The 115,343-nt window shown below is 70.5% G+C and carries 89 protein-coding genes, 10 pseudogenes and 1 riboswitch (2 of these 100 running past the window's edge); of the genes and pseudogenes, 53 read left to right on the top strand and 46 right to left on the bottom strand.

Annotated elements, in window-relative coordinates; translation table 11 throughout:
- Together CGL27_RS08875 and CGL27_RS08870 are read left to right on the top strand one after the other, a co-directional pair.
- Positions 1 to 92: the end of an SDR family NAD(P)-dependent oxidoreductase gene (locus CGL27_RS08875; protein ID WP_119985792.1), read on the top strand. Its footprint begins 748 nt before the window's first position; the window shows 92 of its 840 coding nt (coding positions 749-840); its start codon lies beyond the left edge, outside the window; its stop codon occupies positions 90 to 92.
- 91 nt (positions 93 to 183) lie between these two features.
- The gene (locus CGL27_RS08870) at positions 184 to 966 is read left to right on the top strand and encodes an SDR family oxidoreductase (RefSeq protein WP_205587650.1); all 783 of its coding nucleotides are present in this window, start codon (positions 184 to 186) and stop codon (positions 964 to 966) included.
- A gap of 236 nt (positions 967 to 1,202) precedes the next feature.
- Here the strand turns inward: CGL27_RS08870 and CGL27_RS08865 are convergent, their stop codons facing one another.
- From CGL27_RS08865 to CGL27_RS08850, 4 genes are read right to left on the bottom strand one after another with little or no spacing between them, the layout of a single operon-like run.
- On the bottom strand, positions 1,203 to 2,414 hold the full coding sequence (locus tag CGL27_RS08865) for an ABC transporter permease (RefSeq protein ID WP_119985788.1): 1,212 nt from the start codon (positions 2,412 to 2,414) through the stop codon (positions 1,203 to 1,205).
- Positions 2,414 to 3,148, bottom strand: coding sequence for an ABC transporter ATP-binding protein (locus tag CGL27_RS08860; protein WP_119994304.1), 735 nt, complete (start codon positions 3,146 to 3,148; stop codon positions 2,414 to 2,416). The genes CGL27_RS08865 and CGL27_RS08860 overlap by 1 nt, the downstream gene beginning before the upstream one ends.
- 23 nt (positions 3,149 to 3,171) lie before the next feature.
- A complete protein-coding gene (locus CGL27_RS08855) occupies positions 3,172 to 4,293 on the bottom strand; it encodes an HlyD family efflux transporter periplasmic adaptor subunit (RefSeq protein WP_205587649.1) in 1,122 nt (373 codons plus the stop codon).
- Complete coding sequence (locus tag CGL27_RS08850) at positions 4,286 to 4,909, bottom strand: hypothetical protein (protein ID WP_162952919.1); 624 nt, start codon at positions 4,907 to 4,909, stop codon at positions 4,286 to 4,288. The genes CGL27_RS08855 and CGL27_RS08850 overlap by 8 nt, the downstream gene beginning before the upstream one ends.
- Positions 4,910 to 5,011: 102 nt before the next feature.
- On the opposite strand from CGL27_RS08850, the gene CGL27_RS08845 reads away from it, so the two are divergent.
- From CGL27_RS08845 to CGL27_RS08830, 4 genes are all read left to right on the top strand, one after another.
- Positions 5,012 to 5,731 (top strand): response regulator transcription factor, encoded by a 720-nt coding sequence (locus CGL27_RS08845; protein ID WP_119985783.1) that lies wholly within the window; start codon positions 5,012 to 5,014, stop codon positions 5,729 to 5,731.
- A complete protein-coding gene (locus CGL27_RS08840) occupies positions 5,721 to 7,526 on the top strand; it encodes a HAMP domain-containing sensor histidine kinase (protein ID WP_119985781.1) in 1,806 nt (601 codons plus the stop codon). The genes CGL27_RS08845 and CGL27_RS08840 overlap by 11 nt, the downstream gene beginning before the upstream one ends.
- A gap of 274 nt (positions 7,527 to 7,800) precedes the next feature.
- Positions 7,801 to 8,208, top strand: coding sequence for a hypothetical protein (locus tag CGL27_RS08835; RefSeq protein ID WP_119985779.1), 408 nt, complete (start codon positions 7,801 to 7,803; stop codon positions 8,206 to 8,208).
- 331 nt (positions 8,209 to 8,539) lie between these two features.
- Positions 8,540 to 9,499 (top strand): alpha/beta fold hydrolase, encoded by a 960-nt coding sequence (locus CGL27_RS08830; protein ID WP_119985777.1) that lies wholly within the window; start codon positions 8,540 to 8,542, stop codon positions 9,497 to 9,499.
- Here the strand turns inward: CGL27_RS08830 and CGL27_RS51670 are convergent.
- Together CGL27_RS51670 and CGL27_RS08820 are read right to left on the bottom strand one after the other, a co-directional pair.
- Positions 9,387 to 9,659: pseudogene (locus CGL27_RS51670) on the bottom strand (hypothetical protein); the annotation flags it as partial. The gene CGL27_RS08830 and the pseudogene CGL27_RS51670 sit on opposite strands and share 113 nt — an antisense overlap.
- Positions 9,660 to 9,699: 40 nt before the next feature.
- Positions 9,700 to 10,539, bottom strand: coding sequence for a GntR family transcriptional regulator (locus tag CGL27_RS08820; RefSeq protein ID WP_119985775.1), 840 nt, complete (start codon positions 10,537 to 10,539; stop codon positions 9,700 to 9,702).
- Positions 10,540 to 10,808: 269 nt separating this feature from the next.
- Between CGL27_RS08820 and CGL27_RS08815 the strand changes: the two genes are divergently transcribed.
- The 6 genes and pseudogenes from CGL27_RS08815 to CGL27_RS08795 all read left to right on the top strand — a co-directional run bounded on the left by CGL27_RS08815 (position 10,809) and on the right by CGL27_RS08795 (position 16,200).
- The gene (locus tag CGL27_RS08815; RefSeq protein WP_162952918.1) at positions 10,809 to 12,077 is read left to right on the top strand and encodes an extracellular solute-binding protein; all 1,269 of its coding nucleotides are present in this window, start codon (positions 10,809 to 10,811) and stop codon (positions 12,075 to 12,077) included.
- 29 nt (positions 12,078 to 12,106) lie between these two features.
- Positions 12,107 to 13,095, top strand: a pseudogene (locus tag CGL27_RS08810) (sugar ABC transporter permease).
- On the top strand, positions 13,092 to 13,931 hold the full coding sequence (locus tag CGL27_RS08805) for a carbohydrate ABC transporter permease (protein ID WP_119985773.1): 840 nt from the start codon (positions 13,092 to 13,094) through the stop codon (positions 13,929 to 13,931). Before CGL27_RS08810 ends, CGL27_RS08805 begins: the two are co-directional and overlap by 4 nt.
- Before the next feature lie 57 nt (positions 13,932 to 13,988).
- Positions 13,989 to 14,306: pseudogene (locus CGL27_RS50865) on the top strand (glycoside hydrolase family 20 zincin-like fold domain-containing protein); the annotation flags it as partial.
- A 1-nt stretch (position 14,307) separates the two neighbouring features.
- Positions 14,308 to 14,715 (top strand): annotated as a pseudogene (locus CGL27_RS50860) (hydrolase); the annotation flags it as partial.
- A 288-nt stretch (positions 14,716 to 15,003) separates the two neighbouring features.
- On the top strand, positions 15,004 to 16,200 hold the full coding sequence (locus tag CGL27_RS08795; protein ID WP_240450404.1) for a glycoside hydrolase family 64 protein: 1,197 nt from the start codon (positions 15,004 to 15,006) through the stop codon (positions 16,198 to 16,200).
- 154 nt (positions 16,201 to 16,354) lie between these two features.
- On the opposite strand, the gene CGL27_RS08790 is transcribed toward CGL27_RS08795, so the two are convergent.
- Entirely contained in the window at positions 16,355 to 17,269 is a 915-nt protein-coding gene (locus tag CGL27_RS08790) for a LysR family transcriptional regulator (RefSeq protein ID WP_119985771.1), read from the bottom strand.
- A gap of 101 nt (positions 17,270 to 17,370) precedes the next feature.
- On the opposite strand from CGL27_RS08790, the gene CGL27_RS08785 reads away from it, so the two are divergent.
- A complete protein-coding gene (locus CGL27_RS08785) occupies positions 17,371 to 18,375 on the top strand; it encodes an NADP-dependent oxidoreductase (protein ID WP_119994300.1) in 1,005 nt (334 codons plus the stop codon).
- 410 nt (positions 18,376 to 18,785) lie between these two features.
- Here the strand turns inward: CGL27_RS08785 and CGL27_RS08775 are convergent, their stop codons facing one another.
- Positions 18,786 to 19,664 (bottom strand): helix-turn-helix transcriptional regulator, encoded by an 879-nt coding sequence (locus tag CGL27_RS08775; protein ID WP_119985769.1) that lies wholly within the window; start codon positions 19,662 to 19,664, stop codon positions 18,786 to 18,788.
- Between the two features lie 248 nt (positions 19,665 to 19,912).
- Here CGL27_RS08775 and CGL27_RS08770 point away from each other — a divergent pair, with 248 nt between their 5' ends.
- Positions 19,913 to 20,818 carry an NAD(P)H-binding protein gene (locus CGL27_RS08770; protein ID WP_162952917.1) on the top strand — a complete coding sequence of 302 codons (906 nt, stop codon included), beginning with the start codon at positions 19,913 to 19,915 and terminating at the stop codon, positions 20,816 to 20,818.
- 214 nt (positions 20,819 to 21,032) lie between these two features.
- On the opposite strand, the gene CGL27_RS53065 is transcribed toward CGL27_RS08770, so the two are convergent.
- The 5 genes from CGL27_RS53065 to CGL27_RS08740 form a co-directional block, all read right to left on the bottom strand.
- The gene (locus CGL27_RS53065) at positions 21,033 to 21,377 is read right to left on the bottom strand and encodes a hypothetical protein (protein WP_205587648.1); all 345 of its coding nucleotides are present in this window, start codon (positions 21,375 to 21,377) and stop codon (positions 21,033 to 21,035) included.
- Between the two features lie 68 nt (positions 21,378 to 21,445).
- The gene (locus CGL27_RS08755) at positions 21,446 to 22,837 is read right to left on the bottom strand and encodes a glycoside hydrolase family 43 protein (RefSeq protein WP_119985765.1); all 1,392 of its coding nucleotides are present in this window, start codon (positions 22,835 to 22,837) and stop codon (positions 21,446 to 21,448) included.
- A 385-nt stretch (positions 22,838 to 23,222) separates the two neighbouring features.
- Complete coding sequence (locus CGL27_RS08750; RefSeq protein WP_119985763.1) at positions 23,223 to 23,840, bottom strand: HAD family phosphatase; 618 nt, start codon at positions 23,838 to 23,840, stop codon at positions 23,223 to 23,225.
- Positions 23,841 to 23,875: 35 nt separating this feature from the next.
- Entirely contained in the window at positions 23,876 to 24,868 is a 993-nt protein-coding gene (locus CGL27_RS08745) for an LLM class flavin-dependent oxidoreductase (protein WP_119985762.1), read from the bottom strand.
- Between the two features lie 110 nt (positions 24,869 to 24,978).
- The gene (locus CGL27_RS08740; RefSeq protein WP_240450403.1) at positions 24,979 to 26,178 is read right to left on the bottom strand and encodes an MFS transporter; all 1,200 of its coding nucleotides are present in this window, start codon (positions 26,176 to 26,178) and stop codon (positions 24,979 to 24,981) included.
- Between the two features lie 90 nt (positions 26,179 to 26,268).
- On the opposite strand from CGL27_RS08740, the gene CGL27_RS08735 reads away from it, so the two are divergent.
- The 3 genes from CGL27_RS08735 to CGL27_RS08725 all read left to right on the top strand — a co-directional run bounded on the left by CGL27_RS08735 (position 26,269) and on the right by CGL27_RS08725 (position 30,850).
- Complete coding sequence (locus tag CGL27_RS08735; protein WP_119985758.1) at positions 26,269 to 27,030, top strand: DeoR/GlpR family DNA-binding transcription regulator; 762 nt, start codon at positions 26,269 to 26,271, stop codon at positions 27,028 to 27,030.
- A gap of 226 nt (positions 27,031 to 27,256) precedes the next feature.
- Complete coding sequence (locus CGL27_RS08730; protein WP_205587647.1) at positions 27,257 to 27,571, top strand: hypothetical protein; 315 nt, start codon at positions 27,257 to 27,259, stop codon at positions 27,569 to 27,571.
- Positions 27,572 to 27,823: 252 nt separating this feature from the next.
- Positions 27,824 to 30,850, top strand: a complete 3,027-nt coding sequence (locus CGL27_RS08725) for a family 16 glycoside hydrolase (RefSeq protein WP_119985754.1) — start codon at positions 27,824 to 27,826, stop codon at positions 30,848 to 30,850.
- A gap of 47 nt (positions 30,851 to 30,897) precedes the next feature.
- Here the strand turns inward: CGL27_RS08725 and CGL27_RS08720 are convergent, their stop codons facing one another.
- Both CGL27_RS08720 and CGL27_RS08715 read right to left on the bottom strand, forming a co-directional pair.
- Positions 30,898 to 31,710, bottom strand: coding sequence for an acyl carrier protein (locus CGL27_RS08720; protein ID WP_119985752.1), 813 nt, complete (start codon positions 31,708 to 31,710; stop codon positions 30,898 to 30,900).
- A 483-nt stretch (positions 31,711 to 32,193) separates the two neighbouring features.
- Positions 32,194 to 32,942: pseudogene (locus tag CGL27_RS08715) on the bottom strand (zinc-binding dehydrogenase); the annotation flags it as partial.
- Here CGL27_RS08715 and CGL27_RS08710 point away from each other — a divergent pair.
- Positions 32,941 to 33,231: pseudogene (locus tag CGL27_RS08710) on the top strand (TetR/AcrR family transcriptional regulator); the annotation flags it as partial. The pseudogenes CGL27_RS08715 and CGL27_RS08710 overlap by 2 nt on opposite strands.
- A 61-nt stretch (positions 33,232 to 33,292) precedes the next feature.
- Here CGL27_RS08710 and CGL27_RS08705 read toward each other — a convergent pair.
- Together CGL27_RS08705 and CGL27_RS08700 are read right to left on the bottom strand one after the other, a co-directional pair.
- Positions 33,293 to 33,715 (bottom strand): acyl-CoA thioesterase, encoded by a 423-nt coding sequence (locus CGL27_RS08705; RefSeq protein ID WP_119985750.1) that lies wholly within the window; start codon positions 33,713 to 33,715, stop codon positions 33,293 to 33,295.
- A gap of 285 nt (positions 33,716 to 34,000) precedes the next feature.
- Positions 34,001 to 34,333 carry a YciI family protein gene (locus CGL27_RS08700; RefSeq protein ID WP_119985749.1) on the bottom strand — a complete coding sequence of 111 codons (333 nt, stop codon included), beginning with the start codon at positions 34,331 to 34,333 and terminating at the stop codon, positions 34,001 to 34,003.
- Positions 34,334 to 34,571: 238 nt separating this feature from the next.
- Between CGL27_RS08700 and CGL27_RS08695 the strand changes: the two genes are divergently transcribed.
- Both CGL27_RS08695 and CGL27_RS51650 read left to right on the top strand, forming a co-directional pair.
- On the top strand, positions 34,572 to 35,006 hold the full coding sequence (locus CGL27_RS08695) for a VOC family protein (RefSeq protein WP_078644918.1): 435 nt from the start codon (positions 34,572 to 34,574) through the stop codon (positions 35,004 to 35,006).
- A 291-nt stretch (positions 35,007 to 35,297) separates the two neighbouring features.
- Positions 35,298 to 36,008 (top strand): annotated as a pseudogene (locus CGL27_RS51650) (nucleoside hydrolase); the annotation flags it as partial.
- A 232-nt stretch (positions 36,009 to 36,240) separates the two neighbouring features.
- Here the strand turns inward: CGL27_RS51650 and CGL27_RS51645 are convergent.
- The gene (locus CGL27_RS51645) at positions 36,241 to 37,203 is read right to left on the bottom strand and encodes a hypothetical protein (protein WP_240450402.1); all 963 of its coding nucleotides are present in this window, start codon (positions 37,201 to 37,203) and stop codon (positions 36,241 to 36,243) included.
- Positions 37,204 to 37,653: 450 nt separating this feature from the next.
- On the opposite strand from CGL27_RS51645, the gene CGL27_RS08670 reads away from it, so the two are divergent.
- Complete coding sequence (locus CGL27_RS08670; protein ID WP_162952916.1) at positions 37,654 to 38,034, top strand: TetR family transcriptional regulator C-terminal domain-containing protein; 381 nt, start codon at positions 37,654 to 37,656, stop codon at positions 38,032 to 38,034.
- Positions 38,035 to 38,067: 33 nt separating this feature from the next.
- Here the strand turns inward: CGL27_RS08670 and CGL27_RS08665 are convergent, their stop codons facing one another.
- Complete coding sequence (locus CGL27_RS08665; RefSeq protein ID WP_162952915.1) at positions 38,068 to 38,661, bottom strand: TetR/AcrR family transcriptional regulator; 594 nt, start codon at positions 38,659 to 38,661, stop codon at positions 38,068 to 38,070.
- A 178-nt stretch (positions 38,662 to 38,839) separates the two neighbouring features.
- Between CGL27_RS08665 and CGL27_RS08660 the strand changes: the two genes are divergently transcribed.
- Entirely contained in the window at positions 38,840 to 39,544 is a 705-nt protein-coding gene (locus tag CGL27_RS08660; RefSeq protein ID WP_162952914.1) for a type II CAAX endopeptidase family protein, read from the top strand.
- 45 nt (positions 39,545 to 39,589) lie between these two features.
- Here the strand turns inward: CGL27_RS08660 and CGL27_RS08655 are convergent, their stop codons facing one another.
- From CGL27_RS08655 to CGL27_RS08635, 5 genes and pseudogenes are all read right to left on the bottom strand, one after another.
- Entirely contained in the window at positions 39,590 to 40,711 is a 1,122-nt protein-coding gene (locus tag CGL27_RS08655) for a glycosyl hydrolase 53 family protein (RefSeq protein WP_240450401.1), read from the bottom strand.
- Positions 40,712 to 41,089: 378 nt separating this feature from the next.
- Positions 41,090 to 41,252, bottom strand: a pseudogene (locus CGL27_RS51640) (response regulator); the annotation flags it as partial.
- Between the two features lie 210 nt (positions 41,253 to 41,462).
- Positions 41,463 to 42,991, bottom strand: a pseudogene (locus tag CGL27_RS08645) (aldehyde dehydrogenase family protein).
- 8 nt (positions 42,992 to 42,999) lie between these two features.
- The gene (locus CGL27_RS08640; protein WP_119985738.1) at positions 43,000 to 44,412 is read right to left on the bottom strand and encodes a VOC family protein; all 1,413 of its coding nucleotides are present in this window, start codon (positions 44,410 to 44,412) and stop codon (positions 43,000 to 43,002) included.
- A gap of 65 nt (positions 44,413 to 44,477) precedes the next feature.
- Positions 44,478 to 45,650, bottom strand: a complete 1,173-nt coding sequence (locus CGL27_RS08635; RefSeq protein WP_078644932.1) for an FAD-binding oxidoreductase — start codon at positions 45,648 to 45,650, stop codon at positions 44,478 to 44,480.
- A 168-nt stretch (positions 45,651 to 45,818) separates the two neighbouring features.
- Here CGL27_RS08635 and CGL27_RS08630 point away from each other — a divergent pair, with 168 nt between their 5' ends.
- Both CGL27_RS08630 and CGL27_RS08625 read left to right on the top strand, forming a co-directional pair.
- The gene (locus tag CGL27_RS08630; RefSeq protein ID WP_078644934.1) at positions 45,819 to 46,781 is read left to right on the top strand and encodes a LysR family transcriptional regulator; all 963 of its coding nucleotides are present in this window, start codon (positions 45,819 to 45,821) and stop codon (positions 46,779 to 46,781) included.
- Between the two features lie 236 nt (positions 46,782 to 47,017).
- A complete protein-coding gene (locus CGL27_RS08625) occupies positions 47,018 to 48,427 on the top strand; it encodes an amino acid permease (protein ID WP_205587906.1) in 1,410 nt (469 codons plus the stop codon).
- 49 nt (positions 48,428 to 48,476) lie between these two features.
- On the opposite strand, the gene CGL27_RS08620 is transcribed toward CGL27_RS08625, so the two are convergent.
- The gene (locus CGL27_RS08620; protein ID WP_119985734.1) at positions 48,477 to 49,400 is read right to left on the bottom strand and encodes a LysR family transcriptional regulator; all 924 of its coding nucleotides are present in this window, start codon (positions 49,398 to 49,400) and stop codon (positions 48,477 to 48,479) included.
- A gap of 167 nt (positions 49,401 to 49,567) precedes the next feature.
- Between CGL27_RS08620 and CGL27_RS08615 the strand changes: the two genes are divergently transcribed.
- Together CGL27_RS08615 and CGL27_RS08610 are read left to right on the top strand one after the other, a co-directional pair.
- Complete coding sequence (locus tag CGL27_RS08615; RefSeq protein ID WP_119985732.1) at positions 49,568 to 52,462, top strand: FAD-binding oxidoreductase; 2,895 nt, start codon at positions 49,568 to 49,570, stop codon at positions 52,460 to 52,462.
- A 73-nt stretch (positions 52,463 to 52,535) separates the two neighbouring features.
- On the top strand, positions 52,536 to 53,681 hold the full coding sequence (locus CGL27_RS08610; protein ID WP_119985730.1) for a Glu/Leu/Phe/Val dehydrogenase dimerization domain-containing protein: 1,146 nt from the start codon (positions 52,536 to 52,538) through the stop codon (positions 53,679 to 53,681).
- A 446-nt stretch (positions 53,682 to 54,127) separates the two neighbouring features.
- Here the strand turns inward: CGL27_RS08610 and CGL27_RS08605 are convergent, their stop codons facing one another.
- Positions 54,128 to 55,069, bottom strand: coding sequence for a LysR substrate-binding domain-containing protein (locus CGL27_RS08605; RefSeq protein WP_119985728.1), 942 nt, complete (start codon positions 55,067 to 55,069; stop codon positions 54,128 to 54,130).
- A 149-nt stretch (positions 55,070 to 55,218) separates the two neighbouring features.
- Between CGL27_RS08605 and CGL27_RS08600 the strand changes: the two genes are divergently transcribed.
- The 8 genes from CGL27_RS08600 (at position 55,219) to CGL27_RS08565 (ending at position 62,845) form a co-directional block, all read left to right on the top strand.
- Positions 55,219 to 56,703 carry a 2-hydroxymuconic semialdehyde dehydrogenase gene (locus CGL27_RS08600; RefSeq protein WP_078644941.1) on the top strand — a complete coding sequence of 495 codons (1,485 nt, stop codon included), beginning with the start codon at positions 55,219 to 55,221 and terminating at the stop codon, positions 56,701 to 56,703.
- Positions 56,703 to 57,509: a fumarylacetoacetate hydrolase family protein gene (locus CGL27_RS08595; RefSeq protein WP_119985727.1), complete on the top strand. Its 807-nt coding sequence runs from the start codon at positions 56,703 to 56,705 to the stop codon at positions 57,507 to 57,509. Before CGL27_RS08600 ends, CGL27_RS08595 begins: the two co-directional genes overlap by 1 nt.
- On the top strand, positions 57,509 to 58,315 hold the full coding sequence (locus CGL27_RS08590; RefSeq protein ID WP_119985725.1) for a fumarylacetoacetate hydrolase family protein: 807 nt from the start codon (positions 57,509 to 57,511) through the stop codon (positions 58,313 to 58,315). The genes CGL27_RS08595 and CGL27_RS08590 overlap by 1 nt, the downstream gene beginning before the upstream one ends.
- The gene (locus CGL27_RS08585; protein ID WP_119985723.1) at positions 58,312 to 58,761 is read left to right on the top strand and encodes a RidA family protein; all 450 of its coding nucleotides are present in this window, start codon (positions 58,312 to 58,314) and stop codon (positions 58,759 to 58,761) included. Before CGL27_RS08590 ends, CGL27_RS08585 begins: the two co-directional genes overlap by 4 nt.
- Before the next feature lie 3 nt (positions 58,762 to 58,764).
- Positions 58,765 to 59,340: a 3-hydroxyanthranilate 3,4-dioxygenase gene (locus CGL27_RS08580; RefSeq protein ID WP_119985721.1), complete on the top strand. Its 576-nt coding sequence runs from the start codon at positions 58,765 to 58,767 to the stop codon at positions 59,338 to 59,340.
- Between the two features lie 41 nt (positions 59,341 to 59,381).
- Positions 59,382 to 60,389: an amidohydrolase family protein gene (locus CGL27_RS08575; RefSeq protein ID WP_119985719.1), complete on the top strand. Its 1,008-nt coding sequence runs from the start codon at positions 59,382 to 59,384 to the stop codon at positions 60,387 to 60,389.
- Positions 60,390 to 60,585: 196 nt separating this feature from the next.
- Positions 60,586 to 61,926, top strand: a complete 1,341-nt coding sequence (locus tag CGL27_RS08570; RefSeq protein WP_119985717.1) for an MFS transporter — start codon at positions 60,586 to 60,588, stop codon at positions 61,924 to 61,926.
- Positions 61,927 to 62,011: 85 nt separating this feature from the next.
- Entirely contained in the window at positions 62,012 to 62,845 is an 834-nt protein-coding gene (locus CGL27_RS08565; protein WP_162952913.1) for an MBL fold metallo-hydrolase, read from the top strand.
- A gap of 274 nt (positions 62,846 to 63,119) precedes the next feature.
- Here CGL27_RS08565 and CGL27_RS08560 read toward each other — a convergent pair whose 3' ends face one another.
- The 7 genes from CGL27_RS08560 to CGL27_RS08530 form a co-directional block, all read right to left on the bottom strand.
- A complete protein-coding gene (locus tag CGL27_RS08560; RefSeq protein WP_119985713.1) occupies positions 63,120 to 64,259 on the bottom strand; it encodes a zinc-binding dehydrogenase in 1,140 nt (379 codons plus the stop codon).
- A complete protein-coding gene (locus CGL27_RS08555; RefSeq protein ID WP_078644953.1) occupies positions 64,256 to 64,558 on the bottom strand; it encodes a putative quinol monooxygenase in 303 nt (100 codons plus the stop codon). Before CGL27_RS08555 ends, CGL27_RS08560 begins: the two co-directional genes overlap by 4 nt.
- Positions 64,559 to 64,564: 6 nt before the next feature.
- Complete coding sequence (locus tag CGL27_RS08550; RefSeq protein WP_119985712.1) at positions 64,565 to 65,227, bottom strand: glycerol-3-phosphate responsive antiterminator; 663 nt, start codon at positions 65,225 to 65,227, stop codon at positions 64,565 to 64,567.
- Positions 65,228 to 65,271: 44 nt separating this feature from the next.
- Positions 65,272 to 66,825 (bottom strand): FAD-binding oxidoreductase, encoded by a 1,554-nt coding sequence (locus CGL27_RS08545; RefSeq protein ID WP_119985710.1) that lies wholly within the window; start codon positions 66,823 to 66,825, stop codon positions 65,272 to 65,274.
- Complete coding sequence (locus CGL27_RS08540; RefSeq protein WP_078644957.1) at positions 66,822 to 68,495, bottom strand: glycerol-3-phosphate dehydrogenase/oxidase; 1,674 nt, start codon at positions 68,493 to 68,495, stop codon at positions 66,822 to 66,824. The genes CGL27_RS08545 and CGL27_RS08540 overlap by 4 nt, the downstream gene beginning before the upstream one ends.
- A gap of 73 nt (positions 68,496 to 68,568) precedes the next feature.
- The gene (locus CGL27_RS08535; protein ID WP_119985708.1) at positions 68,569 to 70,146 is read right to left on the bottom strand and encodes an FGGY family carbohydrate kinase; all 1,578 of its coding nucleotides are present in this window, start codon (positions 70,144 to 70,146) and stop codon (positions 68,569 to 68,571) included.
- A 138-nt stretch (positions 70,147 to 70,284) separates the two neighbouring features.
- Entirely contained in the window at positions 70,285 to 71,715 is a 1,431-nt protein-coding gene (locus CGL27_RS08530; protein ID WP_119985707.1) for an MFS transporter, read from the bottom strand.
- A 401-nt stretch (positions 71,716 to 72,116) separates the two neighbouring features.
- On the opposite strand from CGL27_RS08530, the gene CGL27_RS08525 reads away from it, so the two are divergent.
- On the top strand, positions 72,117 to 72,521 hold the full coding sequence (locus CGL27_RS08525; protein WP_119985705.1) for a nuclear transport factor 2 family protein: 405 nt from the start codon (positions 72,117 to 72,119) through the stop codon (positions 72,519 to 72,521).
- Between the two features lie 77 nt (positions 72,522 to 72,598).
- On the opposite strand, the gene CGL27_RS08520 is transcribed toward CGL27_RS08525, so the two are convergent.
- Positions 72,599 to 73,435, bottom strand: a complete 837-nt coding sequence (locus tag CGL27_RS08520; protein ID WP_119985703.1) for an SDR family NAD(P)-dependent oxidoreductase — start codon at positions 73,433 to 73,435, stop codon at positions 72,599 to 72,601.
- A 102-nt stretch (positions 73,436 to 73,537) separates the two neighbouring features.
- On the opposite strand from CGL27_RS08520, the gene CGL27_RS08515 reads away from it, so the two are divergent.
- The 7 genes from CGL27_RS08515 to CGL27_RS08485 all read left to right on the top strand — a co-directional run bounded on the left by CGL27_RS08515 (position 73,538) and on the right by CGL27_RS08485 (position 90,741).
- A complete protein-coding gene (locus CGL27_RS08515) occupies positions 73,538 to 74,350 on the top strand; it encodes a helix-turn-helix transcriptional regulator (RefSeq protein WP_119985701.1) in 813 nt (270 codons plus the stop codon).
- 344 nt (positions 74,351 to 74,694) lie between these two features.
- Positions 74,695 to 81,822: a type I polyketide synthase gene (locus CGL27_RS08510; protein WP_119985699.1), complete on the top strand. Its 7,128-nt coding sequence runs from the start codon at positions 74,695 to 74,697 to the stop codon at positions 81,820 to 81,822.
- 5 nt (positions 81,823 to 81,827) lie between these two features.
- The gene (locus tag CGL27_RS08505; RefSeq protein ID WP_119994297.1) at positions 81,828 to 86,543 is read left to right on the top strand and encodes a type I polyketide synthase; all 4,716 of its coding nucleotides are present in this window, start codon (positions 81,828 to 81,830) and stop codon (positions 86,541 to 86,543) included.
- Positions 86,533 to 86,856: a phosphopantetheine-binding protein gene (locus tag CGL27_RS08500; RefSeq protein WP_078644968.1), complete on the top strand. Its 324-nt coding sequence runs from the start codon at positions 86,533 to 86,535 to the stop codon at positions 86,854 to 86,856. The genes CGL27_RS08505 and CGL27_RS08500 overlap by 11 nt, the downstream gene beginning before the upstream one ends.
- A gap of 5 nt (positions 86,857 to 86,861) precedes the next feature.
- Positions 86,862 to 87,683, top strand: a complete 822-nt coding sequence (locus CGL27_RS08495; RefSeq protein ID WP_119985697.1) for an alpha/beta hydrolase — start codon at positions 86,862 to 86,864, stop codon at positions 87,681 to 87,683.
- Positions 87,680 to 88,867 (top strand): glycosyltransferase, encoded by a 1,188-nt coding sequence (locus CGL27_RS08490; RefSeq protein ID WP_119985695.1) that lies wholly within the window; start codon positions 87,680 to 87,682, stop codon positions 88,865 to 88,867. The genes CGL27_RS08495 and CGL27_RS08490 overlap by 4 nt, the downstream gene beginning before the upstream one ends.
- Before the next feature lie 26 nt (positions 88,868 to 88,893).
- Positions 88,894 to 90,741 (top strand): ABC transporter ATP-binding protein, encoded by a 1,848-nt coding sequence (locus CGL27_RS08485; RefSeq protein ID WP_119985693.1) that lies wholly within the window; start codon positions 88,894 to 88,896, stop codon positions 90,739 to 90,741.
- Positions 90,742 to 90,869: 128 nt separating this feature from the next.
- Here CGL27_RS08485 and CGL27_RS08480 read toward each other — a convergent pair whose 3' ends face one another.
- A complete protein-coding gene (locus tag CGL27_RS08480) occupies positions 90,870 to 91,706 on the bottom strand; it encodes an SGNH/GDSL hydrolase family protein (protein ID WP_119985691.1) in 837 nt (278 codons plus the stop codon).
- Positions 91,707 to 91,867: 161 nt separating this feature from the next.
- Between CGL27_RS08480 and CGL27_RS08475 the strand changes: the two genes are divergently transcribed.
- Positions 91,868 to 92,791, top strand: coding sequence for an endo-beta-N-acetylglucosaminidase H (locus CGL27_RS08475; RefSeq protein WP_119985689.1), 924 nt, complete (start codon positions 91,868 to 91,870; stop codon positions 92,789 to 92,791).
- Between the two features lie 132 nt (positions 92,792 to 92,923).
- Here CGL27_RS08475 and CGL27_RS08470 read toward each other — a convergent pair whose 3' ends face one another.
- The 5 genes from CGL27_RS08470 to CGL27_RS08450 all read right to left on the bottom strand — a co-directional run bounded on the left by CGL27_RS08470 (position 92,924) and on the right by CGL27_RS08450 (position 101,722).
- The gene (locus CGL27_RS08470) at positions 92,924 to 97,477 is read right to left on the bottom strand and encodes a caspase family protein (protein WP_119985687.1); all 4,554 of its coding nucleotides are present in this window, start codon (positions 97,475 to 97,477) and stop codon (positions 92,924 to 92,926) included.
- Positions 97,474 to 97,917 (bottom strand): hypothetical protein, encoded by a 444-nt coding sequence (locus CGL27_RS08465; protein ID WP_119985685.1) that lies wholly within the window; start codon positions 97,915 to 97,917, stop codon positions 97,474 to 97,476. Before CGL27_RS08465 ends, CGL27_RS08470 begins: the two co-directional genes overlap by 4 nt.
- 118 nt (positions 97,918 to 98,035) lie before the next feature.
- Positions 98,036 to 99,046 (bottom strand): 1-aminocyclopropane-1-carboxylate deaminase, encoded by a 1,011-nt coding sequence (locus tag CGL27_RS08460; RefSeq protein WP_078644980.1) that lies wholly within the window; start codon positions 99,044 to 99,046, stop codon positions 98,036 to 98,038.
- Between the two features lie 13 nt (positions 99,047 to 99,059).
- Positions 99,060 to 100,334 carry an MFS transporter gene (locus CGL27_RS08455; protein WP_119985683.1) on the bottom strand — a complete coding sequence of 425 codons (1,275 nt, stop codon included), beginning with the start codon at positions 100,332 to 100,334 and terminating at the stop codon, positions 99,060 to 99,062.
- Positions 100,331 to 101,722: a M20 family metallopeptidase gene (locus CGL27_RS08450; RefSeq protein WP_119985681.1), complete on the bottom strand. Its 1,392-nt coding sequence runs from the start codon at positions 101,720 to 101,722 to the stop codon at positions 100,331 to 100,333. The genes CGL27_RS08455 and CGL27_RS08450 overlap by 4 nt, the downstream gene beginning before the upstream one ends.
- 188 nt (positions 101,723 to 101,910) lie before the next feature.
- Between CGL27_RS08450 and CGL27_RS08445 the strand changes: the two genes are divergently transcribed.
- Positions 101,911 to 102,819: a LysR substrate-binding domain-containing protein gene (locus CGL27_RS08445; RefSeq protein ID WP_119985680.1), complete on the top strand. Its 909-nt coding sequence runs from the start codon at positions 101,911 to 101,913 to the stop codon at positions 102,817 to 102,819.
- Positions 102,820 to 102,830: 11 nt separating this feature from the next.
- Positions 102,831 to 102,971 (top strand): hypothetical protein, encoded by a 141-nt coding sequence (locus tag CGL27_RS08440; RefSeq protein ID WP_205587644.1) that lies wholly within the window; start codon positions 102,831 to 102,833, stop codon positions 102,969 to 102,971.
- 115 nt (positions 102,972 to 103,086) lie between these two features.
- Here CGL27_RS08440 and CGL27_RS08435 read toward each other — a convergent pair whose 3' ends face one another.
- Entirely contained in the window at positions 103,087 to 104,070 is a 984-nt protein-coding gene (locus tag CGL27_RS08435) for an NADPH:quinone reductase (RefSeq protein WP_078644986.1), read from the bottom strand.
- A 97-nt stretch (positions 104,071 to 104,167) separates the two neighbouring features.
- Complete coding sequence (locus CGL27_RS49885; protein WP_240450400.1) at positions 104,168 to 104,632, bottom strand: hypothetical protein; 465 nt, start codon at positions 104,630 to 104,632, stop codon at positions 104,168 to 104,170.
- On the opposite strand from CGL27_RS49885, the gene CGL27_RS51635 reads away from it, so the two are divergent.
- From CGL27_RS51635 to CGL27_RS08420, 3 genes are all read left to right on the top strand, one after another.
- Positions 104,573 to 105,049, top strand: coding sequence for an SDR family NAD(P)-dependent oxidoreductase (locus CGL27_RS51635; protein ID WP_240450955.1), 477 nt, complete (start codon positions 104,573 to 104,575; stop codon positions 105,047 to 105,049). The genes CGL27_RS49885 and CGL27_RS51635 overlap by 60 nt on opposite strands.
- A 16-nt stretch (positions 105,050 to 105,065) precedes the next feature.
- The gene (locus CGL27_RS51630; RefSeq protein WP_119985678.1) at positions 105,066 to 105,482 is read left to right on the top strand and encodes an SDR family NAD(P)-dependent oxidoreductase; all 417 of its coding nucleotides are present in this window, start codon (positions 105,066 to 105,068) and stop codon (positions 105,480 to 105,482) included.
- A gap of 234 nt (positions 105,483 to 105,716) precedes the next feature.
- The gene (locus tag CGL27_RS08420) at positions 105,717 to 108,221 is read left to right on the top strand and encodes an NB-ARC domain-containing protein (RefSeq protein WP_240450399.1); all 2,505 of its coding nucleotides are present in this window, start codon (positions 105,717 to 105,719) and stop codon (positions 108,219 to 108,221) included.
- Between the two features lie 97 nt (positions 108,222 to 108,318).
- On the opposite strand, the gene CGL27_RS08415 is transcribed toward CGL27_RS08420, so the two are convergent.
- A complete protein-coding gene (locus CGL27_RS08415; RefSeq protein WP_119985676.1) occupies positions 108,319 to 110,004 on the bottom strand; it encodes a hypothetical protein in 1,686 nt (561 codons plus the stop codon).
- A gap of 421 nt (positions 110,005 to 110,425) precedes the next feature.
- Between CGL27_RS08415 and CGL27_RS08410 the strand changes: the two genes are divergently transcribed.
- A complete protein-coding gene (locus CGL27_RS08410) occupies positions 110,426 to 110,650 on the top strand; it encodes a hypothetical protein (protein WP_119985674.1) in 225 nt (74 codons plus the stop codon).
- A 75-nt stretch (positions 110,651 to 110,725) separates the two neighbouring features.
- Here the strand turns inward: CGL27_RS08410 and CGL27_RS08405 are convergent, their stop codons facing one another.
- Both CGL27_RS08405 and CGL27_RS08400 read right to left on the bottom strand, forming a co-directional pair.
- A complete protein-coding gene (locus CGL27_RS08405; RefSeq protein ID WP_078644993.1) occupies positions 110,726 to 111,514 on the bottom strand; it encodes an ABC transporter permease in 789 nt (262 codons plus the stop codon).
- Positions 111,515 to 111,615: 101 nt separating this feature from the next.
- Positions 111,616 to 112,869, bottom strand: a complete 1,254-nt coding sequence (locus CGL27_RS08400) for an MFS transporter (RefSeq protein ID WP_119985672.1) — start codon at positions 112,867 to 112,869, stop codon at positions 111,616 to 111,618.
- Between the two features lie 24 nt (positions 112,870 to 112,893).
- Between CGL27_RS08400 and CGL27_RS08395 the strand changes: the two are divergent.
- From CGL27_RS08395 to cobF, 4 genes and pseudogenes are all read left to right on the top strand, one after another.
- A pseudogene (locus tag CGL27_RS08395) lies at positions 112,894 to 113,016 on the top strand (EamA family transporter); the annotation flags it as partial.
- A gap of 70 nt (positions 113,017 to 113,086) precedes the next feature.
- Positions 113,087 to 113,231: riboswitch (cobalamin riboswitch) on the top strand.
- Between the two features lie 37 nt (positions 113,232 to 113,268).
- Positions 113,269 to 113,490: a CbtB-domain containing protein gene (locus tag CGL27_RS08390; protein ID WP_014058848.1), complete on the top strand. Its 222-nt coding sequence runs from the start codon at positions 113,269 to 113,271 to the stop codon at positions 113,488 to 113,490.
- Positions 113,491 to 113,511: 21 nt separating this feature from the next.
- Entirely contained in the window at positions 113,512 to 114,273 is a 762-nt protein-coding gene (locus CGL27_RS08385) for a CbtA family protein (protein ID WP_119985670.1), read from the top strand.
- A 38-nt stretch (positions 114,274 to 114,311) separates the two neighbouring features.
- Positions 114,312 to 115,088, top strand: a complete 777-nt coding sequence (gene cobF / locus CGL27_RS08380; RefSeq protein ID WP_119985669.1) for a precorrin-6A synthase (deacetylating) — start codon at positions 114,312 to 114,314, stop codon at positions 115,086 to 115,088.
- Positions 115,089 to 115,238: 150 nt separating this feature from the next.
- Here cobF and CGL27_RS08375 read toward each other — a convergent pair whose 3' ends face one another.
- A protein-coding gene (locus tag CGL27_RS08375; RefSeq protein WP_078644998.1) for a hypothetical protein crosses the window boundary here: on the bottom strand, positions 115,239 to 115,343 show its final stretch. The gene runs 189 nt beyond the window's last position; the window shows 105 of its 294 coding nt (coding positions 190-294); the start codon falls outside the window, past its right edge; it ends in the stop codon at positions 115,239 to 115,241.

Below are 115,343 nucleotides of genomic sequence, written 5' to 3'. Positions count from 1 at the left end.
AGCGGCTCGACGTCAAGTACCAGCAGGTGCAGGACGACCTCGCCCCGTGGCGCGAGAAGTCCGCGGCCACCGCGCACGACGACGCCGCCTGACGCTCCGCCGGGTGCCCGACCCGTTCGGGCACTCGGAGCCTTCCCCCTCTCCTTCCCCTTCCCCTCCTGTGATCAAAGAGATTGAGGTTTTGTGATGTCTGCTGCCCTGCTCACCGGCACGCCCCTGGCAGGCCGTGTCGCCGTCGTCTCCGGCGCCTCCAGCGGTATGGGTGCCGTCACCGCCGAGCGCCTGGCCGAACTCGGCGCGACCGTGGTCGTACTGGCCCGGCGCAAGGAGCGTCTGGACGGCGTGGTCAAGAACATCGAGAGCGCCGGCGGCACCGCGCTCGCCCTGGCCGTCGACGTGACCGACCGCGTTGCCGTCCAGGCCGCCGCCGTCCAGGTCGCCGAGCGCTTCGGCAAGGCCGACCTCGTGTTCAACAACGCCGGTGTCCAGCTCATCTCCGGCATCGAGGAGCTCAAGGTCGACGACTGGCAGCGCCAGATCGACCTCAACATCGGCGGCCTGATGAACGTGATCGCCGCGTTCGTCCCGCACCTGACGGAGTCCGCCGCCGCGGGCAAGCCCGCCGACCTGATCAACACCTCGTCGATCGCGGCCACCCGCATCCTGACGAAGTTCTCCGTCTACTCCGGCACCAAGGCGTACATCAGCCACTTCACCCGGCTGCTGCGCGTCGAGCTCGGTCCCAAGATGGTCCGAGTGGCCACCATCGAGCCCGGCATGGTCGACACCGAGCTGCCCGACCACGTCACCGACCCCGACGCCTCCAAGCTGATGGCCGACCTCATCCACGACATCGACGTCTTGCAGAGCGCCGACATCGCCGAGACCGTCGCCTTCATGGCCGCCGTCCCGCGCCACGTCAACCTCACCGAGATCACCATCCTGCCCACCGCCCAGGCTATCTGACACACGTTCCGGCGTGGCGGGGGAGAGCAGCCCAGCGCTGTTCACCCCCGCCACGCCTCCATGCGTCGAGAGAACCCGAGAGGACCCGACATGAACATCACGACGGGACGGAGGCGATGCCTCGGCCGCAGATGTCGTCGTGGTGGCCGTCGCGGCCCGTAGCGCTTCACCATGGCTTCACCGGTTGTGAGCCGGGGTTTCGTTGGGTGGTCAGCTTGCTCGGTGGTGTTCGCCGGTCAGGCCGCGGCCAGCGCCTCGGTCGGGGGCAGCCGTGAGGCGCGGATCGACGGGTAGACGCCGGCCACCACGCCGATCAGGACCGTGCTCGCCGTGCCCAGGGCGAGCGCGGGGAGGGGGATCACGGTCGGCCAGCCCTGGTAGGTGGCGTAGCCGAGGGTCGCGAGGACACCGAGGACCGTACCCGCGACACCGCCGAGCGTGCTGAGGACCACGGACTCGGTGAGGAACTGGGCGCGGATCTGGCCCCGCCCGGCTCCCAGCGCCCGGCGCAGACCTATCTCCGTGCGGCGCTCCAGAACCGAGATGTACATCGTGTTGGCCACGCCGATCCCGCCGACCAGCAATGCCACCCCCGCCAGGCCCAGGAACAGGGCCGAGAACGTCGTCCGGGTGGCGCGTTTGGCCAGCAGGGCGTCGGACGGGCGGCTGACCTGGACCAGGCCGGGCAACTGGGGATACAGCGTGTCCGGCAGGACCGCGCTGACGTCCTCGATGGCGTCCTCCTTGGCCTTCACATAGATCACCGTGGGGTGCCCGTCGAAGCCCAGCTCGCTCTTGGCGGCCTGCCAGCCGACGAGGACGGAGCGGTCCAACTCGGGGGCGAGCGGCATGCGGTCCAGGATCCCGACAACCGTGAACCACCGGTCGTCGATGACGACCTGGGGCGGCTGCCGGCCGTGCGCCGGCCGGGGGATGCCGAGCCGGGCGGCGGCCTGGTAGCCGAGGACCGCGGTGGGGAACGACGAGGTGGATGCGTCGAGGAACCGGCCGGAGCGGACTGTGCCGTTCACGGCGGGCAGCAGGTTGGTCCTGGCGGCCAGGACGCTGAGGCCGAGGCCGTCGTTCGGGTCGGTGCGATCCGAGCGGCGGACGAGGGCGTGGGTGTTGGCGACGGCGCTCGCCTCGGTGACCGGGCGGATCCGCGCGGCCATCCGGTGGGCCTGCTCCGGCAGCAGGACGGGCGGCTTCTGGTCCGCCTGCGGCTGGGCGCGCAGCATGTTCGTACCGAGTGCCGACAGTTGCTCGTCCAGGTGCTTCTGGCTGGACGCCGGGATGCCGGTGACCAGGACCAGGGTGGCGATACCGATGGAGATGCCGAGTGCGCTGAGCGCGGCCCGCATCCTGCGGGTGAGGAGGCCGAGGAGGCCAAGGCGCAGCACGTCGGAGGGGGCCAGTCGTACCGGCCGGATGTCGGTGGGGTGGACCATTAGCGCCCCCGCCCTGTCCCCGTGTCGGTGTCGGTGTCGGTGTCGGAGATGACGCGGCCGTCGCGGATCTCGACGCGGCGCGGCATCCGGGCGGCGATGTCCCGGTCGTGGGTGATGACGGCGATGGTGGTTCCCTCGCGGTTCAGCTTGACCAGCAGATCCAGTACGGCCCGCCCGTTGCCCGAGTCGAGTGCTCCGGTCGGCTCGTCGGCGAGCACCAGCGCGGGGTCGTTGACCAGCGCGCGGGCGATGGCGACACGCTGGCGTTCGCCGCCGGAGAGCTGGTGCGGCAGGTGTGCGGTCCGGGCGCCGAGGCCGACCCGTTCCAGGGCGGCGAGCGCGAGCGGCCGTCTCCGGTGGCGCGACACCCCGGCGTACAGCAGGCCGGTGGCCACGTTCTCCGCCGCGGTGAGCCCTTCGGTGAGGTGGAAGTGCTGGAAGACGAAGCCGAGCCAGCGGCCGCGCAGCGCCGACAGCTTGCGGTCGGACAGCGCCGCCGCGTCCCGGCCGGCGATCTCCACGGATCCGCTGGTGGGCAGGTCCAGCGTGCCCATGATGTTGAGCAGGGTCGACTTGCCGGAGCCCGAGGGGCCGACGATGGCGAGGAGTTCGCCCGGGTGGACGGTGAGCGAGACGTCGTCCAGCGCCAGCACCCCGCCGCGGTACGCCTTGCTCGCGCCGCGAATGGCCAGCACGGGCGCGCCCGGGGTGGCGGCGGCGCCGGGTGCGGGCACGGCGAGGGCGTGTGCGGGACCGGTCACGAGGTGGTCACCACCCGCAGGCCCTCGCGGACGCCCTTCCCGGACACCTCGACCATGCCCTTGGCGAACAGCCCGGTGTCGACGGCGAGCAACCCGCCGTCGCGGCGCTGGAGCGCGTATCCGCCCTCCCGGAGCGCCAGCAGCGCGCCGACGGGCACGGACAGCACGTTCTTCCTGGTCTCGGCGGTGAAGGTGACCCGTACCGACGCCGAGTCCAGCCGCTTCACATCGGCGCCGTGGGCGGGAGTGACGGTGACCCGCAGGCTCGGCGGACCGGTGATCTCCTCGTCCTGCTCGTCGCCGCCGCCCTGCACGGTGTGGCTGACCGCGGTGACCTTGCCGGGGATGGTTTTCGCGCTCGGCAGCGCGATGCTCACCTCGTCCCCCACGCGGATCGGGGCGGCGTCGGCGGCGTCCACCTTCAGGCCGACGGTCTTGGTGGCGGAGGTGACGGTCAGCATGTTGCCGGTGGCGGGGTCGCCCAACTGGGCCTTGGCGTCGCTGACCCGGGCCTCCCCCGGAAGGACGACGACACGGCCGGGGTCCAGGGTGCCGGTCCGCTGCTGCCCGGTGTCGCGCTGCCACCGCTTGAGGGCGGCGGCGAGCGACGGGGTGAACTCGGTGCCGTTCGCGGAGGTCCGCCCGCGCGGCCCGATGTCGTAGCCGAGCGCCTGGAGGTTGTCCGCCAGCACGGTCACGTCCCGGCCGCTGACGCCGGGCTTGACCAGCGTGCGGAAGACCGGGGTGTCCCCGAAGAACACCATGACCGGCCGGTCGTCGACCCGGTACAGCGGCTTGCCGCGGGTGACGGTGGCGCCGGGATCGGGCAGCCAGGTCACCACGCCCTTCCCGGTGCCCTTGACCGTCCTGGGGCCGGCGAAGCCCAGCGTCCCGGTCAGCGTCCGGCTGTCGGAGAGATCTCCGCGGACGACCGTGGTCAGCGCGGCGGAGGGCGCCGCGGATCCCGGCCGTTCCGCCTTCGTCTCGCCGTGAGCGGACAGCGCCAGAGCTCCGGCGCCGGCCCCGACAGCGGTGACGAGCGCCGCTGCCGCGAGGACGAGGCGCCGTCGGTTCGCCCGCCGCGGCGCGGACTCGGTGTCGGTGGCGGGGTCAGTCACTGAAGGCTTCCAGCTCACAGGTGCGGTCGACCTTGGTCTGCTCGGCTTCGGAGAGCTGCTGTTGCTTGCCGTCGTCGTACCGCCAGGCGAGACCGTCGGGGCTGACGCTCGTGTCGGACACCATGTGGACCCGCATGCCGTTCTTGTTGAGGCACTTGACGTAGGTCCGGTAGTCGTCGGCGAAGTGCGGGTTGGTGTCGGGCTCGGTCTCCGGTGGCTGACGCGGCAGCTTCACCAGGCAGGCGTCGTAGCCGGCCTGGTGCTTCTTGACGACGGCAGGATCCTGCACCGGGGACGCCTGTTTGGCGCCCGCCGCCTGGGCGCGCTCGTGGTTCATCGGAACGCCCTTGGCCTCGAGGCAGGCGTTGTAGGCGTCGCCCAGCCGGGCCCGCTCCTCCTCCGAACTGTCCAGGCGCAGTTGGGGGCGGTCCGCGGTGACGTCGTCCTTGCCCTCGCGCTGGTCCGTGTCCGCCTTGCCGCCCGCCGCCGGGGCATGGCTGTCGATGGAGTCGACGCCCTTGTCGGTCTTGACGCCGCTGCCGCCGCCGCACGCGGTGAGGGCCAGGCTCAGCACGGCCGTGGCACACACCAGGGCGGCTGTCTTCGTGTTTCGCATGCCGACGACCATCACGGACCCTTTTGAGGAACCTGTCAGGAACCTTTGCGCAGGTGATGTTCCCCCGCTCCGCCCGCCGCCGGTGTTCCTAAACTCGCCGTCATGTGCGCATACGTGGTCGTTGCCGAGGACGACCGGAAGCAGGCCGAACTGGTCCGCCGCTATCTGGAGCACGAGGGCCACCGGGTGACCGTCGTGCACGACGGGCGGGCCGCGCTCGAATGGGTCCGGCGGCAGCCGCCCGATCTGCTCGTCCTGGACGTGATGATGCCCCGGGTGGACGGCCTCGACGTGTGCCGTGTGCTGCGCGCGGAATCGGCCCTGCCGGTGCTGATGCTGACCGCCCGCTCCACCGAGGACGATCTGCTCCTGGGCCTGGACCTCGGCGCCGACGACTATATGACCAAGCCGTTCAGCCCGCGCGAGCTGATGGCCCGGATACGCGCGCTGCTGCGCCGCAACGCCACCACCACCGCCGCGCCGCCGGAACCGGTGCTCACCGTCGGCCCCCTGACCATCGCCCCGGCACGGCACGAGGTCTCGATGCACGGCCGGCCCGTGGACTGCACACCCGGTGAATTCCGGCTGCTGGAGATGCTGGCCGCCAGCCCCGGCCACGTGTTCACCCGCCCGCAGATCCTGGAACGGCTGCACGGGTTCGACCGGTACGTCACCACCCGGACCGTCGACGCGCATGTGATGAACCTCCGCAGGAAACTGGAGGACGATCCGCGCCGGGCCCGCTTCCTGGTCACCGTCTACGGCGTCGGCTACAAGCTCGTCAACGGGGCCACCGACGGAGAGTCCCACCGTGCGCCGTGACGTACCGCTGCGGCGCAGCCTGCTGCTGCGCCTGCTCGCCGTGTCCGCGCTGGTGTCCGCCTGCTCGGTCGCCGCCACCGCCTGGCTGGCCATCCAGACGACCGCGGTGGCCATCCGCGAGGAACGGGGCCAGGCCCTCGCCGACGACACCCGGATCTACGACAGTCTGCTCGGCTACGCGGCCCGCCACCCGCGGTGGGACGGCGTGGGCCCGACCGTACGCGCCCTGGCCCGGGAGACCGGGCACCGCATCATCGTGACCAGCGACGGTCGGCAGATCGCCGACTCGCAGTCCGCCGCGCGGTTCCCCTACCGGCCGCCCGACAAGGCGACCGCCGTCATCGACCCGCTGGCGGTCAGCCCCGATCTGCTCCCGGACTCCGCCTCCGACCGGATCGATCCGCGCGCCGTCGGGCCGTTCGAGCTGAACGGGGACGAACGCGCGCGATTGCGCCTCGCCGCGCGACGCCAGGCCGCATGCCTGCGCACCGTCTTCGGCCAGGAGATGACCGTGGTGGAAGAGCCGAGCGGGCGGTCACGTGTGGGAACCGACGCCTCCCGCGTCCCGGACACCCCGCGCTGCGCCTCCGCGACGCTCGACCCCGCCACCCCGACCGAGGCCAGGGCGCTGTCCGCCCTCAGCAGGCTCGTCAACACGTGTCTGGCCCGGCGCCACGCGGCACAGGTGAAACTCACCCTGGACGACCACGGGGAGCCACGCGCCGAGCCGCCTTCGCGGCCGCGTGGCGGGGACACCGACGGCTCATTGGTCAGCTCGTGCCTGGCGAGCGGCCGCGCCCAGCAGCTCGCGCCGTACGTCGCACCCGCGGCGGCGCTGTACGTCACCAGCCCGGGCCGGAGCGCCACCACCTTCTTCGACCTGTCCACGGGCAACCGCGCTCGCATTGCGGGTGGCACCGCACTCGTCCTGCTGGTTACCGTCACCGCCACCACCCTGGCCGGGATACGGCTGGTCCGGCCGCTTCGCGCACTGACCGACGCGGCGCAGCGCATGGAGGACGGGGAGGCCGGCGCCCGGGTGAAGGTCACCAGCAACGACGAACTGGGCCGACTCACCTCGGCGTTCAACTCGATGTCGAGCCGGCGCGACCAACTGGAGGCGGCACGCAAGGACATGGTCAGCGATGTCGCACACGAACTGCGCACACCGCTCAGCAACATCCGCGGGTGGCTGGAGGGCGCGCAGGACGGTGTCGTACCGCACGGCGACCTGCTGGTGTCCTCGCTACTCGAAGAGGCGCTGCACCTCCAGCACCTCATCGACGACCTGCGGGACCTGTCCGCGGCCGACGCGGGCGAGCTGCGGCTCCACCTCGCGCCGGTCGACATCGCACACCTGTTGGCACACACGGCCACCGCCCATCACGCCGCGGCCGAGAACGCCGGTGTCGCCCTGCGGGTGGGGGCGCACGGCGACTGCCCAGAGATCGAGGCCGACCAGGTACGGCTGCGCCAGGTGCTCGGCAACCTGGTGGCGAACGCTCTGCGGCACACCCCGTCCGGCGGCACCGTGTCCCTCCGCGTCCGCCCTGCCGGTGGCGCGGTGCTGATCGAGGTCGCGGACACCGGCTCCGGCATCGCGGCCGACGAACTGCCGCACGTCTTCGACCGGTTCTGGCGGGCGGACAAATCCCGTAGCCGCCGGACCGGGGGCAGTGGCCTGGGGCTGTCCATCGTGCGCAAGCTGGTGGAAGCGCACGGCGGGACGGTGACGGTGAGGAGCACGGTGGGCGGGGGCTCGGAGTTCACGATCCGCCTGCCGCACACCCGCTGACCGGTGGTGGCATATGGCTCGAGCCCGGACCACTGGCTGATTATGCCACCTGTGCCGCTCGAAAAGTCATCGCTGCACGTCATACCGCATGTCTGTCCTCGTTGATGAGGCCGCCGAGGATCCGGGTCGGCGGACCTGACGGCGGCGGCGTCCCGGGGGCAGACCGCGCGGCCTGCCCCCGGGACGGTACGCGCCTGCTTCGCGGCGGCGATACCCGCCTGCTCCCGAAGCGACGCACGCCTGCTCCCCGGGGTGATGCGGCTACCATCCGCGGATGGCTCGGAACGACAGGAAGGCCCGGCGGCTGGTCGTCGGCGAGGAGACCTTTCTGTGGTCCCTGCGCCACACCCACCGCACGCTGGACGACGGACGGTCCACAGACTGCTGCGAAGCCCTCGTCCTCCGGCTGTTCCGGGCGCGAGGCGAGCTGCGCATCGTCTTCCGGGGCGGTCCCGGCAGGACGGTGCCCGGCGGATTCCCGACGGCCTCCGGGGTGGTCGGCACCGCGGAGGGCGGGTTTCTGAACCTGCACGAGCCCGGAACCGCCAGGGCCCTGCTCGACGAGGCGCTGGCCCGGGGGTGGCGCCCCGACGATCCCGCGCGGTGTGAGACGGACGGCTGGGCCCTGTTCGCGAGCGTGGCCACACGCCGCGGCGCGACACCCCAGCACCACGGCGACTGACGAAGGAAGGCTGGCCGGGCCGGCCTACGGCGCGGAAACCGCGGCGTGAGCCCGACGTCACCGCGGCACCGACCGCGGCGTCACCGAGCCGCGTCGGACCGCCTGCTACGGAAGAGCAGCAGGCAGGAGCCGGCAATCTCCCCGGACTGGCTCGCAGTGGGCACCACGCTGCCCTCCGACGGCCGTTGACAAAGCGGAACGTCGCTCCGTATATTAATCGGAACGATGATCCGTTTTCGGTGCGGCCTGAAGCCGGACGCTCCTGACCACCTCGCCCGCCCCAGCCGAATGAGACCGGCGGCTGAGGCCATTGAAGGGAAATGCGCACATCATGAGTGAATCGACGGACACAGTCGACACCTTCGGCTCACCCACTCCCGTCCTCTCGCTCGGTCCGGTAGTGCTGTCAGCTCCCGGCCGAGCCGTGGACCTGGAAGTCCGCGTATCCGCGCCCGTGACCGGGAACGACCTGCCGGTCATCCTCCTCTCGCACGGTCAGGGCTACTCGAACCACCTCTCCTCGCTGAACGGATACGCGCCCCTCGCCACCTTCTGGGCGGCGCACGGCTTCGTCGTGATCCAGCCCACCCATCTGAGCTCGAGGACACTGAGCCTGGACCCCGATACCCCCGGGGCGCCTCTGTACTGGCGATCACGGGCCGAGGACATGACGCGCATCCTCGACCAGCTCGACGTGATCGAGGCCGCCGTCCCGCGGCTCCTCGGGCGCCTGGACCCGAGCAAGGTCGCCATAGCCGGACACTCGATGGGCGGGCACACCGCGAGCCTGCTGATGGGCGCCCGGCTCACCGATCCGGACGACGGAACGGAAGTGGACCTGGCCGAGCCCCGGATCAAGGCGGGTGTACTGCTTGCCGCGCCCGGCAGGGGCGGCGATGCCCTCACCGAATCCACGGCCGAGAATTTCCCGTTCTTCTTGACCACGGACTTCTCCAAGATGACGACGCCCGCGCTCGTGGTCGCCGGAGACAAGGACGCCTCTCCCCATCTGACGGTTCGGGGCCCGGAATGGCACACCGATCCGTACTTCCTCTCCCCGGGCCCCAAGGCCCTGCTCACCCTGTTCGACGCGGAGCACGGGCTCGGCGGGGTCTCCGGATATGACGTCGCCGAGACCACGGACGGGAACCCCGAGCGAGTGTCCGCGGTCCAGCGGCTCACCTGGGCCTACCTCCGCAGCGAGCTCTGCCCCGGGGATTCCGCTTGGCAGGCGGCGCGTGACGCGCTGACGGCCGACCCCAACCCGCCCGGACGAGTCGAATCCAAGTAAGCCCGAAGGCGCCATCTCCGTGCCGGACCGACAGCGCGAGATGGTCGCCCTCGACAATGAGGTGGTCGTACCACACCGGCCCGCGCCTTTCTGGAACGAAGCTGGCTGCGTAGCGGGCGGTTTCGGGATCGTAGTAGCGGAAGTGGTTGTAGTTCAGGCCGGTTTCGGGGTCGGCGTATTGGCCGGGGAAACGCGGCGGCTCACGGTGCCGACTGGATGTCCCCGCGGGTGGAGGACGCGATGGTGTCGCGGTGGACGAAGTCGCCCGGGGGGATGCCGGGGTGGTGTCCGAGCCGAGTCGGCGGCGCTGTGGCCGAGGGGGCGAGGGTGAGCCGGGAGACGATGCGGTAGCGGTCGCCGCGGTAGATCGAGTGGACGTATTCGACGGGCCGACTCGTGGTGTCCGAGGTGAGCCGCTCGAAGAGCAGCGCCGGGGACAGCTCGGGCACGTCGAGCAACTCGGCCTCGGCCCGGGTGACGACGGTCGGCTCGATCGCCTGTACGGCCTCCTGGACGTGCACGCCGTGCTGTTCGCGCAGGTGCTCGTACAGGTCACCGGCTTCCAGTTCCCGGGCGGACAGGGTGGGGACCAGATCCGCCCTGATGTGCAGATGCTCGATGGCCATCGGGGCGCCGTCGACCAGGCGCAGCCGGGCCACGTACACGATCTCGGCGGCGGGTGAGATGCGCAGCTTGCGGCCCACGCGCGCGCCGGCCGGGAAGGTGGTGAACTCCAGCAGGCGGCTCGACCAGGTCCCGGCGGCCCGGGGTGCCGTCATGGTCTCCTGGCCGGATACGAGTTCCTGGGTGATCTTGTTGGGTGCCACGAACATGCCGCGGCCGTGTTCCCGTACCAGAAGACCCGCGGCGACGAGCTCGTCGACCACCGCGCGCAGGGTCGGGCGGGACACGCCCAGATCGGCACACAGGGCGCGCTCGGAGGGGATCGCGTCACCCGGATGGCGTGACTCGACGAGGCCGAGGACGAAGTCGCGAACCCGCTCACGCTTGAGCACCGCACCTGGTGCGTCGGCCTTCATGCGGTGCCCCCTCATGCGCGGTATTCCGATTGTGCGGTTTACCAGTTGACCAGTGGTCGCCCACAACTGCCCTCCTGGTCAGGGGAAGTGTAACCGCATCCGGGCGGTGATCGTCCAGGTCACTACCTGGCCTGAGGCTGAACTCCACTGAAGCGCGAGGGGGTTGACGTCGCTATTGGTCTATGCCAACTTCATCCTGCGTCAAGAGGTGAGCTGTCCAGTGGGCCTTACTGGTCAGATGGCTGGGTCATGTCTTCCAGAGGTGAACCGTGAAGCTCCGCTTGTTTGCCGGCGTGTCCGTGCTCGTGATGACCGCCGGGCTGAGTGCCTGCAGCAGTTCCTCCGACGCGTCGGGCGGCAGCTCCGGCGGGAGCACTGCCATCGACGTCTGGCTGATGCGCGACAGCGTCTCGGCCCAGTTCCAGAAGGATTTCGTCAAGGGCTTCGAGACCGCTCACCCGGACATCAAGGTCAAGGTGCAGATCCAGGAGTGGGACGGCATCGGTGAGAAGGTCACGGCGGCCCTCGCCAGCAACGACGCACCGGACGTCATCGAGACCGGTAACACCCAGGTCGCCCAGCTCGCGCAGAGCGGGGGACTTCTCGACCTCAGCGACAAGGTCGGCGAACTCGGGGGGAAGGACTGGCTCAAGGGCCTCGCCGAGCCGGGCGTCTACGAGGGCAAGCAGTACGGCATCCCGTACTACGCCGCCAACCGCGTCGTCGCCTACCGCACCGACCTCTTCACGAAGACGGGCATCGACCCGGCTTCCATCAAGACCCGCGACCAGTGGATCGCCGCCACCAGGAAGCTCAACACCGGCGGCACCCAGGGCATCTATCTGCCCGGCCAGAACTGGTACACCCTCGCGGGCTTCGTCTGGGACGAGGGCGGCGACCTCGCCACGGAGTCCGGCGGCAGATGGAAGGGCGCGCTGGACACCCCCGAGGCGCTGCGCGGCATGGAGTTCTACACGAAGCTCCAGGCCCTCGGCAGGGGCCCCAAGGACTCCGACGAGGCCGGCCCCCCGCAGACGGATGTGATGGCCAAGGGAAAGGTCGCCCAGATCATCTCGTCTCCCGGCGGCGCCAACGTCGTCATCCAGAGCAACCCCGCGCTGAAGGGCAAGCTCGGCTTCTTCCCGATTCCGGGAAAGACCGCCGACACACCCGGCGCCGTCTTCACCGGCGGCTCCGACCTCATCATCCCCACGGCCTCCGCCAAGCAGGACGCGGCCTACACCTTCATCAAGGAACTCACCGGCGACACCTGGCAGAAGAAGCTCGCCGTCGCCATGAGCTACGTCCCGAACAAGGCCACCCTGGCCGACGCGGTCGCCTCCGACCCGGGCGCCTCGGCCATGGCTGTCGGCGCCGCCGAAGGCCACGCCACGCCCAACACACCCGGCTGGGCCGCCGTCGAGGCAAAGAACCCGATCAAGGACTACCTGACGGCCGTCCTCACCGGAGGCGACGCGCGGAAGGAAGCCACCACGGCATCCGACGCCATCACCACGGCAATGAACTCCGGCTCCTGAACCGTCAACGCACGGGAAGGAAGAGTGCCGTGTCGGCCGTCCGAGAACAGACCGCTCCCCGCCCCTCACTCAGCACCCGGCCACCCCGGCGCTCCACCGGCTTGAGGCCGAGCCGCCCGCCGATGGCCCGCAGCCGCGGGATCTGGCCGTACGTCCTGATCGCGCCCGCCGTCCTCGGCACGCTCTACCTGCTCGTCTATCCCTTGGTCCGCGCCGTGGTGATATCGCTGCAGGACTTCGGACTGCGCCAACTCATCCTGGGCGACGCGCGTTTCGTGGGATTCGAGAATTACCAGACGCTGCTGAGCGACGGCCACTTCTGGGAGGTCGTCCGCCGCACCTTCCTCTTCATGGCGAGCAACGTCGTGCTGATCATGGCGCTGTCCACGCTGGTCGCGCTCATGATCGAGCGACTCGGCCGGTTCGGCCGGACCGCGGTCCTCAGCGCGCTCGTGCTGACCTGGGCGATGCCCGTCATCGCGGCGACCACCGTCTTCCAGTGGTTGTTCCACTCGGAGTTCGGCATCGTCAACGCGGTCCTGACAGACCTGGGATTCGAATCCTTCGACCGCTACCCCTGGCTCGCGCACGGACCGGCTGCCTTCGCCATCCTGGTCACCCTCATCGTGTGGCAGTCCGTGCCGTTCGCGGCGATCACCCTGTACTCGGCCCTCACCACCGTCCCCGCCGAGCTGTACGAGTCGGCGCGACTCGACGGAGCATCGGGGCCACGGATATTCCGCTCCATCACCCTCCCGATCATCCGCCCGATCTTCATGCTCGTGCTCTCGCTCGAAGTGATCTGGACCTTCAAGGCGTTCGTCCAGATCTGGGTGATGACCAACGGCGGGCCGGCGACGCGACCACGATCCTGCCCGTCTACGCGGTGCAGACCGCCCTGTCGAGCCAGCGCTACGACCTCGGCTCGGCGGCCTCCCTGGTCACCGTCGTGCTGATGTCGGGCCTGCTCGTCTTCTACTTCCGCCAGATGTTCCGCCAGGAGGACGAGCTCGCATGAGCACGACCCGGCCCCGCATCCGCCGCTTGCCACTGAACGCCGCCGCCGTCATCACGGTCGTGGTCTGCCTGTTCCCGGTCTACTGGATGGTCGCCACCGCGTTCAGACCGACCCGCGACATCCAGTCCGACAGCCCCCGGTTCTTCCCGGAGACCTGGACACTCGACCACTTCCGCTCCGCCATCGGCGCCGACGGCTTCGGCCTCTTCTGGCGCAACAGCATCCTCGTCACGCTGAGCGCCGTCCTGCTCGCCCTCGTCATCGCCCTGGGCGCCGCCTACGCGGTGGCCCGGATGAGGTGGAAGGGTCGCCGGCAGTTCATGCTCATGGTCTTCATCGCCCAGATGGCGCCCTGGGAATCCCTGATCATCCCGGTCTACATCATCTCCCGGGACACCGACATGCTCGACCGGCTGCCGACCCTGACCCTCGTCTACTTCATGATGACGCTGCCCTTCACCATCGTCGTCCTGCGCGGCTTCATCGGCACGATCCCCCCGGAGCTGGAGGAGTCCGCCCAGGTCGACGGCTGTACCCGGCTCGGCGCGTTCCGGCGCATCGCGTTCCCGCTGTTGGCACCGGGCCTCATGGCCACCTCGCTGTTCGGCTACATCACCGCCTGGAACGAGTTCACCTACGCCAACTTCCTCATCATCAAGCAGCAGGACAACCGCACCTTGCCCGTGTGGCTGTCCTCGTTCCACAACGTCTTCGGCACCGACTGGGGCGCCACCATGGCCGCCTCGACGCTCTTCGCCGCCCCGGCGCTTGTGGTGTTCCTGCTGCTCCAGCGCCACGTCACCGCCGGCTTCGCCGCCGGCGCGGTCAAGGGCTGACCCCGCGCCCCCCGCGTACCTCCCGCGTATCCCGCGACCCCGTTCCGGAGGCGATCCGTGCCCGCACACCGAACTGCACCCGCCCTCGTACCGCGCCCCACCGAGGCCGCTCTCCGGCCCGGCCACTTCACGCTCGACCGCAGCACCGCACTGCACGTCGGCGCGGGCACCGAACCGGCCGCGGACCTGCTGGGCAGCCTGCTCGCCCCCGCCACCGGGCTGTCCCTGGGACCGTCCCCGGACGGACAGGTCGCCCTGGTGCTCGACCCCGGGCTCGGCGGCCTCGGTGAAGAAGGGTACGGGCTCACCATCGACCCGCACGGGGTGCTGCTGCGCGCCGCGCACCTCACCGGCCTGCTGCGCGGCATCCAGACGCGGCTGGGGCGAGACGTCCGACATCCTCTACACGACGTCCTGGGAGACCTACCAGCCCGATCCATGGGTGGCGGTCAACCAGCACACCGAAGGCCGTCGGAGCTACAACGGCTGGCACGACCTGGTGCTGACCATCGACAACAGCACCATCAAGTACTACATCGACGGGCAGCTCTTCGGCACCCACGACGCCGCGTACCTGCCGGAGCGGCCCATGTCGATCAACTTCAACCAGTGGCTGATCGACCTCGCGGGCCAGACCAGCACGACCGCGCGAGCCTACGACCAACAGGTCGACTACGTCCTGCACGTCAAGGACCAGGTGCTCACCCCGGCGCAGGTCACCGCCAAGCTGAGCGCGTACCGCGGCACGGGCACGACGTTCGAGGACACCGTCCCCGGCAGTTGATCCCCGTGCCCGATGACGGCGCGTAGGTTGGAGCACCACGCTCCCTCCTGGCCGGCGCGACACTCCTCGCCGCGCCGGCGACGCGCTGGTGGCGCCGGGAACCCCGGCCGTGATCCATATTGGTCTAGACCTGGACGTGTGCAGCTCAAGGGAGCACTCTAGGAGCGCTCTCACACGACCGGACGGGTCCGCTGCCCCCTGACCTCCCCTCCGGCGGGGTGCGGCCCCGACCGTCCATCCGTCGCATTCAACTCCGGTGGGAGAAGCCCACCTGGCAGGAGGACGAGCGTGCTTGCCTTACGGAAAGTGCTGGTGGCGCTGGTCGCCGCCGTGGCCGTGGCCGCGGGACTCACGGCCGTGGGCCCCGCATCCCACGCCGACGCCGCGGTGCCCACGACCATCCCGCTCGAGTTCAAGAACAACTCCGGGCGCAGTGATCAGATCTACATCTACAACATCGGGACTCTGCTCTCGACCGGCCAGCAGGGCTGGGCCGACGAGAACGGCACGTTCCACGCCTGGCCCGCCGGCGGCAACCCGCCGACCCCCGCGCCCGACGCGTCGATCGTCGGACCGGGCAACGGCCAGACCAAGACGATCCGGATGCCGAAGTTCTCCGGCCGGGTCTACTTCTCCTACGGCCAGAAGCTCGTCTTCAAGCTGACCACCGGCGGCCTCGTGCAGCCCGCGGTGCAGAACCCGTCCGACCCGAACGTGGACATCCTCTTCAACTGGAGCGAGTACACCCTCAATGACGCCGGACTGTGGATCAACAGCACACAGGTCGACATGTTCTCGGCCCCGTACGCGGTCGGCGTCAAGAACACCTCGGGCACCGTCAAGACCACCGGCCACCTGAAGCCAGGCGGCTACGCCGGATTCTTCAACGCCCTGAAGGGCCAGCCCGGCGGCTGGGCCAACCTCATCCGGACCCGGTCCGACGGAACCATCGTGCGCGCCCTCGCACCCGGCCACGGCATCGAGGCCGGCGCCCTGCCGAGCACCGTCATGAACGACTACATCAACCGGGTCTGGACCAAGTACGCCACCTCCACGTTGACGGTGACACCGTTCGCGGACCAGCCGGGCACCAAGTACTACGGCAGGGTCTCCGGCAACGTCATGAATTTCACCAACAGCTCCGGCGCCGTCGTCACCACCTTCCAGAAGCCCGACGCCGACAGCATCTTCGGCTGCTACAAGTTCCTGGACGCGCCGAACGACCTGGTCCGCGGCCCGATCTCGCGCACCCTGTGCGCGGGCTACAACCGTTCCACCCTCCTGACCAACTCCAACCAGCCCGATACGAGTTCCACGGGCTTCTACCAGGACGCGGTGACCAACCACTACGCCCGGAAGATCCACGCCCAGATGGCTGATGGCAAGGCGTACGCCTTCGCCTTCGATGACGTCGGCAACTACGAGTCGCTGGTCAACGACGGCAACCCGCAGACGGCGTACATCACGCTCGACCCATTCAGCTGAGCGACCGGGACGGGCGCCAGGGGGCGGCGGACGAGACCGGCTCGACCTGCGGGTGCCGATACATCATCCGTGCAGTTCAGGCGGCGTGCTGGTACTGGCGGAGGGTTCCGCCGAGTCGGTCTCGTCCTCAACCAGGTGTCAACTCGCCCCGGCTTCACTGGCGGGCCGCTCTGAGCTCGCGGATCAGGGCGCGGACCGAGACGCTGGAGGCCAGCTCCGGGGTGGTGATGTAGCCCACGGAACGGGTCGGGCGCTCGGGCCCGAGATCGGTGATCTCGATGCCGTCCGGTGCTTCGTTCAGCGAGAGCGCGGGCATGATCGCCATGCCGAGCCCCCTGCTCACCATTGAGAGCACCGCTCCGTCGTCCTCGGTCAGGACGGTCGCCTTCGGAATCCAGTCCTGCCTGGCCCACCACTGGCGGGTGTAGGAGCCGCAGTTCTCGTGCCAGTCCACCAGCGGCAGGGAGCGCGGGGCGGGGTGGCCGGCCGGGTGCACCAGCGAATAGGGCTCCTCGACGAGTACGTCGCCGATGAGCCCAGCGGGCACGGGCGAGGTGGCGCCGATCGTTGCGATGCCCACGTCCGCGCGCCCCTCGGCGACCTCGCCGGCGGCGCCCGCGCCCAGCTCGCGGACGACACGCACCTCCGGTTCGATGCCGGGGTGGCGGGCGGTGAGGCGCGCCAGGACGGGCGGCAGCAGGTAGAGGGCGGCGCTACGAAAGGCGGCGATGCGCAGCGGGCCGGCGACCGTGCCCCGCTCGGCGCCGCGGGCCTCTGCGGCCAGGGTGTCCAGGAGCCGCAGGACCCGGCGGGCGTGGGCGGCAGCGGCGGTACCGGCCGCGGTGGGCGTCGCGCCCTTCCGGCCCCGCTCGAAGAGGACCGCTCCGACCTTGCGTTCCGTCCCGCGTATGGAGTGCGAGACTGCGGACTGGGTCAGTCCGAGGACCTTGGCGGCGGCCGAGAACCCGCGCTCGCGGTCGACGGCCACGAGGATGCGGAGCTCGTGCGGGGCGAGGTCGGTGGCGGCAGCCGCAGTGGGTGCGGGGGTTAGGGGGGCTGAGGCTGTCATAGGGGGGCCCACCTGCTTCTATGAGGGCCCTTCATGGATCGGGCCGTTCCATGAGCGCAACCCTCTCCCCGGCCTCCGCATTCCTTCGTACGGTCACCGTCATGACCGAGACCGCGCTCACCGTGCACCAGACCGCCCGCCCCCATGGCTTCCCCACCCCCGACCACTTCGCCTTCGTCGAGTCCGCGATGCCGGAGCCCGGCCCGGGAACGGCGCTGGTGGAGAACTTGTACTGGTCGGTGGACCCCTACCACCGCGAAATGATGGACGGGGACTTCGCGCTGAACGCTCCCCTGGAGGGCCGCACTATCGGCCGGGTCGTGGACTCCCGCGATCCGGCGCTCCGCGAGGGCGAGATCATCTTCCACCGGCAGGGCTTGCGTACCCACACTGTCGTCACCTCCGAAGAGGCGCGTGCTGTCCCCCGCTTCGACGGCGTACCGCTCTCCGCGCACCTGGGCATCCTCGGCGGCACCGGCCTGACCGCCTACGTCGGTCTCACCCGCATTGCCGAACTCCGCGAGGGGCAGGACGTGTTTGTCTCGGCGGCGGCCGGCGGTGTGGGCACGGCCACCGGGCGGCTCGCCCGGCTGATGGGCGCGGGACGGCTGGTCGGCAGTGCGGGCAGGGCGGCGAAGGCCGCCTACCTGACCGAACACGTCGGCTACGACGAGGTCTTCGACTACCACTCGGGCCCGGCGGCCGAGCTGCTCGCCAAGGCGGCGCCCGCCGGAATCGACGTCTACATGGACAATGTCGGCGGCGAGCACCTCGAAGCGGCGATCTCCTCGCTGCGTGAGTACGGACGGATCGTGCGGATCGGCACGATCGCCCAGTACAACAGCACCGGCACGCCCTACGCCCTGCGCAACCTTCCCGACATGGTCGAGAAGAGCCTGCGCATGGAGGGCTTCTTGGTCCTCAACTACCTTGAGGTTCAGGAAGAGTTGTACGAGTTCGTCGTGCCGCACCTGCAGAGTGGACGCGTCATGCTCGATGAGACCGTGGTCGACGGCTTCGGCGGCATCGTGGACGGGTTCCTGGGGATGCTGCGGGGCGAGAACCAGGGCAAGATCATCGTGCGGGCGGCCGGGGCGGACGTCTGACGGACCGGGGCGTGCCCGGCGCCGCAGCGGAGCGGGGATCCTCCTCCGGCAGGGGGAGCGCACCCGTCGGGCCGAGCGTGCCCTTCCACTCACGCCGGCCGCGCGAGGCAGAGCCGCCTGGACGACAGCGCCGCGAACCACAGCCGATCCGTCGGCTCGTACCGCACAGGCTCGTGAGCTGCCTGCGCAGCACCGCGTTCTCGTGTCGCAGCACAAGCAGTTCCGCGTCCTTGGCCGCATCCCGACGCAACAGCAACGCCGGGAATGCGAGCAACTGCCGAGCCACCTGGTACACCAGAGAGACGAACACCCGGACAGGGTTCCAGCAGACCGCGATGGACCGCCAGACCCGCTCCGAGCAGCGGCGATGAGTTTCCGAACGGCACAGGTTCGGACCGCCGATTCCCGTCTTACTCCGTGCGCTCCATGGGCCCCGGGCCCGGATGTCCGAGCGGCGGCGCGGAGGAGCCCAGCCGAAGCAGGGCGTCCGAGGTGGCGCCGTCCGCCGGGTGGTAGGCCCAGATCCTGTGGCCTTCGCCTCCCGGCAGCTCCAGGACGTGCTGGTCGAGTGCGAGAGGCCCGACCCGCGGATGCCGGAGAAGTTTGCGGTCCATCACCTTCTCGTAGATGCGGTGCTCGCCCCAGGAGGAGCTGAAAACATCGCTGTACGCGGCCAGCTCTCCCACCAGTTCTGTCAGGCGGGCCGACTCCGGCCCGGAGCCGGCCTGTGCGCGTAGGGCCGCCACGATACAGCGCGCGAGTTCGGGCCACTCGGTGAAGAACGACCGCGCCCCGGGTGCGAGGAACACCATGCGGGCATAGTTGTACCGGGGCTCCAGCCCCTCGTGGAGAAGGTCGCCGAGCGTATTGCTGCTCACGACGTCGAGCCACCGGTTCAGCAGCAGGGCAGGCACCGTCACGGAGCCGAGCAGCCGGTGCACGGCCTCCCGCCGTTCCCTGCCCATGCCGGGATCCGTCCCCTCCGTGGCCGCCTCACCGGCGGCGAGTTCACGCAGGTAACGCGCCGCCGCGATGTCCAGCAGCAACGCCTCACACAGCCCGTCCACCACCGCGCGGGACGGTCGCCGTTCCCTCCCCTGTTCGAGGCGCACGTAGTAGTCGGTGCTGATCCCGGTCAGGAACGCCACCTCATCCCGCCGCAGCCCCGGCACCTGGCGCTTCGCCCCCGAAGCCAGCCGGTGCTGTTCGGGGCGCACCTGCTTCCGTCTGGCGCGCAGAAAGCTGGCCAGTGGCCCGCCGTCCCCGCTGTGGCCGCTCGAAACCTTCACACCACCAGCGTACGAGCATGGCCGTTCGCCGTGGTGGGGAGAGGGCCGTGCACCACTCGGGGTGGGTGTGCCGCTCCTACCTGTCCGGCGAGCCGGACGCCTACCGTGACGAGGAGTGCCGGGAACGTACGGCTCTCAGCCGAACGCCCCTTTCCCGTCTCCCCCCGGCTCCCCCGACGTCAGGGCGCCGCACGGTCGCGGATGGCCTCCCGGTACCAGTACGGAACGCGAAAGAAAGAGATGAGTCGATGTTCGTCATCACCGGCGCCAGTGGCCGTACCGGTCGGGCTGCCGCTGTGCGTCTGCTTGCGGACGGATACCCCGTCCGAGCCATCGGCCGTTCGGCCCGGCGGCTCGCCGACCTCGCCGAGCGGGGCGCCGAGGTGTGGGAGGCCGACCAGACCGATACCGTTGCACTGACCGATGCCTTCCGCGGCGCGGACGGCGTCTACGCGGTGATCCAGCCCAACTACATCCCCGACCATCCCGACTTCGGCGCCTTCCAGGACCAGGTGACGGCCTCCCTGACCAAGGCGGTCACCGCGTCCGGTATTACCCGCGTTGTCGGGCTCAGCAGCTGGGGAGCCCAACACACCGAGGGCACCGGCCCGGTCACGGGGCTCCACCGCTTCGAGCAGGCCCTCTCGGCCGCCCCTGGAGTGGACACGCTGTGGCTTCGGGCCGGCTACTTCATGGAGAACCTGCTGGACCACATCGACGTTGTCAGGGACCACCACCGCATCAGCGCCCCCTTCGACCCCGACCTTCCGCTGCCCTTCGTCGCCACCCGCGACATCGGGGTCAGAGCCGCAAAGGAACTTGCCACCGGCACCTGGCGCGGTACGGAGGTCCTGGAGCTCCAGGGTGAACGCGACGTGAGCATGCGGGAAGCCACGGACGCGATCGCGAAGGCCGTAGGTGCGGACGATCTCAGCTACGAGCAGATCAGCCTCGCCGCCTTCCACGCGGAACTCCGCAGGAATGGCGTATCCGCCAACGTCGCGGACATGATGGCCGAGGTCGGCAAGTCCCTCAACTCCCGGCACACGCGGATGCGGCAGCCCCGTACCGCCCGCACCTCGACCCCTACCTCCATCGAACGGTTCGTCGAAGAGGAATTCGCTCCCCGGTACCGCGCGACCGAATCGGAGTGACATTCCCTGGCGGGCTCGTCGCGGCGGCGAGCGGCGAGCGAGAGCAGGCCACCCCGACTCGCCTCCCGCCGTTCCGTCACCTTCGGCTCGATGGCGTACGGAACCAGCACCACTCTGCAGGCCGGCCCCGATGCTCAGCCGGGCCGACAGAGACGCTGAAGGGCCGACAGAGACGCTGTAGGGCCGACTGAAGCGCTCAGTCACAGCATGGGCGTCAGGTATGCAGGGATGGGCCGGCAGAGCTTTCGGCGCTTGCGTCCCCGCAGTCCGTCGCCGCCTCGGCGAGTGCGCGTACCAGTGGGGTCGCGCTGTCGGTGCGCCAGATCAGGGCCCACTGGACGGGCGGGGCATCGTGGAGGGGAAGGAAGGCGACGTCGGGCTGCGCGTTGTAGCGCCGTTCCTCGCGCAGCACCACCCCGACGGTCAGGTCCGGCTCGCGAACGGGCAGCCAGGTGGCCACTGACGGTGCCGTGATCGCGGCCGGTGCGATGGTCACCGCCGACGTGCCGCCGTACACCATCGTGGGCGGGAACCCGGCGCGACAGAGCGCAACGGCCACAAGTCCTCTTTCGGCCGCAGAGGTTGCGGCCCAGGCCGATGACCTCTCCGCCTCAGGGCCTCCGGTGCTCAGTAGCCGACACGGAAGGTCGCGTCCTGCTGCTCGGTCGCCGTGGAGATGGGGTCTATGCGTAGGACGTAGTTGGAGTGGCGGATGTAGCGGGTGGGGTTGTTGTACGAGCGGAAGGAAGTCCAGGTTGAGTCTGCCAGGCCGGCCGTGCGGTAGAAGGTGGCGTCCGCGGCGAATGTCGATGTCCCGTCGTTGACGTCGAGTCGGAGTTGGTAGTCGTAGTGGCGCAGGTGGCGGGTGGGGTTGTTGACCGACTGGAAGGAGACCCCCGAGCTGTCGGCCAGGCCCGGCACCAGCTTCCACAGCGAGTCGGTATAGAGGTCGAAGGGGTACGCGTCGATGCGGCCGACGTAGCCGGTGTGGCGGACGTAACGGGCCGGGTGGTTGTACGACTTCAGCCGGTTCCAGACCGGGGAGCCCCATGTGGCGATCAGGTTGTTGTACTCGGCCGTGGTGATCGTCGTGATGCCGCAGTGCTTGGAGTTGACGGGCTGGGTGTAGGTCTTCTGGTCGAGCGCGGTCCAGGTGCCGGAGGCGAGGTCGGTGCTCCGCCAGGCGTAGAAGACCCCGTTGGGGGTGTAGGTGTCGCCCCACAGGTACCAGGTGTTCGAGGTCAGGGACTTGTAGACGGTCGGGGCCTCGGTGCCGCCGTGCGCGACACCGGTGCTGAACTCGGTGAAGCTACCCGGGTTCAGGGAGGTCGAGCGGGCCGCCACCAGTGTCTGGTTCTTCTTGAAGAACAAGTAGTTGTAGCCATTGACGCCGACGGCCATGTCTCCGTCGATCACGTCGTAGCCGGGGTCGAAGAAGACCTGCGGGGCGGAGGCGGTGACGAAGTCGCTGGTGTAGTTGACCATGATCACGTTGTGGCCGCTGGAGTTGACCGAGGAGTAGATGACCGCGTACTGCCCTCGGCCCGCGTCCCAGAACGCCTCGGGGGCCCAGCTGTGGGTGGTCATGTTGTGCAGTTTCAGCCGCCGGTAGCCGGTGAAGGTGCGTAAGGCGGTGGAGTCCCAGACATGGATGTACTGGCTGTTGTAACTCCAGTCGGTCCCCTTGAGGTCGGTGGCGAGGACGACGAACGTGCCGTCCTGTTTACGCATGAGGAAAGGGTCGCGCAGGCCGAGGGCGCCCGCGGTAGGGGTGACCACGGGGTTGTTCTGGTTCAGCGGCGTCCAGTTGAGGGAGTCCGTACTGACGGCGAGGTGGAGGCCGTAGTCGGTGCCCTCGCCGAGGCTGGTCGACTCGGTGAAGTAGCACATCGCATAGGCCGAGTCGGCGGCGTGGGCTGTTCCGGTGCCGAGGGCCAGTGCGCCGGACACCGCCAGGGGAGTGGCGGCGGCCAAGCCGAGGAAGCGGCGGCGGGAGGGCTGGGGGCCCGGGCAGGTCATTGCACTCATCTTGGTCTCCAAGGGAGAAGGTGCAGGAGCCGGGTGCGCGGCTGCGGCTCGTGGGCGTGTCGAGGACATGAGATATGTAGCCCGGCACCAGATGTGGCCGATATTTCGAACTGAGTTCGGTGAATCGATCAGAAGGTAGACCGCGACGGCTGGTGCGTCAATCGCTCTGCCGAGCCTGTGTTCAGTTATGAGGAGCGGGGCCGCTCGTTCGGCTCGGCGCTGTCGGATATGGCCGCACGCCTCCTGCCGGACCCGCGACCTGTCCGGGCTGATACCCGTGTCACCGGCGCGGGGTTTTCCCCGCCACTCCCGGCACCCTGGGGCATCCTGAGCGGCATGGACGATGCACACGGCATCGTTACTCGGGCGGCGTTGGTCATCGGGGCGGCAGCCAGGTGTCGATGATGGCTGTCAGCTCGTCGAGTCGGGTGAAGACGTGTCCGTTCATACCGGTGGCCTGTGCTGCGCGTACGTTCTCCTCGCGGTCGTCGACGAAGAGGAAATCGGCGGGCGCGGCCTGCATGGCGACGACGCAGTGGTGGAACGCTGCCGGGTTCGGTTTCGCCGCGTGGATCTTTCCGGAGAAGGCGGTGTGGTCCAGGTTCCGCAGCCAGGGCTGTGCGGTGAGGAAGGCGTCCGCGTGGTCTGCGGGAATGTTGGACAGCAGGGCGACCTCGGCGACGTTCCGCAGGGACCGCACGTAGGCGACCATGCTCTTGTCGACGCGTGACCAGCTGTGGATGTCGGCGAGGCGCAGTTCCTCGATCGTGTCGGCGTCGGCGGAGCGGGACAGCCATCGCAGTACGGCCGTCCAGTACTCGGGGGCGGACCATTGCGCGGCGTCGTAGGGCGGACGGCAGGTCCAGTAGGCCTCGGCGAAGGCGCCTGCGGGTGCGTTGCACCGGGCGGCCATCTGCGCCAGGGCGCCCGGGCGTTGGTGGCGGGCGATGACACCGAAGAGGTCGAACAGCACGATGCGTCGGTCGGTGGACATGGCGGTGGGTTCCTCCGGATGCCGGCGGTTCCGGTTCAGGGACGGGGGTCCAGGGCGCGGGCGAGCGAGTCGAGGGATGCCAGGGATTCGGGACCGGTGGGAGTGAGGACGACGCTGGTCGCGCCCGCTGCGTGGCGATCCTTGATCGCTTCGCGTGCCTGGTCGGGGGTGCCGGCGATGCTCAGTTGGCGGACCCAGCTGGCGGGCATGGTCTGGGCGAATTGCCGGGCGTCGGCGCAGGCGGCGCGGTGTTCGCGCAGCTGCGTGGCGAACGGGAGGGGGTCGATGTGGGCGGCCCAGTCCGGCTCGCCGATGGCACTCAGGCCGTCGCGGACGCGGGCGAGAGCGGCGTCCTCGTCGTCATCGACGGCGGCGGCGTCGTAGGTGACGACTTCGGGGGCGCCGGGGTCCGAAGTGCTGCGCATGTGCCGCAGTGAGGTGGTGATGTAGGCGGGGGCCGCGGGCTCGGCCAGGAGGAGCCCGTCGGCCACTTCGCCCGCGGCTGCCTGTGACTTGGGGCCGCGTACGCCGAGGATGACCGGCGGGACGATGTCGGGAGTCTCGGTGAGGACGACGCCTTCGCAGCGCACGTAGCGGCCGTCTGCCGGGCCGGGTTCGCCGCGCATGAGCAGGCGCAGCGCGGTGGTGTACTCCTTGATCAGCGTCAGGGGGCTGGCCGGCCAGGCCCCGGCCTGGCGCATCCAGTCGGGCATACCGTGACCGATGCCGGTGATCAGCCGGCCGGGGTAGAGCTGGGCGAGGGTGGCCAGTTCCATCGCGGCGAAGCACACGTTGCGGGCACCGGCGGGCATGATGCCGATGCCGACGGTGATGCCGGTGGTACTGGCGAGGACGGGGCCGGCCTGTGCGAGTGCGCCGCGCCAGCCGAGGTCCTCCACCACCCACACCTGGTCGAACCCCAGCTCTTCGGCTCGCCGGGCGTAGGGCAGCACGTCCCGGACGGGCAGATCGCGGGGGAGCAGGACACCGACACGGCCGCGGGCGTGGGTGGTGTCTGTCCTGGGCATCGACGGCTCCTTCTGTTGGCGGTGGGTTCTCTCCCCCCACCGGTCCAGCGACGGTGGGGGAGCGGAGGGGCCTGTGCGGCACGGGCGTCAGGGTCGTGCCGCACAGGCGGTCAGTGGCTGCTGCGTGCCACCTCGCGCGTGCGGTCGGATCCGGTACGCAGGACTCCGGCGGCCGCAGCGGCGATGGCGCACAGCAGAGTCAGCAGCAGCAAGGCGTGGTTCAGTGCCATGAGATGGGTCAGCCAGCCGATGACGGCGGGCCCGGAGAGCATGCCGAGGTAACCGAGCCCGGCGACGCGGGAGACGTTGGCGCCGGCGGCGGAGGAGTCGGCGCGCCCGGCCGCGCTGAACAGCTGGGGGACGCAGCCGGACAGTCCCAGGCCGAACAGCGCCCAGCCCGCGAACGCGGCCCATATCCACGGCGAGACGGCCACGATCGTGATCCCGACGGCGGCCGTGACCGCGCCGTAGCGCAGGACGGCCATGGGCCCGAACCGGCCGGAGACGCGGTCGGCGAGCAGTCGGCCGATGGTCATCGCCGCCGCGTAGGTGCCGTACCCGACGGCGGCGGTGCTCGCGGGTGCGCCGAGGATGTCCTTCAGGTGCAGAGCGCTCCAGTCGTTGGCGGCTCCCTCGCTCAGCATGACCATCGAAGCCAGAGCGGCGAGGACCCAGATACGCCCGGGGGCGCTGCGTCGCTTCCCGGCCGGGGCTTCCTCACCCTCCGCGGTGGCAGTGGCGGCCGACGGCGGCGCGGTCGGCAGCAGACCGCGTGCCGACGCCAGTGCGGTCACGATGCCCACGGCTCCCACGGCGCCCATGCCTGCGGCCGGGCTCATACCGGCGCTCGCGGCGCCCGCTCCGACGAGTGAGGCGATGACGCCGCCGACGGAGAACATGGCGTGGAAGGCCGACATGACCGGCCGGTTGTATGCCTTCTCCACGTGCACGGCGTGGGCGTTCATGCTCACGTCGAGGCAACCGTTGCAGAAGCCGAAGACCAGCAGGGCGCCCGCCAGCATCCAGGGATCCCGGGGCAGGCCGGGCAGCACCGCAGCCGTGCTGGACAGAACGCCGGCGACGGGGAGCACGACGCGCGCCCCGAGGCGGTCGGCCAGACGGCCGGCGACCTGCATCCCGGTGAAGGCCCCGAGCCCCAGCAGCACCAGCAGGCTCCCCAGCGTTGCGTGGCTGATGCCCGCGCGCTCCTCGATGGCGGGGATGTGCACCACCCAGGTGCCCATCAGGGTGCCGCACAGGACGAAGTAGACGAAGTTCGCCACACGGGCGGATCGAAGCGAGCGTTCCATGCCGGCCACCGTAACGAACATATTGTGTGTTTGGAAGGCCCATATACGAACAGCTTGCTTGTTCGTTTTAGGGTAGTGTTCAATCGCGGTATGAGCAACGCAGACCGTCACGGGCTGATCGCCCAGGCCGTCAGGGAGTCGGGCAGTGTCACGGTCCAGGGACTCGCCGAGCTGACCGGTGCCTCGGAGATGACCATCCGGCGCGACCTCGACACACTGGCCGCGCAAGGCGTCCTCGAACGTGTCCGGGGCGGGGCTCGCACCCTGCTGCTCAGGGGTGAGGAGCCGCCCTTCGCGCTGCGCGCCCGTGAGGCGGTCGACACCAAGCGCCGGATCGCAGCGGAGGTGTCCTCCCTCATCGCCGACGGTGAGACCGTCCTGCTGGACAGCGGCACCACCTGCCTGGAGGTCGCCCGCCTGCTGCGTCAGCGGCCGGTCACCGTGATGCCCCTGTCATTGCAGGCCATCCACCTACTCGGCGACGCCCCAGGTCCGGCCACGCTGATGGTGCCCGGCGGACAGCCCCGCGCCGCCGAGGGAGCCCTGACCGGCCCCCTCACCCTCGCCTCCCTGTCGGCACTGCGCTTCGACACCGCGGTCATCGGCTGCTGCGGCCTGAGCGCGGCCGAGGGCCTGACCGCCTACGACCTCGACGACGCGGCGGTGAAGAAGGCGAGCGTCGCCTCTTCGCGTCGCGTCATCGTCGCCGCGGACGGCAGCAAACTCGGCCGCACCGCCTACGCCTACGTGGGCCCCTCCACGCAACTGCACACCCTCGTCACCGACGCCACGGCACCCGCCGACGAGGTGGCCGCGCTCGGAAAGGGCGGCACCGTCGTCAAAACCGCCTGACGAGTTCCCTGCGCGGGCGTACCGTGTGCCGTTCAGAAACCCATCGCGGCTTGTCAGGCCGCGTATCTGTACTCGTTGATCAGGCCGCCGAGGACTCGATGTCCTCGGCCTGGAAGACTGCGTCGAAGGATTCGGTGTATTCGCCGTCCCGGTCGCGGATCAAAAATCGCAGAGACTCCAGACGCACGCCCATTTCGATTGCGATCTGCAGCGCGACGCGGGCGTCGTGGTCGACGGAGTCGTCACCGATCTGCGGGAACTGCGGGAGATGCGGCTGCCGGTGTTCGCCCGGGGCACCAGCCTGCTCACCACCAAGAGGCTCGGGCGCGGCGACGGGGGAGTGGGCCGGACCGTGTCCTGCGGCGGCGCCGTCGTCCGCCCCGGTGACCTCGTCCTGGCCGATGACAACGGTGTACTGGTCATCAGCCCGCGGATCGCGGCCGATGTGCTCGCCCGCGCGCTCGCCTCGGACCGTGCGGAGCCCGCCCTGCTCGCTCGGCTGCGGGCGGGTGAATCGCCCCTGACCGTGCTGTCGGACTGACGACGCCGCCGGGGTTCCGGGGCCCGTCCCGTCCGCTGTCAGGAGGGTGGCGAGGGACGGGACTTTCGACTGGGTGAGGACAAAGTATGGACGGTTCGGGGCGCAGTTCGTACGCTGGGCGTCGCTTTCGTACGGACGTCTGCGTGCATCACGGCGGAATACCGCCGCACCACCCGTACGCGGACGAGCTCCACTCCCTGACACCGCGGTCCGCCGTCGGGCCGCGCCGCCCAGCGCCCAGCAGGAGGAAGAGTGACGTCACGCAAGCACCCCCCGAGCCTCCATAGCCATCGCCGTAGACCACGAAGAATCGCCGGCCCGCTCCTCGCGGCCCTTTTCGCCGGCGGTCTCGCGACACCGGCCGCCGAAGCGGACGAAAAGCCCTTCGGGGACCTGCCGCCCCAGGAACCTGGCGTCACCCTCCGCGTCTTCGATATCCAGTCCCCGCTGAGCAAGCTCTGCGACCTCAAGCCGGCCCAGACCCCCAACGTCGACAAGCTGATCCCCAACGCCGACTGGTCCTCCACCGAGGGCTTCGGTTTCACCGACAACTTCGTGTCGCAGATCATCGGCAACATCGACGTCCCCACTGACGGCACGTACACGTTCCGCCTGATCAGCGACGACGGCTCCCGACTGCTCATCGGTGACAAGAAGGTCGTCGACCACGACGGACTGCACGGTGCCGAGCCCAAGGACGGCGAGATCGCCCTCGCACCCGGCTACCACGCCCTGCGCATCGACCACTTCGACCGCGGCGGCGACCAGCAGGTCACCCTCCAGTGGAAGCCGCCGGGCGCCGACGACTTCTCCCTCGTCCCGAACTCCGTGCTCAGCACCGACGCCGACGTCGTCCGTGTCACCGCCCCCGGCCGCAAGGAGTGCGAGGGCAGCTATGACACCCCCGGCGACGGCCTCCCGTTGACCTCGGTCAACCCCGGCTACACCCTCACCGATCTGCGCCCCGAGGGCTTCGAGCCGCAGGTCTCCGCGATGGACTGGCTGCCGGGTGGCAAGCTCGCCGTGACGACGTGGGGCGGCAGCACCACGACGGAGGGGGAGGTGTACGTCCTCGACCACGTCACGGGTGACACCGGCCCGGAGAAGGTCACGTACAAGAAGATCGCCGGCGGTCTGAAGGAGCCGATGGGGATCAAGTACGTCGACGGAAAGCTCTATGTCTCGGAGAAGCACCAGCTCACCGAGTTGTCCGATACCGAGGGCGACAACGCCCCGGGCGAGATCCGCAAGGTCGCCGACTGGCCGTACGGAGGGAACTTCCACGAGTTCGCCTTCGGACTGCTCTACGAGAAAGGGAACTTCTATCTGAACCTCTCCGTGGCCATCAACTACGGCGGTGCGACAACCGATCCGCAGCCCGCCGCGAACCGCGGCACCACCATCAAGGTGAACAAGAAGACCGGAAAGGTGAGTTACCTGGCCGGCGGCCTTCGTACACCGAACGGGATCGGACGGGGCCCCCAGGGCGATCTCTTCGTCACCGACAACCAGGGCGGCTGGCTGCCCGCCTCCAAGCTGCTCCACGTCAAGCAGGACCGCTTCTTCAACCACTACACCAACCCGGACGGGCCGTTCGACGACCGCCCGGTCACCAAGCCCGCGCTCTGGCTGCCGCAGAACGAGATAGCCAACTCGCCCAGCACGCCGATGCTGTTGAAAAAGGGACCCTTCGCCGGGCAAATGCTCTTCGGCGACGTCACCTACGGCGGAATCCAGCGCGCCGACCTGGAGAAGGTGGACGGCGAATACCAGGGCGCGGTGTTCCGGCACACCCAGGGCCTGGAGGTCGGCATCACCCGCATCAGCACCGGACCGGACGGTGCGATCTACGCCGGCGGTCTCGGCGCCGACGGAAACTGGGGCCAGGAAGGCAAACTCCGCTTCGGCCTGCAGAAACTCACACCGAACGGCAAGACCGCCTTCGACATCAAGACCATGCGCGCCACCCGCGACGGCTTCGAACTCACCTATACCAAGCCCCTGTCGGCGGAGACCGCCGCCAAGCTGACGAACGGCGCCTACTCCGTCGAGCAGTGGCGCTACGTCCCCACCCCGGCGTACGGCGGCCCCAAAATCGACGAAGAGGCCCTCCCCGTCGCGGCCGCCCGACTGTCCGCCGACCGTCGCACGGTCCGGCTCACCATCCCCGGCCTCAAGACCGACCGGGTGGTGCACGTACGGTCACCGCGCCCCTTCGCCTCGGACGCCGGTGAGCAACTCTGGTCCACCGAGGCCTGGTACACGCTGAACGCACGCCCCGGCCCCGAACAGCCCATCACCTCGTACGACGCGGAATCGGCACGCCTGGTCGGCGGAGCCGACATCGACACCGAGCACGCCGGCTACACCGGCGGTGGCTTCGCCGACGGCTTCGGCACCCCGGGCGCCACGGCCACCTTCGAGGTCGACGCGCCCGCGAAGGGCAGCTACGACGTGGGACTGCGCTACGCCAACGGCCCCCACCCCTTCACCGGCACCAAGACCATGGGCATCACCGTCAACGGCGGCCAGGCGCAGCAGACCAGCCTCCCCTCCACCGGTGCCTGGAACCGCTGGTCCACCGAGACCGAGCGGCTCTCCCTGCGCAAGGGCCGCAACACCATCGCCTACACCTATCGGCCCGAGGACACCGGCCACGTCAACCTCGACATGATCGAGGTGCGGAGAACCGGCAGCCGGATCGACCTGTTCTCCGGCGGCAGCGTCTCCACCGCCTGGCAGCACACCGACGGCCGCGGCGTCGAATGGCCGCACTCCGCCGAGGACTCCATCGAGGTGTGCTGCGGCGACATCCGCACCAAGCAGGCCTTCGGCGACTTCAGGCTGCACGCCGAATTCCGGGTGCCGAAGCTGCCGGACGATGTCACCGGGCAAGACCGCGGGAACAGCGGCATCTACCTCCAGGAGCGGTATGAGATCCAGATCCTGGACTCCTTCGGAGTGGAGAAACTCGCGCCGGACGAGGCCGCGTCCATCTACAACAAGAAGGCCGCCGATCTGAACGCCGCCACTCCACCGGAAACCTGGCAGACGTACGACATCGTCTTCCGTGCGGCCCGTTTCGACGCCGCGGGCCAAAAGACCGAGGACGCCAGGATCACCGTGGTGTGGAACGGCAGGAAGGTCCACGACAAGGTGGCAGTGGACGGTCCGACCGGCGCCGGCGACGCCGAATCGGCCGCCGCGGGCGCAATCCGGCTCCAGGACCACGGCAACAAGGTCCGTTTCAGGAACCTCTGGATCGAGCCGCTGGACTGACAGCCACGAAGAGAACAGTCCCGCCCGAAGTCCCGCCGTCCGGAGGGCTAGGTGCGAGGGAGCGAGGTGTTGGTGATCGGGAGCGGCTGGTCCGCGCCCGCCACGTAGAGGTCCGTCGGAGCCGTGCGCAGCCGGAACGTGTCGTCCTCGCGCGAGACGCGCACGGACAGCACGAAGAAGCCGTCGTCCTCGACGGTGGTCTTCACGTGGTACTCGTTCTCCCAGTAAGTCTGCAGGAAGACCTCGGTGCCCTGGGGCTCGACCCCTTTGGGGAGGGTGACCCTGCCCTGGACGGTGAGGATGTCGCCCGCCTTCACCTTCTTCTTGTTGACCTGGTAACTGACGGAGCTGGACTTGGGGTTGGCGGCCACGGTGGTGTCCGCGTAGTAGCCGTCCTGCGGGGTGTTGAGGTCGCCGTCCTCGTCGTAGAGGGCGGTGATCCGCACCTCGTGCTGGACGTTGAGCAGGCTGCTGCCGGTCACGTGGTCGATGTCGACGTCGGGGATGGTGAACTTCCCGTCTGCGTCGGTGACCGGCGTGCCCAGGTCGCGTGGCTCGTAGTAGGTGGGGTCGATCGGGTCGCCCCACGGATTCCAGGTGGTGAAGAGGACGACCTCCTGGATGGTGACGGGGATGTTGGGCGCCGGGGTGCCGTCGGCCTTGGTGACGGTGCCGGTGACGTCGACGCTGCGGTTGTCGTAGTCGGTGCTGGGCGGATTGGTGCTCACGGTCAGCACGTAGGCGTCGCCGGGGGAGGCGTCCGACGGCTTCGCCGAGGCGGCGGGCGCGGACAGGGCGCCTGCGGCGAGCAGGAGCGCGGCGGTGGCGGCGAGCCGCGTCGGCAGGGACTTCCTGGGCACGGGTCAACTCCAACTTCGGTCGGGACTGGAGGAGTCGCGCCGGGCGGCACCGGTTCCGCCGCGGCGCGGGTGTGCGACGCACCAGGTTCGACCGGCGGGGTGGGGTGGGAGTTGTCCTCCGGATGGCCGCTGTTACGAGGCTGTGGCAGGAGAGGGGTTTGTCCGGGTTGCGCGTTCACCTGGACGTCGACCGCAGGCCGCCCCGCATTGCCCTGGGCGGGTGGATGAGGGGGATGCTTCGCCCGGAATCCGGCGGACAGGGGGAACGACGTGCGGTCCTTGGCCACGTTGCGGGCGTATGTGTGCACGTTGCGCGGCGAGCGCACCTCGTCTGCTGTTGGCCGGGCTGCTCGTCGCCTCGATCGTGCTGATGTGGATATAGCCCGCAGAGACGGTCGGAGCTCACCGGCCGTCTCGGTCCGTACGAGTCGTCCTCGGACCTGCCCCGCGTGTCCGGGGCGCGCTGATCCGCCGCGGTCGCCTTCAGTCCAGGTCGCTCATGTCGAGGACGAACCGATAGCGGACGTCGTTGCGTCCGAGGCGGTCCAGGGCTTCGTTCACCTGCGTGGAGGGGAGCAGTTCGATGTCGGCGGCAACGCCGTGTTCGGCGCAGAAGTCAAGCATGGCGGCTGTGGCGGGCCTGCCGCCGCTGCCCGCGGAGCTGAGCTTCTTGCGTCCGATGAGCAGGTCGAGGGTCTCCACGGTGACGGGTCCCAGGTGCCCGACGTGGCTGAGTGTCCCGTCCATCGCGACCAGGCGCAGGTAGGGCCCGAGGTCGTGCGGGGCGGAGATGGTGTCGATGACGACGTCGAAGCGGTCGCGTGCGTCGGCCATCTGGCCCGGATCCGTGGAGACGAGGAGATCGTGCGCGCCGAGCCGGCGGGCGTCGTCGGCCTTGTCCGCCGACCGGCTGATCACCGATGTTTCGGCGCCGAGCGCCACGGCGATCTTGACCGCGAGATGCCCCAGTCCGCCCAGCCCGGCGACGGCGACCCGTGTTCCCGGCCCCGCGTCGAGACTGTGCAGTGGCTCCCAGACGGTGATTCCGGCGCAGAGCAACGGTGCCGCGGCAGCAGGGTCCAGTCCTGCCGGAAGCCCGTACGCGAAGCGGTCGCGCACGACGTACTCGCGGGAGTAGCCCCCAAGGTGGTCGATCCGTCGTGGCGGTCCGTGCCGCCGTAGGTCAGAGTCGGGAAGGTATGGCAGAAGTTCTCCTGGCCGGCCCGGCACATCCGACTGGCCACCTGGGCACGCCTGGGGCGACGCCCGGCCGGTCACCTGGTCGACGCTCCGGACCGTCTGGACGACCGGAAGCTGCGCGCCATCGCCGAAGCGCAGGCGGCCGGGCGGGTAAGGCCGGGAGACCCCTTCAGCCTGATGGCCATGGTTATCGCGATGTCCATGGCATGGTCGCCCGTCAGCAACGTCTACGCCGCGACCGCGCAGGAGCCCGAAGCAGTGCACGAGCAGCGCCGGGAACTGCTCCTCGAGAGCGTTCGGCGTGCCATGACGGCCGACTGACCTGGTCTTCGTCGGCGCCGTGCACCGGCCGGAGGCGACTGATGGGCAGGCGGTCGGAACCTCAGAGGCCGAACAGCTTCGGATCGGCGGACAGCGCCCGGAAGTACTCGCGTGGATCCGCCACCAGCTTGCGCTCCCTGAGGTCCATCAGCCCGCCCAGCCCGGTGATTTCGGCGGCCACTGTGCCGTCGGTCTTCCGGATCGTCTGCTCGATGCGGAAGGTCTTGCCCTCGCCCCATTCGAAGGCGCAGGTCACTTCCGTCTCGTCGCCTGCGAGCAGTTCGCGTTTGTAGCGGATGGTCGTCTCCAGCGCGACCGGGCCCACGCCCTTGGTCAGGAGGGCAGCCTGGTGAATCCCGGCCCGCTGGAGCAGACTCCAGCGGGCGTGTTCCGCGTACTGCAGATAGACGCTGTGGTTCAAATGACCCTGGATGTCGGTTTCGTATCCCCGGACGGTGACGCGGACGGAGAACGGCTCGGCCATGACGGTGCCCCTTCGCTATGACGGCTGTGCGTTGACGTCGATCGAGACGACGCACGGACGTACGAGAGAGTAGAGCGCCCGCTCAGTTCATGGCTCAACCGGTTCACATCCAGCGTCGGCCGCCACCTCAGCGTCGTTGGAGGCCCAGCGCCGCGGACGCGCCCGCATCCGCTTCGCACGACAACAGCGCTGGGGCCCGACCCCACCAGTACGCCGTGTGATCAACCCACCCGCCGCACGTTCACGGTCAACGCACCAGCCGATGAGAGTGCGTTTCCCCGCGATCTACGGGGCCTCCCGCAACGGCCAGACCTCGACCACACCGTGTGCGACTGCGCATGGGGTCTTCGACACGAGTTGGATGGCCTCCTCGATGGTCGTGGCTTCGATGATCCCGAATCCGGCCACCGGGAGAGCCGAGGACATGAAGGAGCCGCTCTCCACGGTCGTGCCGACAGCGTCGTGGTTGCGCACCTGTACAGGGGAGCCGGCGATGCCCGCAACGGCCCCGGCCTCAAGCAGGCGGGCGTCATGCGCATGCGCCTCGTTCCGGACCGCCGCGTCGGTGCGGTCGTAGCCGTCTTGGTCCCCGTACCCGATGGTCACAAATTTCGCCACAACAGGACCCCTCTCTCTCGTTCGTACGGAGTGCTCACCCGGTACCGACTCTCCACCGCGCCAAAACTCATCGCTGCTCCTGCCTGGCGGCCCGTGGCCGGCGCGAGCGCCGGCCACGGGCCGGACGGGGGCAGGACCGCCTCTCCGATGACGACCGGCCGGCAGGGGCCGTCCTCCCGACAACATGCGGATCCACACCTGGAAGTGAGCAACAGAGTCCCCCTGCTATGGTGCGCCGATGTCATCGATCAGGCAGTTCCAAGTCACCTTCGACTGCGCAGAACCCGAGCGCGTCGCTCGCTTTTGGTGCGAGGTGTTGGGGTACGTCGTACCGCCGCCACCGGAGGGGTTTGCTTCGTGGGACGATTTCGATCGCTCGCTGCCGCCTGAGCGTCAGGGTTCGGCGTTCGCATGCATTGATCCCTCAGGGGTGGGCCCGCGACTGTTCTTCCAGCGCGTCCCCGAAGGCAAGGTCGTCAAGAATCGTCAGCATCTTGATGTGCGGGTCGGCACCGGGCTCGTGGGTGCAGAGCGCCTTGCCGCACTCGAAGCCGAGTGCGTACGACTGGTCGCGCTCGGCGCGGTACGCGTGCAAGTGCTGCTTGCCGATGACCACAATGAGTCGTGCATCGTGATGCAGGACATTGAGGGCAACGAGTTCTGTCTCGACTGAGCATCCTCTGACGGCCGGAGAGCTCGCCCTGGCTTTCGAAGAGGCCGCCCCACCAGGCGCGGCCCGCGCGGCACCTCACGTGGCAGCCGATGCGGCAGCGCCGCCGGGAACGCCCGGTCGCTCGGAGCGAATCGCACCCTGTCCTGGCCGAGATGCCGCTCCAGCACCATGATCTGGTGGTGCAGGGCGAGGATCCCCGCATCCTTGTCGCGGTCGCTCGGGCCCGTCATCGGCAGCAGATGAAGCAGGGCGGATGCGTGAGTTACGGCCAGGTGTCCCAGCCGCGGAAACATGGTCACCGTCGGGGCCCGGCACCCACTGGCCCAGCCGGTGCAGTACAGCGCCAAGGTGCACGGCTCCGACGGACTGGGCGAGATCCCCATCGACCGGGAGGTGCGGGTACGCACCGACATCTCCGCCGCCGAGCGGCTCGTCCAGCTGGCCCGGCAGCACCCGGGCGAGCTGGAGATCATCGCCACCGGGCCGCTCACCAACATCGCGCCGGCACTCATGATCGAGCCGGAGCTGTCGAACCTGATCGCCGGAATCTCGGTGATGGGCGGCGCGGTGACCGTGCCCGGAAACAACACACCCTGGGCCGAGTCCAACATCAAGCACGACCCCGAGGCAGCGAGCCTGGTCTTCTCGGCCGGCTGGCGGCGCTGCGTGCCGGCCGGGCTGGACGTCACCCTCACCACCTGGCTGCGGTCGGCCGACCTGGCCGCGATCGACGCCCTGACCACCCCCGCCGGCCGGCTCGCCCAGCTGAGCATCGGCAAGTTCTCCGCGTACTTCTCGGTGACCTACGGCCGGCAAAGCTGCCCCATCCACGACCCGACCGCCGCGATCCTGCTGTTGCACCCCGAGGTCCACCCGGTGCCGAACGATGTCGGGTACGGACTGTCCCGGTCCCGGATCAGGAACTTCGCCCTGGTGCCTGTCTCTTGGCGGTCCATGGCCGAGTTCAGGGCGGCTTGGGTGATCCAGGCCGCGGTGGGGTGCGCGGTCGCGCCGAGGATCCGGACCCGGCGGGTGGCGTGCTCGATCGCCGTGAGCAGTCACTCTGCCGGGACTCGTACGACGGCGGGCCGTACGAGAGGCGGCGGCGCATGGCGTGGGAGACCGATGTGCGGCTCCGAGCCGCATCCGAGCCCTCGCTATCCCGGTGGGGCCCGCGAGAACGCGGCCGGTCGGCCTCCACGGTGGAGCCGGCCTCGAGGTCCGGAGCGGCCTTTCAGGGCGGCCGTTCCTGCTCGCGGCTGCGGGTCGTTGCCTTCCTCTTGTGCAGGGTCCGCCCAGGCTTGCTCCCGCCTTCGGACTCCGGGGCCGGCTCTTTCGCGGTCCGCTGGGCGGCCCCCGAGACGTGGCCCGAGGCTTTGCCCGTGACCTTGCCGGCCGCCCTGCCCGTGGACTTTTTCGCCGTACGCCCGGCCGACCGCGCGGTCTCGGTGGCGGTGCCGCCCGCCTCGTCGACCGCCCCCGCCGCGCTCTCCGCCACCTCTTCGGTGGCCTTCCCGGCCCCCTCGCCCACCTCTCCCGCCGCCTTGCCCGCCCCCTCACCGACGTCCTCTACGGCTCCGCCCGCGCCCTCCCCGACCTCTTCGACAGCTTTGCCCGCGCCCTTGCCCACGTCCTGGACGGCTTCTCCGGCGCCCTCTCCCAGCTCGCCGACCGCCTGCTCGGCGCCGCTACCCAGGCTCTCCGCCGCGGACCCGAGACCGGACGTCAACTGCTCCAGGATCTGGGGGTTGCGGTCGATGGTGGACAGCACCCTGCCGACGATCGCGGCGACATTGTCGAGCCGGACCTTGAGCAGGGCCTGCGCCTCCACGCCCTTGATGTCGAGCTCCACACGGCCGAGCGACACGTCGGCGCCGACGTTGAGCTTGAGCAGGTCCAGGACCTCTGCCTGCAGGGAGACCCTGGCTCGCAGGTCCTCGACCTGCAGGTTGATCTCCTCGACCTGGAGCTGCGGTATGTCGAGGAGCACATCCGGGTCGCCGGACTTGCCGGCGGGCTGCGACCGAGGTGCCACTTCCAGCTCGCCTTCGAGGGGCTCGCCCTCGTCTTCTTCGTCCTCGTCGTCCCACTGCGCCTCGGCCGATTCCTCGTCGCCCTCGGACGGGAGTCCGTCACGCTGCTCCTTGTCCGTGTCCAGCTCGTCCGGCTCGTACTCAGCGTCAGCGTGGTCCCTCATGCTGCCCCTCAAAGTGTGCGTGTGAGCATGCCGGGTGTGCGTGCGAGCGTGCCATCACTTTTCACCCTAAAGGCGGTATCCGCATTCCGCCCCCAGAGCCGGGCGGCGCTGCCGCGGCCGGTCGTATGGTGGTGGCTGACCAGGGGCTTCGCGATGGCCCGAGCCACCCTGGTGCTCTGTGCTGCTTGCTGCGCTATAGGATCGCGACGTGGTTGGGAATGCCGACAAGCGACAACACATCTTGGACGTGGCAACGCGTCTCGCCGCAACGGACGGCCTTCGGGGCCTGAGCGTGCGATCTGTCGCCGCCGCGGCCGGTATTGGCGCGACGACGTTGCGAGCGTATTTCCCCTCACAGGCGTTGCTCTACCGGGCCGTCGCGGGGCGGATTGTCTCCCACGTGCTCAGCGACGAGTGGATCCAGGACGTCTCCCTGGCCCCGCGGATCGCTTGTATCCGAGCCTGCGGCAGTTCCTCCCCGGCGCGGCGGACCGGGATTTCGCCCTCATGATGTGGTTCGAACTGGTCACCCTCGCTCTTGGCCCCAATGCCAACGAGGAGGTTCACGAAATGGTGCTGTCCGGGCACGATGAGTCGGTCGTGATCGTGACGCGCTGGTTCACGCTTTTGGCAGCGGACGGATATGCGCTGCAAGACACGCCAGAGGTGCTGGCGGCCCGGTTTGTGGCCCTCGTGGACGGGTTGCACCTGAGCCTCTTGTTCGACAAGAGCGAAGCGGCGCTCGACCGGGCGGAAAACACACTTCGCTGGTTCACGGAACAGTCCCTGGCCGCTTCCGGCGAGAACGCCCCGGACGCGAAACCGGCCTGAAGGATCGCGGGAGCCGGAGACCAAGGCGGAACGTCACCGGTACGACGCGGATCGACTGCCGACCACCCGCTCGGCGAACCAGCGGATCGTGTTCTTCGCGGCATCAAGGTCGGCTTGGTCGGGGTGGAGCAGTGCCTTCAGGTACAGCCCGTTGACAAGCGTCAACGCGGAGAAGGCATGGCCGTCGACCTCCTCGGGTCTGAGGTGCCCCCGGCCGGCGAGGATGGTCAGCCACCGGCGCACGCGCTCCGCCAATAATCGGTGCGTGCTCTCGACGATGACGCGCGCGCCGGGAATGGCGTCAGATCCGGCCGACAACCGATGCGGCCCGAACCAGCCCTCGACCGCCGCCGTCCGGCCGCGTGAAGGCAAGAGCTGAGCCAGGCACTCGAACAGGCGTTGTGACGGATCGCGCTTGTCGTCGGCGATCGAGAGGTCGTCGACGGAGCGGCGGACGAACTCCTCGGCGACGACACGGTGCAGCTCCACCTGGGTTGGAAAGTAACGCCGGAGCGTCGTCGCCCCCACGCCCGCTTCAACCGCGACACGGCGGACGCTCAGCGAACCGATCCCTCGCGTCACGGCCAGACGGAGCGCGGCCGTGACGATCTTCTCCCGAATGGCCATGCCGAAGAGCTTACCCGCACACTGTACCGCACGCTGTGTGGCACAGTGTGCGGTACAGCGTGCGGCACAGCGTGCGGTACGGTGTGCCGCTAGTGGCGCGGCCCGAACCACCACATACGCGAACCACACCAAGACAAACAACCCGTCGGAATATCCGACCCGCATGAGAGGAATTTCCATGATTCCCCAAGCCACTCCGACAGATGTGATCGGTGCGGAAAGGCAGCGACCCGGGTGGCCCGAGATACTCGCCGCCGCCGTCGCCTACATCCTGAGCTACCTCATCGGCCCGCCGATCGTCAGTGCGCTCACCGACGACGAGTCGGTCGCGAGCGGGCTGTCTCTCGCAGCGCTCTCCGGGATAATGGGCCTGTTGGCCTTCTTCGCCGCTTTCGCCATCCGTGTCCGCCCTTGGTCCGCGTTCAATGTCCGCGCCATCACGACTCGCTGGGTCTTCTTCTCACTCGGCTTCGGACTGCTCGCGTTCGTCCTGACCCGTGTAGTCGCCGCCGTCTTCGTGGCGATCGCCGGAAGCACGGACGGCGATCCGCAAGGCGACTACCACGACGCGGCCAACGCCGGTCCACTCGCCCTGACTCTGCAACTGCTGTTCATCGCCGTCCTCACCCCCATCGGCGAAGAGTTCGCGTTCCGAGGCGTGATCTCCACCGCGCTCACCAGGTACGGCCCATGGGTGAGTGTCATCGGCAGCACCGTCGTCTTCGCCTTGGCCCACGGCATCAACCTGGCCCTGATTCCGGCGCTCGTCGTCGGCGCGATCAACGGCATTCTGCTGGTGCGCACCAAGTCGGTGTGGCCAGGTGTCATCGTCCACGCGGTCAACAACGGCGTGGCAACCATCCTCGTCGTGCTGTTCGGCTAAAGGGTGCCCCGGCATCCGCGCGGAGTACAGGGCTCCTCGCCTCGGCTACGGGCTCCAGCTGACGTTCGGGTTCACCTGGCCCGTCCAGTCGAAGAGGGCCATGTTGTCCCAGCCGTCTCCGCTGTTGTTGATGTCGGCCGGGTCCCAGCCGTTGCCGGGGACCGCGTACCAGGTCGGTTCCCAGTAGAAGACTCCGATCGCGCCGGCATTGCGGGCGGTGTTCTGCACATCGGTGAAGTTGGCGGCCTGGCCCGCCCAGGTGAGCGGGTAGCCCGAGCACCCGGAGGTGACCGAGTTGCCGGTGCCGTCCGCGTTCGCCGCGGTGAAGGGGTACGCCGTCTCGGCGAGGATCACATCCTTGCCGTACCGGGACTTCATGTCGGCGACCACGTTGTACATGGTGGACAACGAGCCATGCCACATGCAGTAGTAGGACAGCCCAGTGATGTCCCAGTTGACACCTTTGGCCTTGATCCCGTCGTAGAACCAGCGCGCGTGCGCGTCGCTGTCCGCGTTCGCCGTGTGAATGATGACCTTGGTGGCGCTGTCGCACGCCTTGGTCGCGTTGTAGCCCGCCTTGAGCAGCGTGCTGAGGTTGGTGAAGTCGTTATTGATCACCTTGCCGTCGTCCCACAGCATGCCGACGTTGATCTCGTTGCCGATCTGCACACTGTCCGGGGTGGTGCCCTGGGACTTGAGGCTGTTGCAGACGTCGTACGTGTAGTTGTAGACGTCGGTCTGCAACTGGCCGATGCCGTGGCCGGTCCAGGCCGCCGGCTTGTACTGCTTGCCCGGGTCGGCCCAGGTGTCCGAGTAGTGGAAGTCGATGAGCAGTTTGAGGCCCTTGGCCTTGACCGTCTTCGCGTACGCCAGCACCTTGGCCTTGTTGTTGTAGCCACTGGCGGGGTTGTTCCAGACCCGCAGGCGGACGTAGTTCACACCGGCACCCTTGAGGATGTCGAGCGGGTCCTTGGCGTTGCCGTTCGTGTCGTAGTACCTGGCGCCCAGTTCAAGAGCCCGCTGCGCGGTCGAAACGTCGGCGCCGCGCATGCTGAGCGCGTTCGCGGCGGAAGCGCTCGGGGGCACGGAGAACATGGGCAGGGCCAGGGCGATCACCGTTGTGAACAAGGTGGCATTCAGTGTGCGGCCGGATCTGTACGCGGTCACTCCGATCTCCTCCGGTCGAGACGTTGAAGCGGTTGGCTCCTTGGCGCGGCAGGACATCGCGCGTGTGCGGACTGAAGCTGTGAGCGCGCACGGTAATCGAGGCGAGAAGAAGTCTGAAGAGGCGAACGAACCGGGAACGGCCGCCGGCGGTCCGGCGCGGATCGCAGGCGCGCGCCACCACGATCTGTTGCGCTGCCGTGCCTGGGCCGGTTCACCAAGCACGCACGTGTGCTTGGCGGATGGTGTATCGGCACGCTCAGGGTAGGTCGTCGACTCCGGCGGCAGTTGGGAGACCGCGGCGAATGTCCATGACTGGCATGACGCGTACTAGGCGTCGGTGACGGCTCGCAGGGGGCCGAGGGCGGCGGCCCGTCGGGCGAGCAGCGGCGCGATCGCGGCCAGCCCGTCGCACACCGGCATTCCGGATGTCCACCAGCGCCACATCCGGGTGGTGCGCGGCGGCCTCCTCGACCGCCGCGTGTCCGTCGGCGGCTTCGGCGACCACGTCGATGCCCTCGGCGTGCCGCAGGATCAGGCGCACCCCGTACCGTGATCATCGACGCCGAGACCGGCGAGCGGATCGACGGCCTGCCTGAATGCGCCCGCGCTTCGATGTCGCCCTGAACACCGTCAAGCGGTACGCCCGCGTTGAACGAGGGGTGCCTCACCGACCTCGGGGTGGGAGCCGAACCCGGCATCCCACCCCGAGGAGAGCCCTCAGCTTCTGTGCGGGCCTGATCAATGGCCCTGATCAGAGGAAGCTGACGCCTTGGGCGAGGGCGAGTTCGCTGGAGTAGTTGATGGTGTTGGTGGCCGAGCGCATGTAGGACTTCCAGGCGTCGGAGCCAGACTCGCGGCCGCCGCCGGTGTCCTTCTCGCCGCCGAAGGCACCGCCGATCTCGGCGCCGGAGGTACCGATGTTGACGTTGGCGATTCCGCAGTCGGAGCCGGCGGCGGACAGGAAGACCTCGGCTTCCTGCTGGTCGCGGGTGAAGATGCTGGAGGACAGGCCCTGGGGGACGTCGTTGTGCAGGGCGATGGCTTCGTCGAGGGTGTCGTAGGTGAGGACGTACAGGATGGGGGCGAAGGTCTCCTCCCGTACGACGTCGGTCTGTTCGCCGACGCGGACGAGGACCGGCTCGGTGTAGGCGGCCGCGGGCGCGGCCTCGGCCGGGCGCGGATTGCCGCCGACCAGGATGTTGCCGCCCTGTGCCTGGATCCGGGTGAGGGCGTCCTGCATGGCGTCGAGGGCCTTGGCGGAGATGAGCGGGCCGACCAGTGTCGTGTCGTCGAACGGGTTGCCGATGGGGAGCTTGCGGTAGGCGGCGGTCAGTCGCTCGAGCAGGGTGTCGGCGATGTCGCGGTGGACGATGAGGCGGCGCAGGGTGGTGCAGCGTTGCCCGGCGGTGCCGGCCGCGGCGAAGACGATGCCCTGGATGGCGAGGTCCAGGTCGGCGGAGGGAGCGACGATCGCGGCGTTGTTGCCGCCGAGTTCGAGCAGGCTGCGGCCGAAGCGGGCGGCGACGCGCGGGCCGACCTCGCGGCCCATGCGGGTCGAGCCGGTGGCGCTGACGAGCGCGATGCGGGAGTCGTCGACGAGCTTTTCGCCGACGGCACGGTCACCGAGCAGGAGGCGGTGTACGTCGCGGGGCGCGCCGACCTCGTCCGCGGCCCGGGCGAGCAGGTGGTCGCAGGCCAGAGAGATCAGCGGAGTGAGTTCCGAGGGCTTCCAGATCACGGTGTCGCCGCAGACGAGGGCGACGGCGGTGTTCCATGACCACACGGCGGCGGGGAAGTTGAAGGCGGAGATGACGCCCACCACGCCGAGCGGGTGCCAGGTCTCGGCGAGGCGGTGGCCGGGGCGTTCGGAGGCGATCGTCCGCCCGTAGAGCTGGCGGGAGAGACCGACGGCGAAGTCGCAGATGTCGATCATTTCCTGGATCTCGCCGAGTGCCTCGGAGCGGATCTTGCCGGCTTCGATAGTGACGAGGTCGGCCAGGTCGCTCTTGTGCTCGCGCAGCAACTCGCCGAGCCGGCGGACGAGTTCACCACGGCGCGGGGCAGGCGTGGTGCGCCAGGTCAGGAAGGCGTTACGGGTGGCCGCGATCGCCTCTTCGGTGTCGGCGTCGGTGGCGGCCGTCAGGCCGAAGATGTCCTCGCCGGTGATGGGGGTGCGGGCCTGGAAGTCGTCGCCCTCGGGGCGGCGACTCCGATGTGCCGCAGGGCCGTGCGGGCGCGGACGCGCAGGTCGTCGGTGGTGGGCAGGGCGATGCTGGTCATGGTGGTCCTTACCGGGGTGAGGGGGCCGGAGTGAGGGTGGTGAGGTCGAGTTCGCGGGCGACATGGGCGAGGGAATCGGTCTGTTGCCGTGCGTAGAGGGCGAAGGGGTCCAGCACGTCGCGTCCGACGGCGCCGGACAGCCAGGCGGCGTCGTAGGCGACGCCTTCCTGGTCGTTGTCGCGGGTGCCCTTGCCGCTGAGGTTGGACTGGAAGATGCCGGCTGCGGAGCGGGGCAGGAAGTCCTCGTAGACGATGGGTTCCGTGCGCACCCAGCCCTGCTGTACCAGTTCGCCCACGGTGGTGGGCGGCCTGCTGCCGTCGCGGGGCCGGTCGTCGGCGAGCCGGTAGGTGAAGTACGCCAGCCCTTGGGCGGCGAGGTCTTCTTCGGTGCCGGGCAGGTGCTGCTCCCAGATGGCGCGCGCGATGTCGCCCCGGGCCTCGGCGGGATGCCGGGACGCCTGTTCGTCGGCGCGGCTCACCAGGTCGTCGTAGAGGGTGCGGCCCTCGCGGGTGAGGGCGATGCCGCGGGCCTCGACCTCACCGAAGCGGACCCGCAGGGCCCCGCTGACGATGCTGCCGTCCGGGGCGCGCATGGTGCGTGGCTCGGCCAGTGCTCGGAAGGAGGTCTGCCGCAGCAGCACGTCGGGGCCCTTCCAGGCGGGCGGCCCCTGGATGGTGTCGATCATCTCGATGCCGCGGTTCGTCATACGGCGGTACAACTCGTCGATGTCCAGGACGCGCGGCGTGAGGTGGTTGATGTGCGTGCTGCGTACGCCGCCGATGTCCGCGGCGACGGCGGAGACCTTCTCCAGGGTCTCGTACCACGCCCTGTCGACCGGTTCGGTCGACAACTCGAAAGCCCCCACGGCGAGTTGGAGGAAGCGCTCGGCGTCGGCCTCGGGCAGCTCCCTCTCCTTCTCCGCCCGGTCGGCCAGCGTCAGCAGCTCCGGGGGGAACAGCTCGCGGCCGGCCAGGAAGGTCTCCAGGCGGGCGCGCAGGTCGGCGCCGAAGAAGCGGGGGTCGGCCGGGGTGAGCAGGGAGGTGAACACCCGGAAGGGATTGCGGGCCAGCTCCTCGCCGTCGACCGGCCGGAACGCCGTGGAGACGACGGGGACGGCGCTGGCGGCGGCCTCCCGAAGGTCGTAAAAGCCGACCGGACGCATACCCAGGGCGGCGAAGACTCGGGCGACCTGGCCCAGTTCCTGCGGGGTGCCGACGCGGATCGCTCCGTGCCGCTCGGCGGTCACCCGGCTGATGGAGCCCAGGCGTTCGGCGTCGGATCCCCGCTCACGCAGGACGTCCTCGTTCACCTCGCGCGAGACGTCCACGAGCGTGGTGTAGGCGGGAACCTCCTGCCCGTACATCCGCGACAGCCGGGCCGCGAACGCGGCCCGTAGCTGCCACTGACTGATCGTTGACATGGCTTGGCCTTTCGACTGGCTCGACGGGTTCGATTGGCTCGACCGGGTCGGCTGACGCGACGGATTCACACGATGTGGGCCTCGGGGCGGATTTCGGCGCCCTGCCGGAAGCGGTCGGCGCTGAGCGGCGTGATGTCGGTGAACGTCTCGCGTTCCAGGCAGAGGTCACGTACGACTTCGCCGACCGCGGGCGCCTGGAGGAATCCGTGGCCGGAAAAACCGGTGGCGTAAAGGAAGTTGGAGAGTTCGCCGGAGCGCCCGATGAGGGCGTTGTGGTCGGGCGTGTTCTCGTACAGGCCGGCCCAGCCGCCGACGGTCTTCATGTCGGCCAGCGCGGGGGCGCGGTCGCGGGCGGCGGCGCGGAACAGCTCCAGCCATCCCGGGGTCCACGTGGTGTCGAAGCCGGCCTCCTGGTCCGGATCGGCAAGCCCGAACAGCAGTCCGTCGTCGCTGTTGTGGAAGTAGGCGGTCGAGGAGAAGTCGATGGTGAACGGAATACGCGGTGCCCGCGGCGTCAACGGTGCCGTGAACGCGAGCTGCCGCCGCACGGGCACGACGGGGAGGTCGACGCCGACCATGTCGCCGATCTGCGCGGACCAGGCGCCGGCGGCACAGATGACGGTGCCGCACGCGATAGGTCCGTGGCTGGTGTGTACGCCTGTTACGCGGTTCCCGGCGGTGTCAACGCCGGTGACGGCGGTCCCGGTGGCGAGGGTGACGCCCGCCCGCGCGGCGGCCCGGGCGTATCCCTGGACGACCAGTCCGGGGCGGGCATGGCCGTCGGTGGGGGAGTGCACGGCGGCAACGAGACCGTCGGTGCTGACGTAGGGGCACAGGCGCTTGGCCTCGTCGGGGCTGATCATGCGGCTCGGCACCTGAAGACTGTTCTGGATGCCGACGCTGGTCTCGAAGTCGCTCGCCTGCTGCTCCGTGGTGAGCAGGAAGAGATAGCCGACGGGGTCGAGCCTGATGTCGGTGCCGGGCCGGCAGGGGAACTCCTGATAGGCGCGCAGACTGCGGTTGCCCAGTTCGATGTTGAGCGGGTCCGAGAAGTGGGCCCGCACGCCACCGATGGGCTTGCCCGAGCTGCCGCCGGCGAGCTCGCCGCGCTCGATGACGACGATGTTCTTCGCTCCTGCCTCGGCGAGGTGGAACGCGATGCTCGTACCCATGACACCGCCACCGATGATCACGGTGTCGGCGGTGGGTGGAACGGTACGAAAAGCGGAGGACGGCATGGACCGCTCCCTTCCGGAGGCCGCCCCGCCGGACGCGGAGGGTCCGTTTCGGGGGCGGAGCGGATGTCAGTACTGGCGAGGCCGATCGCTGTCTGGGTGACATCGTGCAGGAGCCCGACCATTGACGTCCATCAACAGTTAATGCTTCTCGGTGTTTAGAATTCCTATATGGACTGGACGAGCGCGCAGCTCCGTGCCCTGGTGGAACTGACCCGGCGCGGCACCATCACCGCGGTCGCGGAGACCCTGGGGTACACCCCCGGCGGCGTCTCGCAGCAGATCTCCGCGTTGGAGAAGGCCACCGGCATGCAACTGCTGAGGCGAGCGGGACGCCGGGTGGAACTCACCGATGCGGGGGCCACGCTGGCCCTCCACGCCGAACGCATCCTCACCACGGAAGCCGAGGCCGTCGAAGCGCTGGAGCGCACCCGCAACGAGATCTCCGGGACATTGCGGGTCGGCCTCTTCGCCACCGCGGCCGCCGAGATCCTGCCACCGGCCCTGCGGCGGATTCGCGAGACGCACCCGGGCATCACCGTGCGCAGCCGGGACATGGACGTGGACGAGGTGTACGACGCGGTGGTCGGCGGAACGGTGGATCTGGCCTTGGGTCTCGACTACCCGGACGTGCCCATCCCGCGCGAACCGTCCCTCCGGGTACGGGAGTTGTCCCGGGAGCGGTTCTCCCTCGCGGTTCCCGAGGGATCCATGCCGGGGCGGCGGCGAGTCTCCCTCGCGGACACCACGGAACGGGGATGGATCCTGCCGTCGGTCGGCAGCTACTACGGCCGGGCCGTGCTCACCGCCTGTCGCCGCGCCGGGTTCGAACCGCAGGTGCTGCACGAGGTGACGGACACCGCCGCCACCCTCGCCCTGGTCGAGGCCGGTGTCGGGGTCAGCGTGGTGACGGATCTGATGCTCCGGCTGCGCCCGTCCCGCCTGGATGTTCTCGATCTGCGCGAGACGATGGAGCGGCACATCGTGGTGGTGTTCCGCTCCTTTGCGGAACACCGGCCGACGGTGGCCGCCCTGGTCGATGTCCTGCGCACCTCGGCGGGCCGAAGGGCCGGGCCGAAAGCACGGGCCGCGGGGGAAGCACCCTGTGGGAAGGGCCAGACAACCTTGGCCTGAGGGGAGGAAGCTGTCGCGCTGCCGAGTCTTCCGGCTCGGCACGTCCTGCGTGATGGTGTCAGGCCAGTGGTGACCCCCGCCACGTCTGCGGCCCGTCGTGCCGCTGCCGGCCTCCCATGGAGCGATCGATGTCCACCGACCACACCCCCGGACCCGGGCTGTCCACACTGCTGGGCAGCGGGCCTCAGGGGATCTTCCGACGCACCCTCCCCTCCGAACAGCCCGCGGGTGAACGCATGGTGCGTACCCTCGGCCTGACGCAGTTGACCATGATCGGTGTCGGAGCGATCATCGGCGCCGGTATCTTCAGCCTGGCGGCGGCCGTCGCCAGGGGCACCGCCGGGCCCGCCGTACTGATCTCGTTCCTGGTCGCCGGAGCCGCCTCGCTGTGCGCGGCCTTCGCCTACGCGGAGTTCGCCGGCATGGTGCCGAAGGCGGGCTCCTCCTATACGTACTGCGCCGCGGTCCTCGGGGAGATCGTGGGCTGGATCGTGGGATGGGACCTGCTGCTCGAGTACACCGCCATCGTCGCGGTGGTCGCGATCGGCATGTCCGGATACCTGGGTTTCCTTCTGGACGCCGTCGGAATCCAGCTACCGACCTGGGCATTGGGGGCTCCGGGCACCGGCACCGGCCACAAGATCGACCTGCTGGCCGTGGCCATCTGTCTCGCCGTCGCCTGGCTGCTGACCCGCGGCACCCGCACCTCCGCCCGCGTCGACACGGTACTGACGATCGTCAAGATCGCGATCGTGCTCCTGGTGATCGTGGTCGGCTTCACCAAGGTCAGCACCGACAACCTCACGCCGTTCGCGCCCTTCGGATTCGGTGGTGCCTTCGCCGGCGCCGCCACCGTCTTCTTCGCCGTCTTCGGCTATGACGCGCTCAGTACCGCCGCCGAGGAATCCGTGGAGGCCCGCAACAAGGTGCCCAAGGCGATGATGATCTCGCTCGCCATCTCCATGGCCCTGTACGTGCTGACGTGCATCGTGCTCACCGGTATGCAGCACTACACCGAGCTCGACCCGAGCAGCGGAATCTCCAGCGCCTTCGCGAGTGTGGGGCTGAACGGACTGGCCAACGTCATCGCGGTCGGAGCGGTCATCGGCATCGTGACCGTGACGTTCTCCTTCATGATGGGCGCCGCGCGCCTGTGGTACGCGCTCAGCCGGGACGGGCTGATGCCGGCCTGGTTCGGCGCCATCCACCCCAAGCGCAAGGTGCCGCACCGTGCCACTTGGGTCATCGGTGTCGTCTCGGCCCTGCTCGCGGGTGTGCTGCCCGTCAACGCCGTGGCTGAACTGACCAATATCGGTGTTCTGCTGGCGTTCATGGTGGTCTCTGTGGCCGTGCTGATCCTGCGATACAAGAAGCCGCACCTCAAGCGTGGCTTCCGATGCCCCGGCATGCCGGTGGTGCCGGTCCTGGGCATCGCCTTCTCCGGCTGGCTGATGTCGTATCTGCTCTGGGAGACCTGGGCGAGGCTGGGTGTGTGGCTGGCGATCGGGCTTGTCATCTACGCCGCCTATGGCTATCGGCGCACCCGTCGGGTGATGCCCGGAGGGTCGGTGGACCTCGATGCCTTGGACGACCTGACCGATGCCGAGGACGCCGAGCCGCACGTCGGCAGGGAGACCGTGCGGTAGCCCGAGAGCCTGGTGAAGAACCCCGCTCCGGGCCAAGGCCGGTCTCGGACTATTCCGGCTGTGCGTTCCGCGCCGGGTGCACGAACGTCTCTTCGGCCGGTACCGCGCCGCGCAGAGAACCGATCATGGTGCCGAGCAACGGGTTGCTGCTCCCGCGGCGATGCAGGGCCATCACACGGCGGAAGGCCGCGTGCTCGGCCAGCCGTGTCGCCTCCACCGCCTCGCTGGGCGAGTGGCCGAGCCCTGGCACGACCGCCACCCCGAGACCGGTGGACACCAATTCCCGTACGACGTCGTAGTTGTTGCTGCGAAAGGCCACCGCGGGCTCGAAGTCGGCAGCCGCGCACAGCCGGGTGAGGGAGAGCGCACCGGCCGTGCCTTCCCGGCTGGTGATCCAGCGCGCTCCGGACAGCCCGGCCAGGTGCGTACTCAGGTCACTGCCGTGTGCCCTGAGCAGGACGAGGTCCTCGCGCACGAGAGGGCGGACGACCAGGCTGTCCGGCCACTGCCGGGGGCTGAGCCCGTACTCGTACACCAGGGCCACGTCCAGATCGCCGTCGTTCAGCGCGGCGACGAGCTCCTCCGGCTCGCCCTCCTCCAGTTGGATCTGCGCTCGTGGGTGGGTGGCGGTCAGCGCCGACAGCGCGGCAGGCACGAGCCGGACGCCGGCGGTGGGAAAGCTGCCCAGCCTCAGCCGTCCGGTGGCGCCGGTGGCGAGCTCGTGTACCTGGTGGCCGAGGTCGTCCATGGCGGCCAGCACGGGAACGCTGAGGTCGACCAGCCTGTGGGCGGCTCCGGTCGCCCGGATGCCATGAGCCTCCCGTTCGAAGAGGACAAGCCCCGTGTCCTTCTCCAGGCCCGCGATCTGCTGCGAGATCGCGGAGGCGGTGTAGCCGAGATCACGGGCCGCGAGGACGAACGAGCCGGTGCGTACGACGGCTCGCAATGTGAGCAGGTGCTGTGGCTTGAGCAACGGGTTCCTCCTGGCGGGCTCGGGGACGGCGGACGCCTCAGCATAAGCATGACTTGCCCTGGAGGGGCATTTCTTTCGCGCTGCTGGGCCTTGTGGGCAGGCCGGTGGGTGCCGAGAGTGGTGGGCACGAGGCCGAACAGGCCGGTGAGCCGGAAGGAGCGACCGCGGTGACGGTGACAGCGCAGGATGCGGAACGTCTCGACGCGGCGGCGGTGACCGAGGCGCTTGCGCTGGGTGACTGCGGTGAGGTGCGCGGTGGTGCCGGACATCGGGCTCAGTACTCGGCCGATGCCTCCAACTACCGCCGGATTCCGCTCGCCGTGGTTTTCCCTCGCGAACGACGGCACGTGCTCAACACCCTCGCCGTGTGCCGCCGCCTGGGCGTGCCGATCACTTCACGCGGCGCCGGCACCAGCACCTCGGGCCAGGCGGTCGGCTCCGGTGTGGTCCTGGACTTCTCCCGCTACTTCAACCGCCTTCTCACGCTGGATCCCCTCGCGCGTACGGCGACGGCGCAGCCCGGCATCGTCCTGGACGACCTGCAACGGGCGGCCGGCGAACACGGACTGCTCTTCGGAGCGGACCCCTCCACCCACAGCCGCTGCACCCTCGGCGGCATGATCGGCAACAACGCGTGCGGCTCGCACTCCGTCGCCTGGGGACGCACCGCGGAGAACGTACTGGAACTCGAAGTGGCCACCTACCGCGGCACCGTGCTGCGCGTCGGTGAGATGACCCGGGCGGAGATCGACGAAGCCGTCGCCGCCGGCGACGACCGCGGCGAACTCATCGCGGCCCTGCACCGGCTGGCCGAGCACAACCTGGCAAGCCTGCGTACCCAGTTGGGGCAGTTCCCCCGACAGGTCTCGGGTTACGCGCTCGAACATCTGCTGCCGGAGCGGCGCTTCAACCTCGCCCGGGCGCTGGTCGGCAGCGAAGGCACCCTCGCCGTCGTCCTGTCCGCCACCGTCCGCCTCGTGACCCCTCCGCCGGCCCGGGCCCTGGTCGTGCTCGGCTACCGCGACGCCTGCGCCGCTGCCGACGCCGTCCCCGCCCTCCGCGAGCACCAACTGCTCGCGCTGGAAGGGCTCGACCGGAACCTGACCGACATCGTCACCGGGGCCGAGGCCCGTAAGGCGATCGACTCCCTGCCCCGTACGCGGGCGTGGCTGTTCGCGGAACTCGGCGGGCAGGAGGACGAACTCCCCGCACTGGCCGAAGAACTCACCGCTGCGGCCGCCCGGACCGAGGGGTTCACCGGACACGAGATCGTCACCGATGCCGTACGGGCCCGGCAGCTCTGGCGCATCCGGGAAGACGGAGCGGGGCTGGCCACCCGTCTGCCCGACGGGTCCGAGGCATGGCCCGGCTGGGAGGACGCGGCCGTTCCGCCCGCCCAACTCGGCTCCTACCTGCGGCAGTTCAACGGCCTGCTCGCCCGTCACCAGCTACACGGCGCCGTCTACGGGCACTTCGGCGAGGGCTGCCTGCACGTGCGCATCGACTTCGACTTCACCACCGACCACGGCACCGCCGTCTTCCGTGCCTTCGTCACCGAAGCGGCCGAACTCGCGGCCGCACACGGCGGCTCCCTTTCGGGAGAACACGGTGACGGCCAGGCGCGCTCCGAGCTGCTGCCGCTGATGTACGGCCCGGCGGTCATCTCCCTGTTCGAGCAGTTCAAGGGTGTCTGGGACCCCGACAACGGACTGAACCCCGGGATGATCGTCGATCCACTGCCGATCGATGGCAACCTGCGGGTCAGCCCGACACGCACCCCCCTCCCTCTGACCACGGTCTTCCCGTTCCCTGCCGACGACGGCGACTTCGCCAAGGCCACCCGCCGCTGTGTCGGCGTCGGCAAGTGCCGTACGACCACCCCTCGCGGTGACGTCATGTGCCCCAGCTACCGCGTCACTCGGGACGAGAAGGACTCCACCCGGGGTCGCGCCCGCCTGCTGTACGAAATGACCCAGGGCGAGGTCATCACCGACGGATGGCGGTCCACCGAGGTACGCGACGCGCTCGACCTGTGCCTGTCGTGCAGGGGCTGCAGCACCGACTGTCCGGTCGGCGTCGACATGGCCACGTACAAGTCCGAGTTCCTGCACCATCACTACCAGGGGCGGTTGCGGCCGGCCTCGCACTACAGCATGGGCTGGCTGCCGCTGTGGTCCCGACTCGCCGCCCGTGTTCCGCGCCTGGTCAACGCGGTCACAGCGTCCCGCCTGGCGCCCGCGATCAAGCGATGGGGTGGCATCGCCGCAGAGTGCGAGGTCCCCCGATTCGCCGACCGCACCTTCCTCACCTGGTTCCGCGCGCGCACCGCGGAGGCCGACGGACACCGGGGCCCGGTCATGCTGTGGGTCGACTCGTTCAACAACCACTTCACGCCCGACGTCCTCAAGGCGGGCGTGGCCGTTCTCGAGCACGCCGGATACCGGGTCCAGGTCCCGGACGGCATCCAGTGCTGCGGACTCACCTGGATCACCACCGGACAGCTGCGCATCGCCCGCCGCATCGCCGGGCGCACCGTCGCCGCGCTCGCCCCGGCCACCCGCGCCGGAGTGCCGGTCGTGGGCCTGGAGCCCAGCTGTACCGCGGCATTGAAGACCGACCTGCCCGAACTCCTGAACGGCGACACCGACGCACAGGCGCTCGCCCGGTCCACCGTCACTCTCGCCGAACTCCTCCACCGCACACCAGACTGGCGGCCTCCGCAGGTGGACGCCCGCTCGATCAGCCAGACCCACTGCCACCAGCACGCCACCGGCGGCTTCAGCGCCGACAGCGCGCTACTGGAAGCCATGGGCGTCGACAACAGCGCGCTGAACTCCGGCTGTTGCGGCCTGGCGGGAAACTTCGGCTTCGAACGCGGCCACTACGACGTGTCCGTGGCCGCCGGAGAGCAGGTGCTGCTGCCCGCGGTGCGCGCGGCGGCCATGGACACCGTGGTCCTGGCCGACGGCTTCAGCTGCCGCACCCAGATCACCCAACAGACCGACCGCAGCGGCACCCACCTCGCCGAGCTCATCGCCCGTGCCCTGCCTCCGCAGTCCTGATCCGCTGCCCCACCGACTCTTCTCCCCATAGCCGGTTCACCACCGTCTTCGCCACCAGACAAGGACTCACACCGTGACTGACGCACTCTCCCTCGTCGACGACTGGGGCCCCGAGAAGATCGTCGTCGTCTCCCACCAGCGCACCAAAATGAAGGGTGTGCTCGTCATTGACAACACCGCCCGTGGTGTCGGCAAGGGGGGCATGCGCATGAGCCCGTATGTCACCGTCGGGGAAATCGCCCGCCTGGCCCGCGTCATGACCTGGAAGTGGGCCGGTGTCGACCTGTTCTACGGAGGTGCCAAGGCCGGCATCGTCGCGGACCCCGACTCCCCGGACAAGGAAGCGATCCTCCGCGCCTTCGCCCGTGCCCTGTCCAACGAGGTGCCCCGCGAGTACGTCATGGGCCTCGACATGGGCCTGACCGAGGACGACGCCGCCATCATCCAGGACGAACTCGGCGATCGCGGCGCGGCCGTGGGTACGCCGGACCACCTCGGGGGAGTCGCCTATGACAGGCTCGGAGTCACCGGATACGGCGTCGCCGAAGCCGCGGATGCCGCAGCTCAGCACCTCCGACGGCCGCTGACCGGCTCTCGCGTGGCGATCCAGGGGTTCGGCGCCGTCGGTCGTGCCGCCGCCGTACGGTTCGCCGAACTCGGCGCCACTGTCGTCGCCGTGTCAACCGCCCGGGGAGCTCTCCACGATCCCGCCGGCCTTGACGTGAACGCACTACAGGCCGCCCGGGACGAGCACGGCGACGACTTTGTCACCCGCCACTCCCAGGGCTCCGTCATCCAGCCCGGCCAGGAACTCACCGTCGAGTGCGACATTCTGGTACCGGCCGCCCTGCAGGACGTCATCGACGAGACTGTCGCGCACCAGATCAAGGCCAAGCTCGTCGTGGAGGGCGCCAACCTGCCCACCTCCGAGCAGGCCCAGGCCGTCCTCGCCGGACGCGGGATAACCGTCCTGCCCGACTTCATCGCCAATGCCGGCGGAGTCGTCGCTGCCGCGTACGCCATGGACGCGCGGTACTCCGGATTCCGCCCCGACACATCCACCATCTTCGAAACGATCTCCCAGCGGCTGCGCGCCAATGCCGTCACCGTCCTCGAAGAAGCCCGTCGCCGCGCGGCCACCCCGCACATCGCGGGCCGCGGCCTGGCCGAAGAACGTGTCCGCGCCGCTATGCGGAGCAAGGGGCGGTCAGTCCAGTAGCCGACTGGGACTCATCAGCTCCAGAGGGCTGGCCACGCCTGCTCGTCCCACGAGCTACAGGCACTGACCTGCACAAACGGAGCCTCATTCGCCACCGTCGCCGGTGGACCGTCGTCGCTCGTTCCTCGGGCACGTGAAGAACGCGCTGCCACGAACCCGATCGCGCCGAAGGGCCCGCACCGCCGGTGGCGGCGCGCGGGGCCGGTCCCCGGACACGTTGTCGGGCGGGGGCGACGGTCAACCGCCCCGAAAACGGTGAGTGGTACTCAAGGAACCGGTCGGGGGGCGATTCGGGTTGCCCGCTGCCCTGCGATGGCTCGCGGCCGCGGCGGGATCAACGCATTCCGCTCACCGCGTTCGTCCGTTGACACCTGGGCCCCACTCCGCAGGTGAGCGCCGGCGCGGGTCGCGCCGGCGGCCGTACGACGTCAGGCGCACGCTCTCGCTCACACCGCTGTGTCCAGCGACTCCCGGATCCGGGCCGCAGCCGTCCGCAGGTGGCGCAGGGCGAACTGGGCGGTCGACGTCGGGACTCGGCCGACGGGTACGGTCACCCCGACCGTCTGGCCGACCATCTCCAGCGCGGTGGGCAGGAGCGCCAGCTGGTCGTCCTGCTGTGCGACGAGCTGTGGCAGCGCCGCCACCATGTGGGTCTCCCGCAGCAAGGTGCGCAGGGTCAGGATCGACGTGCACTCCACCCTGTTCTCGGGCAGCGACAGCCCTCGCCGCCACAAGGCGTCCTCCAGTTCGTGACGCAACGCCGTCTGTGTCACCGGCACCACCCATGGGTAGTCCAGCAGGTCCTCCAGAGCCGGTGCGCCGCGGGACAGCACCGGGTGGCCGACGCCGGTGACCAGCCGGATCGGTTCCTGGTAGAGCGTGTGCTGCCGCAGCCGGGACTCCTCCGTCGGCACCAGCCTGCCCAGGGTGAAGTCCAGCCGCCCGGCCAGCAGGTCCTGGGTCAGCAGGTCGGGCGTGGCCTCCCGCACGACCACCGTCAGGCGGGGACGCTCCGCCTTGAGCGCGGCGATGGCCCGGGGAAGCAGCACGTTGGTCCCGGCCAGGTGTGTGCCGATGGTCACCGTGCCCGCCGTACCGGCGGACAGTTCGGTCATGTGCCGCCCGGCTTGGCGCAGCTCGGCGACCACGGTCCGGGCGTGGTCGAGGAAGGCGCGTCCGTGCGGTGTCGGCGTCATGCCGCGCGGGCCCCGTTCGAAGAGCTCCACCCCCAGCAGCGACTCCAGCTCGCGCAGGCCGCGGGTGAGCACAGGCTGCGTCACGTGCAGCTGCTCCGCGGCGCGCATCAGGCTGCCCTGGTCGTCGATCGCGGTGAGCATGACGAGGTGGCGCAGCTTCAGCCTCCCCTTGAGCAGGTCGTCGGGCTGCATATGTGTCTTCCTCGCCCTCGTCACCAGCAGCTATGTCGGTCGGACATATCTCCGAACCGAATAGGCATTATCCAGGCATGCCGCGTTCCCGCAATGCTCTGTTCACCGGAAGGCGCAGCCGACGGCGAACGCTTGGAGGTCATCGGCACATGAACGACGTACAGCCCGCACCCCGGCAGGGGCAGGGGCCCGCGCACTATGTCGGCGGACGGTTCGACGACTCGGGAGCCCGCTTCCCGCTCGTGTCACCGGCCGACGGAACAGTGATCGGCTCCGTCCCGGAGGCCGATTCCCTTACGGTCGACCGCGCTGTCCGCGCGGCACGTGAGGCTCTCGCCGGCCCGTGGGGCGACACCACGGCCGAGGAGCGGTGCGCCGTGCTGCGTCGTATCGCCGACGGCATGGAGGCCCGTTTCGAGGAGTTCGTCGCCGCCGAGGTCGCCGACACCGGCAAGCCCGCCTCACTCGCCCGCAGCGTCGACATCCCTCGCGGCATCGCCAACTTCCGCGCCTACGCCGACCTGGCTTGGGGCCGCGCCGAGCAGTCGTTCGCCACGCCGACCCCGGACGGCGCGGGCGCCCTGAACTACACGGTGCGCCGCCCCCTCGGCGTGGTCGCCGTGGTCTCGCCGTGGAATCTTCCGCTGCTGCTGCTGACCTGGAAGGTCGCCCCCGCGCTCGCGGCGGGCAACGCGGTCGTCGCCAAGCCCTCCGAGCTCACCCCCTCCACCGCCACCCTGCTGGCCGAGGTCATGGATGAGGCCGGCGTCCCCGCGGGTGCCTTCAACCTGGTCCACGGCTTCGGCGAGAACAGCGCGGGCGCCTTCCTGACCGCCCACTGCGACGTGGACGCGGTCGCCTTCACCGGTGAGTCCGCCACCGGTACCGCCATCATGCGGGCCACCGCCGAACGCCTCGCCCCCGTCTCTTTCGAACTCGGCGGAAAGAACGCCGGTATCGTCTTCGCCGACGCGGACTTCGAGGCCGCCGTCGAAGGGACGGTCCGCTCCTCCTTCACCAATGCCGGCCAGGTCTGTCTGTGTACGGAGCGGGTCTACGTCGAACGCGGCATCTATGACGACTTCGTCCAGGCGGTCGCCGAGCGTACCCGTGAGCTGCGCCTGGGGCTGCCCTACGAGGACGACACCCAGATGGGCCCGCTGGTCTCCGCGCTCCACCGGGACAAGGTCCTCGGCTACTTTCGCCTCGCCAAGGAGGAGGGCGCGAGGATCCATGCCGGCGGCGGCGTGCCGGCCTTCGGCGACGAACGCGACGGCGGCTTCTTCGTGGAGCCCACCGTGTTCACCGGCCTCGGCCAGGACGCTCGCGTGGTCCGCGAGGAGATCTTCGGCCCGGTCTGCCACATCGCACCCTTCGACGACGAGGCCGAGGCCGTACGCCTGGCCAACGACAGCCCCTACGGGCTCGCCGCCACCGTGTGGACAACCTCGCTCTCCCGCGCTCACCGCGTAGCGCCCCGCCTGCACTCCGGAGTCGTCTGGGTGAACTGCTGGAACCTGCGTGACCTCAGGACTCCCTTCGGCGGTGTCAAGGCGTCCGGCATCGGCCGCGAGGGCGGCGAGCACTCCCTCGACTTCTTCTCCGAGCCCGTGAATGTGTGTGTGAAGCTCTGATGACCACCGAGAACACGAGGGCCGACGCGGTGCGGGCGGCGGCCGATCGCCTCACCGGCGCCCATGCCGACGGCGTTCCCGTCGAACCGGTACGCGACCTCGTCGCCGACGTCGACGCCGCCTATCAGGTGCAGGAGACGCTGACTCGCCGCCGGCTCGGCGAGGGCGGCCGTCTGGTGGGACGTAAAATCGGCCTCACCTCTACCGCCGTACAACGCCAACTTGGCGTGGATTGCCCCGACTTCGGGATGCTCTTCGCCGACATGGCGGTCCCCGACGGCGCCGAGATCCCGGCCGGCGCGGTGCTGCAGCCCAAGGCGGAGGCCGAGATCGCGCTCGTCCTCGGCTCCGACCTCACGCACGAGCGGCACACCGTCGCCGACCTGTTCCGCGCGGTCGCCTACGTGGTCCCCGCCATCGAGGTCGTCGGCAGCCGCATCCGCGACTGGGACATCACCCTCGCCGACGCCGTCGCCGACAACGCCTCCTGCGGCAGGTACGTCCTCGGCGCCACGCCCACCCCGCTGGAGCGCGCCGGTGACCTGCGCACCGCCGGAATGATCATGAACCGCCGGGGCGACCAGGTCTCCACCGGCACCGGGGCGGCCTGCCTCGGACACCCCCTGAACGCCGCCCTCTGGCTCGCTGACACCCTGGTGCGCCGCGGGCGCCCCCTGCTCGCGGGCGACACCGTGCTGACCGGCGCGCTCGGCCCGATGGTGCCGGTCACGGCCGGGGACGTTCTGGAAGCCCACATCGAGGGGCTCGGCAGCGTACGCGCCGCCTTCGCCCGGGAGGAGAGCTGATGAGCGCCGTGACACCGGACGTGGCCGCCCTGGCGCGCACTCTTGACGACGCGGCCCTGCGGGCGCGTGCCGTCCCCCGCCTGACCGACACGGCCGACCTCGATGTCGAGGCCGGGTACGCCGTGCAGCGGGCCCTGGTCGAGCGGCGGTTGGCCCGCGGCGAGCGAATGGCCGGCATCAAGCTCGGTTTCACCAGCAAGGCCAAGATGCGCCAGATGGGTGTGGACGATCTGATCTGGGGTCGGCTCACCGACGCCATGCGTTTCACCGACGGTGCCACCGTCGGTCTGGACCGGTGCGTCCACCCGCGCGTCGAGCCGGAGATCGCCTTTCTGCTCGGCAGGCCGGTCACCGGCGACATCTCCGGCGAGGAGGCGGCCGCCGCCGTGACGGCCGTGGCACCCGCGTACGAGATCATCGACTCCCGCTACGAAGGGTTCCGCTTCTCCCTGCCGGACGTCGTCGCGGACAACTCCTCCTCCTCGGGCTTCGGCGTCGGACCCTGGCGCGATGTGCGCTCCTTCGACCTGGTGACCGGGCTCGCCAATCTCGGCATGACCCTCGAGGTCGACGGACGCGCCGTCGAGACCGGCAGTTCCGCCGCCATCCTCGGCCACCCGCTGCGCTCGATCACCGCTGCCGCCCGGCTCGCCGCGGACGCCGGCCTCGTGCTGGAGAAGGGCTGGGTGGTGCTCGCCGGAGCCGCCACCGCCGCCGTGCCCTTGGAAGCAGGCCGGCACGTGAGGGTGAACGCGGGGCGACTGGGATCTGTCGACATCACCACCGAGGGGGAGCAGGGCCGATGAGCGAGCAGAACACCGCGTCCACCGGCGCCATCACCGTGACCGGCAAGGCCCGCCCCCGCGGACGCTTCCCGCATGTGCGCCGCGCCGGAGACTTCGTCCATGTCTCCGGGACGAGCTCACGCCGCCCGGACAACACCTTCGTCGGCGTCGAGGTCGACGAACTCGGCACCGCCCGACTGGACATCGCCGCCCAGACCCGCGCGGTCATCGAGAACATCGGCGATCTCCTCGAAGCCGCCGGCGCGAGCCTCGCCGACGTGGTCGACGTGACCACGTACCTCGTCAATATGAACGACTTCGGCGGCTACAACGAGGTCTACGCCGAGTTCTTCGACGAGAACGGCCCCACCCGCACCACCGTGGCCGTCCACCAGCTTCCCCACCCCCACCTCCTCATCGAGATCTCCTGCGTTGCGTACCTGCCCCGCACCCGCACGGAAGGCTGACACATGGTCTCCAAGAACGTCCTCAAGCCGTTCAACTTCCAGCAGTGGATCGACGATCACCAGGACCTGCTCAAGCCACCCGTCGGCAACGTCCAGATCTGGGAGGACGCCGACCTGATGGTCACCATCGTCGGCGGTCCCAACCAGCGCACCGACTTCCACGACGACCCGGGCGAGGAGTTCTTCTACCAGCTCAAGGGCAACATGGTGCTGCGGGTGATGGAGGAGGAAGGCGAGCCCCCCGTCGATGTGCAGATCCGTGAGGGCGACGTCTTCATGCTCCCCGGACACGTGCGGCACTCCCCGCAGCGCCCCGAGCCGGGCAGTATCGGCCTCGTCGTCGAGCACGCCCGCCCCGAGGGCGCGCTGGACGGCTCCGAGTGGTACTGCACCGAGTGCCACCACCTGGTACACCGCTCCGAGGTCGCGCTTACCTCCATCGTCGACGACCTGCCGCCGCTGTTCGCCGCGTTCTACGGCGACGAGAAGCTCCGTACCTGCGGGCACTGCGGGGCCCTGCACCCCGGCGAGGAATGGCCCGAGCACCTGCGTCCAGTGCCGCGCGCCCCAGAGCGGTGACCACCGCCCCCCGCCTTGTATTGAGACTGAACGGAGCACCAGTGACGGTCGTCGATGTCCACGCGCACGTCTTCCCGCGCATCTCCCGCACCGAGTCCCGCATCCTGGACGCCGAGAACGGCCCCTGGCTGCGCGAGGACGAGGGCGGGGCCGGGATGATGATGAGCGGGACCACCGAGTACCGCCCGGTCGGCGCCGAGCTGTGGGACGCCGCAACGCGGATCGGGCAGATGGACCGCCAGGGCGTCGACATCCAGGTGGTGTCCTCGACGCCGCTGATGTTCGGCTACAGCGCCGACGTGTCCCGGGCCGCCGAATGGTGCGAACTCGTCAACGACCGTATTCTCGGCCTCTGTTCCCACGCCCCCGACCGGCTCGTGCCACTGTGCCAGGTGCCGCTGCAGGACACCGAGACGGCCTGCGAGGAGATCACCCGGGCGATGGCCAAGGGTCACGCGGGCGTTCACATCGGCAACCACATCGGCGACCGGAATCTCGACGACGGCGCGCTCCGTGAATTCCTCGCGCACTGCGCCCGCGAGAATGCCGCGGTGTTCGTCCACCCCTGGGACATGCTCGCCCCGGAGCGGATGCCGGAGTACATGCTGCCCTGGCTCGTGGGCATGGCAGCGGAGACCCAGCTCAGCATCCTCGGACTGATCCTCTCCGGCGCCTTCGAGGAACTGCCGCGGAACCTCCGGCTCTGCTTCGCCCACGGCGGCGGCAGCTTCCCGTACCTGCTCGGCCGGGCCGACAACGCCTGGCACCGGCGTGACATCGTCCGCAAGGACTCGCCCAGACCGCCGTCGGCCTACCTCGACCGCTTCCACCTGGACTCGGCCGTCTTCGATCCCGGCGCCTTCAGACTCCTGGTCGACGTGATGAGCCCCGAGCGGGTCATGCTCGGCACCGACTACCCCTTCCCCCTCGGCGAGGAGGAGCACGGCGCCCTCGTCCGCGGCAGCGACCTGTCCACTGCCGACCGTGACCTGATCCTCGGTCAGAACGCCCTGAAGTTCTTCCGTATCGGCAGCCCCGCGACGGCATGACGGAGACGCGGGCATGAGCGGGACCGAGGCGACGGCCTGGCCCGGGCCCGGCGCCTGATGGCCGCCACCACCCACGAGGGCCTCGACGGTCTGATCGCCATCGCAGCAGATAAGTCCGAGTCGTAGTAAGCCAGCCCCCCACATCTCGCCGCACCCGCCCCACGGGCGGGTGCCCGTCCCCCGAGGTGAAGCCCGCATGACTCCGACCGACAGCAGAACTTCCGGTACCCAACAGGCGAGGCGTGTCGCCTGGGCCGCCTTCATCGGATCCACCATCGAGTGGTACGACTTCTTTCTCTACGCCACCGCCGCGGCGCTGATCTTCAACGAGCAGTTCTTCCCGACCGCGGACCCGGCCGTGGGCTCCATTGCCGCCTTCGGCACTCTCGCCGCGGGCTTCGTCTCCCGGCCGCTCGGCGGTCTGGTCATGGGCCACTTCGGTGACCGCTATGGGCGCAAGAACACCCTGATCGCCTCTCTGCTGATCATGGGTCTGTGCACGGCCGCCATCGGCCTGATACCCACCTACGCCGGCATCGGCGTGGCCGCGCCGATCCTGCTCACGCTGATGCGGGTGATCCAGGGCATCGGCCTCGGTGGCGAATGGGGCGGAGCGGTCGTGATGACCCTCGAGCACGCACCGGAGAACCGTCGTGGCCTCTACGGTGCGGCCCCGCAGATGGGTGTGCCCGCAGGTCTGATCGCCGCCAACCTCGCAGTGCTGGGGCTCACCCGCGGTCTGGGCGAGGACGCCTTCAACTCCTGGGGCTGGCGAATTCCCTTCCTGCTCAGCCTCCTTCTGGTCGCTGTCGGCATGTACCTGCGGCTGCGTATTGAGGAGAGCCGCGCCTACAGCGAACTCGCCGAGCCCGCCGCGCCCGCCGAGCAGAAGAAGCTCCCGGTCACCGAAGTCCTGCAGGAACACTGGCGCTCGGTCCTGCGCGCCTGCTTCGTCATCGTCGGCAACTCCTGTGTGGCATACGTCTTCATGACCTACGTGCTGTCCTACGGCAAGCAGACCCTGCACATCGACGCGGTCTTCCTGCTGCTGAGCGTGACCGGCGGTGCCGCGATGTGGCTCGTCTCGGCCCCGTTCTGGGGACGGCTCGGCGACCGGTGGGGACTGCGCAGGCTGTTCCTGATCGGCGGGTTCATCCGGGTCGCGTGGGCGCTGGCGTTCCTGCCGGTCGTGGACACCGGGAACAAGCCGCTGATCTTCGTGTTCATGATGTCGATGGGTGTGGTCCTGTCGATGACCCACGCCTCGGTGGGCGTGATGACGGCCCTCATGTTCCCGCTGAAGATCCGCTACACCGGTTCCTCCGCCGCCTACCAGATCGGCTCGCTGCTCGGCGGCGGCATCACCCCGCTCGTCGCCGCCTCGCTGATGAAGGCCACCGGTACCTCGATGAGCATCACCCTGTACATCCTGGTCGTCGGCCTGATCAGCCTCGCCGCCACCAAGGGGCTGTCCAGGGACGACGTCGGCGAGGGCGTCAGCGCAGCCGAGCAGAAACCGCAGCCGCAAAAGGTCTGATGGCCGCCAGGCGCCGTACCCCGGTGGGCGACCATCGGGGTACGGGCGGACGGAACAGCCCTTGAGAGAGAAGATGGGGACAACCATGGAGCTTGTCATTCTGGGCAGCGCCGGCGGTCCACAGCCGCATCCCGGCAAGGCTGCCCCGGCCACCGCGGTCGTCGTCGACGGCGACATCCACGTCATCGACTGCGGCAATGGTGTGGGACGGCAGATCGTCTCGGCCGGCCTGGAGCTGACCGATCTGCGGTCGGTCCTCGTCACCCACCACCACGTCGACCACAACGCCGACCTCGGCGCCCTGGTCCACCTGGCGTGGACCGCGGCCCGGTGCGAACCGGTCGACGTCTACGGGCCCGCCCCGCTGGAGTCGATGATCAAGCAGTACCTCGAGCTCAACGAGCCCGACATCGGCCACCGCGAGAGCCTCGGCCGGCCGGCCCTGGCCGGTGTCTTCCGGCCCCATGAGGTCTCCGGGCCCGGCACCGTCCACGAGGCCGACGGCGTACGGATCAGCGCCGCCGTCGCCACACATCCGCCGATGCCCTCGTTCTCCTACCGCGTCGACACTCACGGACGCTCCGTGGTCGTCTCCGGCGACACCGCCCGCTGCGACGAGGTGGTCGAACTCTCCCGGGGCGCCGGCGTCCTCGTCCACGAGGCGTACTCCCCGGACCACCTCGCCGAGTTCATGGCAGGCTCCAACACCAAGATCGAGCGCCTGCGACAGCACTTCGCGCGGGCCCACACCAGCGCCGAGGACGCGGGCCGGGTCGCCGCCGAGGCCGGAGTGCGCACCCTCGTCCTGTGGCACCTGATCCCGTGGCAGCTCTCCGACGAGGAGTACGCCGCCCAGGCCGCGCGGACCTTCGACGGGGAGATCGTCGTGGCGCACGACCTCCAGCGCATTCCCGTCTGACCCTTCTCACGGAACGGCCCGCCTCACCCCTCGCCGCGGTCGGCAGTGGCCGCGGCTGGATGCGCGGTGCGACGGCGAGTTGGTGCCGGAGCATCAAGATCTCAATGTAACCCGCAGGTCACCTCGCGCACCCTGAGCCTCGATCCACCGACGGCCATCGGGAACGAGCCTTCAGGGCTCGCGCCGTCCCCCGGCATACCGCGAACCGGTGACGGCGCCCCTCCCGCGACTGGGAGGGGCGCCGTCGGGCGTTCTGCCGGCGTGGCGGGTGGGGTCAGACGTCCAGCATTCCCGATGTGTCGATGACCTGACGGATCGCCCGGCCCGAGGCCAGCTCCTCCATCGCCGTGTTGATGCCGGTCAGCGGCAGGGTGCCGGTGTGCATCCGCTCCACCGGCATCCGGCCCGCCCGCCACAGGTCCAGGAACCTCGGGATGTCGCGGCGTGGTACCGCGTCGCCCATGTACGAGCCCAGCAGGGACTTGCCCTCGCCCGCGAACGTCAGCGCCGGAACCTCCAGCACCCGGTCGGGGGCGGGCAGGCCCACCGAGACGGCCGTGCCGCCCCGGGCCACGGCCATCAGGCATTCGGCCATCACTTTCGGGCTGCCCACTGCCTCGACCGCCAGCTCGGCACCACCGGAAGTGAGGTCATGAACCGCCTCGACGGCTTCGCCGGGGGCGTACGTGTGGGTTGCGCCGAGCTGGAGGGCCAGCTCGCGCTTCTCCGGTACCGGGTCGACCGCGATGACCGGGTACGCGCCCGCCGCGCGGGCTCCCAGCACCGCGGCCAGGCCCACGCCGCCCAGGCCGTAGACCACCGTCGACTGGCCGGGGCGCAGGGACGCCGTATTGATGACGGCTCCGGCGCCGGTCAGGACCGCGCAGCCGAACATCGACGCCACCGTGAACGGGATGTCCCGCGGTATCGGCACCACCGACTCCTGGGCCAGCACCGCGTGTTCGGAGAACGCGGAGACGCCAAGCTGATGGTGGACCGGGTTGCCGGAAGCGTCGGTCAGCAGGGACGGGCCGTGCAGCAGTGCTCCCGACCCGTTCGCCGCGGCGGCCCGTGCGCACAGGGCGGGCCGGCCGGCCGCGCAGTCGGCGCAGAAGCCGCAACTGGGCACGAAGACCAGGGCCACATGGTCACCGGGGCGGACCCGGGCGACGCCCGGTCCGGTCTCCCGCACGATGCCCACCGCCTCGTGCCCCAGCGCCATCGGCAGCGGGCGGACCCGGTCGCCGTTGACCACCGACAGGTCCGAGTGGCAGAGCGAGGCGGCCGCGATCCGGACCAGCACCTCGCCCTCGCGCGGGGCGCCCAGCTCCAGCTCCTCCACCTCGACCGGGCGGGTCTCGGAGTAGGGGCGGGCGGCCGATATGCCGCGCAGCACCGCCGCACGGGTCTTCATGCCCGCACCTGCGGACGCGGGGCGCAGCGCAGCACGTCGCGGCTGTCCAGCAGCGGGACGACCCTGCCGAGCACGATCTCCTGGAAGTGCGGGGTGGCGCAGTGCGCGGTGAAGGCGGCTTCGGAGACGTACTCCTCGTACAGCACGATCGCCCGCGGGTCCTCGGTGCCCTGGTGGACGCGGTAGGCGAGGTTGCCCGGCTCCTGGCGGGACGCGGCGGCCACCGTGTCGAGGAGGGGGAGGACGGTGTTCTCCTCGCCCTCCTTGGTGCGGTAGCGGGCGACGACGACGTATGACATGGGGGCTTACTCCTGGGAGGGGGCGGCAGGCCGCTTCAGCGCGGAGGGCGGAACTGGCGGTAGCTGGTCGCGGCGCAGGTGCCAGAGGCGGGAGTCGGACGTGGCGGCGGCAACGGACCCGAGGGCCAGCGCGAGCGCCACGTCCGCGGGGGTTTCCACGAAGCCCGCGGCGACCGAGGGGGACATCGCGCGCTGTGCCCGCGCGGTCATCCGGCCGATGATCGGGGCGGGCATGATCTCGACCAGGTCCGGCGCCCCGCGCGAGATCGCGTCCATGGAGCGGGACAGATTGGACCGGTCGGTGACGAACACCTTCATCATCGTCAGCAGGCCCAGCGGACGGCCCTTCTCGATGAGGGAGAGCCGGGTGCTGACCACGCCGTGCGTGCCCAGGCTCTTGATGTAGTCCAGCGCGCCCCGGTCCTGAGCGAGACCGGGGCTGCTGTCCACGTTCACGAACACGGTCTTCCCCGCCCGGACCAGTGCCGGCACCACCTTGGGCAGCTGTCCCACGGTGAACGACGCGAGGATGCACACCTTGGCCGGTGCGGTCAGGAACTGCCGCAGCGGCTCGGTGCCGATCACCGACGCGACGACCGGCACCTCGGTGAAGGCCGAGGCGAGCCGGGGCGCGAGTGGGGCACCGGAACGGGACAGGGAAGGGGCCATGGTGAAGACCTGTCTGGGGAAGGAGGGTGACGTGGCTGATCAGGTCAGTTCAGCGGGCTTGCGCCGAATCGACTGGGAAGGCCCAGCTTGCCAGGGTTGAGAATGCCCGCCGGGTCGAGGGCCTGCTTCACCGCGACGAACGTCGCGAAGCCCGCCCCGAGGGATTCCTCCAGGTAGGGGCCGCGCAGCAGACCGCAGCCGTGGTGGTGGCTGAGCGCCGCCGCGTGCTTGATCAGTACGGCGTTGGCCGCGTCCCACACCGAGCGGTACCAGTCGCGGCGGGACTCGGGCGCCACATCGCCGCGCAGCGAGAAGTAGACGCAGGCGCCGTCGGTGTACGCGTGGGACTGGTGGGCCGAGGCGGCCAGGGTGCCGGGCACCGACTGGATCGCGGCGACCACCTCGTCGTAGATCACCGGGAGGCCGGTCCAGGACGCGGCCATCTCCAGGGTGTCGGCGACGAAGCCCGGACCCGGCTTGAAGCCGTCGGCGGACTTGCCGACCAGCATCCGCTCGTCCAGCCAGCGCTCGAAGACCGCCTTGCTGTCCAGCTCGGGGCCGTACGCCGCGCAGACCTCGGTCGCCACCTTGATCGAGGCGTCGACGATGGCCGGGTCCCCCTCGTCGGCGATGAGCAGGAGGTTGGTCTCCGGGTGGCCGAAGTGGGTGCCGGACTCCAGGGTGTCGTACAGACGCAGCACGGCCGGGGTGGCACCGCGCTGCATGATCTTGCGGCAGGCGTCCAGGCCCTCCGCGAAGGTCGTGAAGCCGAACGCGACGGCGTCGGCGTACTCCGGCAGCGGATGGACCCGCAGGCGCGCCGAGACGATGACACCGAGGGTGCCCTCCGAGCCGACGAACAACTGGCGCAGGTCCGGGCCGACCGCGGCGCGGGCGTAGTCGCCGTACGTGGCGCGCGTACCGTCCGCGTGCACGACGTCGACACCGACGACCATGTCCTCGATCTTGCCGTAACGGGTGGAGAGCTGACCGGCGCCGCGGCAGGCGATCCAGCCGCCGACCGTGGAGACGGCGAAGGCGGACGGCCAATGGCCGGTGGTGACGCCGTACTCCTCCTGGAGTCGCTTCTCGAAGAGGTCTCCGAACATGCCCGCCTGGACATCCACGATGTTCGACTCGGCGTCGAAGCCGGTGATCTGGTTCATCCCGCAGACGTCCAGGACGACGCCGCCGAAGACGGGGAGCGCCGCGCCGGTGACGTTGGAGCGGCCCGCGGAGGGGGTGACCGGGATGCCGGCCTCGTGGCAGATCCGCAGCACGGCCGCGACCTGTTCCGCGTCGGCGGCCTCGACGATCACGGCGTTCGGGGTGGCGGGACGGCCCTCCGTCTCGCCGATCATCGAACCGGCCCACCAGTCACGGGTCCGGGAGACGACCTCGTCGCGGGAGGTGTGGACGGCGTGCGCCGCTGCGCGCAGTGCCTCGACCACGCTCTCGGGGACCTCGACCGGGTTCACCTGGAGCGCGGCCTCGCCCTCCCCGATCGGGGTGTTCCGCGCCCACCTGGCGGAGCTGGGGGCGCCGATCGTGTAGTCGCCCCGGTTGAACGGGTGGGTGATGGTCTGGCGGCTGATCATGCTGCTGCCCCTTCGAGGAGTACGGACTTTTCGTGGTGGACGGCTGCGAGGTACTCGGCGACCGAGCGCTCGACCTCGGCCTCCGTGAGGTTCAGTTCCTGGCCGAGGAGCGCGCCGACGGCCTCGGCGGCGTCCACGGAGGCGTCCCGGGCGAACAGCCGGGCGCGCGTCCGGCGGGAGAGCACGTCGTCGACCGAGCGGGCCAGTTCGGCGCGGGCCGCGTACACGACCTCGGCCTTGGTGTACGGGAGTCCCGCCACGATCGGCTCGGCCAGCGCCGGATCGTCCTGGATCAGATCGCCGACGAAGCGGGCCTCGGTGCCGAAGCGCTCGCCCAGGTGCGCGGCCACGCCACCGGACGCCGCGACGGCTTCGGCGTCGTAACCGGCGCCGCCGAGCAGCGGGAGGTCGGTGGTGCGGCTCTTCCCCCTGCGGCCGAGGACCGTCATCACCTTGTTGATGACGAGCTCGCCCATGTGCCGGCTGGTGGTGAGCTTGCCGCCGGTCACCGTCACCATGCCGGTGCGGCCGACGGTGATGTGGTGGTCGCGGCGCATGTCGAGCGTCGCGCCCTCGCCGCCGCCCACCAGCGGACGCAGACCGCCGATGGAGCCGATCACATCATCCGGGGTGAGCTTCCCCTCGAAGGCGGTGTTGGCCCCCTCCAGCAGGAAGTCCATCTCCTCACGGGTGCAGTGCACATCATCCCGGGAGCCCTGGTAGTCCTCGTCCGTGGTGCCCAGCACGACGCTGTTGCCCCAGCGGGTGCAGGTCGCGCGGCGGGCCCGGCCGGGGATCGGCACGGTCACCGTGCAGTTGATCCGCACCTTGTCCCAGGGGACCACGATGTGAACACCCTTGGCCGGGCGGACCTGCGGCCGGTGACCGTCGTCCGCCTTCGCGTCGAGCTCGTCGGTCCATACCCCGGTGGCGTTGACAACGGCCCGCGAGCGGATGTCGAAGGTGTCGCCGTCCGCCGTGACCCGGGCACCGGCCACCTGGTCCGTCTCCATCAGCAGACCCTCGGCCTTGGCACCGTTGAGGATCGTCGCACCGAGCGCGGCGGCGGTGCGGACGATGGTCAGGACGAGCCGGGCGTCATCGGCACGGGCATCGAAGTACATCAGCCCGCCCCTGAGGTTCTCCGCGCGCAGGGTCGGCGCCTGCGCGAGGACCTCCGGGACGGTGAGCCGCTGGTGGAGCTTGCCGATCCGCCAGCCGCCGACCAGGTCGTACGTCCACAGCAGACCCTCGAAGCCCTTGGCGAGGCGGGCGTCGAAGATGCCGTCCTTCTCCAGGATCGGGAAGAGGAACGGCAGCCGGTGCACCAGGTGCGGGGCGTTCTTCCGGAAGCGGTGGCGCTCCAGAAGCGAGTGGCGGACCAGATTGACGTTGCCCTGCTCGATATAGCGCAGACCGCCGTGCACCATCTTCGAGGACTTCGACGACGTGCCGGAGGCGAAGTCGTCCTTCTCGATCAGGGCTGCGCGCAGCCCGCGCGAGGCGGCGTCGAGCACGGCGTACGCCCCGGTGATGCCGCCGCCGATGATGAGCACGTCGTAGGTGTCGTCGGCCAGTTGGCGCTTGATGGCGGCCCGGTCGAGCAGCAGCGGCGTCCGACGGGTCGCCGCGGCGGCGCGCCGCGGTTTCCGGGCGGGCATGGTGATCACAACATCAACTCCTGGTGTTTCGGTACGGCGGCCGCGTGGTCGGCGGGCCACCGGTGCGACGGCCGGTGGGCCGTCAGCGGGGGGTGTGCGGTTCGGGCGGGCCCTCCCGCAGGGAGAGCGGCGCGGGGTCGTCGAGGTGGGCGATCAGCACGTCGCGCCAGGCGGCCCGCTGCTCGGTGCGGTCGCCCGCCGTGATCGCGGGCTCGAAGATCCGGCCGTGTGGCTGCGCCTCGACGACCTCTTCGAGCGAGGGCCACAGGCCCTGGGCGACGCCCGCCAGATAGGCGGTGCCGCGCAGGCTCGCGGTGGCGGAGTCGGCGACCCGCTCCAGTGGCAGGCCGGTCAGGTCGGCCTGGATCTGCAACAGCGGGTCGCTGCCGGAGACGCCGCCGCCGACCCGGAGCCGGGTGAACGGGGTGCCCATGGTGTCGGCGACCCCGTCGATCAGGTCGCACACCGAGTGCGCGATCCCGTCGAGCACGGCGCGGGCGAGATCGGCGCGGGTGGTGGCGAGAGTGAGTCCGGTGAAGGAAGCGGTCGCCTCCGGTTGCCAGACCGGCGTACGGACCCCGGCGAGCGCCGGGACGAAACGCGGGGTGCGGCCCGGCCGGGTGGGGACCCGGCCCGCTTCCTCACCGAGCTCCTTCGGCGACGCGAACAGGCCCAGATCGTCACAGAGCCAGCGCAGCGCCGAACCCACGGTGGAGGTGTATGCCTCCAGGCTGTAGTGGCTGATGTCGCCCTGCCGCCGGCCGGGCTGGGCGAGCACCCCGGAGATGTCCGGCCGGGGCAGGGCGGGCGTGGTGCCGGTCGCCGCGTCGACGAAGGCGCCGGTCCCGTACATGCACATGCCCTGCCCGACGGCGAGACCGCCGAGCGCGACGAGTGCGGCGTGCTGGTCGCCCATGGAGGCGGCCAGCGGGACGGCGATCCCGAGGGCGGCCGGGTCGGTGGTACCGAATCCGGTGTCGTCGGAGCGGAGCTCCGGCAGCAGGTCGAGGGGGAAACCGAGGTGGCTGATCCATACCTCGTCCCAGGCGTGCCGCTCCAGCAGATAGCCACCGGTGGATGCGGCGTTGGTCGGCGTGGTGGCGTGGACGGCGCCGCCGGTGAGGCGCCAGATCAGCCAGGTGTCGACGGTGCCGAAGAGCAGCCGGCCCCGGCGGTGCGCGGCGGCCACCTCGGGGTGCTCGGCGATCTGCCGGGCGGCCCAGAGGAACGGGGCGCGGGCGCCGACCGGCCGGCCCTGCCGGGCCAGCAGGACGGCGTCCCACTCCGCCTCGTAGGCGGTGAGCTCATGGGCGTACCGGCGGTCCTGCCACACCACCGCGGGCAGTAGCGGCTGCCCGGTGACGCGGTCCCACAGCATCGCGGTGGCCCGCTGGGTGGAGAGCGCGACGGCGGTGATCTCGATGCCGTCCTCGCGTGCCCCGCCGACGGCCCGCCGCGCCACCTCGAGGGTGGCGGTCCAGATCTCCATCGGGTCCTGCTCGACCGAGAGGTCGTTCGGATGGCTGACCTTGATCGGCCGGTAGAACACCTCGTGGGTGGCGCCCGAGTCGAGGACGACTCCGGCCCTGGTACCAGTGGTGCCCTCGTCGATGGACAGCACACCACGCCGTGGGGCGGCGCCGGGGAACGTCTGGGTCATGGCAGCTCTTTCATTCGAGCACCGCGAGCGAGCCGTGCGGAGGGATACGGAGGGGACGGATGCGGAGGGGAGGGACAGGGAAGCGACGCACACGGAGGGGAGGGGACCACCGCGCGGTGGGTCAGGTCCGGCGGTGGGTCAGCGCGCCGTCACGGAGAGCGCCGCAGTGGCGTCGCGGTCCTGCCCGGCGACCTCGTCGGGCGAGGCGGCCTTCATCGGGTCCCACTTGATCACCAGGCAGGTGATCAGGCCGAGCAGCGGCACGACGGACAGCGTCAAGAAGGTGTCGGCGAGTCCGAGCGAGTCCTTGATCTGTGGGAAGACATACAGGCCGGCGACACTGCCGAAGCTGCCGACCATTCCGGTGACACCGGTGCCCAGGGCGCGGACATCGCTGCTGTACGAGAGCGCCGCGATGGACTTGCCGTTGGCACCGGGGCCCGCGGAGTGGCAGAGGATGAACAGCACCGGCAGCAGGAACGCCACGGCCATGGGCACCTTCTCGAAGGTTAGTCCCATCGCCACCAGGGCCACGAAGACCCCGGCGAAGCCGGCAGCGGAGCTGAGCCGCAGCCCGAGGCGGCGGCCGAAGAACGCGGACAGCAGCCCGCCCGCGATACCGAAGGCGTTGAAAACCATCGAGCCGACGGTGGCCTTCTCGAAGCTCTCGCCGAAGATCGTCAGGCTGATCAGCGGGAGGTACCAGCCGACCGCGAAGTACTGCATCGACTGCCCGAGCGAGATCACCGACGAGAGGATCGTGCGCGGCAGATACTCGCCCTTGAACAGCAGCCCGGTCTGGCGGAACCGGACGACCGGTGCCTCAGCCGCGGTGCGGGTCATCGGGTCGGACGTATCGACGACGGCCTTGATCCCGTAGATCCGGTCCAGGTTGGTGACGGACTCGTCCAGCCGGCCCTTGCCGGCCAGCCAGGTGGGGCTCTCCTTGAGCATCAGCGCCTGGCTCAGCAGCAGCGCGATGGCGAAGACCGCGGCCGAGCCGACCGACCAGCGCCAGATGTCCGAGCCGACATCCAGGTTGAAGAAGAGCAGGGCCAGGGCGAGGTTGCTGGTGGTGGCGACGTACCAGACGGCTTGCCACAGGTTGAGCCGGCCGCCCAGCTTCGTGGGCGTGTACTCGGCGAGCAGCGCCATGGCGACCGCGAAGTCGATGCCGTACGCGACACCGACCAGGACCCGGCCGAGCCAGACGACGGTGAAGTCACCGGCGAAGGCGGCGAGCAGGGCGCCCGCGATGGCGAACACCTTGGCGATGAGCAGCGGGGGGACGCGGCCGATGCGGGTGGCGAGCCAGCCACCGAGAGGGTTGAAGATGATGGCCAGCGCTGGAGCGGTGGCCGTGAGGATCGAGACTTGGGTGCTGGTGAGCTCCATCTGGGTCGTCATGGGCCCCAGACCGGCGCTCAGCGCCGCGTTCGAGTAGGCGTCGAGGAACAGCCCGCCGAACACGAGGAACCAGATGATCCGCGCCCGACCGGTGATCTTTCCCAGCCCATCGATGAGCGCAACGACATCGGCGACGCCTTTGACGCTCGGACGTTGTGCCATGAATCCGCCTTCGAGGAAGACCTACCGGCGGCACGGGGAGCACAGAAACAGGCACGACGAAGCCACCGACAGGTGGTCTATGTCTGTGCCTGCCAAAAAACTGCGGAGAGCGCCGCAGCGCGTGAACTGCTGGAACTACCGATTACGCTGCAGCGAGATTAGGAACCAGCCATGAGGAACGTCAAGGGTTTCGGCCAGGTTACCGAAACGTGACGGCCTGGGCTTCAGCGGGTCCTGCGGGAGCTGGGAGGGGCTGCCGACGGATCCAGGGCGAACTCATCCGGCTCGGACACCCGGTCGGCTCCGGCCAAAGGGAGGACTTGGCAGCCCAGGTCCGCCTGGCCTCGGGGCGGCTGTGGCCCGGAGTGCCTAGGCTGTCACCGCTGCGGAAGGGCGGTGCCATGGATACTGACTCCCGGACCAGGGCCGCGATCGAGGAGCATTGGCGGGCCTCGGAACGCGGGAACACCGAAGCCGAGCACGCCATCTACGCCACGGACGCGATCCTGGACTACCCGCAGTCGGGTGAGCGGTTCCGGGGCCGAGCGACAATCTCGGCGCAGCGCGGCGGGCACCCTGCCGACCGGCACTTCACCGTCCAGCGGATCACCGGCCATGCGAATCTGTGGGTGAGCGAATGCCTCATCACCTACGACGGCGTGCCTTCGTACTCGGTGAGCATCATGGAATTCGCCGGCCGGCACGTGGTGCACGAGACGCAGTACTTCGCCGACCCCTTCGGCGCGCCGGCCCGGCGGGCCGCGCTCGCGGAGCCGATGCCGGGCCGGACCATCGCCGGAGCCTGATCCTCGGCCTCCCTCGGCCTCCCTCGGGTCGGCCGGGTGGCCCGCCTGTCACTGTGTTGCCACGGCACCGCGGTCAGCTATGCCGATGCGAGGGTGAGCTCGTGGGCCCGCTGCCACAGCCGGGCGGCGAGATCCGGGTCCGCGGCGGGGGCACGCAGTGGCTCCGGCTCGAGCCGGTTGTAGAAGACGTTTCTCAGTTTGCCGCGGTCGGTGGTGGCGATCTTGATGATGGGCTCGGCGCCCTCCTCCGGTGACCGCGTCAGGCGCCGGCCGATCAGGCTCGCCTTTGCTGCCGTGATCAGTGCGGAGTCGCGGTCGAGGCCGGAGCGGACGGTGCCGGGGTGGAACGCGACAGCGGTCATGGTGTCCGGTGCCCGGCGGTTGATCTCGGCGGCATGTACGACACTTGCCAGCTTCGAGGCGTTGTACGAGCGCATCTGTGCGTAACGGCGCCGATTCTGGTCCAGATCGTCCGGGTCGAGCTTGCCGAACCGGTAGAGATTGGAGCCGGTGTTGATGACAAGGGCGGAGGGGGACCGCAGGAGCTTCTCCCGGAGAAGCGATGTCAACAGGAAAGGCGATAGGAAATTGACCTGCATCGTCAATTCATGGCCGTCTGGCGTCGTTTGCCGCTTAGGCGAAACGATACCGGCGTTGTTGACCAGGATGTCGATCCGCGGAATGCGGGAGATCAGGTGCTGAGCGAGTTCGCGCACTTCGCTGAAGCGCGCGAAGTCCGCGGGAAGGGCGGTGCCGCCGACTTCGTCGGCGACGGCGCGGGTTCTGCTCACCGCGCGGCCCACGACGACGACTGACGCACCCATCGCGGCCAACTGCCGTGCCGCGGCCGCGCCGACGCCGGAACTGGCGCCGGTGACGACGGCGGTCAGGCCGTCAAGTGTTTCTGCTGCCATGGACCGGACGCTAGATCCCGCGCTGCGGCTGAGGAAGTGAGCCGTGACCCTGGTGCTGCCGGCACCAGGGTCCGGGGCTCGTTCCGGCTTACTCTTGCCCTCATGAACGACCGCACCGCGAATCTGCTGGGCGATTATCTGCGGGCTCGTCGCGAGGTACTGCGCCCTGCGGATGTCGGTCTCCCGGAGACCGCACGTCGGCGCGTGCCCGGCCTGCGCCGCGAGGAGGTCGCGACGCTCTCCGGTATCAGTGTGGACTACTACCTTGGCCTGGAACAGGGACGTGACCGGCGGCCGTCCGCGGAGATCCTCCGGGCGCTCGCTCAGACTTTACGGCTCGACGAGTCCGCGACCACGCACTTGTTCGCGCTCGCCCATTCTGTCCCGGGTTCGCGCGGACGTGCTCACCGTCATCGGGTTTCTCCCGCCTTGGCCCGGCTGATCGACTCGTGGCCGGCGACGCCCGCGTTCGTACAGACCCAGACGTTCCTGGTGCTGGCGGCGAATCCGCTGGCCCAGGCCCTCTCGCCCGCACACACACCGGGGACCAACCTCCTCCGGACCGTGTTTTTGGATCCGGACACCTTCCCGGTCGAACCGGATCCGCGTCAGGACTTCGTGGCCTGCCTGCGCGGGCTGGCCGGCGCGGAGGTCGACGATCCGGACCTGGCGGCGCTGGTAGGCGAACTGTCCATGCGCAGCGAGAGCTTCCGGCATCTTTGGGCCAGGCACGATGTCCGGGGCCGCACCAATGGCAGGGCTACGATCGCTCACCCGCGGGTCGGTACCCTCACGCTCGATCTCGAACGGCTTCTCGTGCCCTCCGCACCGGGCCAGCAACTGGTGGTCTATTCCGCAGAGCCGGACAGCCCGTCACATAAGGCACTGCAACTGCTCGCGGAATTGGCCGACTGAGGCGGTGGGCGGGGGCTCGCTGTGGGTTCGCTACGGAGAGTGTGTGACCCCGGTGGCGGTGGGGTGTTGGGCCGGAAAATCGCGTGATCTGCCGCACATTTCGGTGAGTTTATTGCGACGCCTGTGTTTCTGTCACATGACGCATTCACGTGGCCGGCACTCCCGCGTCGTGCGGTGTTTCAGTGAATGCCTTGGGGCGGTATCCCGCGTGCGTAGTTTTCGGTATTCAAAAGGGGATGGTCTGCATGAAGGGGAGTGAGTGGTCACTCTCAGCGACAGGTTGACCGCCTGTCATGACCACCAGTTGACTACCGATCATCACTCTCCCTCCACAGAGGACTCTCATGCGGACGCTCGCCACCCCTGCGCCGTCAGATGCATCGGTAGACGCCGTCCTCGCGGTCAACCCGCTGCATCGCCCCTCGCCCCGTCTCACCGCCGCGGCCGGCCGGGCAGGCGCCCTCGGCGTGCTCGAACTGCCCGAGCGTCGCCGCGATGCCATCGAGGCCCTGCGGCGCACCGCCCGCTGGTCCGGCGGCCGTCCCTTCGGGGTCCGGGTCCGTCCTGGCTGCCCGCTCGGCGTCGCGGACCTTCCCGAGGGCGCCACGACCGTGCTGCTCGCCGACCCCGCACGGACCGCCGCCGACTTCCCCGGGCGCCGCGTGCTCGTCGAGGTCACCAGCCTCGCCGGAGCCACCGACGCCGTTCACGCCGGCGCCGCCGGGCTGCTGCTGCGCGGCAGCGAGTGCGGCGGCAGGGCCGGTGAGCTGAGCACGTTCGTCCTGCTGCAAGGGGTTCTCGCCGACCCGGGGATCGCCGTGCCGGTCTGGGCGTGGGGCGGCATCGGCCCGCGCACAGCCGCCGCCGCGGTCGCCGGTGGAGCGGCGGGCGTGGTGCTCGACGTCCAACTCGCGCTGCTCGACGAGGCCGAACCGGATGCCGAGACCGCCGAGGCGCTTGGCTCGCTGGACGGTTCCGAGAGCGTCCTCGTCGACGGGGTGCGGTTCCTGCGCCGCCGCGGGCCGCAGGCCCCCGAGCAGCCCACCGACAGCGCCACCGCCGAACGCGCCTTCGCCGCCGCCGATCCCCTGCGGCGCCTCCTGCCGGTCGGTCAGGACGGCTACCTCGCCGCCTCCTTCGCCGCCCGCTCCGCCACCGTCGCCGAGGCGGTCCGAAGGGTCCGCGACGCGATCGGCCGGGCCACCGTCGGCGAGCGGGCCGCCACCGCGCTGGCCGAGGACTCCGCCGGGGCCCGCGCGCTCGGCACCCGCCTGCCCGTCGCCCAGGGCCCGATGACCCGGGTCAGCGACGAGCCCGCGTTCGCCGCCGCCGTGGCAGCCGACGGCGCCCTGCCCTTCCTCGCCCTCGCCCTCGCCGACGCCGCGCGCACCCGGGCCATGCTGGAGCGCACCCGGGACGCGCTGCCCGAGGGCGCCTCCTGGGGCGTGGGCATCCTGGGCTTCGCCGACGAGCAGGTCAAGGAGGCCCAGCTCGCCGTCGTCCGGGAGCTGAAACCCACGCACGCCGTCATCGCGGGCGGCCGTCCCGCACAGGCCGCCGCGCTGGAGGCGGAGGGCATATCGGCCTTCCTGCACGTGCCTTCGCCGGGGCTGCTGCGGCAGTTCCTCGCGGCGGGTGCCCGCAAGTTCATCTTCGAGGGCGCCGAGTGCGGCGGTCACATCGGGCCCCGCAACAGCTTCCCGCTGTGGGAGGCGCAGACCGAGGTGCTGCGCGAGTTCCTCGCCGAGCAGGGCCCCGCGGCGGCCACGGAGCTGACCGTGCTCTTCGCGGGCGGTATCCACGACGCCCGGTCGGCCGCCATGGCCGCGACCGTCGCCGCCCCGCTGACCGAGGCGGGCGCCGCCTTCGGCGTGCTGATGGGCACCGCCTACCTGGTCACCGCCGAGGCGGTCGGCGCGGGCGCCATCCGGCCGCTCTTCCAGCGGCGGGTCCTCGCCGCCGACCGCACCGACCTGCTGGAGACCGCGCCCGGCCACGCCACCCGGTGCGCGGCCAGCGAGGTCACCCGCGACTTCGCCGCGCTGCGGGACGAACTCACCGCCCAGGGCGTGCCGGACCGCGAGGTCTGGGAGCGTTTGGAGCGGTTCAACGTCGGCCGGCTGCGCATCGCCTCCAAGGGCGTCGAGCGGGTCGGGGACGAACTGCGCGCGGTGGACGAGGAACGCCAGGGCGCCGAGGGCATGTTCATGGCCGGCGAGGTCAGCGTGCTGCGCGCCGAGGTCACCACCATCGCGGCTCTGCACCGGGAGGTGACCGAGGGCGCCGCCGCCTGGCTCGCCGAGCGCGCCGCCACCGTCCCCGCCCCGTCCGCCGAGGAGGCACCCGCGCCGCTGCGCGTCGCCGTGATCGGCATGGCCGCGATGTTCCCCGGCGCCCGCGACCTGGGCGAGTTCTGGGCCAACGTGGTGTCCGGCACCGACAGCATCACCGAGGTGCCCGCCGAACGCTGGGACCCCGAGCTGTACTACGCACCGGACGGTGACGGCGAACGCACCCCCTCCCGCTGGGGCGGCTTCCTGCCCCGGATCCCGTTCGACCCGCTGAGCTACGGCATCCCGCCCGCCTCGCTGCCCAGCATCGAACCCGTGCAGTTGCTCGCCCTGGAGGCCGCCCGGCGCGCACTCGCCGACGCCGGCTACCAGGGGCCGGAAGCCGACCACCGCCGTACCTCGGTGATCTTCGGCGCCGAGGCGGGCAGCGACCTGGCCAACGCCTCCACCCTGCGCACCGTGCTGCCCGCCTACGTCGGCACGCTGCCGCCCGGTCTGGAGGAGCAACTGCCGAAGCTGACCGAGGACTCGTTCCCCGGCATGCTCGCCAACGTCATCGCGGGGCGCATCGCCAACCGGCTCGACCTCGGCGGCGCCAACTACACCGTCGACGCGGCCTGCGCCTCCTCGCTCACGGCCGTGGACGCCGCCTGCAAGGAACTCGTCACCGGCACCAGCGACCTGGTTCTGTGCGGCGGCGCCGACCTGCACAACGGCATCAACGACTACTTGCTCTTCTCCTCGGTGCACGCGCTGTCGCCCTCCGGCCGCTCGGCCACCTTCGACGCGAGCGCGGACGGCATCGCCCTCGGCGAGGGCGTCGCCTGCGTGGCCCTCAAGCGCCTTGCCGACGCCGAACGTGACGGCGACCGGATCTACGCGGTGATCGACGGCGTCGGCAGCGCCAGCGACGGCCGTGGCCTCGGCCTGACCGCGCCCCGCCCCGAAGGCCAGCGCGCCGCCCTGACCCGCGCCTACACCAACGCCCGGATCTCCCCGTCCGAGGTCGGCCTGATCGAGGCGCACGGCACCGGCACCGTCGTCGGCGACCGCACCGAACTCGCCACCCTCACCGAGGTGTTCCGGGAACACGGGGCCGAACCCGGCTCCTGCGCCATCGGCTCGGTCAAGTCGCAGATCGGGCACACCAAGTGCGCCGCCGGACTGGCCGGACTGATCAAGGCCACCCTCGCGCTCTACCACGGCGTCAAGCCGCCCACCCTGCACCTCGGCAACCCCAACCCGGCTTGGGAGGCGGACACCAGCCCCTTCGCCTTCCACACCTCCACCGCCCCCTGGGCCGTCGAACCGGCCGACCGGATCGCGGGCGTCAGCGCCTTCGGCTTCGGCGGCACCAACTTCCACGTCGTCCTGCGCGCCCACGACCAAGCGCCCGCCGCACACGCCCTGGACGCCTGGCCGGCCGAGCTGTTCACCTTCCGCGGCCGCGAGGAACAGGCCGCCGTCAAGGCGGTCCGCGCCCTGCTCGCCCTGATCGACCAGGACGGCGGCCACAGCCGCCTGCGCGACCTCGCGCGCCACGCCGCCCACCGCAGCGACCAGGCCGCCGTGCGCGGCGAACCCGTACTGATCGCGGTGGTCGCCCGCTCGTCGGCCGAACTGCCAGAGCTGCTGCGCCGGGCCGCCGAGGGCGAACACGCCCCCGCCGACGGCATCCACCTCGCCCGCGCCGTGCCGCGGGAGGTCGCGGAGGGCCGGCTCGCGCTGCTCTTCCCGGGCCAGGGCAGCCAGCGCCCCGGGATGCTCGCGCCGCTCTTCGCGGCCTTCCCCGGACTCCACCGCCACCTGCACCTCGGCGCCCGCTGGGCCGACGCGCTCTTCCCGCCGGCCGCGCTCGACGCCGAGGCCGCGGCCCGCACCCGGGCCCGGATCACCGACACGGCGGTGGCCCAGCCCGCCCTCGGCATCACCGCGCTCGCCGCCACCGAACTGCTCAGCTCGCTCGGGGTGCGCCCCGCGATGGCCGGCGGCCACAGCTACGGCGAACTCGCCGCGCTCGCCGCCGCCGGAGTGTTCACCCCCGACGAACTGCTCGCCGCCAGCGCCGCCCGCGCCGAGGCCATCCTCGGCCGGGTCCCGGAGGGCGACGCGGGGACCATGGCCGCGGTCGGTGCCTCCGCCGGCCAGGTCGAGGAGGTGCTGCGCCTCGCGGACCTGGAAGGCGACGTGGTGGCCGCCAACCACAACTCGCCCACCCAGACGGTCATCTCGGGCCCGAGCGAGGCGATCGCCGCCGCCGTCGCCCAACTGAAGGACGCCGGATACAGCGCCAAGCCGCTGAGCGTGGCCTGCGCCTTCCACAGCCCGCTGCTCGACGGCGCCGGTGAGGACTTCGGCACCCACCTCGCCGGACTGGACCTGCCGGCCCCGGCCTTCCCGGTCTGGGCCAACCGCACCGCGGCCCGCTACCCCGACGACGCCGAGGGCATCCGCGCCGAACTGACCGCCCAGCTCGGCTCCCCGGTCCGCTTCGCGGAACAGATCGAGGCGATGTACGAGGCGGGCGCCCGGGTCTTCGTCGAGGCCGGGCCCGGCCGGGTGCTCAGCCGCCTGGTGGCGGACGTGCTCGGGGACCGCCCGCACCGCACCGTGCCGCTGGAGGACGGCCGCGACGGCGGACTGCCCGCCTTCCTGACCGCGCTCGCCCAACTCGCCGTCAGCGGCACGGAGCTGCGCACCCGGCCGCTGTTCACCGGCCGCGACACCGTCGACCCCGCTACCGCCAAAGCCGTCCGGCGGGCCGGTTTCGCCGTCGACGGCCACCTGCTGCGCCGCGCCGACGGCGCCTTTCCGCCGCACGCCCTGCTCCCCGCCCGACCCGTGACGGAGTTCACCGTGTCCGACCCGCGTCACCTCCCCGCGCCGGCCGCCGGTCCCGAAGCGCTGATCGCGGAGTTCCTCCGCAGCAGCCGGGAGATGGTCTCCGCCCAGCGCGACGTCCTGCTCTCCTACCTGGGAGCACCCGAACTTCCGCCCGGGACAACGCGGTCGATCACGCAGGCGATACCCGCGGCACACATCGTCCCGGCCGTCACCACGTCGACGGCCGCCGCCCCGGGGCCCGTCCCCGCGCCCGTCACCGCTCCCGCCCCCGCCGCCGCGACGGGTGCCTCGGTCCTGGACACCGTTCTCGAAGTGGTCGCGGGGCTCACCGGCTACCCGGTGGACATGCTGGAGCCGGATCTCGATCTGGAGGCCGATCTCAGCATCGACTCCATCAAGCGGGCCGAGATCGCCGGTGAACTGGCCGCCCGGCTGGGCGTCGCCGCCGAGGGAGGCGAGCAGCTTGAGGAGCTGAGCGGCGTCCGTACCGCCGAGGGCATGGCCTCGCTCCTCGCCGCCCGGCTCGGCACCCCCGCCGCCGTCCCGTCCGCCGCGCCCGCCTCCGCCGCGGCAGGCGCCCGGGACCGTGACGTGCCGGTCCTGGACACCGTTCTCGAAGTGGTCGCGGGGCTCACCGGCTACCCGGTGGACATGCTGGAGCCGGATCTCGATCTGGAGGCCGATCTCAGCATCGACTCCATCAAGCGCACCGAGATCGTCGGCGAACTCGGCGACCGCCTCGCCCTGAACGCCGCCGGGGCGGACCTCGAAGCGCTCAGTGGCGCCCGTACCGTCGCCGCGCTCGGCGCACTCCTGGAGGCAGCCCTCGGCTCCGTTCCGGCGCCCGCCGAGGCCCCCACCCCCACTCTCGCCGTCGACGGACCACGCCCGGAGATCACCGCCCCGCAGCGGCTGCTGTTCACCGAACACGTCCTCGATCCGGTCACCGCCCGCCCGGAGCCCGGCCGCCGGGTACAGCTCCTCGGCGGCGGCGAGACCGCCATCGAGCTGTCCGCGCTGCTGGCCGAGGCCGGTGTCGAGACCGAGCTGGTCCCCGACGGCGAATTGCCCGCCGCTGGCGAAGAGACGGTGGTGCACCTGACGCCGCTGGACGCCGAAGGACCCGTGCTGCCCGACGCCTTCGCCCTCTACCAGCGGGTCCTCGCCGCCGGGCCGCGTCGCCTGCTCGCCGCCGACCGCCGGGGCGCCGGGGCGCCCAGCGGGCTGCGCGGCTTCTTCCGCACGGTGGCCCGCGAGTACCCCGAGACCCACGCCACGCTGGCCGAGATCCCCGACGGGGCGAGCGCCGCCGAGGCCGCCCGCGCCCTCTTCGCCGAACTCGCCGCCCCCGAGCACGAGCCGGTGGTGCTGCTGGACCAGGTCGGCGGACGCCGCGCCCTGCGCCTGGCGCTCACCCCGCTCGGCTCGATCGCCACCAGCGGCGCCGGACCGGCGGGCGACGGCACCGCCGAGGCCGAGGCCGTCGGGCTCGACCGTGAGTCGGTGGTCCTCCTGGTCGGCGGCGCCCGGGGCATCACCGCCCGCTTCGCCCGCACCCTCGCCGCCGCGGCCCGCTGCCGCCTGGTCCTCTTCGGCCGCACTCCGGAACCCGCGGCCGCCGAGGACCCGGCCACGGCCGGTGCCACCGACCGTGCCCCGCTGCGCGGCGCCCTGCTCGCCGCGAAGCTCACCACCACGCCCGCCGATACCGAACGCCGGGTCTCGGCGATCCTCGCCGAGCGCGAGGTACGCGCCACCCTGGCCGCCCTGCGAGAGATGGGCGGTGAGGCCGAGTACCAGCGGGTGGACGTGACGGACACGGAGGCCGTCGGCGCCGCGGTCAAGGAGGTGTACGCCCAGTACGGACGGCTCGACGGGCTGGTCTACGCCGCCGGGCTCATCGAGGACAAGCTGATCGCGGAGAAGACCCCGGAGTCCTTCGCCCGGGTCTTCACCACCAAGGCCGACGGCGCCCGCACCGTTCTCGACGCGGTGGACCGGTTGCCGGTGAGCCCACGTTTCGCCGTCCTCTTCGGCTCCATCGCCGCCGCCCTCGGCAACCGCGGCCAGAGCGACTACGCCGGCGCCAACGACGCCCTGGAGGAACTGGGCCGCCGCTGGTCCGGTGCCGAGCGGCGCGGTCTGACCGTGCACTGGGGCCCCTGGGCCGCCTCCGAGACCGGTGGCGGCATGGTCGGCCCGGAGCTGATGCGCTCCTACGCGGCCCGCGGCATCAAACTGATCGACCTGGAGGAAGGCCCGCTCAGCCTGTTGCGCGAACTCGCCTACGGCGCCCCGGACGAGCACACCGTCGTCCTGACCGCCTCCGGCTGGTGAACACGATGCCCACTCCCGTACCCCTCGGCGGGCCCGAGGCGCAGGGCGAGCCGGTCGCCGTCGTCGGCATGGAGGTCTTCCTCCCCGGTGCCCCCGATCTGGCCGCCTACTGGCACAACATCGCGGCCGGCGCGGACGCGATCACCGAGGTGCCCGCCGACCGCTGGGACCCGCTCTTCTACGACCCGACCGCGGCGACCGACCCCACCGCCGGGCGACGCAGTGACCGCTTCTACTGCCGTCGCGGCGGATTCGTCGACAGCGGCGCCGAGTTCGATCCGACGCGCTTTGGGATCATGCCGAAGTCGGTGCCCGCCACCGACCCGGACCAGCTCATCGCGCTCGACGTGGCGTACCGCTCCCTTCAGGACGCGGGCGGTGAGTCCGTGCTGCCCGCCCGCCGCGAACGCGCCGGGATCGTACTCGGCCGCGGCGGTTACCTCACGCCGGGCCTGGTCCGCCTGGACCAGCGGGTCCGTACCGCCAACCAGCTCGTGCACACCCTGCGCGAGCTGGCCCCGCAACTCGACGAAGCCCAACTGGAGTCGGTGCGCGCCGGGTTCTGCGAACGGCTGGGGCCCGAGGAGCCGGAGTCCGCGATCGGCCTGGTGCCCAATCTGGTCGCCTCCCGCGTCGCCAACCGGCTCGATCTGCGCGGACCCGCCTACACCGTGGACGCCGCCTGCGCCTCCTCGCTGGTCGCCGTGGACCACGCGGTACGCGAACTCACCTCCCGGCGGTGCGACGTGATGCTCGCGGGCGGGGTGCACCACTGCCACGACCTCACCCTGTGGAGCGTCTTCACCCAGCTCGGCGCGCTGTCCCCGAGCGAGCGCATCCGCCCGCTGCACCGGGACGCGGACGGCGTCCTGATCGGCGAGGGCACCGGAGTGGTCGTCCTCAAGCGGCTGGCGGACGCGCGGCGCGACGGGGACCGGGTCTACGCGGTGATCCGCGGCACCGGAGTGGCCAGCGACGGCCGCTCCGCGAGCCTGTTCAACCCCGACCCGGGCGGTCAGATCCGTGCCGTCCGCCAGGCGTGGGAGGCCGCCGGGCTCGACCCGCGCGCCGCCGACGCGCTCCAGCTCCTCGAGGCGCACGGCACCGCGACGGCCGCCGGGGACGGGGCCGAACTTCAGACGGTGGCCGAGGTGTTCGGCCCCGCGACCGCCGGGCGCGCCGTCATCGGCTCGGTGAAGTCGCAGATCGGGCACACCATGCCGGCCGCCGGCGTGGCCGGTCTGATCAAGGCGGCGCTCGCCCTGCACCACGAGACGCTGCCGCCCACTCTGCACTGCGACGACCCCAACCCGGCCCTCGAAGCCACCCGGTTCACCACGCTCGCCACAGCCCGTCCCTGGGACGAGGTCGCGGGGGGCGCCCCGCGCCGGGCCGCGGTCAACGCCTTCGGCTTCGGAGGCATCAACGCGCACGTGATACTCGAACAGCCCGCCGCGGTCCGTGGCCGCCGCCCGCGGGTGACCGTCGGTGAGCCGGAGCGCGTGTTGCGGCTGGCCGCCCGGACCCCCGAGGAACTGGCCGCCCGGCTCGACGCCGAGGACGGCGCGGTGCTCGCCGCGAGCCTGCCCGAAACGGGCTCGCCCGCCGCGGGCCCGGTGCGGCTCGGCATCGTCGACCCCACGGCACGCCGCCTGAAAACGGCGCGCCGGGCGGTCGGCAAGGGCGAGCCGTGGCGCGGGCGTGGCGACGTGTGGTTCACCCCGCGGCCGGTGCTCGGCCCGGCCGGTGGGCGCACCGCCTTCGTCTTCCCGGGCCTGGAAGCCGAGTTCACCCCCAAGGTCGACGAACTCGCCGCCCGGCTCGGCCTGGACTGGTCCTACGACGAGGAGGCCGAGGTCGGCGACGTGGGCCGGCACGGCGCCGCCGTCTTCCAACTGGGCCGGCTGCTCGACACCGCGCTGCGCCGCCTGGACGTGGCGCCCGACGCCGTGGCCGGGCACAGCGTGGGGGAGTGGACCGCGATGGCGGCGGCCGGGGTGCACACCTCCGAGGAGGTGGACGCCTTCCTGGCCGGCTTCGACCCGGACGCGCTGCGGGTGCCCGGCCTGGCCTTCGCCGTCCTCGGCACCGCCGCCGACCGGGTCCTCGACCGGCTCGCCGGCCGCGAGGACGTGGTCCTCAGCCACGACAACGCCCCCAACCAGTCGATGATCTGCGGACCCGAGGAGGCCGTCGCCGACCTGGTGGCCGGCTTCCGCACGCAGGGCGTCATCGCGCAGGCGCTGCCCTTCCGCTCCGGCTTCCACACCCCGATGCTCGCCCCCTACCTGGACCCGATCCGCGAGGCGGCCGAGCGGTACACCCTGCACCCTCCGCACACCGCCCTGTGGTCCGCGACCGTCGCCGCTCCCTTCCCGGCCGAACCGGAGGCGGTCCGCGAGCTGTTCGTGCGCCACCTGCTCGAACCGGTCCGCTTCCGCGAACTCGTCCTGCGGATGTACGAGGCGGGCTTCCGGGCCTTCCTGACACTGGGCGCGGGCCAGCTCGGCTCCCTCATCGACGACACCCTCGCGGGCCGCGATCGCCTGGTGGTTCCCGCGCACTCCACCTCCCGCGACAGCCTCGCCCAGCTCCGCCGGGTGACGACCGCGCTGTGGACAGAGGGCGCCGACCCGGACGTCACCCCGCTCAACCCGCCTGCCGGCCAGGTGAGTTCGCGCATCCGCCCGGTGCGCCGCGCCGGGATGAAGCTCGACCTCGGTGGCGCCCTGGTCTCCCTCCCCGCCGCCGGACACGGTCTCCTCGTCACGACACCGGATGGCACCCGGACCCGGCGCCCGGCTGTCCCGGCCGCCCGAACCGAGGCCCACGCCGACGCGCTCGACCGGCCCGGCCGCGCCGGCGGACTCCACCCGGTGGCCGCCGAGTTCTCCGCGCTGCTCACCGACACCACCGCCGTCGCCGCGGAACTCCTCGACGCGCTGGGGCAGCGCCGCGGCCCCCGCGTCCCGGCGCGTCACCGGCCGCCGACCCTGCGATCCGGGGCCGTCGCACCGCCACCGGCCGCACCGCTGACCCTGGGCCACGCGGTCGGCCCGGACGGGTCCGGCGGTCCGAACGGCTTCGGCAGTCCGGGCGGTTCCGGCGTCCCGAACGGTTCCGGTGTCCCGAACGGCTCCAGCGGCGCCGACGGCCTCGCGACCGTCCCCGCCGCCCTGCGGATCGACGTGGACCGGATGCCGTACCTCCGCGACCACTGCTTCTTCCGTCAACGGCCCGGCTGGCCCGATGAGGCCGACCGGTGGCCGATCGTGCCCGCGACCACCGTCATCGACCACCTCGTCCGGATCGCGGAACAGGCGATGCCCAGCCGGCGGGGACAGCGGGTGGTGGCCGTGCACAACGTGCGGCTCCAGAAGTGGATCGAGGCCATGCCCGCCCGTGACGTGCCCGTCGCGGTGCGCCGCTCGGCCCCGGACCGGATCGAGGTCGGGCTCACCGGCTTCGCGGGCGCCGAGGTCCGGTTCGACTCGGGACCCGGAACCCCGCCCGCCGTGTGGCCGGTGGACCCGGCCCGCGAACGCGTCCCCGAACTGGCCGCCGAACAGCTCTACACCGAGCGGTGGATGTTCCACGGCCCCGCCTTCCAGGGCGTCACCGAACTCACCGCGATCGGTGAACGGCATGTGCGCGGCGTCCTCACGGCGCCCGGACCACCCGGCGCGCTCCTGGACAACGTCGGCCAGCTCCTCGGCTACTGGATCATGGCCACCCTCACCGAACGCACCACGGTCTTCCCGGTCGGCATGGCACGGATCGACTTCTACGGCCCCGAACCGGCCGCCGGCACCGCCCTGGACTGCCATATCCGCATCCGAGAGGTCACCCCCACCACCCTCACCGCCGATATGCAGCTCGTCCACGCGGGCCGCGTCTGGGCCGAGTGCACGGGCTGGACCGACCGGCGCTTCGACACCGACCCCGGCATGCGTCTGATGGACCGCTTTCCCGGCCGGAACACCCTCTCCGAGGCGCGCACCGGGGGATGGAGCCTGCTCCACGAGCGCTGGCCCGATCTCGCGACCCGCGAGCTGATCATGCGCAATGTGCTCGGCGGCGCCGAACGCGACCGCTACGCCGGCCAGCCCCCGACCCGTAAGCGCCGCCACCTGCTCGGCCGGATCGCCGCCAAGGACGCGGTCCGCAGGCTGCTCTGGGCGGAGGGCGCGGGCGACATCTACCCGGCCGAGATCGCCCTGCACAACGACGCGGCCGGCCGGCCCGTGGTGACCGGCGTGCACGGCCGCGCCATCGGCCCGCGCCTGACGGTCTCCCTCGCGCACAGCGCCGAGGCGGCGGTCGCCCTGGCCCGCCGCGGACCCTGCGGCATCGACCTCGAAGAGGTCACCGCCCGGCCCGCCGCCGCCCTCGCGGCGGCCTGCGGCCCCGAGGAGCGCGCGCTCCTCGCCCGTACCGTCGCCGCGGGCGACGAGAGCGAAGACCTGTGGTTCACCCGTTTCTGGGCGGCGAAGGAAGCCGTCGCGAAGGAGCGCGGTACGGGGCTGCGCGGACGACCTCAGGAGTACCGGGTCACCGCCGCCCGTCCCGATCTGCTGCGGGTGGAACACGCGGGCCGCGCCTGGGAAGTGCGCTGCGATCAGGTGGCGGCCCCCGCGGGGCTGCCCGAACGGAACTATGTCGTCGCCTGGACCACGGGCGGCGCCGAGCCAGTCAGTCAGGAGAGCCAGCATGACCAGTGAGGCGGCCACCCCCACGGCCCCCAGCATCGACGAGGACGCCGTCCTCGCACAGATCGCCGCGACGCTGCGCGAGCTGCCCGACGCCGGTCTGGAGGACGCCGAGATCAGCCGCGAGACGCTTTTCCACGACGACCTGGAGCTGGAGAGCATCGACCTGGTCACCCTCGCCGGCCTGCTGCGCGAGCAGTACGGCGAGCGCGTCAACCTCGCCCTGTTCATCGCCGACCTGGAACTCGACGAGATCATCGCGCTGACCGTGGGCCAGCTCGCCGACTACGTCGCCACCTCGCTCCGCGCCACCGAGGAGAGCTGACCCGGATGGCGAAGACACCCACCGGCGACATCACCACCCATGTGCAGGAACTGCCCGCGAGCGCGGCCGGCGAGGGCGAGCCCCCGGTGGTCGTCCTCGTGCACGGTCTGCTCACGGACTCGCTCGCCAGCTACTACTTCACCCTCGGCCCGGCGCTGTCCGCGGCGGGCATGGACACCGTGATGTACGACCTGCGCGGGCACGGCCGCACCGACCGGCCGCCCACCGGCTACCGCCTGGAGCACTTCGTCGAGGACCTGGCACTGCTCCTGGACGCCCTGGGCGAGCACCGCCCGGTGCACCTGGTCGGCAACTCCTTCGGCGGCACCGTCGCCGCGGGGTTCGCCGCCTGGCACCCGGAGCGCACCGCCACCCTCACCATGATCGAGTCCGAACCGCCGGTGGCCACCTGGGCCACCCACATCGCGGACGGCCTGGCGCATGCTCGCCGTGACCTGGTCCACGACCAGGCCATCGAGTGGATCAAGGAGCGCTACGGGGCGCACACCGCCCGGCTCTCCCGCACGGCCGCGCGCATTCTGCAGACCACCACGCTGGCCGAGGACGTCCCGGCCGGGCGGCTCATCGACGACGACCTGTCCGCGCTGCGCTGCCCGCTGCTCGCCGTCTTCGGTGCCGACTCCGGGCTCAGCGCCCAGGTGCCGGAGCTGGAGGCCAAGGTCGCACAGTGCCGCACCGTGGTCCTCCCGGACCAGGGCCACTCGGTCCTGGTCGAACAGCCCGGCCGCACCCGTGACCTGGTCCTGGACTGGGTGCGCGAGCACCACGCGCGCCGGACGGGCGCCTGGGCCGGAGCCGTCGGATGAGCCGCTTCCTCCTGGTCGCACCGCCACTGACCGGGCACATCAACCCGCTCGTCGCGGTGGCGGCCGAGCTGACCGCTCGCGGCCACGAGGTCGAGTGGTGCGGCTACGCCGACCGCATCCGTGACGCGGCCGGACCCGCCGCCGTCGTCCACGAGTGCGCTCTCCCCGAGGCCGGCGAACTGGTCCGCCCGCCGACCCTGACCGGACCGGCCGCCTTCCGCTTCCTCTGGGAGGTCTTCTTCATCCCGCTCGCCGAGGCGATGGCGCCCGCCGTGGCGAGCGCGGTGCACGCCTTCCGCCCGGACGCGGTCGTCACCGACCAGCACGCGGTGGCCGGCGCCCTGGTGTGCGAACGCCTCGGCGTCCCGTACTTCACCTCGGCCAGTACCTCGGCCGAACTCATCGACCCGCTGGCCGATCTGCCCAAGGTGGCCGCCTGGCTGACCGGCCGGCTGGACGCACTGCGGGAGGCGATCGGCGACCCGGCCGCCACCCACGACCCACGCTTCTCCCCGTACGGCGTCCTCGCCTTCACCAGCCGGGAACTCGTCGGCGAGTCCACCCTGCCCTGGGAGCGGGTCCACCTGGTCGGCCCGGCCATCGCCGACCGGCCCGGGGACCCGGACTTCCCCTGGGAGGCCCTCGACCCCTCCCGTGACCTGGTCTTCGTCTCGCTCGGCACCGCCAACACCGACGCCGGCGCACGCTTCCTCCACGAGGCTGCCGGGGCGCTGGACCTGCTCGCCGATCGGGTGCAGGGCGTCGTCGCGGACCCCGGCGGCCAACTCACCGACCCGCCGCCCGGCATCCTGGTGCGCCCCTACGTCCCCCAGCTCGAACTGCTCGGCCGGGCCAGGGCGGTCGTCAGCCACGGCGGCCACAACACCGTCTGCGAGGCCCTCTGGCACGGGCTGCCGCTGGTGATCGCCCCGATCCGGGACGACCAGCCGATCGTGGCACGCCAGGTGGCCGAGGCGGGCGCCGGTATCCGGGTGCGCTTCGGACGGGTGGACGCGCCGAAGCTCGCCGAGGCGCTGCGCACGGTCCTGGACGACACCGGCGGGCACCGCACCGCGGCGGCGGCCATCGGCAGGTCGATGCGCGTCGCGGGCGGCCGGCACGCCGCGGCCGACCACCTCGAACAGCTCGTCACGGCGCACCCGGTGGCATCCGCAGGCCGCTGAACGCATCCCCCATCCCGGAGCACCCCATGACCACAGCCCACCCTATGCCTCCGCCGCAGGCGCCGAGCCCCGCGCCCGACGAGCCGCCGGCCCCCGGCATCCGCCCGCTGCGGGCCCTGCTCCAGCAGGCCCGCCCGTACCGGTTCGTCCTCCTCGGCTCGCTTCTGCTCGCCCTGGCCGCCAGCGCCTGCGGGCTCGTCCAGCCGCTGGTGGCGCGGTCGGTCCTGGACGCCCTGGCCGACGACACGGCGGTCACCGGGTCGCTCATTCTGCTCAGCGTCCTGGTGGTGGCGGGCGCCGTCCTGACCGGACTCCAGTCCTGGTGGCAGCAGCGCACCTCGGAGCAGGTCGTCCGCTCCATCCGCCGCGACCTGGTCTTCCGCCTCATCCGCCTGAAGATCCCCGAGCTGGACCGCCGCCCACCCGGCGATCTGGTCGCCCGTGTCACCTCCGACAGCGCCCTGGTGCAGAACGCCGCCACCCAGGGCCTGGTCATGATCACCAATGGGTTGCTCACCGTCGTCGGCGCCATCGTCCTGATGGGCACGGTCCACCTCGGCCTGCTCGGCGTCACCCTCGCGGTCCTGCTCGGCACCGGCGCGCTCCTCGGACTGATCCTGCCCCGCATCCGTGAGGCCGTCGCCCGCGCCCAGAGCTCCGTCGGCGCCATCGGTGCCGCCCTGGACCGCTCACTCGGCGCCGCCCGCACCGTCAAGGCCAACGGCGCCGAATCCCGGGAGACCGCCCGGGCCGAGGCCGCCGTCCAGGAGGCGTACAAGGCGGGTCTGACCGGCGCCAAGTATGTCGCCCTGGTCCAGGTCCTCTCCGGCGTCGCCATCCAGGCGGCCTTCCTGGCGGTGCTCGGCGTCGGCGGCGCCCTGGTGGCCTCCGGGGACCTCGACGCCTCCCAGCTCATCGCCTTCCTGCTCTACGTCTTCTACCTGGCCAGCCCGATCGCCTCGCTCCTCGGCGGCCTCGGCATGCTCCAGCAGGGCCTCGGCGCCATCGTCCGCATCGAGCAGGTCAGGCACCTGCCGGCCGAGGACGACGTGGACCTCCCCGAACGGGTGGCCCCGCACACCGCGCGGTCGACACCGGCGCCACCGGTCGAGTTCGACGCCGTCCACTTCGGCTACCCGGGGCGCGGCCCGGCCCTGCGCGGCATCAGCTTCACCGTGCCCGGCGCCACCCGTACCGCCCTGGTCGGCCTCTCCGGCGCCGGCAAGACCACGATGTTCGCGCTGCTCCAGCGCTTCTACGAACCGCAGGCGGGCGCCATCCGGATCGGCGGCCAGGACATCGCCCTCATGTCCCGCGCCGAGGTCCGCCGGCGCATCGCCTACGTCGAGCAGGAGTCCCCGGTCATGGCGGGCACCCTCGGCGACAACCTCCGCTACGCCGCGACCGGCGCCGGCGACGAGGACATCGCCGAGGTACTGCGACTGACCCGGCTCGACTCCCTGATCGCCAGGCTGCCCGACGGCCTGGACACTGAGGTGGGCAACCGCGGCGTCACCCTCTCCGGCGGGGAGCGCCAGCGCCTCGCCATCGCGCGTGCCCTGCTGCGCAGGCCCGAGGTACTGCTGCTCGACGAGGCCACCGCCCAGCTCGACGCCAGCAACGAACAGGCCCTGCGGGAAGCGGTGGACCAGGCCGCGCGCCGCTGCACCGTCATCCTGATCGCCCACCGCCTGTCCACGGTCACCGACGCTGAGCAGATCATCGTCCTGGAGGACGGCGGGATTCGCGCCGCGGGCTCCCACGACGACCTGGTCGGCGCCGACACCCTCTACCGCGAACTCGCCGCCTCCCAGATGCTCGTGCCCGCCGTGGACGACCGGCCTCCGGGCCCCGACGCGCGACTGACGTTGTGAACGAGCGCCCCGGGCCCCGGAAGTGACGAGGCGGCCCGGGGCCGTATACGAACGGTGGCCGGATCCGTCGGATCCAGCCACCGTCTACCGGTCCGTCCGTGCCCTGCCGGACCCGCCGGTTCCCGCGGTCAGCCCGTGATGGCGTTCAGGGCGGGCAGGTAGCCGTCGCGGTGCCCGGCCTGGTTCGGGTGGTACGACTCGTTCAGCTTGTCCCACTCCAGGCTCGTCACCCACGTGGTGTTCCCCGAGCAGATGGTGTGCGGGTCGAAGGCCGGCCGCGGGTCGAGGAAGGTGAAGCCCGCGTTCGCGGCCTGCTGCGCGAGGACGGTGTTGAGGACGTCGGCCGCCGAGTTCAGCGCGCTGCGCTCGGCGTCGCTCAACCCGAGGATGCCGCAGCTACCGCCGATCTTGTACAGCCGGGGATACCCCACCACGACCACCCTGGCGCCCGGCGCGGCCCCCTTGATGGCCGCGTAGGTGTCGGCCAGCGTGCCCGGCAGAACACCGGTCGCCGCCGCCTTCGCGGCATCCACCCCGGCGACACAGTCCTTGTCGTCCAGGGTGAGGATGCAGTTCTGCAGAACGCTGACGAAGCCCACGTCGTTCCCGCCGGCCTGCACCGTCACCAGCGTCGCGTCCGCGCTGAGCTGAGGCACCTGCTGGCTCTTGACCTCCGCGGCGGTCGCCCCGGAGCAGGACGCCTCCACGAAGGAGTAGGAGGTGTGCTGCGCCGCCCACAGCCGGGGGTAGGACAGCGGTCCGCGCCGGCAGGCGTCGTTCGGGTCGTCATAGGTTCGGGTGCCGGGCCCGACGGCGTACGAGTCGCCGAGCGCGATGTACTTTCCGGCCGCCTCCGCCCCGGTCGGAGCAGCCTGCGCGGCGGGGGCCGCGGTGACGGCGAGGCAGACCGCCGCCATCGCGGTGAGAAGAGAGGTCAGTGGTCTGCGTGCGCGGATTGGGCGCATGCGAACTCCCGTGAGAGTAGGGGAAGTTTGACTCCACTGAAGTAGCATTTCAATGATTCGGAATTGATAACTCCAAGGAAAGCCAAGGGTGTTCCGCAGACAGCGGAAGACATCTTCAGCCAGGTCGGACGCCGACCCATGCGAGGGGAGACCGGTCAACGATGTTCAGTCTGGTACGGAGCAGAGTACGGACGGCCGCGTTCGCGCTCACGGCGGTCGCGGCCCTCGCCTTCGGCGGAACCGCCACGACCGGCGCGGCAGCGGCCCCCGCTCCCGCTCCCGCGAAACAGGGGCCGACCTCGGTGGCGTACGTCGAGGTGAACAACAACAGCATGCAGAACGTCGGCAAGTACACCCTCGCCAACGGCGGCGGCAACGTCTTCGACGTCGCCGTGGTCTTCGCGGCGAACATCAACTACGACACGGGGACGAAGGCGGCGTATCTGCACTTCAACGAGAACGTGCAGCGCGTCCTCGACAACGCCGCCACGGAGATACGGCCGTTGCAGCAGAAGGGCATCAAGGTCGTTCTCTCGGTGCTCGGCAACCATCAGGGCGCGGGCTTCGCCAACTTCCCGTCCCAGCAAGCGGCTTCGGCGTTCGCCAAAACACTGTCGGACACCGTGGCCAAGTACGGCCTCGACGGCATCGACTTCGACGACGAGTACGCCGACTACGGCAACAACGGCACAGGCCAGCCCAACGACAGCTCGTTCGTGCACCTGGTGACGGCGCTGCGCGCGAACATGCCGGACAAGATCATCAGCCTTTACAACATCGGCCCGGCCGCGTCGCGCCTGTCCTACGGCGGCGTCGACATCTCGTCCAAGTTCGACTACGCCTGGAACCCGTACTACGGCTCCTGGCAGGTTCCCGGCGTGGCACTGCCCAAGTCGAAGCTGTCGCCGGCCGCTGTCGAGATCGGCCGGACCTCGCAGAGCACGGCCGCCAACCTCGCCCGCCGCACCGTCAGCGAGGGCTACGGTGTCTATCTGACGTACAACCTCGACGGCGCCAACCGCAGCGCCGATGTCTCCGCGTTCACCAGGGAGCTGTACGGCAGCGACGCCGTCTACACGCCGTAAGGCGACCGCACGGCCCGGCTCCCCGCCGAGGTGGGGAGCCGGGGCGCGATTCGCGTGCCTGACGCGGTGCGGGCCGCCGCCACCTGAAGCCTGGAGCTCTTCTCATGAACGAGGTCCACGCCCGGCAAGTCCCTATGTGCAGGAGCGCTGGTACGCCAGGTGCGGGAACAGCTCCTTCCACTTCGCCTTTCCGATGTTCGCGGGGCGCGTCCGGCACAGTCGCTCGTACACCGCGTCGGGATCGAGGTCCAGCAGGAACGTGCGTGGCGCGCCACCGGATCCGCTCGCATCGCCGGGTGTGATCAGCAGACGGGGACGCTCGCCCGGCAGGAATCCGACGTCCTTCGCGAAGGGCAGCTCGATATATGCCGGGGTCTGCCACCGGCCGGTGTCACGGGCCTTCCAGAGCCGGTACGGCTCTTCGGTCACCACCCACTGGCCGTCCGGGCTGACGGTGACCGACTTGATCTCCCTCTCCAGCCGCAGACTGTCCACGCGACGGACCTCACTCGGATCCGTCACATCCCACACGAGCACCTGTCCGCTGGCGAGCACGGTGGCCAGTTCGCGCCGCTTGAGCTGGAAGTAGTTGGTGGGGGCGGCGGGAAGCCGGTCGCCCTTGACCGGGTGCTTCATATCGGACATGTCCCACAGCCGCAGCTGGCCTCCTGACTCCTCGGTCATCAGGATCTGTGCGGAGCGGATGTAGGCCGCTCCGGAATGGAGATAGGCGTCCTTGATCAGGGCGGCCTTCGCGGGCCGTGCCGGGTCGCCGACGTCCCACAGCCGCAGGTCGTCGTTCTCCCCCACCGCCAGCGTCCGACTGTCCAGCCACCACAGGATCCCCTCCATCGCGCGGAGGGGTACCGTCATCTCGCCGCGCTTTCGTGGCCGGTGGATGTCGCGGATGTCCCAGAGCTCGACGGTGCCGCGGGTGCCGCCGAGGGCGAGCAGCGTGCCGTCGGGGCTGAGGGAGGGGAGCACATCCGAGTCGTGGAATCGGAATTCCCTCCCCGGGACCGGTTCGGAACCCGGCGCGGTGCCGAACTCCCACATGCGGAAGGCGTTGTAGTCCATGCCTTCCGTCCAGAGGTGGCTCAGCAGGACGGGTTTCTTCCGTCCCGGCAGGAACTGTTCGCCCTCCCACAACCGCGGCAACTCGAAGCGCACGCGCGGCGTATTCGGGCCGGTCACGTCCCAGACCTTCGCACGCTGCCTCGCCTGCTCGGCGGGCTCGGTGATAAGGAGCTTCCCGTCGCGGCTGTACGGGCGGCCCTGGGCGGTCAGCCCGGGTGGCGTCCCCGGCACGGAAGGAGCGTCGGACCGGTCCCTCCACAGCCTGATCTCACCGCGGAAATCCCCGGCGGCGAGCGTCTTGCCGTCGGGGCTCCAGGCCACGGACTGCACCGGTTCGGAGGACGGATACGACGGCAGGGACGCCAGCGTGCTCGTCAGCTCGGACACGGCGCCCACCTCCCGCATCAGCGCGGATGAGCCGTTGTTGTCAGCCGCGGCCAGCACTTTTCCGTCCGGCCGGAAGGCCAGGGAAGGACTGTCCCCGCCCCATAGGGGCTCGTACTCACCCTTGCTGATCGCTGTGAGTTTCCCGTCCGGCCGGACCGACCACCACCGCAGGCCATCGGCGCCCACAGCGGACACCAGATCCCGTTTGGGGTGATAGGCGACCGCAGTTACCGAGGGCGCCTCGGCGGTGTCACGCAGCACCGGCCGCGCCGGATCACGGACATCCCACAGGCGCACATTGGCCGGGCGGGAGGCCCCCTCCTTCCCCGGCTCGTCCGATCTCCCGTTTCCCGTGGTCAGATACCGGCCGTCGCGGCTGAAGGCTATGGAGATCACGTCCGTGTCCGCCGCCTTCATCTCCCGGCGGGACACCGGCCTGGCCGGGTCGGTCAGGTCCCAGAGCCGCACCAGTCCGTCCTTCCTCCCGGCGGCCAGGGTGCGTCCATCGGGACTGAACGCCAATGAGAAGGTGGTGTGCGACGACATGGGCCGCTCCGCCAGCTTCCTGGGCTCTTTGAGGTCCGAGACGTCCCACACGGTGAGCCGCTTGGCGTTCTGGACCGCCACGATGGGCTTTCGGGGATGGTGGGCGAGTGTCGCGTTGCCATCGGCGTATTCGCCGAGCGGCACAACGGCCGCCGGTCGAGGGCCGACCGTGGAGCGCAGGTCCCACAGCGCCAGTTGCCCGGGCTCCCCGCTCTTCTTCTCTCCTCGCCGCAACGTGGCCGCCAGCCCCCGTCCGTCGGGGCTGAACGCCAGGTTGAGCACCACGCGGGAGGGTCCCGCCAGCACCGTGGGCCTGCGGGCCACGTAGGAGGCGTAGAGGCCGGTCCGCGTCTCCGGAACCTGCGCCATCCGGTAGGCGGCCAGGCTGAGCTGAAACGCCGTCAGGGGGTCGCGCCGGCGCAGTTCATCGGCACGAGCCACCAGTTCCCGGGCGGTCTCCACGGCCTTCCTGTGCTCCGCGTCGTCCGAAGCGCGGTTGGCCCGTACGACCGCGACGCCGAGCACCAGCGCCAAGGCGACGAGCAGGGACACTCCGGTGCGGAGGCGGACCGCGTCACGTCGGCGCGCCGAGACGCTTGCGGCGAGGAAGTCCCGCTCCACCCCGCGCAGTTCCAGGATCCGCCCGTCGTCCTCGATCCTGTTCCGCACGGCCGTCAGATGTTTGCCGGTGTAGAGACCGCTCGGCGGTCTGCCCGCCTCGTCCCAGGCGTCGGCCGCCTCCGCCAGGCTCCGATGGGCGAGCAGCGCCTCCAGGTTCTCGTTGATCCAGGACCGCAGCGCGGGCCAGCCGTAGAGCAGCGAGTCATGACACAGCTGGGCCCGGTCGTCGTCGACCACGACAAGGCGCGCGTCTATGAGTCTGCCGAGCAGGACCGTATTGCGCTGCCGGTCGCGTTCGTCCGGGGCGGCGACCAGGTCATCGGTACGGACCCGGCGGCGCACCGCCTTGCCCTCGGCCCCGACCAGGTGCACCAGGCGCAGGAGCAGTGCGCGCAGGGCGGGCCGGTCGGCGGGCTCCAGGGAGGCGTGGACACGCTCGGCGGTCTGGGCCACCGAGCCGCGGATACCACCGGTGGCGTGGTAGCCGGAGACCGTCATGCGACCGTGTCGGCGCCGTGTCCAGGTTTCCTGCAGGGCGTGGGCGAGGAAGGGGAGCGCGATGGTGTCGCCACCGGTGCTGGTGTCCTGTTCCCGCAGGTCCCGCAGGAGCAGTTCGGCGAGCCCGTCCTCCAGTTGGAGACCGGCGTGGTCGGCGGGGCCGCGTATGACGGACAGCAGTTCGTCGTCGGTCATCGGCGCCACGGTGAACTGCCCGTCCCGCATGATCCGGGAGAGCCGGGGGTCGCGCAGAAAGTGCCCGTAGTAGTCGGCGCGCAGGCCCAGGACGATGCGGGGGCCGTCGTCGCGCCGCGCGGATATGGACCGGATGAACAGGTCCCGCTCTTCCGGATCCTGGCACTGCGTGAAGATTTCTTCCAACTGGTCGACGATCAGCACGCCGGGTGCTCGACGGGTGTCCTCCGTCGGGGCGGGGAACCGTCCGGCTCCCAACTCCGCGGCGGTCTCCCCGAAGGGCCGGCCGACCGCGTCCGCCCACTGGGCGACGAGTTCCCGGAAGGGCGCCGCTCCCGGCGCCGGGAGCAGCAGTACGGGACGGTAAACGTCCGGCGACGCTCCCAGGCCGGCCCTCAGCAGAGAGGACTTTCCCACCCCCGAGGGGCCCACCAGCACGACGGGGCCAGGCGGCGTGGTGGGCGCGGCTCGGTCGAGCAGTGCGCGGGTCAGCTCGGCGCGGCCGAAGAAGAGGTGACGTTCCTCGGGCAGGAAGGGCCGCATACCCGGGTACGGGCAGACTCCGCCGCTCTCGTGGGGTAAGGGCTCTGGTCCGGGCGCGGGTGCGTACCGCGGGTTGGGGGCGATGACGAGGTCGCCCACCCGTCCCACTCCGTCGGCGTGCGGCCGCGCCGGACCGCCATGGAATCTCTGGTCGAGATGGCGGTAGACATCGCCGAGAGTGAACCGTTTCGGACCCGCGGTGTCCCCTTCCGCGAGCAGCCGCAGCAGCTCACCGCTGAACAGCGTGTACTGCGCGCCTTCAGGAGCGAAGGACGCGGCGTAGTAGGTGGCGGATGTCAGCAGGAAACTGCCGATCGGGCGTGCGGCGAGGTAAGGATCGCGCCGGGCCCCCTGGGAGGCCGCCTCGGCGAGCCCGGAGAAGCAGCAGTCCAGAATGACCACAGGGCTCGCGGGGGAGGCGCTCAGTAACTTTCTGACCTCGTTGTACGGGACGGCGTACGCCGTGCTGTCCGCTGATGCGCTTGCCGCGGTCGCCAGGTACAGCCCGTCCTCGGGGCCGAGGAGACCGTGGCCGGCGAAGAAGAAGACGACGATGCCGTCCTCCGGCACCCGGGTCGTGGCCCGTTCGACGGCGGCCAGCACGTCTGTCGGATTGGCCGGGTCGGTGAGCAACTGGATGTGGTCGGGATTCATCCCGCAGACGGAGCCCAGGACTTCGGCCATGGCCGCGGCGGACCGTGGGGCACCGGGGAGGTCCGGCAGTCCGGAGCCTTGGGGGTGCCGTCCGGTCCCGACAACGACGCCGTACGCGTGCGGCCCGGCCAGGCCGGTCACGGTCGACTGCTCCCGCGGGTTCATTCCCGGTTCCGGTACTGGTCCCGGGCCGGAGTCGGCTCCGGCCGATGGTCCGGTTCTGTCGCCGGCCCCGTTGCCTGCGGGCCCTGCTGAAGCGCGTCCGCGACCCGCTGGGCGAGGTCACCCGCGCCCTCCGCGGTCAGCCCTCGCACCCGTTCGGAGGTGACCGTTACCTGCGTACCGTCGGGCCGGGTGATGGTGACGGTCTGGTTGCCGCGGCGGTTCTGGAGCCAGGCCACGACCGCTGCCGCGAGCGCGGCGGTCAGTCCGCCGGGGGCGAGCAGTACGGGCAGCAGTTCGGCCGTCGCGCCCATCGTCCCCGCCGCGGGTTCGGCCGCGGCCTCCCGCCCCAGGCGGCCGCGCAGTTGGGGGTCGCGGGTGAGCCAGCGCCGCAGATCGCCGGACGCACCGCTGCCACCGCTGACCGATAAGACGACTCTCATGCCCCACCCCCGCCGAGTGACTACGCCGTCACTCGGTGAGGGTATCGTCCGTCTGCCAGCGGGTCACTGGGAAGCGATACGGGGTACCCCGGCGTGGTGACCGTCGGCCGGTCGACGCCTACCCGAACAGGGCGCTGTAGCCGTTCAGTGCCGGCTGCCCGCCGAGGTGGGCGTAGAGCACCTTGGCGTCCTTGGCGATCTCGCCTCGGGTGACGAGGTCGATGAGGCCCGCCATGGACTTGCCCTCGTACACCGGGTCGGTGACCATGCCCTCGGTCCGCGCGGCCAGCCGCATCGCGTCCATGGTGGACTCGTCCGGGATGCCGTAGGTGCCCGCGTGGTAGCGCTCGTCGAGCAGGATCTCGTCGTGGGCGAGCTCCCGGTCCAGGCCGATGAGCGACGCGGTCGCGCGCGCGATCCGCGCCACCTGGTCCCAGGTCTCCTCCGGCTTGGCCGAGGCGTCGATGCCGAGGATCCGCCGCGGCCGTCCGCCCAGCGCGGCGAATCCGGCGATCATGCCGGCCTGGGTGCTGCCGGTGACCGAGCACACCACGATGGTGTCGAAGAAGACCCCGAGCCGCTGTTCCTGCTCCGCCACCTCGTACGCCCAGTTCGCGAAGCCCAGCCCGCCGAGCCGGTGGTCCGAGGCGCCGGCGGGGATCGCGTAGGGCTTGCCGCCCGCCGCCTCGATCTCCGCGATCGCCTGCTCCCAGCTCTCCTTGAACCCGATGTCGAACCCGGCCCTCACCAGCCGTACGTCCGCTCCGGCGAGCCGGGACAGCAGGATGTTGCCGACCTTGTCGTACACCGCGTCCGGCCAGTCGACCCAGCTTTCCTGGATCAGCACGCACTTGAGCCCCGCCCGGGCCGCGACCGCCGCGACCTGGCGCGTGTGGTTGGACTGCACGCCGCCGATCGACACGAGCGTGTCGCAGCCCCGCGCCAGGGCATCGGCCACGAGGTACTCCAGCTTGCGGGTCTTGTTGCCGCCGTAGGCGATGCCGGAGTTGCAGTCCTCGCGTTTGGCCCAGATCTCCGCGCCGCCAAGGTGCTTGGTCAGGCGCTCCAGGCGGTGCACCGGCGACGGGCCGAACAGCAGCGGGTAGCGGTCGAAGTCGTTGAGAGACAAGGGATTCCTCCGATCAGTGAACGCCGAGCCTGCGCCGCGCGAATACCACGCTGCACAGGCTGAGCACGGCCAGGAACATCAGGTAGAAGGTCGGCGCGAGCTTGCTGCCGGTCATGTCGACGAGCCAGACGATCACCAGCGGCGTTGTGCCACCGAAGAGCATCACGGCGATGTTGTAGCTCACCGCCAGGCCGGTGGCCCGGTTGGTGACGGGGAACAGCTCCGCCATCATCGCGGGCAGCGGCGCGAAGTAGCCGGCCTTCAAGACGCCGATCAGGAACATCACGCCGAGTATCACCGTGAAGCCCGGGGCGGCGACCAGGAACGCGAAGCTCGGGTACACCAGCGCGAGGATCAGCGCCGCGAAGATCAGCATGATCCGGGTGCGGCCGAACCGGTCCGACAGATGACCCACCACGGGAGTCAGGCCGGTCAGCACGATGCCGGTGACCAAGGTGGACGCGAATCCGGTCGACGCCGGCAGGTCCAGCTCCTTCACCGCGAACGTGGGCATGTAGGTGATGAGGTAGCTGATCGCGGTGGACACGGCGAGCGCGCCCATGGCCACGAGTATGCGGTCCTTCTGGGTGCGGAACGTCTCCTTCACCGGCGCGCGCTCCAGGTCCGCGCTCTTGACGAACTCACCGGCCTCGTCGACGTAACGCCGGATGTAGTAGCCGACCGGGCCGATCAGCAGACCGAAGAGGAACGGGATGCGCCAACCCCACGACTCCAGGCTCGCGTCGGACAGCGTGGCCGTGAGCACCGTGCCGAACGCCGACGCGAGCAGCGTCGCGAGCCCCTGGCTCGCGAACTGCCAGCTGGCCATGAAACCGGGCTTCTCGGGCATGTGCTCGACCAGGAACGCGGTGGCGCTGCCGAACTCCCCGCCCGCGGAGAAGCCCTGGACGAGCCGGGCGAGCAGGATGGCGATCGGCGCGATAAGCCCGATCTTCGCGTACGGCGGCATGATCGCGATGACCAGCGTCGCGGCCATCATGAGCCGGATCGACAGCATGAGCGCACGCTTGCGCCCGGCACGGTCGGCATACGCGCCGAGCACGAGTGCCCCAACCGGACGGACCACATAGGCCACCGCGAACGTGCCGAGCGTCAGCAGCAGCGACACGCTCTCGTCGGCGGTGGGGAAGAACTGTTTGGAGATCGTCGCCGCGAAGAAGCCGTAGACGAGGATGTCGAACCATTCCAGTGCGTTCCCGATGGACGCGGCGATGATGACGCGGTGCACCTTCACCGGCGCTTCGGGGGAGACCGTCCGTGTGGTCATGGGCGACTCCTCACGGGAGAGTCCTCACCGAGGTCCCAGAACAGGCCGGCCATGATGCGCAGGCCCTCCCGCGCCACGGGGGCCAGCAGGTGCTCGTCCGGGGCGTGCTGGGCGCAGGCGGGGTAGGAGTGCGGGATCCACAGCGTGCACAACCCGAGCTCGTTGGCGAAAGCGTCGTTGGGAAGGCTGCCGCCGAGGTTCGGCAGCAGCGCGGGTTTCGTGCCGGTGGTGCGGCTGATCGAGCCGAGCGCCCAGCGCACCCAGGGGTCGTCCGGATCTGTCCGGGTCGGCGGCATGGTCGGGCCGGTCTCGACCTCGACCATGGGAAAGCCGTGCTCGTCCAGGTGCTTACGGAGGATGACGCCGAGCTTGTCGACTTCGGTGCCGACCACGGACCGCAGCTGGCAGTGCGCGTGCGCGCTGCCGGGAATGGCGTTGACCGGGTTGTCAGGGTTGCCTGCGGCGAGCGAGAGCACCTCGAGGCTGTTCCAGCCGACGAGGCGCTCGGCCGGGGTGAGACCGGGTTCGCCCCAGCCGTCGTCGACGGCCGGATCGTCGGGTCCGCCGCCGACCGCGATGTCGCGCAAGGCTTCCCGGACGTTCTCGGGGATCTCCCGCGGCCGAAGACCGGAGACGAGGATGCGGCCCCGGGCGTCGACGATGGTGGCGAGCGCGCCTGCCAGCACGGTCGCCGGGTTCCGCAGCAGACCGCCCCAGTTGCCGGAGTGGTAGGAGGCCTCGCGCAGGTCGACCCGCAGCGTGAACGGGGTGGAGCCGCGTGAACCGAGGAACAGCGTCGGCCGCTCCGCGGCCACGCGTGGCCCGTCGGACGCGATCAGCACGTCGGCGGCGAGCTCGTCCCGCAACTGGGCGCAGACCGTGCGCAGGCCCGGCGAACCGGACTCCTCCCCGGTCTCGACCAGCACCTTGAGGTTGAAGCCGAGCCGGCCGCGCACCCGGAGCACTTGCTCGAGTGCCGCGAAGTTGATGGTGTGCTGGCCCTTGTTGTCGGCGGTGCCGCGGCCGTACCAGCGGTCGCCCTCGACGACGACCTGCCACGGATCGAGGCCGGGCCGCCATCGCTCCGGCTCGCCGAGGACGACGTCGCCGTGGCCGTAGACCAGCACCGTGGGCAGCGCACCGTCCTCGTGCCGGGTCGCCACGAGCAGCGGGTAGTCGCCGACGGGGTTGTCGAGGACGCGCGCCTCGCAGCCCAGTCGGCCGGTGAGCGCCGGGGCCAGCTCGTCGGTGAGGTAGGAACGCAGCGCCCGCGCCCCGGCCCGGTCCTGGCTTTCGGTCGCGAACGCGACCCGGCGGCCGAGGTCGGCGAGGAATTCCCCGGAATCGTAGTATTCGGTGGCACGATCGATCACGGCAGCACGGGTCATCGTTACCCTTAACTTTGGAAACGTGCAATTTACAATGCGTCCGGCCGGTGCGCCGAGTTTACGGAGCGGCGATAGAGGGGACAATTGCACGTTTTCGAAAGGTGGATTGCCCTGGCGGCAACGGCTACGGTCGGCCGCTTCCCCACCACTCTCGGTGGGCGCGCATCGCGCTGCAGTACATTCTCGGAATGCATCTCCTGCCCACGTCGCTGCGCTACTTCCTCGAGGTCGCGCGCACCGGTTCGATCAGCGAGGCCTCGGAGCACCTGCACGTGGCCACGTCGGCGATCAGCCGGCAGATCGCGAAGCTGGAGCAGGACGTCGGGGCGCCGCTGTTCGAGCGCCAGCCGCGGGGGATGGTGCTGTCGGAGGCGGGCGAGATCCTCACCGCCTACGCCCGGCGCAGCGCGCTCGAGGCCGAGCAGGTGCTCGCCGACGTGCACGGCGTCGAGGCCCTGCACCGCAGTACCGTCAAACTCGCCAGCTCCGAGGGTTTCGCGCGCGATTTCCTGCCGACGGCTATCACCGCATTTCGGGAAAAGCATCCGGGGGTTCGGTTCCGGCTGAATGTCACCGGGCCGGCGGCGGCGACGCGGCAGGTGATAGACGGCACGGTGGACCTGGCCGTCACTTATAGCCTCGGACCGGAAGGGGGAATCAAGGTCGAGTATTCGCGGCAGCAGTCAATCTACGCGCTGATGCCCGACGATCATCCGCTGGCGTACCGGGAGTACGTCGAGCTCGCGGACCTGGTGGAGTACCCGCTCGCGCTGATGGACGAGGGGACCACGATCCGGCGGCTCTTCGATGTCTGCGTCGCCCTGGAAGGGCTGAGTTTCGAGCCCGCGCTCGTCAGCAACTACTCGGGTGCGCTGCAGAGTTTCGCGCAGCTACGCGGTGGGGTCACCCTGGTCGGTCCGCTGACGGTGCGGCGGCGGCTCGGTGCCGACCGCCTGGCGATCGTTCCCATCCGCAACCCGGAGCTGAGCCGCCGGAGCATGCAGATCCAGTCGATGGCGCGGCGCGCGTTGCCCGCGGCGGTGCGGGCCTTCCTCGCGCACCTGATCGAGCAGATCGGTGATGACCCTCTCACGTAGCCAGATCCCTGGTGGCAACGCAGGCCGACGAGCGGTTCGCCTCGGAGATCCCGCACACGGCGCTCATACGTATCCCGGACGCGGACCACATCCCCACGGAGCACGCGCCCGGCCGGATCGCCCGCGCGCTTGTCGACTTCTGCGCGGCGTAGAGGTCTGGGCGGGTGGCATATGAGCGTCGTCGAACATGCCCCACCGGGCCTTCGCCGGTGTGGACGTCGCCCACGACCGCCCAACCCAGATTCCCGTCGGCTGCCGTGGGTCCGCCTACGGGTGTGGGATGTCGACGAGCACGCGGCCGTGGAGCCCGGCATCGACGCGGTCGTGGGCGTTGGCGATGTCGCTCAGCGGGTAGCGGGCGCCGGTCACGACGGTGAGGGATCCGGCGGCGGCCGCGGCGGTGAGGTCGCGGGCGGCCTGCCGCTTGGCCTCGGCGGGGAAGTCGTCGCCGCCGAACATGCGCAGGGTGACGTTGTTGAACAGCAGGGGCCAGAAGGGGATTTCGGTGCGGTCGACGCGGGTGGCGTACGCGGCGATGACCGCGTTGTTCCGTACCACGGCGCAGTTCACGTCGGCGTTGTCGGACAGGGAGACCTCGATGACCCGGTCGACGCCATCGGGTGCGTACGCGCGGATCTCGGCGGCCGGGTCGGCGGCATCGAGGGCGACGACGTGTGCGACCGCCGTCGGGTCGGCAAGCTCCAGGTCGGTGCTGCGCCGTACGGTGCCGATGACGGTGGCCCCGGCCCAGTGCGCGAGCTGTGCGGCCAGCGAACCGACCGCGCCGAGAACACCCTGCACCAGTACCACCCTGCCGTCGACGGGGCCGTCGGCGAAGACGGTGCGGTGCGCGGTGATGCCAGGGATGCCCAGGCTCGCGCCGAGGTCGTCGGAGAGCTGGTCGGGCAGGGGAACGGCCTGGGAGGCGGGGACGACGGTGTACTGCGCGGCGGTGCCGAAGGGGCGGTAGGACTGGGCTCCGTACACCCATACCCGTCGGCCGACGAGGCGTGCGCCGACGCCTTCGCCGACGGCGTCGACCACTCCGGCCGCGTCGCTGTGCGGGATCACCCGCGGATACGGCATCGCCGAGCCGAGCCAGCCGCGCCGCTTCTTGGTCTCGCCGGGGTTGACGCCCGAGACCGAGACGCGCACCCGGACCTCGCCGGGGCCGGGAGTGGGGTCAGGCAGTTCGCCGACCTGCAGCACCTCGGCGGCGGGGCCTTGCTCGTCGTACCAGGACGCGATCATCTCAGTCCTCCGGATCACAGGTCTGGGGCCGCACATTCGCCCTCCCGGCGCCGTCATCACCCAGCGCCTCCGGGCACGCTCGGGTGCGCATCGACGCTCAGGGGGCGGAGACGGCGCGTACGGCCGTCATCATGGCAGTCCGGAAGGTCTGCCGCCGGTCGGAGGCCGGTGTCCGCGGGGCGAGCGACTTCAGGGCAGGGGACGCGTTGGCCCACGCGGTGACCAGCCCCAGCAGAGCGGCCATGAGGTCTACGGGCTCGATGTGTGTGCCGACCTTCCCGCGGGCCTGCGCGGCGGAGATCGCCTGCAGCTTGGTGCGGTACGCGTCGACCTCGACCGGGATCGGCTCGGGGCGCTCCAGGAGGGCCCATGCGGTGAGCCTCAGCACGTCGGGGCGCTGTTGGTGGAGGTCGAACAGTGCGCCGGCGTAGCCGGGGAGGTCGTCCGGTGTGAAGGGCACGGCGTCGGCGAGGCTGACCAGCGCTTTGCCGACGGCGGGCGGATCATCCAGATCGCCGGCGTCGGCGGGCAGGTCGCCTTTCCCGCCATGAGCTATTACCACGCCACCAAGTGGGCGATCGGAGGCTTCTGGGAGTCCGCCGCCGCGGAGCTCACCCCCTTCGGAATCGATGTCACCCTCGTGGAACCGGGCGTCGCCCGCACCCAGTTCGGTGGCGCGAGCGCCGTCCTGGGCCCGCCGCTGTATGTCTACGCCGACGGCCCGTCCGGTCAGCTGCGTGCCATGCTCACCGGCCGGGCACCGGCCATGCCGGCGCCCGGCGACCCCACGAAGATGGCCGAGGCGATCATCGCCTCGGCCGACCGGCCGGAAGCCGTCAAGCGCCTCACCCTCGGCTCCGACGCGTACCACCTGGCCACCACCGCGATGCGCCAGCGCCTCGAGTCGCTGGAAGCCGCCAAGGAGTTGGCCCACTCGACGGACGCCGACGATTACACGGCCACGGCCACCCGCGCTTGAACCCGAGGACATTCCCGTGCAGCGCTTCACCAGCAAGACCGTCTTGATCACCGGAGCCACCGGAAGTCTCGGTACCGCCATGGCCCATGCCTTCGCGTATGAGGGCGCCAACGTCGTCGTCGCCGCCCTTCGGGCGGATGAGGGCGCCCAGCTCGCCGCCGCCCTGCCCGGTACGGCGATGTTCGTCAACCTCGACGTCACCAGCGAAGACCTCTGGACCCGGGCCGTCCAGGCCACCGAGGAACGGCTCGGCCCGGTCGATGCCGGCGCCGTCGAGGTGGAGCCGCTGGAGTTCAACGGCGAGCCGCGGCCGGAGGGCGTCGACCGCGCCGAGGTGACGTTCACCCGGGAGGGCCGCTTCTCCGGGCTCGCGCTCGGCGTGCGTCTGTGGGTGGCCGAGGGCGACGAGCCGATCGACTCGCTGTTCCAGTGAGCTCGGCGCATCGTCCGGACGGTTCCCGCGAGACGGTCTTCCATCGCTGGATGTTCCCCGAAGACTGACCCCACCCCACCCCACCCCACCCCGTCCTGCAGTCCCCGCCCCCTCGGCCGTTTCCTGTTCGACGGTGTCCTGCGGGGGTACGCAGCGAGCCGGCTGTCCAAGCGCCCAAGATCTCTCTACGGTGGGTCCGACTGCCCTGTGGGGCCGGAAAGCGAAGGGGGCTGTGTGGAAGCGGAGTTGGCGGCGCTCGCCGCGTCAGGGGCGACAACGCTGGTCGGGCTGATGGTCTCGGAGTCGTGGGAACGGGCGAAGGGCGGGCTGGCCCGCTTCTTCGGACGACGCGCTGCAGGGCAGGCGGCCGAGGACGAACTGCAGGCGTCCAGCGCGGAGTTGGACGGCGCGCGGGCAGCGGGAGACGCGGGCGCCCAAGCCGACATCCAGGCCCGGTGGCGACAGCGACTGGAAGACATTTTCCAGGAGGACCCCGCTGCCGCGGAAGAACTGGCACAGCTGCTGTCCGAGCTCGCTCCGGACGCGTCGCGCACTTTCGTCAGTCTGGTCAGCGGAGGGGTGAACTACGGTCCGGCCTTTCAGGGGTCGCACATTCACGGTGGCATCACCTTCAATGTCCGGCCGGCGCCATTGGCCGAGCGGAACAGGCCCGATCAAGTACCGGTCGTGACCGTGCCATTCAGCAATCGGACGGCCGAACTCGCGCGCCTGGACGAAGCCCTCGGGACGAGAGCCGGTGACCACGGATCCGTTGGTGTCGGAGTGCTGGACGGACTCCCTGGAGTGGGCAAGACGACCATGGCGTGGCGGTGGGCGGACAGAACCCGGGGACGCTTCCCGGACGGGCAGCTCTATGTGGATTTCGCCGCCCTGCGTGATCAGTCCGGGGCGGCGAGCGCGGCTGGTGCGGACGTCTCGGAGGCTCTTGCCATGTGTCTGCGGTCGCTGCCGGGGAGCGGCGACGGCATTCCGAGTTCACTGGCGGAGCGGACCAACCTGTTCCGGTCGCGCTCGGCCAATCTGCGTATCCTGCTCGTCCTTGACGACGTGAATCAGCCCGCACAGGTCCGTGCCCTGATCCCCAAGGGGGCGGGCAGCGCGGTTCTGGTGACGAGCCGAGGCAGGCTCGGTGAGCTGGCCATGAACGGGGCGCGGTTGATCTCCGTCAAACCCCTGGACGCGCATGGCGGGCTGGAACTGCTGAAGGACCGGTGCGGCGCGGGGGCGGTCGAGGCCGAAGCGGAGGCCGCGAAACGTCTGGTGGTGCTGTGTGACGGGCTGCCGGTGGCCCTGCAGATCGTAGCGGCCCGTCTCCTGGCCGATGACTCCCTCACCATGACCGAACTGGCGGCCGAACTCGACGATGAGGCCGTAAGGCTTGCGGGGATGGCACTGGAGGGAGAGGAGTTCTCGGTGTCCGCTGTTCTGGGGCCTTCCTATCGGCTGCTGGCGCCCGCCGCGGCCCGGCTGTACCGGCTGCTCGGGTGGCTTCCGACCGGTACCTTCGACGCCGGTGTGGCGGCGGTCGCCGCGGATATCGACACGCGGAGCGCGAAGCGGCTGCTGGGTGTCCTGGCGAAGGCGAGCCTGGTCGACCTCATGGGTGACGGCCGTTACCGCATGCACGATCTGGTCCGTCTGCACGCACGAGAGCGCGCGGCGGAGGAGGAGCCGGAGAGCGAGCACGCGGCGCTCACCGAGCGGGTGGGCACGCACTATCTCGTCCTCACCGCCTTCGCCGACCGGGCGATGCGCGAGGACCGGCTGCGGGTCGCCAGACTGTCCGCGCTGCTCCGGGACGCCGACAACCCGTTCGCCGTCGCCGACGGGCCTTCCCCGCTGGAGTGGATGGACACCGAGCGTCCCGCCATCCTGGCGGTACTGCGCACGGCTGTCGGGCACCGGCTGCACACCTTGGCCTGGCCGCTGGCAGAGGCGTTCACGGCGCTGTTCCTGCACCGCCGCTACCTCGGGGCCTGGAAGGAGTCGCTGGAGCTGGGCGTGGAGGCGGCCGCGGCGGCAGCGACAGCGGCGCGTACGGCGGAGGAGATCGAGCTGGCCACGGCGGCCGAGGCACGATTGCGCAGCCTGCTGTCGCGCCCGTTGCTCGACCTCGGTGAGAACGATCGCGCGGGAGCCGAACTGGAGCGGGCCGCCGCCCTCGCCGAGGCGGCCGGCGACCTCGTCGTACGCGCCTCCGCGCTGGAGTTCCTCGGGCGGTACCGGGATCTCCACGAGCCGTCCCGATCCGTCGAGACGTACCAGCTCTCCCTCGAACTCAACGAGCGTGTCGGAGAAGCCCGAGGCGCGGCGATCGCCGCCTTCTTCCTCGGGCGCGCGCAGGACGCGCGGGGCGATCACGCGGAGGCCATGGCCACGCTGCTCCGGGCCCGGGCGGACTTCACGGCCCGGGAGGAGCCCGACCGGCGGATGGCGGCGCGGGCGAGCGCGGCCATCGGCGTCGTACACGGCCACCTCGGTGAGACCGAGGAGGCGATCCGTGAACTGCGCGAAGCCATCAGGGTGCTGGGCGAGGATGTGGGAGCGACACACTACGCGGCGGAGGCCCGGGAACACCTCGCCGACGTGGCGGAACGCGCGGGCGGGCGCGAGGACCTGGTGCGCGGGAATCTGCGGCGTGCCATCGAGATCTACGAGGCGACCGGCAACCCTCGGGCGGAGACGCTGCGCAGGCGGTTGGAGGCCCTCGACCACTGACACGCGCATGGGAACGCGCGGAGCGGTCTGTTGCGGAGCGGCCACCTCGGAGCGGCCACTTCACAGGGGCCAGTTCACAGCGGCCACCGCAGAGCCGCTACCCGGTCGGCCGGGCGGGACGCAGGCGGAGGATGACGTCCTCGTCCCGCAGGTCACCGATCCGCAGCGTCACCAGTGTGTCGTTCAACCGGAGCCCGGCACGCAGACACGCGTAGACGACCGCGGCGGGCAGGCCCGGATCCATCGCCGGTCCCGTGGCCGTCACCTCCACGGTCCGGCCGTCCCTGAGCCCGACCAGACAGCAGTTCCCGCGCACGGCCGATGCCGCGAGCAGGCTTCCGGGCAGCCGGGCGAGGGTGTCCTCGATCCAGCGCAGGGCCCCGACCGCGGTGGACGCGGGGTGGCGCCGGATGAGTACGGAGGCGCTTTCGGCCAGCCGGTGGTCGCGCACGTCGTCGGTGCACGCCAGATGGGTGAAGGAGACGGGGGAACGGGGGAGGGCCGCGTCGTAAGCCGAGACGGCTGCCGGAAAGCGGCACACGGTGACGGTCGGCTCTTCGCCGTCCCCGGTGACGCCGGTGGACACCTGCCATGAAGTGACCGGCGAGGCGGGCGGTTCCGGAACGGGAAGCGCGAGCGGGGACGGTGGCGGTGAAGGCGGCTCCGGGAGCTTCAGCAGGTGATAGACAGCGGTGCGGAGCCGGGCGAGGGCGTGGCCGGATTCGGCGAAGGCATGCTCGGCGACCGCCGCGTAACGCTGCGGCGCGTGCTCGCGAGCGACGTCCTCCACCTGTCGGCGCAGATCCTTGTGCGCGTCCAGCCGGGGCGCGACGGCTGCCAAGCGGTGGACAGCCGTTCCGGGCACCGCGTCACGGCCGAACGCGGCCAGTAGCAGCGGCGTTCCGGCTGACGCTCCGTACAGTGTGACCGAGCCGTGGTCTCCGATGAGGACGTCCGCCGCGACGAGCGCGGGCCGCCACGCGTGGACGGTCGGCATCAGCAGCAGTCCCGCGTCCAAGGCGGCGGCCTGCAGCGTACGCATCTGCCACGCCCCATGTGCCGACCAGACATTGGGGTGGACGATCGCGCCGACCCGGTATTCGTCGCAGGGGAGCTGCGCGAGGAGGCGCGGCAGAAGCTCCGGGTGACTCGCCAGGAGCGAGGTGGGGCCCCAGGTGGAGCTGACCATGACGAGACGCTGGTGTTCCGCGACACCCATCGCCCCTCGGTATGTCTCCCTGTGCGGCCGGCTGCCGACCAGCTCGTCGAAGCATGGGTCGCCGACCAGCAGCGTGCGCCCGGCCGCCTTCGGGTGGGCGGCGAGCAACTGCTCCTCCTGCGCCGGATGTGACACCGCCAGCCAGGCACGACCCGTCTCCAACAGGGAGTCCTTCACGACCCCTGAGAGCCTGTCGTGCGGACTCCGTGAGTCCGGCACGAGCTTCTGGAATCCGACGCCGTGCGGCAGCACGAGCACCGGGCAGTCGCCTTCCGGTACGTCGATGTTCTCGCTGGCGGAGAGGATGAGGTCAGGGGCGGTGTGCCCGAGCTGCTCCCAGGGCATGACCCGACACCCGGTGTCACGGAGGAGGTCGAGGACGCCGGCGTTGAAGGCGGACGTGGGGTCGTAGGCGAAGACGACGGTCACACGGCTGTCATCGCGCAGAAGCGATGGGAGCGTTTCGAGGGCGCGTACGGTCGAGGTGACCGTACGGGCGGCGACGACCAGGGTGCGCTGGCCGCGGAAGGTGCTCCAACGGTGGGCGTCATGCCCCACGGGCACGCGAAGCGGCTGGCTACCGAACAAGGCGGCCGCCTCTAACAAACCGGCGCCTCCAACCGGCTCGCGGCTCGCGGCTCGCGGCTCGCGGCTCGCGGCTCGCGGCTCGCGGCTCGCGGCTCGCGGCTCGCGGCTCGCGGCTCGCGGCTCGCGGCTCGCGGCTCGCGGCTCGCGGCTCGCGGCTCGCGGCTCGCGGCTCGCGGCTCGCGGCTATGGTGCTTTTATCGCCTTTCAATCCGATTGGCAACCTTTCGGGCGGTCCGTGGCATTCCAGCGGTCAGTGGCAGCGGTGTGAATGCGTACACGGTAACGAATTACGCGACCGGCACCGCAAGGATCAGCGGCTGGGGCGTGATGACGGTCGGACGGGAGGAGAGGATGGCCACTGGTTTGGCCTGGCCGCGCCGTTTCCTACACTCGCGGAATGAACAACTACACGTGCACCCATTGCGGCAACGTCGGTCTGGCGGAAGGTTTCATCGAGGACGCCGGTGAGCACTCGCGCGGATACGCGCGCTGGATCGAGGGCGCGATGGAGCGGGGATTTTTCGGGGGCGCCAAGCGGACGGGCCGCCCCCGGCGGCAGATAGTGGCGTTCCGCTGTCCTGAGTGCGGGCACCTCGAGCTGTTCGCCACCGAGGAGGTGTAGTCGGCCCTCGTCGTCCCGGACGCCCGTGCGCGCGGTCTGCCCTTCATGCCCGCGGTGCCCGCGGGGGCATGCCCCTCACCTTCGACCGTCCTTGGGGCGGTGGAGGTGGCCGCGGGCGACGAGTTCGACGGTGCAGGCAACGGCCACCGCCTGGATCGCCATCAGGGCGACGAGGACGAACAGTTGGACCGCTCCCGCGGCGGTGGGGCTGGCGCCGCCCAGCAGCATGCCGACAAAGGCGCCCGGGAGTGTCACCAGTCCAACGGTGCGCGTCTGGTCGAGACCGGGCAGCAGGGCGTCCGACGCGGCCGGGCGGGCGATCTCCATCCGTGCGTCCCGGTCCGACAGCCCCAGGGCCAGGCCCGCCTCGTACTCACCGTGCCGCAGGCCGAGTTCGTCCAGCGCCCGCCGTCCCGACAGCACGGTCGCGGTCAGTGCTCCACCGATGAAGATCCCGGTCACCGGAATCAGCACGATGCCCTTCAGGGGCACCAGGCCGGTCAGCAGCAGCAGGCTCACGACCGGCAGCACGCTCAGCGCGATGGGCCACAGTGCCAGCCACCACGACCGGTCCGGTGTCAGGCGCCGCCCGGCGGTCCACACCGCCACGCCCAGCATCAAGATCAAGAAAGCCACCGTCGCGAGGCCCGAGCCCACCACCTTCGTGATGACCGCGGAGACGGCGGCCAACTGGAGCGCGGCACGCACACCGGCCAGCAGAACCTGCCGGGCCCGGTGCGTGTGTACGTCCGGCGACAGATGGAAGAGGGCAACAGCCGCGATCGCGGCCAGGAGGAGGACGACGAGCAGTACGGCCAGTGTGGTGTTGACCGGCAGAAGGGAGGAGGCTGCGTTCAGATGCATGGTGCGGGCTACCTTCCGTGACTTCCGCTCTCGTCCGCGCCACGTTGCGGGTGACCGTGGTCGACAATACGGTGCGGTTCCGTGCCGCGTGGGAGTAGCTTCTACCGGTCGGTGAGCGAGCGGCGCTTTCGGCTCTGCGTACGTCGGCGGCTGCTTGCCGAGCCGCCGGTGACCGGCCTGCGACCGGTGAGGAGAACCGTGAGGGCCGCGACCGCCATCACCGCGGACATCGTGGTGAAGCCGGTGGCGAAGGTGGCCGCTTGGGCTGCCAGGCCCAGCATGAGGGATCCGAGCCCGGTGCCCGCGTCGTAGCCGATGTTCCACGCGACTGAAGTCGTATGCCGGTTCTCCGCGCCCGCGTAGCTGAACGCCTGCACCAGCGTGAGGCTCTGCAGCCCTCCGTACGCCGCTCCCAGCACGACCAGTCCGGCCGGCAGGACGAGGACGGGGACGCTCTCCGATCCCACGGCCAGGGCGATCAGCGCCAGGCCCGCACACGCGGCCGAGACGAGGACGCCGCTGATCGGCCGCAGAGCGATCCGGTCGGCCAGCACTCCGCAGCCCCAACGGGACACCGCGGCGGTGGCAGTGAGGGTGAGAAGGGCCGTGACGGCCAGTGTCGGGGTGGTGGTGAACTGCGGGGCGAAGGTGAGGACCGCACCCCCCGCGGCCGTGACCAGGAGCAGCACGGTGAGCGGGAGCAGGATGCGCCGGAGCACCGTGGCCGTGGGGGCGGGGTGCCGCGGGTGGCTGTCCTGTGGCGCGGGGCTGCCGATGCGGGCCTCGACGACGCGGCCGAGGGCTCGTGTCCAGGGTAGTGCCAGGACGGGGAGGGCGCCGCACGCGATGATCGCGGGGAGGGCGAACGTGTCCACCAGCCAGGGCGCCGCCGGGGTGAGGGCGACTTGGGGGAGCGCGACCGCGAAGCCGTAGAGGCCGATGGCCGCTCCCTGGCGTCCGCGTGGGGCCAGTGCGGTCGCGGCGGTGGATCCACAGACGGTGACGATGCCGAAGCCCGCTCCGCGGAGGGCTGTGGTCAGCAGGATGGGCAACAGGTGGTCGCTGAGGGCTTGCAGCAGGGCGGGCAGGCCGAGCAGGAGGGCACCGAGGACGAGGATGCGGGTCCATCCGAGTACGCGAAGCGCCGTTTTGACGCACAACTGGGCCAGGACGGTGGCGGCCATCAGAACGGCGGTGACGAGTCCGGCACCGAACTCATCCGCGCCTCCGCTGACGGCCCATGCCGGGGAGACGGGCAGCAGCAGGGCGAATCCGGAGAAGCAGCAGAGCACCACCATCAGCAGATGCGGTATACCCGGGGCCCGTATGACGGATTCTTTCGCGCGCTCGGACATGAACCTCCTGTGGCAGGTCCCGCCGCTGTCACTCTGGCCGCGGCCGGGGAAATGTACCGCAGGCTCGGCTCGACGAAGCCCACGGCCGGAGTGCTGGACTCGCTGGCGAATCCGCTGTCCCTGCTGGCTGCCCGCAGCGGCGACCTGGCCGCCGTCGCCGTCAGCCTCCTCGCCCTCACCTGACCGTCTCGCCAGGTGGCTGGTCTTGGCCATGAACCCGACACGCGGTACGGTCGGTGCGATATCGACGACGGTAAGACGGAAGCCGGTGGGAATCCGGCACGGTCGCGCCACTGTGAGCGAGAGGTCCCGGACGGGGTCTCTCGTGAGTCAGACCCGTAGCCGTCGTCCTGTGCTCCACCGAGATGGGACGCGAACTCCCTTAAGGAGGCCCTGGCCATGGCGCAGCATGTCGCGCAGCCCACAGCCACCACGCCCGAACTGCCTGCCACGCTGCCGCTGAAGGCGATAGCTCCGTGGGCGGTTTTCTTCGGCATTCTGATGCTGGTCCTGCTGTATTTCGTCGGCGCCGAGCAGGGCGCCACCGCGGTCGTCTCCGGTGAGAACGTCCATGAGTGGGTGCATGACGCCCGTCATCTGCTCGGCTTCCCCTGCCACTGACGCGAGGGACGCCGCACACTCATGAACTCCGCAATGGTAAGAAATCTGCTCGTCCGGGGCATGCTCGCCGGTCTGGGGGCCGGCGTGCTCGCCCTGGTCGCCGCCTACTTCCTCGGTGAGCCGAGCGTCGACCGCGCGATCAGTTTCGAGGGGGCCCACGCCCCCGCGCATGAGCACGAGGTCGAGCTGGTCTCGCGTGGTGTGCAGTCCACGGCCGGGCTGGCCACCGGTGTCCTGGTCTACGGGATCGCCTTCGGCGGTATCGCCGCCCTCGCGTACTGCGTCGCCCTGGGCCGCGTCGGCCGCTTCACCCCGCGGGCCACCGCGCTGCTGCTGTCCGGCTGCGCGCTGCTCGCGGTCTACGTGGTGCCGTTCCTGAAGTACCCGGCCAATCCGCCCGCGGTCGGCAACGGCGACACCATCGGCAAGCGCACGACGCTGTACTTCCTGATGATGCTGCTCAGCGTGCTCCTCGCGGTGGGCGCCACCATTGTGGGCAAGCGGCTCGCCCCGAGGCTGGGTACCTGGTACGCGACCGTGGCCGCGGTGGCCGCTTTCGCCGTGGTGATCGGGCTGGCGTATGCCTTCCTTCCCGTGGTCAACGAGGTGCCGGGGGACTTCCCCGCCACCGTGTTGTGGCGATTCCGGTTGTCCGCTCTGGCCATGCAGGTCGTCCTGTGGGGTGGTTTCGGTCTCCTGTTCGGCGAGCTTGCCGAGCGGTTGCTGAATCCCAAGCCCGCGACGGCCGATGAGGGCCGGGCGGTGGCGCCCGCCACGCACTGACCCTCGAGGAGTACGACCAACTGATCGCGAGCCGTCGCATGACCACGCAGCAACGCCGGATTCTCGTCATCGGTATCGGAGCCGGGGACCCCGACCATCTGACGCTCGGGGCGGTGAAGGCGATGGGCCGCGCTGACGTGTTCTTCATCGTCGGCAAGGGAGACGACAAGTCCGCACTCACGGACCTTCGCCACCGCATGCTGGACGAGCACGCGCGGGCGCCCTACCGGGTGGTGGAGGTGGACGACCCGAGCCGGGACCGGCGTCCGATGGGCCGGAGCGACTACACCTCCGCCGTCCAGGACTGGCGCACGCGTCGCGCGGACATGTTCGAGCGCCTGCTGCGCGAGGAGATGACGGCTGACGAGACCGGCGCGTTCCTCGTATGGGGCGACCCGTCGCTGTACGACAGCACTCTCGGGATCCTCGCCGACATCGAGGCACGCGGCTCCGTCTCCGCGAGCGTCGAGGTCATTCCCGGCATCAGCAGTGTGTCGTCGCTCGCCGCGCGGCACCGCATTCCCCTGAACCAGGTGGGGCGGCCGGTGCACATCACCCCGGCCCGCCGGCTCTCCGACGTGGGCCAGAACGACGACGGGGACATCGTGGTGATGCTCGACGCACACGAGTCGTTCACCCAGGTCGAGGGGGACGACGTGTGGATCTACTGGGGCGCCTACCTCGGCACGCCCGACGAGCTGCTGGTCGCCGGGCCACTGCGAGAGGTGTCCGACCGTATCCGGCAGGTGCGGGCGCAGGCGCGTGACCGGCATGGATGGATCATGGACACCTATCTGCTGCGCATCGTGGAGTAGGCGGCTCGCGTGGGCGCCTGAGGTGGACGTGGGAAACAGGCCGGGGGCGGGAAGCGCCGCACTGGCGTTTCCCGCCCCCGATCGGTCGTACGTGTGGAACCCCCGGCGCGGGGTCGTGAGTGTGTGATCGTGGCGTCGGCCAGGGGTGTGTCAGTGGTCGTCCCAGTGACCCTCGTGCTGGGCGTGGCGGTGGCCGTCGTGGAGGTAGTCCACGTGGTTGCCGTGCGGTACGGCGACATGTCCGCAGTCGGCGCG

It is taken from the genome of Streptomyces sp. 11-1-2, assembly GCF_003595545.1.
Taxonomy (GTDB): domain Bacteria; phylum Actinomycetota; class Actinomycetes; order Streptomycetales; family Streptomycetaceae; genus Streptomyces; species Streptomyces hygroscopicus_B.
The sequence above is the reverse complement of the archived record's forward strand: the minus strand, read 5'-3'. Positions and strand labels throughout refer to the sequence as shown.

Bases quoted from the DNA above. Each gene is read 5' to 3' on its own strand.
- CGL27_RS08580 (WP_119985721.1), top strand. From the start codon at position 58,765: ATGGTCTCCAAGAACGTCCTCAAGCCGTTCAACTTCCAGCAGTGGATC.
- CGL27_RS08850 (WP_162952919.1), bottom strand. From the start codon at position 4,909: ATGCGAAACACGAAGACAGCCGCCCTGGTGTGTGCCACGGCCGTGCTG.
- CGL27_RS08705 (WP_119985750.1), bottom strand. From the start codon at position 33,715: ATGGCCGAGCCGTTCTCCGTCCGCGTCACCGTCCGGGGATACGAAACC.
- CGL27_RS08410 (WP_119985674.1), top strand. From the start codon at position 110,426: ATGAACAACTACACGTGCACCCATTGCGGCAACGTCGGTCTGGCGGAA.
- CGL27_RS08740 (WP_240450403.1), bottom strand. From the start codon at position 26,178: ATGGAACGCTCGCTTCGATCCGCCCGTGTGGCGAACTTCGTCTACTTC.
- CGL27_RS08545 (WP_119985710.1), bottom strand. From the start codon at position 66,825: ATGATCAGCCGCCAGACCATCACCCACCCGTTCAACCGGGGCGACTAC.
- CGL27_RS08755 (WP_119985765.1), bottom strand. From the start codon at position 22,837: ATGACCTGCCCGGGCCCCCAGCCCTCCCGCCGCCGCTTCCTCGGCTTG.
- CGL27_RS08570 (WP_119985717.1), top strand. From the start codon at position 60,586: ATGACTCCGACCGACAGCAGAACTTCCGGTACCCAACAGGCGAGGCGT.
- CGL27_RS08750 (WP_119985763.1), bottom strand. From the start codon at position 23,840: ATGTCCACCGACCGACGCATCGTGCTGTTCGACCTCTTCGGTGTCATC.
- CGL27_RS08830 (WP_119985777.1), top strand. From the start codon at position 8,540: ATGAGTGAATCGACGGACACAGTCGACACCTTCGGCTCACCCACTCCC.
- CGL27_RS08535 (WP_119985708.1), bottom strand. From the start codon at position 70,146: ATGACCCAGACGTTCCCCGGCGCCGCCCCACGGCGTGGTGTGCTGTCC.
- CGL27_RS08560 (WP_119985713.1), bottom strand. From the start codon at position 64,259: ATGAAGACCCGTGCGGCGGTGCTGCGCGGCATATCGGCCGCCCGCCCC.
- CGL27_RS08480 (WP_119985691.1), bottom strand. From the start codon at position 91,706: ATGCGCCCAATCCGCGCACGCAGACCACTGACCTCTCTTCTCACCGCG.
- CGL27_RS08515 (WP_119985701.1), top strand. From the start codon at position 73,538: ATGAACGACCGCACCGCGAATCTGCTGGGCGATTATCTGCGGGCTCGT.
- CGL27_RS08820 (WP_119985775.1), bottom strand. From the start codon at position 10,539: ATGAAGGCCGACGCACCAGGTGCGGTGCTCAAGCGTGAGCGGGTTCGC.
- CGL27_RS08505 (WP_119994297.1), top strand. From the start codon at position 81,828: ATGCCCACTCCCGTACCCCTCGGCGGGCCCGAGGCGCAGGGCGAGCCG.
- CGL27_RS08640 (WP_119985738.1), bottom strand. From the start codon at position 44,412: ATGTCAACGATCAGTCAGTGGCAGCTACGGGCCGCGTTCGCGGCCCGG.
- CGL27_RS08735 (WP_119985758.1), top strand. From the start codon at position 26,269: ATGAGCAACGCAGACCGTCACGGGCTGATCGCCCAGGCCGTCAGGGAG.
- CGL27_RS08490 (WP_119985695.1), top strand. From the start codon at position 87,680: ATGAGCCGCTTCCTCCTGGTCGCACCGCCACTGACCGGGCACATCAAC.
- CGL27_RS08845 (WP_119985783.1), top strand. From the start codon at position 5,012: ATGTGCGCATACGTGGTCGTTGCCGAGGACGACCGGAAGCAGGCCGAA.
- CGL27_RS08400 (WP_119985672.1), bottom strand. From the start codon at position 112,869: ATGTCCGAGCGCGCGAAAGAATCCGTCATACGGGCCCCGGGTATACCG.
- CGL27_RS08605 (WP_119985728.1), bottom strand. From the start codon at position 55,069: ATGCAGCCCGACGACCTGCTCAAGGGGAGGCTGAAGCTGCGCCACCTC.
- CGL27_RS08435 (WP_078644986.1), bottom strand. From the start codon at position 104,070: ATGATCGCGTCCTGGTACGACGAGCAAGGCCCCGCCGCCGAGGTGCTG.
- CGL27_RS08635 (WP_078644932.1), bottom strand. From the start codon at position 45,650: ATGCCGTCCTCCGCTTTTCGTACCGTTCCACCCACCGCCGACACCGTG.
- CGL27_RS08595 (WP_119985727.1), top strand. From the start codon at position 56,703: ATGACCACCGAGAACACGAGGGCCGACGCGGTGCGGGCGGCGGCCGAT.
- CGL27_RS08385 (WP_119985670.1), top strand. From the start codon at position 113,512: ATGAACTCCGCAATGGTAAGAAATCTGCTCGTCCGGGGCATGCTCGCC.
- CGL27_RS08470 (WP_119985687.1), bottom strand. From the start codon at position 97,477: ATGAACCCGCGGGAGCAGTCGACCGTGACCGGCCTGGCCGGGCCGCAC.
- CGL27_RS08835 (WP_119985779.1), top strand. From the start codon at position 7,801: ATGGCTCGGAACGACAGGAAGGCCCGGCGGCTGGTCGTCGGCGAGGAG.
- CGL27_RS08475 (WP_119985689.1), top strand. From the start codon at position 91,868: ATGTTCAGTCTGGTACGGAGCAGAGTACGGACGGCCGCGTTCGCGCTC.
- CGL27_RS08510 (WP_119985699.1), top strand. From the start codon at position 74,695: ATGCGGACGCTCGCCACCCCTGCGCCGTCAGATGCATCGGTAGACGCC.
- CGL27_RS08585 (WP_119985723.1), top strand. From the start codon at position 58,312: ATGAGCGAGCAGAACACCGCGTCCACCGGCGCCATCACCGTGACCGGC.
- CGL27_RS08600 (WP_078644941.1), top strand. From the start codon at position 55,219: ATGAACGACGTACAGCCCGCACCCCGGCAGGGGCAGGGGCCCGCGCAC.
- CGL27_RS08550 (WP_119985712.1), bottom strand. From the start codon at position 65,227: ATGGCCCCTTCCCTGTCCCGTTCCGGTGCCCCACTCGCGCCCCGGCTC.
- CGL27_RS08790 (WP_119985771.1), bottom strand. From the start codon at position 17,269: ATGACAGCCTCAGCCCCCCTAACCCCCGCACCCACTGCGGCTGCCGCC.
- CGL27_RS08805 (WP_119985773.1), top strand. From the start codon at position 13,092: ATGAGCACGACCCGGCCCCGCATCCGCCGCTTGCCACTGAACGCCGCC.
- CGL27_RS08625 (WP_205587906.1), top strand. From the start codon at position 47,018: ATGGTGCGTACCCTCGGCCTGACGCAGTTGACCATGATCGGTGTCGGA.
- CGL27_RS08555 (WP_078644953.1), bottom strand. From the start codon at position 64,558: ATGTCATACGTCGTCGTCGCCCGCTACCGCACCAAGGAGGGCGAGGAG.
- CGL27_RS08520 (WP_119985703.1), bottom strand. From the start codon at position 73,435: ATGGCAGCAGAAACACTTGACGGCCTGACCGCCGTCGTCACCGGCGCC.
- CGL27_RS08695 (WP_078644918.1), top strand. From the start codon at position 34,572: ATGTCATCGATCAGGCAGTTCCAAGTCACCTTCGACTGCGCAGAACCC.
- CGL27_RS08485 (WP_119985693.1), top strand. From the start codon at position 88,894: ATGACCACAGCCCACCCTATGCCTCCGCCGCAGGCGCCGAGCCCCGCG.
- CGL27_RS08500 (WP_078644968.1), top strand. From the start codon at position 86,533: ATGACCAGTGAGGCGGCCACCCCCACGGCCCCCAGCATCGACGAGGAC.
- CGL27_RS08390 (WP_014058848.1), top strand. From the start codon at position 113,269: ATGGCGCAGCATGTCGCGCAGCCCACAGCCACCACGCCCGAACTGCCT.
- cobF (WP_119985669.1), top strand. From the start codon at position 114,312: ATGACCACGCAGCAACGCCGGATTCTCGTCATCGGTATCGGAGCCGGG.
- CGL27_RS08465 (WP_119985685.1), bottom strand. From the start codon at position 97,917: ATGAGAGTCGTCTTATCGGTCAGCGGTGGCAGCGGTGCGTCCGGCGAT.
- CGL27_RS51645 (WP_240450402.1), bottom strand. From the start codon at position 37,203: ATGAGGGACCACGCTGACGCTGAGTACGAGCCGGACGAGCTGGACACG.
- CGL27_RS08450 (WP_119985681.1), bottom strand. From the start codon at position 101,722: ATGACCCGTGCTGCCGTGATCGATCGTGCCACCGAATACTACGATTCC.
- CGL27_RS08865 (WP_119985788.1), bottom strand. From the start codon at position 2,414: ATGGTCCACCCCACCGACATCCGGCCGGTACGACTGGCCCCCTCCGAC.
- CGL27_RS08630 (WP_078644934.1), top strand. From the start codon at position 45,819: ATGGACTGGACGAGCGCGCAGCTCCGTGCCCTGGTGGAACTGACCCGG.
- CGL27_RS08660 (WP_162952914.1), top strand. From the start codon at position 38,840: ATGATTCCCCAAGCCACTCCGACAGATGTGATCGGTGCGGAAAGGCAG.
- CGL27_RS08525 (WP_119985705.1), top strand. From the start codon at position 72,117: ATGGATACTGACTCCCGGACCAGGGCCGCGATCGAGGAGCATTGGCGG.
- CGL27_RS08665 (WP_162952915.1), bottom strand. From the start codon at position 38,661: ATGGCCATTCGGGAGAAGATCGTCACGGCCGCGCTCCGTCTGGCCGTG.
- CGL27_RS08590 (WP_119985725.1), top strand. From the start codon at position 57,509: ATGAGCGCCGTGACACCGGACGTGGCCGCCCTGGCGCGCACTCTTGAC.
- CGL27_RS08405 (WP_078644993.1), bottom strand. From the start codon at position 111,514: ATGCATCTGAACGCAGCCTCCTCCCTTCTGCCGGTCAACACCACACTG.
- CGL27_RS08445 (WP_119985680.1), top strand. From the start codon at position 101,911: ATGCATCTCCTGCCCACGTCGCTGCGCTACTTCCTCGAGGTCGCGCGC.
- CGL27_RS08770 (WP_162952917.1), top strand. From the start codon at position 19,913: ATGTTCGTCATCACCGGCGCCAGTGGCCGTACCGGTCGGGCTGCCGCT.
- CGL27_RS08745 (WP_119985762.1), bottom strand. From the start codon at position 24,868: ATGCCCAGGACAGACACCACCCACGCCCGCGGCCGTGTCGGTGTCCTG.
- CGL27_RS08495 (WP_119985697.1), top strand. From the start codon at position 86,862: ATGGCGAAGACACCCACCGGCGACATCACCACCCATGTGCAGGAACTG.
- CGL27_RS08785 (WP_119994300.1), top strand. From the start codon at position 17,371: ATGACCGAGACCGCGCTCACCGTGCACCAGACCGCCCGCCCCCATGGC.
- CGL27_RS08455 (WP_119985683.1), bottom strand. From the start codon at position 100,334: ATGACCACACGGACGGTCTCCCCCGAAGCGCCGGTGAAGGTGCACCGC.
- CGL27_RS08565 (WP_162952913.1), top strand. From the start codon at position 62,012: ATGGAGCTTGTCATTCTGGGCAGCGCCGGCGGTCCACAGCCGCATCCC.
- CGL27_RS08530 (WP_119985707.1), bottom strand. From the start codon at position 71,715: ATGGCACAACGTCCGAGCGTCAAAGGCGTCGCCGATGTCGTTGCGCTC.